Source organism: Lelliottia sp. GFLA7, from assembly GCF_056490165.1.
In genome coordinates this window covers 401860-517202 of the sequence record NZ_JBWLAQ010000003.1, presented here as the reverse complement: position 1 = coordinate 517202, position 115343 = coordinate 401860, and the positions used below count along the sequence as shown (strand labels likewise).

Here is a 115343-nt window from a genome sequence, read left to right as displayed (position 1 = left end):
GGGCATACGGTATTCATGACGGGTTGCTGCGCAATCTGGAAGTGACCGCGACTAACCGCGAAACGCTTGAACAGCGCTATCGTCAGGGCGTGTCTAACCTGACAAAAAAACACGTCAATCATAAGTAAGCGTGCAAAAACCGGGCTTGACCCGGCTTTTACCTTTCTTCGTCTACTCGTCCAGTAACACAACTTTGCCGACATACGGCAGATGGCGATAACGCTGCGCATAATCGATGCCGTAACCTACCACGAACTCATCCGGAATCGAAAAGCCGATAAATTCAACCAGAACGTCAACTTCACGACGCGAGGGTTTATCCAGCAGGGTGCAAATCGCCAGCGATTTTGGCCCACGCAGGCTCAGGATTTCGCGCACTTTAGACAGGGTGTTACCGGAGTCGATAATGTCCTCAACGATTAACACATCTTTGCCACGAATATCTTCATCCAGGTCTTTCAGGATTTTCACATCACGCGTGGTCGACATGCCGCTGCCGTAGCTGGAGGCGGTCATAAAATCGACTTCGTGGGATACCTGCACTTCGCGGCACAGGTCTGCCATGAACATGAAGGAGCCGCGCAGCAGACCCACCAGCACCATTTCGCTGCCGCTGTCCTGATAACGCTCGGTGATTTGACGACCCAATTCAGCGATACGCGCTTTGATCTCCGCTTCCGGGATCATCACTTCAACAGTATGTTTCATTTTACTAACCGTATGATTTTAAAACCAATCGATCAATGAGGATGCTCTGGCGTCCGGCATTGATTCACAAGCCCCGAAGTATACCAGCAAATGGATTGGCCTGGCGCATGAGTTGTTAAAAGCTCAATTTGTGATTCCGATCACACTTGTTAATACCTATAATTAATTGCTATCAAAATTTTAACAAAACTGAAGAGTACTTTTCTATGGCTGAAACAAAAACTCAACAGTCGCGTCTACTGGTAACTTTAACAGCAGCGTTCGCAGCGTTTTGCGCACTCTATCTGTTGATCGGTGGCGTCTGGCTGGTCGCATTAGGCGGCTCCTGGTATTACCCGATTGCGGGTCTGGTTATGGTTGGCGTAACCGTTCTGCTCTTAAAAGGTAAACGATCCGCACTGTGGCTCTACGCTGCACTGCTTCTTGTCACAATGTTTTGGGGTGTCTGGGAAGTTGGCTTCGACTTCTGGGCGCTGACACCGCGCAGCGACATCCTGGTCTTCTTTGGGATCTGGCTGATCCTGCCGTTCGTCTGGCGTCGCCTGAGGGTTCCTTCCAGCGGTGCAGTTGCGGCGCTGGTGGTTTCCCTGCTGATTACCGGCGGCATGCTAACCTGGGCTGGATTTAACGATCCGCAGGAAGTGAAAGGCACGCTGAGCGCAGATTCCACACCCGCTGCGGCGATCTCTGACGTTGCAGACGGTGACTGGCCGGCTTATGGTCGCAACCAGGAAGGCCAACGTTATTCTCCACTGAAGCAAATCAACGCCGATAACGTTAAAAACCTGAAGGAAGCCTGGGTGTTCCGCACCGGCGACCTGAAGCAGCCAAACGATCCGGGCGAGCTGACCAACGAAGTGACGCCAATCAAAGTGGGCAACATGCTTTATCTGTGTACCGCGCACCAGCGTCTGTTTGCGCTTGATGCGGCGACCGGTAAAGAGAAATGGCACTTCGACCCGCAGTTGAATTCTAATCCGTCGTTCCAGCACATTACCTGCCGTGGCGTGTCCTATCACGAAGCCCGTGCGGATAATGCCAGCCCGGAAGTGGTGGCTGATTGCCCGCGTCGCATCATGCTGCCGGTCAACGATGGTCGACTGTTCGCCATTAACGCCGAAACCGGCAAACTGTGCGAAACCTTTGGCAACAAAGGCATTCTGAATCTGCAGACCAATATGCCGGATACCACGCCGGGTCTGTACGAACCGACTTCCCCGCCGATTATCACCGATAAAACAATTGTGATTGCCGGTTCGGTCACGGATAACTTCTCGACTCGCGAAACGTCCGGCGTTATCCGTGGTTTCGACGTAAACACGGGTAAACTGCTGTGGGCCTTCGATCCGGGCGCGAAAGACCCTAACGCGATTCCATCGGATGAACACACCTTCACCTTCAACTCGCCAAACTCATGGGCGCCTGCGGCGTATGACGCGAAGCTAGACCTGGTGTATCTGCCGATGGGTGTGACCACGCCAGATATCTGGGGCGGTAACCGCACGCCAGAGCAAGAGCGTTACGCCAGCGCTATCGTGGCGCTGAATGCGACGACCGGGAAACTGGCCTGGAGCTATCAGACCGTACACCACGACCTGTGGGATATGGATATGCCATCCCAGCCGACGCTGGCGGATATCACCGTTAACGGCAAAACCGTTCCAGTGATTTATGCCCCGGCGAAAACCGGCAACATCTTTGTACTCGACCGTACCAACGGCAAACTGGTGGTTCCGGCACCGGAAAAACCGGTTCCGCAAGGTGCAGCCAAAGGCGACTACGTCTCTAAAACGCAGCCTTTCTCGGACCTGAGCTTCCGTCCGAAGAAAGACCTGACCGGTGCCGATATGTGGGGCGCCACCATGTTCGACCAACTGGTGTGCCGAGTGATGTTCCATCAGCTGCGCTATGAAGGCATCTTCACACCGCCGTCTGAGCAGGGCACGCTGGTCTTCCCGGGTAACCTGGGGATGTTTGAATGGGGCGGTATCTCGGTTGATCCTAACCGTCAGGTGGCGATTGCCAACCCGATGGCATTGCCGTTCGTCTCTAAGCTTATCCCTCGCGGTCCGGGTAACCCGATGGAGCAGCCGAAAGATGCGAAAGGTAGCGGTACAGAAGCGGGCATTCAACCGCAGTACGGCGTACCGTTTGGCGTGACGCTGAACCCGTTCCTGTCGCCGTTTGGCCTGCCGTGTAAACAGCCTGCATGGGGTTATATTTCTGCGCTGGATCTGAAAACCAATCAGGTTGTGTGGAAAAAACGTATTGGTACGCCACAGGACAGCATGCCGTTCCCGATGCCGATTCCCGTGCCGTTCAATATGGGTATGCCAATGCTGGGTGGTCCGATTTCCACCGCAGGTAACGTCCTGTTCATCGCGGCGACCGCAGATAACTACCTGCGCGCGTACAACATGAGCAATGGTGAAAAGCTGTGGCAAGGCCGTCTGCCGGCGGGTGGACAAGCGACGCCGATGACCTACGAAGTGGATGGCAAGCAGTATGTTGTTATCTCTGCGGGCGGTCACGGTTCGTTTGGTACGAAGATGGGCGACTATATTGTCGCGTATGCTCTGCCTGACGATGTGAAATAAAAGCAAAAAGGCAACTTCGGTTGCCTTTTTAATACCTGTTCCTTCCCCCGTGGGAGAGGGTCAGGGTTAGGGCATCAGTCCGCACAAGCTAAAAGCAAAAAGGCAACTTCGGTTGCCCTTTTTAATGTCTGTTCCCTCTCTCCGTGGGAGAGGGTCAGGCTGAGGACATCAGTCCGCACAAGGTAAAAGCAAAAGGCAACTTCGGTTGCCTTTTTAATACCTGTTCCCTCTCCCCGTGGGAGAGGGTCAGGCTGAGGGCATCAGTCCGCACAAGGTAAAAGCAAAAAGGCAACGTCGGTTGCCTTTTTAAATGCCTGTTCCCTCTCCCCGTGGGAGAGGGTCAGGGTTAGGGCATCAGGCGACGCTGGTCTACACCGTAAACCCGAGCATCATTCCCGTATCTTCGTGCTCCAGCAGATGACAGTGCGCCATATAGGCGAACTCTTTCGGCGCGTCGTGATCAAATTTCACAAGCACCTCACTCACCCCACCCTCCACGCGAACCGTGTCTTTCCAGCCCGTACGATGAGCCGTGGGCGCTTTACCGTTCTCGGATAAAATGCGGAACTGCGTGCCGTGAATATGGAACGGATGCAGCATCATGTCGCCTTCACCAGAAATCACCCAGCGCTCATACTGCCCTTTCGCGGCGGCAAACATCGGTGTGTCCATATCAAAGGCTTTGCCGTTGATATGGTTAGCGTTGTGGAAATCAAATTGATGATCGCCGTGATTCATTCCAGCCATCTTCCCATGGTCCATCTTGCCGTGGTCCATCTTGCCGTGGTCCATATTCATATGGCCCATCATTTGCCCGTGCTGCATCCCGGCCATCGCCTGGTCGCCATATTTGTTCATTAGCGCCTGCATGCCCATCATGTCGAGCATCGGATCCATAGAGAGCTGGAGTTTACGCTGCGTTAATCCCTCCAGGGACGGCAGCGCAGGCATGACGGCGAGCGTGTCTGGCATTTCGCCAGATGCCGTGACCAGCAGAGGCTGAATACGCAAAACGGGATGTGGCTTGTCGAACGGAGCCACGGCCATGCCCATCTGGCTCACGGGCAGCGTGATAAGGTCAAACGGCTTGCCGTCGCTGATATCCACCAGCACTTCAAAACGCTCGCCCATCAGCATCGGCAGCTCGCTAACCTTCACCGGCTCGGCCAACAGCCCACCATCGCTGGCTATGACATACAGCGGCCGCTTATCGCTGGTGGCAAAATTGAGCGAACGCGCGTTACACCCGTTGAGCAGGCGCAGGCGCAGCCAGCCTTTCGGCGCGGCGTGTTGCGGATAGATCGCGCCGTTAGTCAGCAGCGTGTCGCCAAACCACCCGACCGCCGCCGTCATCACATCCAGTTGATAATCGATTTGCCCGTCGGCAGTGAATTTTTTGTCCTGCACGATGACCGGTACATCGTCGATGCCCCACTGTTTTGGCAGGCGCAACATGCGGCTTTCGTTATCCTCAATCAGTACCAGCCCAGCAAGCCCCATCGCCACCTGATGGCCCGTTTTACCGTGCTGATGGGGATGGAACCAACAGGTCGCGGCGCGTTGTTCAGGCGTAAAAGTCACCGTTCGCTGACCGCCCGCTTTAATGACGCCCTGCGGCCCACCGTCCACGTCGCCCGCAACCTCCAGGCCATGCCAGTGCAGCGTCGTCTCTTCGGCAAGCGTGTTATGAATATTAACCGTGACCTCTTTGCCCCTGCGCAATTGAAGGGCAGGCCCAAGCAAATTGCAGTTATATCCCCATGTGGTGGCGTTATGCGGGCCAAAGGCAGATTTTCCCGACTGTACGACGAGCTGAATGCGGCTGCGTGCATCTGCGGCCAATAAATCAGGGATCGGTAATGCGGGTCTGTCGACGGCAAAAGCGGCGCGACTCCAGAGCGGTAATGCGCTGGCAACCCCCAACACAGCTGAATATTTCAAAAAATCACGACGTTGCATGTTCATTCCCTTTTTTCGTGCAGGCGATATTTTGAGCTTAAACCCTCCCCTAACCGGAAGGTCAAGTAAAGTGGCAATAATAAAGGTCGTCTCGCTGGTCGCAAGTATGCTAACGTTAAATTTCCGTGATGCAGTGGTAGAAGCAATGAAGACGTTTTTCAGGACAATTTTGTTCGGCAGCCTGATGGCTATGTGCGCGAACAGTTATGCGCTAAGTGAAAATGAAGCGGAAGATATGGCCGATTTAACGGCGGTTTTTGTTTTCCTGAAAAACGATTGCGGTTACCAGAATTTACCCAATGGGCAGATTCGTCGCGCACTGGTCTTTTTTGCCCAGCAGAATCAATGGGATCTCAGCAACTACGATAGCTTTGACATGAAGGCGCTCGGTGAAGACAGTTACCGCGATTTAAGCGGCATTGGCATTCCTGTCGCGAAAAAATGCAAAGCGCTGGCCCGCGATTCGCTCAGCCTGCTCGCCTACGTAAAGTAACCTTCCCGACGCCCCTTTGTTGAAATAATGGCCGTGCTTGCGCGGTTCTTGTTCGCTATGATGTTGCGCCCATTTTGCGTGGGTGTAATAGATTTTAACAAAGGAGGGTTCAGCTCATGACCGATAACACAGTGTGGCACGAAACGCTGCATGACCAGTTTGGTCAGTACTTTGCCGTGGATAACGTGCTCTATCACGAGAAAACCGATCATCAGGATTTGATCATTTTCGAGAACGCCGCATTTGGCCGCGTGATGGCGCTGGATGGCGTGGTGCAAACCACCGAGCGTGATGAGTTTATTTATCACGAAATGATGACCCATGTGCCGTTACTGGCGCACGGACACGCAAAACATGTGCTGATTATCGGCGGTGGCGACGGCGCAATGCTGCGCGAAGTGTCTCGCCATAAATCTATCGAAACGATCACCATGGTGGAAATCGACGCCGGTGTCGTCTCGTTCTGCCGCCAGTATCTGCCCAATCACAACGCAGGCAGCTACGACGATCCGCGCTTTACGCTGGTGATCGACGACGGCGTCAACTTTGTGAATCAGACCCATCAAACATTTGACGTGATCATCTCCGATTGCACCGATCCGATAGGGCCTGGCGCAACGCTTTTCACCTCGTCGTTCTACGAAGGCTGCAAACGCTGCCTGAATCCTGGCGGGATTTTCGTCGCTCAGAACGGCGTCTGCTTCCTGCAGCAAGATGAAGCGATCGACAGCCATCGCAAACTGAGCCATTACTTCGGTGATGTTAGTTTCTATCAGGCTGCGATTCCAACCTATTACGGCGGGATCATGACCTTCGCGTGGGCAACGGACAACGACGTATTGCGCCATCTCTCCACCGAGATCATTGCTGCACGCTTCCATCAGACCCACCTCAAATGCCGTTATTACAATCCGGCCGTCCACACGGCAGCGTTCGCCTTACCGCAATATTTGCAAGACGCACTGTCCCCTAAGGAGGTGAGCTAAATTGAAAAAGCTGAAACTGCATGGCTTTAACAACCTGACTAAAAGCCTGAGTTTTTGTATTTACGATATCTGCTACGTCAAAACCGCAGAAGAGCGCGATGGTTATATCGCCTATATCGACGAACTCTATAACGCCAACCGTCTGACCGAAATTCTGTCAGAAACCTGCTCCATCATCGGAGCCAATATTCTGAACATCGCGCGTCAGGATTATGAGCCGCAAGGCGCGAGCGTGACGATCCTGGTGAGCGAAGAGCCTGTGGATCCACAGCTTATCGATCCGACCGAACATCCTGGCCCTCTGCCAGAGGCTGTGGTGGCCCATCTCGATAAAAGCCACATCTGCGTACATACCTATCCGGAAAGCCACCCAGAAGCCGGGCTGTGCACTTTCCGCGCCGATATCGAAGTGTCGACCTGCGGCGTAATTTCACCGCTCAATGCACTGAACTATCTTATCCACCAGCTTGAATCCGATATCGTGACGATTGATTATCGCGTGCGCGGCTTTACCCGTGATATCAACGGCATGAAGTATTTTATCGATCATGAAATCAACTCGATCCAGAACTTTATGTCTGAGGACATGAAGGGGCTGTACGACATGATGGATGTGAACGTGTATCAAGAAAATATCTTCCACACCAAGATGTTGCTTAAGGAGTTCGACCTTAAGCACTACATGTTCCATACCCAGCCGGAAGATTTAAGCGAAGAAGAGCGAAAGGTCATCACCGACCTGCTCTGGAAAGAGATGCGCGAAATCTACTACGGCCGCAATATTCCGGCCGTGTAAAACACGCCAGGAGCAAGGATGCTCCGGTGCGTTACTTCTGTTGCATAAACTCACGGTAGGCTTTCACGACCTGTAAAAAGTCCTCAACGCCGCACAGTGAGAAACTCTCTTCATCGTAATAGCTCATTCCCTCTTCCATTTCGTCGCCCGAGATTTCCATCTGATTGGCGCGCACCATGACTTCTTCACCGTCCATCCATAGCGTGTATTCGTGACCAATACGCTGCCAGGACCGCTCGCTGCCTTTTATCGTACGCGCCGCTTGTTCCACCTCATCGAGCAACGCGAGGTTTTCTTTGACCTCTTCGTTAAACCAGTGCCCGACCACTTCATGGCCCATCGACATACGCACTTTCACCCCACCGGTGATGTCGCGTAAAAATTCGTAATCCATCGTATTTTCCTCTGCAAAGCCAATAGCGTAATTATCGCAGCAGAGAGGAAGAAAAAAAGCGGAACGCGTGGGAGGAATGAAAATAAAAAGGTGAGAGCACGACTTTGCGGTCTGATGCCCTCACCTTCGCCCTTTCACGTGGGAAAGGGGTGCAAACACGCAAAACCGTCTCTGTGGAGACGGTTTGCTGTTTATACTGCCGTCTGGAAAATCACGCCATCAGCTTTCTCGGTGTACTGAGAGAGCTTATCGAAGTTCAGATAACGGTAGGTATCCACCGCCGTCTTATCTACCTGCGCGACGAAGGTCTGGTACTCTTCCGGCGTAGGCAGTTTGCCAATCAGCGCCGCAACCGCCGCCAGTTCCGCAGAAGCCAGGAAGACGTTCGCGCCAGTTCCTAAACGGTTCGGGAAGTTACGGGTCGATGTGGAAACCACCGTCGAACCGTCCGCCACACGCGCCTGATTGCCCATGCACAGGGAACAGCCAGGGATTTCGATACGCGCACCGCTCTTACCAAACACACTGTAGTAGCCTTCTTCGGTCAGCTGCGCGGCATCCATACGGGTTGGTGGAGCCACCCACAGACGCGTTGGCAGTTGGCCTTTATGCGTATCCAGCAGCTTACCTGCAGCACGGAAGTGGCCGATGTTGGTCATGCAGGAACCGATAAACACTTCGTCGATCTTTTCGCCCTGCACAGCAGACAGCGGACGCGCATCGTCAGGATCGTTTGGTGCGCACAGGATTGGCTCTTTGATATCCGCCAGATCGATGTCGATCACTGCGGCATATTCTGCATCAGCATCGGCTTCGAGCAGTTGCGGATCCGCCAGCCATTTTTCCATGCCCTGCACACGACGCTCCAGCGTACGACGATCGCCGTAGCCTTCTGCGATCATCCACTTCAGCAGCACGATATTTGAGGTGAGATACTCAATAATCGGTTCCTGATTGAGCTTGATGGTACAGCCCGCAGCAGAACGCTCAGCGGAGGCATCGGTCAGTTCAAACGCCTGCTCCACTTTCAGATCTGGCAGACCTTCAATCTCAAGGATGCGGCCAGAGAAGATGTTGATTTTACCTTTCTTCTCAACAGTCAGCAGACCCTGTTTGATTGCGTACAGCGGGATCGCATGCACCAGGTCACGCAGCGTAATGCCCGGCTGCATTTTGCCTTTGAAGCGCACCAGAACGGATTCCGGCATGTCCAGCGGCATCACGCCCGTTGCAGCAGCAAACGCCACCAGACCAGAACCCGCCGGGAAGGAGATCCCAATCGGGAAACGGGTATGGGAGTCACCGCCCGTACCGACAGTATCCGGCAGCAGCATGCGGTTCAGCCACGAGTGGATAACTCCATCGCCAGGACGCAGCGAGACACCGCCACGGTTCATGATGAAGTCAGGCAGCGTATGGTGCGTGGTCACATCAACCGGTTTTGGATACGCAGCCGTATGACAGAACGATTGCATTACCAGATCGGCAGAGAAGCCCAGACACGCCAGATCTTTCAGTTCATCACGGGTCATCGGGCCGGTGGTGTCCTGAGAACCCACAGACGTCATCTTCGGCTCGCAGTAAGCACCTGGACGCACGCCGGTCACGCCACAGGCGCGGCCAACCATTTTTTGCGCCAAAGAATAGCCGCGATCGCTTTCCGCCACGTCTTTCGCCTGACGGAAAATGTCACTCTGCGGCAGACCCAAAGCTTCGCGCGCTTTGGTCGTCAGGCCACGGCCGATAATCAGCGGAATACGACCGCCTGCACGAACTTCATCGACCAGAACATCGGTTTTCAGTTCAAACGTTGCCAGCAGTTCATTGGTTTCGTGATTACGCACTTCACCTTTGAATGGGTAAACGTCAATCACGTCGCCCATGTTCAGGTTGTTAACATCTACTTCGATTGGCAGAGCGCCTGCATCTTCCATGGTGTTAAAGAAGATAGGGGCAATTTTGCCGCCGAGGCACAAGCCGCCGCCACGCTTGTTCGGGACATGAGGGATATCATCGCCCATGAACCACAGCACGGAGTTGGTCGCAGATTTACGTGAAGAACCGGTTCCGACGACGTCGCCGACGTAGGCCAGCGGGAAGCCTTTTTTAGCCAACTCTTCGATTTGCGTGATCGGTCCAACAGCGCCTGGCTGATCCGGCACAATCCCTTCGCGGGCGTTTTTCAGCATTGCCAGAGCGTGCAGAGGGATATCCGGGCGAGACCAGGCATCCGGTGCCGGAGACAGGTCATCAGTGTTCGTTTCGCCGGTCACTTTGAATACGGTGACGGTCATTTTTTCTGCCAGTGCGGGACGGTTCAGGAACCATTCAGCATCAGCCCATGACTGCATAACCTGTTTTGCGTAGCGGTTACCCGCTTTCGCTTTTTCTTCAACATCATAGAAGTTGTCGAACATCAGCAGCGTTTGGGAAAGCGCTTTGGCAGCAATCGGTGCCAGCGTTTCGCTTTCCAGCGCGTCAATCAGCGGATGAATGTTATAGCCGCCCTGCATGGTGCCGAGCAGTTCAATCGCTTTTTCAGGGGTGACCAGTGGGGAGGTTGCTTCGCGTTTCGCAATCGCAGCAAGAAAACCGGCTTTCACGTAGGCTGCTTCATCTACGCCAGGCGGTACACGGTTGATCAGCAAATCTAACAGGAATTCTTCTTCGCCCGCAGGCGGATTCTTCAGCAGCTCGACGAGCGCGGCCATTTGGGTTGCATCTAAAGGTTTCGGTACAATTCCCTCGGCGGCACGTTCTGCTACGTGCTTACGGTATTCTTCTAGCACGACGGTTCTCCTCGCTCTCATTATCATAATGCGGCATACACGTTGTGTTTCCAGGCTTATCTTCACGCTCCTGTGAGACAGCAGTTTGTAGGGTAAATGCCCGATACCGCGTCGGGCAGCATAGCAGGATTTCTGCACAGTGTTAATGTGTTTACAAAAAAGCAACATTAAATAGTTTGCTGAATCGTTAAGGATGGTATAGCGGGGAACCGGGACGGATGTCAGGGACAAAAAAACCGCCTTTCAGCGGTTAGTTTGTTGCCTTGCGGTGGTAGCACACCGGGCTGGCAGTTATGTGGCAAAACCCCAACGCCTTAAATTCTGCTCTTCAGATAGCTGGCTGGCAAGCGACTTTTCATTTTTTGCGCAGCGCTTTCCTATTTCGAATGAAACACACTGCAATCTTGTCTTCTCTCTTTTGAAAGCGCATTGGATGGGCTAATGTCCACCTCGGCCTGCTTCGCTGGTGTAGCAACCAGTCACCGGGCCCGGGAGCAGTTCCATAATCTACGTGGCAAAACCCCAATTTGCCTGGCTCTGCCTTTTCCGGTGAAGAATGAGCCTGCGTAGCCCGTCAGGAACGCACGCAATGGAGATGCGAATATCTACGCTGATCGTTGTGACCGGTTTACTGCTAACAATACTCCACGGTGGCTGGAACATATCCGACATCACGGTGCTGTTTGTGGTTAATCTCGGCAAGTAGCTGCCGGCCGCTCGTAAGAGCGGCCTTTTGAAATCCCAACGCTGTTTTATCTTTCGCATATAATTTGTGTAATAAATGCTCACACTCTTTATCCGGACACTTCGGGCGGTTTCCCAAGATTCGTCAAAACGCAAAAACACGGGTGAATATACTCGCGGCAACAAAAACGCCAATCGGCACTGCTTACGCTGGAGTCACACTATGAAGTTGCCCTTTAAGCCACACCTGATTGTGCTGTTATGCAGTGCCGGGCTGTTAGCCGCGTCCGGCGTTATGTTTGTGAAAAGCCGCGCGCCTGCGACAGTCTCTACGCCGTCAGCAACGGCTCCACCCGCAGCGCCACAACCCGCGGCCCAGCCCCCTGCACCTGTCGTTGCGCCAACCTATACCGCTGCGCAAATCGATCAGTGGACCGCCCCTATCGCGCTCTACCCTGACGCGCTGCTGTCGCAAATCCTCATGGCATCCACTTATCCAGCGAATGTCATCCAGGCCGCACAATGGTCGAAGGATAACCCCAAAATGCAGGGCGATGCGGCTATTCAGGCGGTGAGTGGCCAGCCGTGGGATCCGAGTGTTAAATCGCTGGTCGCCTTTCCACAGCTGATGTCACTGATGGGTGAAAACCCACCGTGGATCCAGAATCTCGGCGATGCGTTCCTCGCACAGCCCAATGACGTCATGGATTCCGTCCAGCGCTTGCGTCTGCTGGCGCAGCAGACAGGTGCGCTGCAATCGACACCGCAGCAAACGGTCACAACCGAAAAGAAAACGGTGCCCGCGCAGACTGCCAACACCCCATCAAACGCGACCGTTACGACAACCAATCCAACGGTAATCAAGATCGAATCCGCCGATCCGCAGGTGGTCTACGTCCCGACGTATAATCCCGCCACGGTCTACGGCACCTGGCCCAACGCCAGCTATCCGCCGGTCTATCTGCCGCCATCACCCGGTGAGCAATTTACGGATAGCCTGGTAAAAGGCCTCGGATTCAGCCTGGGCGTCGCAACGACCTACGCGATTTTCAGCAATATCGACTGGGATGACGACGATGACTGGGATCATCACCACCATGATAACGATTACGACCGCAACGGCAGTTATAACCGTAACGGCAATAACAACATCAATATCAACGTCGACAATTTCAATAAAATCAGCGGGGAGCGTTTAACAGACGCCAATCGCAACTGGCAGCATAACCCGGCTTATCGTGAAGGCGTCCCCTATCCAACTACCCAGCTCAATAGCCGTTTCCATCCCACCAACACGGCGACAGGGTTGAGCGCCACGCAGCAAAAACCGGTAAATCGCGATAGCCAACGGCAGGCGGCGCTGGCCCAGGTACAACAATCGACGGGTAAAACGCTGTCTCAAACGCAACGTCCGGCAACAAAAGATGCGCAGCGTCAGGCCTCGAACGCTCAGCTTAAACAGATCTCCCAGCGTAATAATTATCGCGGGTACGACAACAAACCGCAGACCGCGCAGAGAACGACCAATAAAGCGCAGCGTGACAACCGTCAGACAGCATCTCAGCGCCCTGAAAAACGCGTTTCGCCAACCGCCCAGCAGCGAAACACGCAGCCTCGCGCCAATGCTTTGAGCGGGAACGATAGCCGCTCAGGGAACTGGCAGTCGCAACAGCAGCGCGGATCGCAAAGCCGCCAAATGGCATCCCGTCCTCAGCAACCGGCGCGACAAATGCCTGCTGGGCGTACCGAACACCGTGAACCCCGTCATCGCTAAGGGAATCAACATGAAAAAGAAAATACTTGGTGGAATGATGCTGTTCTTGGTTTCCACTTTGGCGATCGCGCAGCAGCACTTCAGTACGCCCGATCAGGCGACCGACGCATTGGCAAAAGCCATCAGCGAGCAAAATGAAGGCGAAATGAAGAACTTGCTTGGGGATGACTGGCGCAATTTCTTGCCGCCTGAAGGGGTCGACCCTGAAGCCGTGGACCGTTTTTTGCGTGACTGGAAGGTAAGTCATTCTACGGTCATCGCGGGTGATATCGCGCATCTGGTCGTGGGCGACAGCAACTGGCAATTGCCTATCCCCGTCGTGAAGGGCGAATCCGGCTGGCAGTTTGATATGCGCAAGGCAGCTGATGAGATCCTGACGCGTGAAATTGGTCGCAATGAACTGGCCGCTATCGAAGCGCTTCATGCGTACGTTGATGCCCAGCAAAGCTATTACGCGCTCAACCAAACCTATGCACAGAAAATTATCAGTTCAGAAGGGAAAAAAGACGGTCTCTACTGGCCTGTCGCCCCTGGCGAAGCGCCAAGTCCGCTTGGCCCGGCGTTTAGTCCACAGATCCCAGGCACGGGTTATCACGGCTATCGTTTCCGCATTCTGCCTGATAAAAACAACGGTTTTGCGATGATTGCCTGGCCCGTCAGCTACGGTCAGACAGGCGTGATGAGTTTTGTGATTAACCAGGATGACAACGTTTATCAGGCCAATCTGGGCGATGAAACGCAGCAAAAAGCGGAGGCGATGACGACCTACCATCCGGATAAAAACTGGCAGCGCGTCACACCATAGATAACTCGAGGGGAATCGTGTTTGCCGGGTCAACGTAGGTGTCCCGGCAAACAGCAACGGTGATTACAGGATGTTAGCGACGGATTTCGCCAGCTGAGCTTCCAGAACCGGTTTCGCTTCTTCGAACTTCAAGTTCACTTTGTTCGCGTTTGAAACGACACGCGTTTGATATTTCGCACGATCGCCTTGTTCTGAGCTGGTCTGCAATTTCACACCAGACGTGCCTTGACGCAGGGCTGCGATATTGTCGGTTGTAACTTTCGCTTTACTGCGTTCAGAAATCTGCAGGTCAGTTACCATGGTATAGTTCACGTCTTCAACCATCGCATCTGCAGCCATGCCGATCAGACCAGCGGCCAGACCCACACCCAGTGCAGCACCGGAAGAACTGCTGTTGTAAGCCGTGATCCCTGCACCCAGCGCAGCACCGACAGCGGCACCTTCATAGCCCGTTTTCAGGTAACCCTGAGTTTCACGCAGATCCATTTTGTCGGCCTTAAGCACGTTTGCCTGAACCCAGTAATAAGCACCATCTGGGGAACTGGTCACTTTGTAGCCTTTTGCGATCAGATCGTTTGCCAGCAGAGTTTGCAGGTTGCTCATGTCTTTATCAGAGGTGTTTTTTACCTGAATATAAACAGTTTTCTCACTGGACGGCTCAAGCCAGATGGTCTCGCTCATCTGGGTTTTTACTTCCAGATTGCGTTTTTTCACAGCCGTAGTCATTGCGCCGCACCCTGTCAACGTCAGCGCTGCCGCGACTAAACCAATCACAGCCACTTTTTTCAGAGACATTTTTATTCCTTATTGTGTAATAGAGAGTCCAGAACTTAATAACCGCGCAGCCAATAGCTGCACAATGGTGAAAAAGTTATCGGCAGATTACGGTAAATTTTTAGTAAAAACATCAATGAAATAGCTACCAAATTGGGTAGTTTTCAGGCAAAAAAAAACGCCTCCGGAGAGGCGTTTAATCGCTGTAAGAAGATTATTTCTTCTTGGCTTTCGCGTTTGGCAGGTCGGTGATGCTACCTTCAAACACTTCTGCCGCCAGGCCCACTGACTCATGCAGAGTCGGGTGCGCGTGGATGGTCAGCGCGATGTCTTCAGCGTCACAACCCATCTCGATAGCCAGACCGATCTCACCCAGCAGCTCGCCGCCGTTGGTGCCGACAATCGCACCACCGATGACACGGTGAGTTTCTTTGTCGAAGATCAGTTTGGTCACGCCGTCTGCACAATCAGAAGCGATAGCACGGCCAGAAGCAGCCCACGGGAAGGTGGCGGTTTCGTAGCTGATGCCTTTTTCTTTCGCTTCTTTCTCGGTCAGACCCACCCAGGCAACTTCTGGCTCGGTGTACGCGATCGATGGGATCACTTTCGGGTCGAAGTAGTGCTTCATGCCCGCGATAACTTCAGCGGCAACGTGGCCTTCGTGAACACCTTTATGCGCCAGCATTGGCTGACCGACGATGTCGCCGATAGCAAAGATGTGCGGCACGTTGGTGCGCAGCTGTTTGTCCACACGGATAAAGCCACGGTCGTCAACTTCTACGCCCGCTGCGCCCGCATCGAGGTTCTTACCGTTCGGCACACGACCGATAGCAACCAGCACTGCGTCGTAACGCTGCGCTTCGCCAGGGGCTTTTTTGCCTTCCATGGAAACGTAAATACCGTCTTCTTTTGCTTCAACGGCCGTTACTTTGGTTTCCAGCATCAGGTTGAATTTCTTGCTGATGCGTTTGGTGAAGACTTTAACGATGTCTTTGTCAGCCGCGGGGATAACCTGGTCGAACATTTCAACCACGTCAATCTCTGAACCCAGCGCATGATAAACGGTCGCCATTTCCAGACCGATGATACCGCCACCCATAACCAGCAGACGCTTAGGTACGGATTTCAGCTCCAGCGCATCGGTGGAGTCCCACACGCGTGGATCTTCATGTGGAATGAACGGCAGTTCAATCGGACGGGAACCCGCCGCGATGATCGCGTTGTCGAAGTTGATCACGGTTTTACCGTTTTCGCCTTCAACTTCCAGAGTGTTTGCTCCGGTAAATTTACCCAGACCGTTAACCACTTTCACTTTACGGCCTTTCGCCATACCAGCCAGACCGCCGGTCAGTTGGGTGATAACTTTTTCTTTCCAGGTACGAATTTTGTCGATATCGGTTTTCGGCTCGCCGAAGACGATACCGTGATCGGCCAGCGCTTTGGCTTCTTCGATAACTTTTGCAACGTGCAGCAGCGCTTTTGAAGGGATACAGCCGACGTTCAGACAAACACCACCAAGGGTGCTGTAACGTTCTACGATGACGGTTTCCAGACCTAAATCCGCGGCGCGGAATGCTGCGGAGTAACCTGCTGGGCCTGCCCCAAGTACCACGACCTGAGTTTTGATTTCTGTGCTCATCATGACCTCTTAATTTATACCCGTCGTCCACCGGGTCGTTCTATCCGCCCGCAGTTTACAAAATTGTTAACAATTTTGAAACAACAAACGGCTCACGAAATATCGCTTTCGCCAGTAACCTCACAACCTTCATGAGATTAGAAGACAAAAAGCCGGCCGATTGGCCGGCTTTTCGATTACATCACCAGGCGGCGAATGTCGCTCAGGGTGTTGTTGATGATGGTGATAAAGCGCGCACCATCAGCCCCATCGATCACGCGGTGGTCGAAGGAAAGAGAGATTGGCATCATCAGACGCGGCACGAACTCTTTACCATTCCACACAGGTTCCATCGCGGATTTGGAAACCCCGAGGATTGCCACTTCCGGCGCGTTAACGATCGGTGCGAAGTGGGTTGTACCCAGGCCGCCGATGCTGGAGATAGTGAAGCAACCGCCCTGCATTTCGCCGGCAGTCAGCTTACCATCACGCGCTTTCTTGGAAATCACGGTCAGTTCACGGGACAGCTCAGTAATGCTCTTCTTGTTCACGTCTTTGAAGACTGGAACAACCAGACCATTTGGCGTATCAACCGCAACACCGATGTTGATGTATTTCTTCAGCGTCAGACGCTGCGCGTCTTCAGACAGAGAGCTGTTGAAACGTGGCATCTGCTCAAGCGCCGCAGCAACCGCTTTCATGATGAAGACCACTGGCGTGAATTTCACATCCAGACGGCGCTTCTCAGCTTCTGCGTTCTGCTGTTTACGGAACGCTTCCAGATCGGTGATATCAGTTTTGTCGAAGTGCGTAACGTGCGGGATCATCACCCAGTTACGGCTCAGGTTCGCACCAGAGATTTTCTGGATACGGCCCAGCTCAACTTCTTCCACTTCACCAAACTTGCTGAAGTCCACTTTCGGCCATGGCAGCATGCCCGGGATACCGCCGCCGGTAGCAGCTGGTGCCGCTTCAGCGCGTTTCACCGCGTCTTTCACGTAAGTCTGAACGTCTTCGCGCAGGATACGACCTTTACGGCCAGTCCCTTTCACTTTCGCCAGGTTTACGCCGAACTCGCGTGCCAGACGGCGAATCAGCGGAGTAGCGTGAACGTAAGCATCGTTTTCAGCGAACTCAGATTTGCCTTCGGCTTTAGCAGCAGGTGCAGCCGCTTTTGAAGCTTGCGCAGGTGCGGCAGCAGCAGGTGCTGGAGCAGCAGCCGGAGCCGCCGCAGGGGCAGCGCCTTCCACTTCGAAGACCATAATCAGAGAACCGGTAGACACTTTGTCGCCAGCGCTGATTTTAATTTCTTTCACGGTACCTGCGAACGGAGACGGGACTTCCATAGAGGCTTTGTCGCCTTCTACGGTGATCAGTGACTGCTCAGCGGCAACTTTGTCGCCCACTTTCACCATCACTTCAGTCACTTCAACTTCGTCACCGCCGATATCCGGAACGTTAACGTCTTTCGCGCCAGAGGCCGCTGGTGCAGCCGCAGCCGGTGCCGCCTCTGCTTTAGCCGGAGCCGCAGCAGGTGCAGCACCCGCCACTTCGAAGACCATGATCAGGGAACCGGTAGACACTTTGTCGCCGGTGTTGATTTTGATCTCTTTCACCACGCCTGCGAACGGAGCCGGGACTTCCATAGAGGCTTTATCGCCTTCTACAGTAATCAAGGACTGTTCAGCCGCAACGGTGTCGCCGACTTTAACCATGATCTCAGTGACTTCAACTTCGTCGCCGCCGATATCCGGTACGTTAACGTCTTTTGCAGCCGCTGCTGCTGGTGCCGCAGCCGGAGCTGCCGCTTCTTTCTTCTCTTCCTGCGCAGGTGCAGCAGCTGCTGCACCGTCGGCGGAATCGAAAATCATGATCAGTTTGCCAGTCTCGGTTTTATCGCCAACAGAGATTTTGATCTCTTTCACGATGCCAGCCTGAGGAGACGGGACTTCCATAGAGGCTTTGTCGCCTTCTACGGTGATCAGCGACTGTTCAGCTTCAACTTTGTCGCCTACTTTGACCAGGATCTCGGTGATTTCAACTTCATCAGCCCCGATGTCCGGTACATTGATTTCGATAGCCATTATTCTTTTACCTCTTACGCCAGACGCGGGTTAACTTTATCTGCATCGATGTTGAATTTGGTAATTGCTTCCGCAACCACTTTCTTATCGATTTCGCCACGTTTAGCCAGTTCGCCCAGCGCTGCTACCACCACATAAGAAGCATCAACTTCGAAGTGGTGACGCAGGTTTTCACGGCTGTCGGAGCGACCGAAGCCATCGGTACCCAGTACGCGGTAATCATCAGCCGGTACATAAGTACGAACCTGCTCGGCGAACAGTTTCATATAGTCAGTAGATGCCACTGCCGGCGCGTCGTTCATCACCTGAGCGATGTACGGAACGCGTGGTGTTTCCAGTGGGTGCAGCATGTTCCAGCGCTCACAATCCTGGCCATCACGCGCCAGTTCAGTGAAGGAGGTCACGCTGTACACGTCGGAACCGACACCGTAGTCGTTTGCCAGGATCTGCGCTGCTTCACGAACGTGACGCAGGATAGAACCGGAGCCCAACAGCTGAACTTTACCTTTGCTACCCGCAACGGTTTCGAGTTTGTAGATACCTTTACGGATACCTTCCTCGGCACCTTCCGGCATCGCCGGCATGTGGTAGTTTTCGTTCAGCGTGGTGATGTAGTAGTAAACGTTCTCTTGCGCTTCACCGTACATACGAACCAGACCGTCATGCATGATGACTGCCACTTCGTACGCGTAAGACGGGTCATAAGAGATACAGTTCGGGATAGTCAGAGACTGAATGTGGCTGTGGCCATCTTCGTGCTGCAGACCTTCGCCGTTCAGCGTTGTACGACCGGAAGTACCACCGACCAGGAAGCCGCGAGCCTGTTGGTCGCCAGCCTGCCAGCACAGGTCACCGATACGCTGGAAACCGAACATGGAGTAGTAAATGTAGAACGGAATCATCGGCAGGTTGTTGGTGCTGTAAGATGTTGCAGCAGCCAGCCAGGATGCGCCTGCGCCCAGCTCGTTGATACCTTCCTGCAGGATCTGACCTTTCTCGTCTTCTTTGTAGTATGCAACCTGCTCACGGTCCTGCGGGGTGTACTGCTGGCCGTTCGGGCTGTAAATACCAATCTGACGGAACAGACCTTCCATACCGAAAGTACGCGCTTCATCGGCGATGATTGGAACCAGACGATCTTTGATCGACTTGTTTTTCAGCATCACGTTCAGGGCACGAACGAAAGCGATAGTGGTAGAGATCTCTTTGTTCTGCTCTTCCAGCAGCTGGGAGAAATCTTCCAGAGCGGGCAGTTCCAGAGTCTCGGTGAAGTTCACCTGACGGGACGGCAGGTAGCCGTTCAGTTTCTGACGCTGTGCGTGCAGATAGGTGTGTTCTTCAGAGCCTTCCGGGAAGGTGATGTAAGACAGGTTTTCTACCTGCTCATCGGTCACTGGTACGTTGAAACGATCGCGGACGTAACGAACGCCGTCCATGTTCATTTTCTTCACCTGGTGCGCGATGTTTTTACCTTCGGCGGTGTCACCCATGCCATAACCTTTAACGGTATGCGCCAGGATAACAGTGGCTTTGCCTTTGGTGTCTTGTGCGTTTTTCAGTGCTGCGTAGACTTTCTTCGGATCGTGACCACCACGGTTCAGTGCCCAGATCTGATCGTCAGACCAGTCGGCAACCAGCGCTGCGGTTTCAGGGTATTTACCGAAGAAGTGCTCACGAACGTAGGCACCGTTTTTGGATTTGAAGGTCTGATAATCGCCATCAACAGTTTCCTGCATCAGCTGCATCAGTTTACCGCTGGTGTCTTTACGCAGCAGCTCATCCCAACGACCGCCCCACATCACTTTAACCACGTTCCAGCCAGCACCGCTGAAGATGCCTTCCAGTTCGTTGATGATCTTGCCGTTGCCGGTTACCGGACCATCCAGACGCTGCAGGTTACAGTTGATGATGAAGCACAGGTTGTCCAGTTTTTCACGGGTTGCGATAGTGATCGCACCTTTAGATTCTGGCTCATCCATCTCGCCGTCGCCCAGGAAGGCGTAAACGGTCTGCTGTGAGGTGTCTTTCAGGCCACGGTGTTCCAGATATTTCAGGAATTTAGCCTGGTAGATTGCACCGATTGGGCCCAGACCCATAGATACGGTCGGGAACTGCCAGAATTCTGGCATCAGTTTCGGGTGCGGATAAGAGGACAGACCTTTACCGTGAACTTCCTGACGGAAGTTGTTCATCTGCTCTTCAGTCAGACGACCTTCCAGGAACGCACGTGCGTAAACGCCCGGAGAGATGTGGCCCTGGAAGTACACCAGGTCGCCGCCGTCTTTCTCGGTGCGTGCGCGGAAGAAGTGGTTAAAGCACACTTCATAAACGGTCGCAGAAGACTGGAAGGAAGCCATGTGGCCACCCAGTTCCAGGTCTTTCTTGGATGCGCGCAGAACGGTCATGATCGCGTTCCAGCGAATTGCAGAACGGATACGGCGTTCCAGATCCAGATTGCCCGGATATTCCGGTTCGTCTTCAACGGCAATCGTGTTTACGTAGTTGCTAGCCCCTGCACCTGCTGCTACTTTCACGCCGCCTTTGCGGGCTTCTGAAAGCAACTCATTAATCAGATACTGAGCACGCTCAACACCTTCTTCACGGATGACCGATTCGATCGCTTGTAGCCAGTCGCGAGTTTCGATCGGATCCACGTCATTTTGGAGACGTTCTGACATGGGGGTATTCCTTATCTATCTAATACGTTGATTTGTCTGGAACCTGTCCCATTGTATTTTCGCCAGAAAATACAATAAGACAGGTTCTGCGTTTAGTTGCCGCGCTCTAAAAAAGGCGCTTAATCCTTTCTTTGCTGTATGCGACGCAGTGAACGTTCGCGACGCGATTGCTCACGGCTGCGGTCCAGCAAGATTTCCTCAATGAAAGCCAGGTGGCGGTGCGACGCTTCACGCGCATGCTCCGGTTCCCCGGCCATTATCGCCTCGAATACACGAGTACGATGGTTGCTGACCAGCGGAAGCATTTCCCGGCGGGCATACAACAATTCAAAATTTTGTCGAACATTCTGGGCCAGCATCGGTTCCATGCAGCGTAGCAGATGGAGGAGTACCACATTATGAGCCGCTTCGGTGACGGCAATTTGGTACTGGACGACGGCATCGGACTCGGCGTCGAGATCGCCTGATTCTTGTGCCCGTTCAATGGCCTGATGAAGCTCGCGAATACGTTCACGGTCTTCATCATTGCTGCGCAGTGCCGCATAATAAGCAGCGATACCTTCAAGCGCGTGACGGGTTTCAAGCAGGTCAAACTGGGATTCTGGGTGGTCAGATAGAAGCTCTACCAGCGGATCGCTGAAGCTCTGCCACAGGCTATTTTGAACAAAAGTTCCGCCGCCCTGGCGACGAAGCAGCAAGCCCTTGGCTTCGAGACGTTGAATCGCCTCACGCAGAGAGGGACGGGAAACATCGAACTGTTTAGCCAGTTCGCGTTCAGGCGGGAGTTTTTCACCGGGGCGCAGAGTCCCTTCGAGGATCAAAAATTCCAGCTGCTGCTCAATCACATCGGATAGTTTTGGTTGGCGAATTTTGCTGTAGGCCATATTCCCTGTCTTACGCCTTTTTGCCCGGAGTCAATTGGTCTTACCAATTTCATATTCGTATCGCTAAAGTAACAAAGTATTCACCTTCTGTCCATCGTGGTTTTGATTGAAATCAGTAAACCCTACACATTTTAACAACCTTACAGAAATAACGTTTCAGAAATGTAACTTTGCACAAATGAATTGGTTACCCATAAAGAGGCAGTTTTAACTTTAATGAAACGCGAAATACGCCATCTGAACCGATTCACCATGACAAATAATGAATTTTTAACCCCCTAATGAAGCATTTTTATTCTATACCCAGATAAAAGGGGTTAAAGGCAGCAACTTACAATTGCTTTCTTTTTATTCAACTCGTCATCGACCCTTTATAAAGCAGGTGCATTCGCGGTCGCTTACCACTATTCTGACGCTTACGGAAGACACCTTCCGTTTTTTAGGTCATTTGAACCGTAACGAAATAAATACATGAAATGGAATTTCATAATTACACACGCCATAGCGTGAACATAACAACCACACACGAGGTTTCACATAATGGAAGGTCAACAGCATGGCGATCAGCTGAAGCGCGGCCTTAAGAACCGCCATATTCAGCTTATTGCTCTGGGTGGCGCTATCGGCACCGGCCTGTTTCTGGGCAGCGCATCCGTTATTCAGTCAGCAGGCCCCGGCATTATTCTTGGCTACGCTATCGCCGGTTTTATCGCGTTCTTAATCATGCGTCAGTTAGGCGAAATGGTCGTCGAAGAGCCGGTAGCGGGTTCCTTCAGCCACTTTGCCTATAAATACTGGGGCGGTTTTGCCGGTTTCGCTTCCGGCTGGAACTACTGGGTGCTGTACGTTTTGGTCGCGATGGCTGAACTTACCGCCGTCGGGAAATACATCCAGTTCTGGTATCCGGAGATCCCAACCTGGGCTTCCGCTGCGGTCTTCTTTGTGCTGATCAACGCCATCAACCTGACCAACGTAAAAGTGTTCGGTGAGATGGAGTTCTGGTTCGCGATTATCAAAGTTATCGCCGTGGTAGCAATGATCATCTTCGGCGGCTGGTTACTGTTCAGCGGCAACGGCGGCCCTCAAGCCACCGTGCGCAACCTGTGGGAGCAAGGCGGGTTCCTGCCTCACGGCATGACTGGTCTGGTGATGATGATGGCGATCATTATGTTCTCGTTTGGCGGCCTTGAGCTGGTGGGTATTACCGCCGCAGAAGCCGATAACCCAGAGCAGAGCATTCCAAAAGCCACCAACCAGGTTATCTACCGTATTCTGATTTTCTATGTGGGTTCACTGGCCGTTCTGCTCTCTTTACTGCCATGGACACGCGTAACCGCTGACACCAGCCCGTTCGTGCTGATCTTCCATGAGCTGGGCGACACCTTCGTGGCAAACGCCCTGAACGTCGTCGTGCTCACCGCAGCGCTGTCCGTTTATAACAGCTGCGTGTACTGCAACAGCCGTATGCTGTTTGGTCTGGCTCAACAGGGTAACGCGCCAAAAGCGCTGCTGAATCTGGATAAGCGTGGCGTACCGGTGAACACCATTCTGGTTTCCGCGGTGGTGACAGCCCTTTGCGTACTGATTAACTATTTGGCACCGGAATCAGCGTTCGGTCTGCTGATGGCGCTGGTTGTCTCTGCGCTTGTTATCAACTGGGCGATGATCAGCCTGGCCCACATCAAGTTCCGTCGTGCCAAGCAGCAGCAGGGCGTGAAAACGCGTTTCCCTGCCCTGTTCTACCCCGTCGGAAACTGGGTTTGCCTGGTGTTTATGGCGGCAGTGCTGGTGATCATGCTGATGACGCCGGGTATGGCGATCTCCGTTTATCTGATCCCGGTTTGGGTCGTTATCCTGGGTATTGGCTATCTGTTCAAACAGAAGAACGCGAAAGCCGTTAAAGCGCATTAATCTCGTCTGACTCAGTGCCCGGCCTCGGGCACTGAGCGTGTTACCTGCCTCACAAATTCTCACCCACAGCGATTTCATCCATATCACCGCCTTTATCTTGCTACGCAAATATTCATTTGCCAGCAAATAATTCTCTCCATACTGCAATTCGGAGAGCTGTCGATGAATAACAATAAACTGTCAGTCAAAGAAAAGATCGGCTATGGGATGGGCGACGCGGGATGCAACATCATCTTCGGCGCCATAATGTTGTTTGTTAACTATTTTTATACGGATATTTTCGGGCTCGCGCCTGCGCTGGTCGGCGTTTTACTGCTCTCGGTACGCGTCATCGATGCCATCACTGACCCGATCATGGGTGCGATTGCGGACCGTACCCGCAGTAAATATGGTCGATTTCGTCCATGGCTGCTGTGGATTGCCTTCCCCTACGCCCTGTTCAGCGTGCTGATGTTCACGACGCCAGAATGGACGTACAACAGCAAAGTTATCTATGCCTTTGTCACTTATTTCCTGCTCTCGCTCACCTATACCGCCATCAATATTCCTTACTGCTCGTTAGGCAGCGTGATCACCAACGATCCCAAAGAGCGCGTGGCGTGCCAGTCCTATCGCTTCGTGATGGTCGGCATTGCCACTCTGCTACTGTCTTTAACGTTGTTACCGATGGTGGAGTATTTCGGTGGGGATAACAAAGCCAAGGGCTACCAGATGGCGATGACCGTGCTAGCGCTTATCGGCACCTGTATGTTCCTGTTCAGCTTCGCAACCGTGCGGGAACGTATTCGCCCGGCGGTTCAAACCAACGACGAACTGAAAAACGATCTGAAAGACGCGTGGAAAAACGATCAGTGGGTGCGCATTTTGCTGCTGACGTTATGCAACGTCTGTCCGGGCTTTATCCGCATGGCGGCGACGATGTATTACGTCACCTGGGTCATGGGGCAAAGCACCCATTTCGCGACGCTGTTTATCAGCCTTGGCGTCGTCGGGATGATGCTCGGAAGCATGCTGGCGAAGGTCCTGACCGACCGCTGGTGTAAACTGAAAGTGTTCTTCTGGACCAATATCGCGCTCGCGATTTTCTCCTGCGCGTTTTATTTCTTCGATCCCAAAGCCACGACGACGATTGTCGTGCTCTACTTCCTGCTGAACATTCTGCATCAGATCCCTTCCCCGCTGCACTGGTCGCTGATGGCGGATGTGGACGATTACGGCGAGTGGAAAACCGGCAAACGCATCACCGGGATCAGCTTCTCCGGCAACATTTTCTTCCTGAAACTGGGGCTGGCGATTGCTGGTGCGATGGTGGGCTTTTTGCTCTCCTGGTACGGCTATGATGCCGGTGCAAAAGCGCAAAGCGCGGATGCCATCAACGGCATCGTGTTGCTCTTTACCGTGATTCCGGGCGTGGGTTATCTGCTCACAGCGGGTGTGGTACGCCTGTTGAAAGTGGATCGTGAAACGATGAAGCAAATTCAGGAAGACCTTGAGAAGCGCCGCACCAACTATCGCGAGCTGAGCGACTATCAGGAACTGAAAACGGCTGAGACAAAATAAGGAAGCCCCATGCGTAACTGGCCAAATCCCTTTATTGAACAACGTGCTGACCCGTATATTTTGCATCATGAGGGGCAATACTATTTCATCGCCTCCGTGCCAGAGTACGACAGGCTGACCCTTCGCCGCGCCGACTCGCTAGAAGGATTGCGCAGCGCGGAGGAAGTCGTGGTGTGGCACAAACCGGACACCGGCCCGATGAGTGAGCTCATTTGGGCCCCGGAACTGCACCACATCGAAGGAAAGTGGTACATCTATTTTGCCGCGACCCACACTCAAGCGCTGGATAAGCTGGGTATGTTCCAGCACCGAATGTTTGCGCTTGAAGGCACAGGCGACGATCCGCTTAACGCACGGTGGATCGAGAAAGGACAAATCAAAACGCCGTTTGATACCTTTGCGCTCGACGCCACCACCTTTGTTCATCAGGGTAAGCGCTGGTATCTGTGGGCGCAGAAAGCCCCGGATATCTCGGGTAATTCCAATCTGTATCTGTGCGAAATGGAAAATCCATGGACGCTGAAATGCGATCCCGTGATGCTGAGTAAACCGGAGTATGACTGGGAATGCCGCGGATTTTGGGTTAACGAAGGTCCGGCGGTTTTAGTGCACGGCAACAAACTGTTTGTCAGCTATTCCGCCAGTGCGACGGATGAGAATTACTGCATGGGGCTGCTGTGGATAGACATGAATGCCGATCCTAAGAACCCGCAAAACTGGCACAAAGTGCCGCGTCCTGTGTTCACCACCAGCTACGAAAATCGTCAGTACGGGCCGGGGCATAACAGCTTCACGCAGACGCCGGGTGGAGAAGACGTGTTGGTGTATCACGCGCGAAATTACACCGAAATTGAAGGCGATCCGCTGTACGATCCCAACCGTCATACCCGTCTGAAATTGGTTCGCTGGGACAAAAACGGGATGCCCGATTTTGGCATCCCGCCCGCAGATACGCTTTAATTGACGCGGTGCGCTGGGTTAAACCAGCGTACCGTAGATGGTCAACAGCGCGACCAGCACCACAATCACAAACGAGGTTTTCTTCGCCATCGACACCGCCGCTTTTGGGGTCTCGACTTTATCCGTATGCGGTTCGCGCGCGAGTGAGAATTGCGCCAGACGGGTTAGTACCTGATATTGCGACGTATGGCGATCGGCAAGGGACGCAAACCACGCCGGAAGCGCTTTCTCGCCGTGACCAATCAACGCATACACTACGCCCACCAGACGCACCGGCAGCCAGTCCAGCACATGAAGAATACCGTCGATACCGGATTGCAAACGTTCATGGGGCGTCAGGTAGCGGGCAAGCCACGTCTGCCAGGCGCGTAAAAATGCATAGCCCATCAGCAACACTGGGCCCCACGCCCCGCCCGCCACGAACCAGAACAGCGGCGCAAGATAGTAGCGGAAGTTAATCCACAGCAGGGCGTTTTGCAGCTCGCGTAAATAATCGCGTTCGTTGCAATCGGGCGGTACGCCATGGATCAGCGTCAGCTCGCTCGCCATCGCGCCGCGCGCATGGCTGTCATCACGCGAAGCCGCTTTCAGGTAGGCGTGATAGTGCAAACGCACTTTCCCCGCACCGATACACAGCACGCCGAGCAGGATCCAGACCACCAAAAGCGGGACGTTGAAAAACAGACCATACAGCGCGCGCAGTAGCAGGTAAACAGCACCCATGACGACAGCCGTCATCAGGATCGTGCGCAACATTGAAAAGTGCTTAATCCGACGGAACAGCACTTCCATCCGGTGATCCAAATGCCAGTGTTCGCCCAGTTTGAACAACCGTTCAGCGATCATCACCAGCAGCATGGTGAACAACGTCATGTCATCTCCTTGTCTGACGAAGCGGTAAGCATGGCGCGAAACCTGGACCAGTCAAAAGCCGGTCCTGGATCGGTTTTTCTCACCGGCGCGATATCGCTATGCCCAGTGATATTGTCGGAAATTGTTGGATAGCGGGCGATCAATTTTCGCGTCACCGCACACAGTGCCTGATACTGCGCATCGGTGTAAGGCGTGGTATCCGTGCCTTCCAGCTCAATACCAATCGAAAAATCATTGCATTTCTCACGCCCACAGTACGACGACACACCGGCGTGCCAAGCGCGTTTATCAAAAGGAACATACTGGACGATTTCACCGTCGCGGCGAATCAGACAATGGGCCGAAACGCGCAGGTGCGCGATCTCAGCAAAAAAGGGATGAGCGTTGGGATCAATTGTTCCAGTGAATAATGCGTCTATCCACGGACCACCAAATTCGCCAGGTGGCAGGCTAATGTTATGGACCACCAGCAGTGAGGGCGATTCGTCCTCCGGGCGGCAATCATGGTGCGGCGAAGGTACATGCCGCGCGTCCACCAGCCATCCGTTTTGTAACTGCATGCTGGCTCTCCTTATATATGGTGCTGATACTCGGTTCAGAGTAGCATGTTTCAATCTTATGATTCGTTACCAATTTGGAGTTTTATCATGCCGCCTCGCCGTTACAACCCCGACCACCGACGTGACGCGCTTCTGGAACGTATTAACCTTGATATCCCGGAAAGCGTGGCTCAGGCACTACGCGAAGATTTGGGTGGTGAGGTGAATGCGGATAACGATATTACCGCACAATTGTTGCCAAAAGAGACACGCTCGCACGCGGTGATCATCACCCGTGAAGACGGCATCTTTTGCGGTAAACGCTGGGTTGAAGAGGTCTTCACTCAGTTGGCTGGCGATAACGTAAAAGTGACGTGGCATGTGGAAGATGGTGCCAGCATCACAGCGAATCAGCCTCTTTTTGAGCTCGAGGGCCCTTCCCGCGTGCTGCTGACAGGTGAGCGCACGGCGTTAAACTTTGTCCAGACGCTGTCCGGCGTGGCCAGTGAAGTTCGCCGCTACGTTGATCTGCTGGCAGGCACGAAAACTCAGCTGCTGGATACCCGCAAAACGCTGCCAGGCCTGCGTACGGCGCTGAAATACGCAGTGTTATGCGGCGGCGGCGCTAACCATCGCTTAGGTTTATCCGATGCGTTTCTGATTAAAGAAAATCACATTATTGCCTCAGGATCCGTGCGTCAGGCCGTTGAAAAAGCCTTCTGGCTGCATCCGGATGTGCCTGTCGAAGTGGAAGTGGAAAACATGGAAGAGCTTGATGCCGCCATTAAAGCGGGTGCCGATATCATCATGCTGGATAACTTCGAAACGGAACAAATGCGCGAAGCGGTTAAACGCACCAATGGCCAGGCGCAGCTTGAAGTCTCGGGTAATGTCACGCAGGAAACCCTCCGCGCGTTTGCTGAAACAGGCGTAGATTTCATCTCCGTCGGCGCGCTGACCAAGCACGTGCAGGCGCTTGACCTCTCCATGCGTTTCAAATAATCAGCATTGTGATCCTCTTTTTCGGGAGAGGATCACAAGACGTTCTCGATACCCCTCGCAAAATTTTTACATCTTATTGTAACCGCCGCTTAATCTTCTGAATCCGCCTTCACAATCCGTTTTTTGCCGCTCGTTTCTCTTCTTCGGAACTGCCACATTTGCTCCACTTATTTAAGGAGCAGACATGAACAGACAAAAAGGATTCACGCTCATTGAGCTAATGGTGGTCATCGGCATTATTGCCATTCTCAGCGCCATCGGCGTGCCCGCATACCAAAACTATCTTCGCAAAGCTGCACTCACGGACATGCTGCAAACCTTTGTCCCCTATCGCACAGCGGTCGAACTTTGTGCGCTCGATCATGGCGGTGTCGAGACGTGTGATGCCAGCGTAAACGGCATCCCCTCGCCTACCACCACGCGCTATGTCTCCGCCATGAGCGTCGCGAAAGGCACGGTTGGATTAACCGGTCAGGAGAGCCTCAACGGTTTGGAAGTGGTCATGACGCCAATCTGGGACAATGGCAACGGCATCACCGGCTGGACGCGCAACTGCAACATCAGCGATGACAGCGCGCTCAAACAGGCCTGCGAAGACGTCTTCCGCTTTGATAATAATTGAGGAAGCGAACGATGAATTCGGAACAACTGGTCATGCTGTGCCAGCGTCATCATGCGCTTATTCTCAGTAGCGACGCTGAAATGGTGAGTATTGCCGTGGCGGGAACCCCTGCTGCGGAAATGATGGAGGCCCTGCGATTCGCCACACAAAAACGGATCGATATTCAATGCTGGACGGCAGAGCGCATGGAAAAGCATCAGCAAATGTCTTCGACATCGAATTTGCCCGTCATTTCGCAGGATACAAGCCTGGCGGCGGATATTCTTAACCGAACGCTTTTACAAGCACTCAGCCAGCGAGCCTCCGATATCCACGTTGAGCCAGCCGGGAATGCCTGGCAAATCCGCTTGCGCATTGACGGCGTCTTATACCCGCAGCCCCCGCTAAATGCGGCGATAGGTACCACCCTGATTGCTCGATTAAAGGTGCTGGGTAATCTGGATATCGCCGAGCGACGTTTACCGCAGGATGGTCAGTTTACCGTCGAGCTGTCGGGAGTATCGGTCTCTTTTCGCATCGCCACGTTACCCTGCCGCGGTGGAGAAAAAATTGTGTTGCGGCTTTTACATCAGGTGCAGCAGGCGCTGGAACTTGAGACATTGGGTATGACGACAGCCCAGCTTGCCCACTTCGAGCAAGCGCTCCAGCAACCGCAGGGATTACTGTTGGTAACCGGCCCCACGGGCAGCGGCAAAACCGTAACGCTCTACAGCGCACTTCAAGCCCGTAATACACAAGACGTGAATCTGTGCAGCGTAGAAGATCCCATTGAAATCCCTCTCGCTGGGCTGAATCAAACACAAATCAACCCTCGAGCGGGCCTAACCTTTCAAAGCGTATTACGGGCACTTTTACGTCAGGATCCTGACATCATCATGGTGGGGGAAATCCGTGACGGCGAAACGGCGGAGATTGCTATCAATGCTGCCCAGACAGGCCATCTGGTGCTCTCGACGTTACACACCAACTCCACCCTTGAGACGCTGGTGCGGCTTCAGCAGATGGGCGTTGCACGCTGGATGGTTTCCTCTGCGCTTACGCTGGTGATCGCTCAACGTCTAGTCCGCCGCCTTTGTCCTCATTGTACGAAAGAGACCCATCAGGAAACGCTCATCCCGCATAACATCTGGCCGCGACAGCTACCTCACTGGCAACCGACGGGATGCGATCGTTGTTATCACGGTTTTTACGGCCGCGTTGCCCTGTTTGAAGTCCTGGCTATTAACAGCGACATCCGCCAGGCCATTGCCAGCGGCGCCTCCGTTGAAGAGGTCGAAATCAAGGCAAAAAAGACCGGCATGACAACGCTTTTCGAACATGGCTGCATGGCCGTTGAGAAAGGGCAAACCACCTTTGAAGAATTGATCCGCGTGTTGGGGTTACCGAATGGCTGCTAATCATCTTTGGCGCTGGCGCGCGATGACTGCCGAGGGCGAGCTTCAACAAGGGACGCTATTAGCCATTGATCGCCAGGCAGCAATCACCCGATTATCACTCAAAGCACTTTACCCACTTCGGCTCACGCGCAGCCCTCTGCACCAGCAGTGGCAGTCTCATCATTGCTACGAGATTTTTCGACAACTGGCTACCCTGCTCCAGGCTGGTCTCACGCTTGCCTACAGCCTGCAAATGTTGGCTGAGCAGCATCCCGTTAAACAGTGGCAGGCACTGCTTAACAACCTTGCTGACGATCTCAGCGAAGGCTGCGCCTTCTCCGATGCTTTAAAGAAATGGCCAGACGTATTTAGCCCGCTTTATGTCTCCATGATGAAAACCGGGGAGCTGACAGGCAAGCTGGAAGAATGTTGCCGGCAGTTAGCGCAGCAACAAAAATTGCAGCAACAGCTTAGCGCGAAGGTGAAAAAAGCACTGCGCTATCCGATGATCATTCTCGCGCTGGCTGTGGTCGTGGTACTGGCGATGGTGACGTTCGTCCTGCCGGAATTTGCGGCTATTTATAAAACATTTAATACACCGCTTCCTATGCTCACACAGTGGGTGATGGGTTTTGCGACTTTCGTACGCCAGCAAGCCATTGCTCTCATCCTTGCGTTATTTTTACCCGTCATCGTGATGCGTTGCCTACGGCATCATCTCGGCTGGCAGCGATTCTGTCAGCGTTTTTTACTGCGTATCCCAATTATGGGATCGCTGGCTCGTGGACAAAAACTCAGTCAGATTTTTACCGTGTTGTCGCTGACCCAGCAGGCGGGCATTGCGTTTTTACAGGGGCTGGAAAGTTCTCAAGAGTCCGTTGAGGGGGTGTACTGGCAGGAGATCCTGAAAGGGGTCAGGGATCGCGTTACGCAGGGGGACCCAATATGGTCGTCATTAACGAAAGCAGGGATCTTCACGCCCTTATGCATCCAGCTTGTGCGAACAGGAGAGGTGTCCGGTTCCCTTGATAGCATGCTGGTCAATCTTGCCCGTCATCATAATGAACAAACATTTCAGCAGGCCGACGACCTGGCCTCGCTGTTAGAACCCCTGCTGCTCATCGTGACCGGGTTAATAATCGGAACGCTGGTGGTGGCGATGTATCTCCCTATTTTCCATTTAGGCGATGCGATGAGTGCAGGATAAAGCTGGCACACGGGCGTGCGCCAGCGGAGCAAAGCAATTACAGGCTGTTGAAAATGCGGTTTTCCTGTTCCTGAACGCGAATAAACGTTGTGCGTTTAGTCAGCTCTTTCAGTCGTGATGCCCCCACGTAGGTACAGGCAGAACGCAGGCCACCCATAACGTCGCGGGCGGTATTTTCAACTGGGCCACGCAATGGTAGCTTCACGGTTTTACCTTCCGCGGCGCGATACTGCGCAACACCACCGACGTGGCGGTTCATTGCTGATTCAGAGCTCATGCCGTAGAAGAGCATAAATTTCTCGCCGTTTTCTTCAACGACTGTGCCGCCGCTCTCTTCATGACCGGCCAGCATCCCGCCCAGCATCACGAAATCTGCGCCGCCGCCAAAGGCTTTGGCAACATCACCAGGCATGGTGCAGCCGCCGTCACTAATGATCTGACCACCAAGGCCGTGAGCGGCATCAGCACATTCAATCACGGCGGACAGCTGAGGATAGCCAACACCGGTTTTGACGCGTGTAGTACACACAGAGCCAGGACCAATGCCGACTTTCACAATATCCGCGCCAGCCAGAATCAACTCTTCGCACATCTCACCGGTCACGACATTGCCAGCGATGATGGTTTTATCAGGCCATGCTTCACGTGCTTTGCTAACAAACTGCACGAAATGCTCGGAATACCCGTTAGCCACATCGATGCACAGGAAATTCAGTGCCGGATTCGCAATCAGAATTTGTTTGGTTTTCTCGAAATCAGTATCAGAGGTGCCGGTTGAGACCATCACATGTTTGAGCACATCTGCGGAAGCTGAAGCGGCAAAGGCATTCCATTCTTCAACGCTATAGTGTTTGTGCACTGCGGTCAGGATATCGAACGACGCCAATGCCGTTGCCATCGCGAAGGTACCCACGGTATCCATATTGGCGGCAATGATAGGAACACCAGACCAGGTCTGACCGGAATGTTTAAAGGTGAATTGGCGTTCGAGTTCAACGTCTGAGCGACTTTTCAGTGTAGAGCGTTTAGGGCGGATAAGAACGTCTTTAAAACCTAACTTCAGATCTTCTTCGATACGCATGCGGGGATTCCTGGGGTTAGAGGCAAAAAAGTGTAAAGCACAACTCCAGTGACGTTATCATACGCACTAATACGTGCTCCGCAAGACTGCGAATTTCTCTTTTTTTACGCTACAATCCTATAAATTTACCTGGTATAAAGCGGGTAATCAGAGGCAGACCCACGCCACTGCAATTTTAAACGATAACTAAATGATTTTAATGATGAATACTTCCCGGGATTTTATTTAATGGGGTACATTGTTGCGTTAACGGGCGGCATCGGGAGTGGTAAAAGCACTGTTGCTGACGCTTTCTCACGTTTGGGTATCGTGATTGTTGATGCTGACATCATTGCCCGACAGGTGGTTGAGCCTCACACCCCCGGCTTAAGAGCCATTGAAGCGCATTTCGGCCAGGACATCATTAACAGTGACGGCTCCCTGAACAGACGTCTGTTGCGCGAGCGCATTTTTTCTCGACCGGAAGAAAAAACCTGGCTCAATGCGCTTCTTCACCCCATGATTCACCAGGAAACTCAGCGACAGATCTCTGCGGCAACATCGCCGTATGTTTTATGGGTTATTCCGTTGCTCGTCGAAAATCAACTTCAGCATAAAGCCAACAGAATTCTGGTCATCGATGTGTTACCCGAAACACAACTTCAGCGAACGATGTTGCGCGATAACGTCACACGCCAACATGCTGAACAAATTCTTGCTGCGCAGGCAACGCGTGAAGCACGACTTGCCGTCGCAGATGACGTTATTGATAATAACGGCGCACCCGAAACAATTGCATCGGATGTTGCCCGCCTGCACGCACACTATCTGACGTATGCCGCGCAGGCCGCAGCACAGGACAAAACACAATGAGTTCTCATATCCTTTTTGAACACCCGCTGAATGAGAAAATGCGCACCTGGCTGCGCATCGAATTTCTCATTCAGCAGATGTCTTTTCATCTTCCGATCGCCGAGCACGCGACCGCGCTGCATTTTTTCCGCAACGTTGGCGACCTGCTGGATGTTATTGAGCGGGGCGACGTTCGCACAGAGTTGCTCAAAGAACTCGAACGTCAGCAGCGAAAATTGCAGGGCTGGGCTGAAGTCCCAGGCGTCGATCAGAACCGTATCGATTCAATCCGCCTGCAGCTGAAGCAAAGCAGCACTATTCTTATGGCCGCCCCTCGCGTTGGGCAATTTCTGCGAGAAGATCGGTTGATTGGGCTGGTGCGCCAGCGACTGAGTATTCCGGGAGGATGCTGTAGTTTTGACCTGCCAACATTGCACATCTGGCTGCATATGTCGCAAGAACAGCGTGATGCACAGGTAAAAAACTGGATGGGAAGCCTCGAGCCGATGAATCAAGCGCTGACCCTGATTCTTGACCTTGTTCGCAACTCAGCACCGTTTCGCAAGCAAACCAGCCTTAACGGTTTTTATCAGGATAATGGCGATGATGCCGACCTGCTGCGACTGCAACTTTCACTCGGCGATCAGCTTTATCCGCAAATTTCAGGCCATAAAAGCCGCTTTGCGATTCGATTTATGCCGCTGGATAGCGAGAATGGAAGCGTGCCGGAACGTCTCGATTTTGAACTGGCTTGCTGTTAAGGAGTGCCAATGTCTGAAGTGATTACCGTGAATTGCCCGACCTGTGGCAAAGCTGTTGTCTGGGGTGAAATCAGTCCGTTTCGCCCGTTTTGCTGTAAGCGCTGTCAGCTCATCGATCTGGGTGAATGGGCGGCAGAAGAGAAACGCATCCCGAGCGAGGGTGGCCTGTCAGATAGCGATGACTGGAGCGAAGAACTGAAGTAGTTAGGTTCTTCGCTGGACCTGCTGGCACTCGGGTTAGCAGGTCTACACGCCCTGAATCAGTCTGGTAATAACGGGTTCATTGGCAGGCGGGAATTTGTCAGCCTCCAGTGCGCCTTGCTCAATCCACATCCCGAGTTGCTCTTCTTTCCTCCAAGGTTCACCTTCCCAGCTCTCAACCATAAAGAACCACAGCGTGATGTGACGGTCCGGGAACTGATACTCGAGTTTATCGAATAATGTCGCGTTGTACGGTGTAATCCCAACCTCTTCCTGAAGCTCGCGAACTAACGCCTCTTCAGGCGTTTCACCCGCTTCTATTTTACCGCCAGGAAACTCCAGTTTATTCGCCATGTGGGCATCGGCCGCCCGCTGGGTAATAAAGATTTGATTTAATGGATTGCGGATAATCCCGACGGCAATTTGCAGTACTTTCATAGTGTTATACCCATAAAAAAGGCGCAGAGATCTGCGCCTTTTCGATTTACTCTGTGCTTAGCTTAAACGGCCATGGCACGACTTATATTTTTTACCGGAACCGCAAGGGCATGGATCGTTACGACCCACTTTGCGATCGCCCGTTTGGGCAGCAATCGCCTCAGCTGCTTCATTTTCGTCAGTTTGATGACTCAGCTGTTGCATCTGCGCCAGACGCTCAGCTTCCTCACGACGCTGCTGCTCCATTGCTTCTACTTCTTCCGGCATGCGAACCTGGACTTTACCCAGGGTGCTGATCACTTCGTATTTCAGTGATTCAAGCATCGTCGCAAACATCGCGAAGGATTCACGTTTGTATTCTTGCTTCGGATCTTTTTGCGCGTAACCACGCAGGTGAATACCCTGACGTAGGTAGTCCATCGCCGCCAGATGCTCTTTCCACAGGGAATCCAGCGTTTGCAGCATCACGCCTTTCTCGAAGTGACGCATCATCTCGGTGCCGACGACTTCTTCTTTACGCTTATAAACCTCAATCGCGTTTTCAAGAATACGTTCGCGCAAGGTTTCTTCATGCAGCTCCGGCTCTTTGTCCAGCCACTCTTTGACCGGCAGTTCGAGATCGAAGTCATTTTTCAGACGTTCTTGCAGACCTTCAACATCCCACATTTCTTCCAGCGATTGTGGCGGAATGTAGGCATCGATCGTCGCTTTAAACACATCCTCGCGAATGCTGTTGATGGTTTCGCTCACATCAGTTACATCCAGCAGTTCGTTACGCTGAGTGTAAATTGCACGACGCTGATCGTTAGCAACGTCATCATATTCAAGCAGTTGCTTACGGATGTCGAAGTTGCGGCTTTCTACTTTGCGCTGTGCATTGGCAATCGCTTTGGTCACCCATGGGTGTTCGATGGCTTCGCCTGGTTTCATACCCAGTTTACGCATCATGCCTGACACACGGTCAGAAGCAAAAATACGCATCAACGCATCTTCCATAGACAGGTAGAAGCGTGAAGAACCGGCATCACCCTGACGACCCGCACGACCACGCAGCTGGTTATCAATACGGCGAGATTCGTGACGCTCTGTACCAATGATATGCAGACCACCGGAGGCCAGCACGGCATCGTGACGCACCTGCCAGTCGGCTTTAACTTGTGCAATCTGCTCAGGAGTTGGGTTTTCCAGCTCAGCCAACTCTGACTGCCAGCTACCGCCCAGCACGATATCGGTACCACGACCCGCCATGTTGGTTGCGATGGTCACTGCTGCCGGGTAACCCGCCTGTGCAACGATATCCGCTTCTTTGGCGTGGAATTTAGCGTTAAGAACGTTGTGCTTAATCCCTGCTTTTTCCAGTTCATGAGAAACCACTTCGGATTTCTCAATGGAAATCGTACCCACCAGAACCGGCTGGCCTGCTGCAGTACGCTCACGGATATCTTCGATAATCGCCTGAATTTTTTCCGCTTCGGTCATGTACACCAGATCCGGCATATCTTTACGGATCATTGGACGGTTGGTCGGGACAACCACGGTATCCAGTTTGTAGATGGAGCTGAATTCAAACGCTTCGGTGTCAGCCGTACCGGTCATACCAGCCAGTTTTTCATACAGGCGGAAATAGTTCTGGAAAGTGATAGAAGCCAGCGTCTGGTTTTCGTTCTGAATATCCACGCCTTCTTTGGCTTCAACCGCCTGGTGCAGACCATCAGACCAGCGACGACCCTGCATGGTACGGCCGGTGTGTTCATCAACGATGATAACTTCACCGTCTTTGACGATGTAATCCACATCACGGGTAAACAGAGCATGCGCGCGCAGTGCAGCGGTCACGTGATGCATCAGCATGATGTTGGTTGGGGAGTAGAGTGACTCACCCTCTTCCATGATGCCCTGCTCAACCAAAAGCTCTTCGATCTGAATCAGACCGCGCTCAGTCAGGTTCACCTGACGCGCTTTTTCATCCACGGAGAAGTGACCTTCGCCCTGGAATGTGTCGGAATCTTCTTTTTCCTGACGAATCAGATGCGGAATGATTTTGTCGACTTTGCGGTACATGTCCGAGCTATCTTCAGCCGGGCCAGAAATGATAAGTGGGGTACGCGCTTCATCGATCAGAATGGAGTCCACCTCATCGACCAATGCATAGTGCAGCTTACGCTGTACACGTTCTTCTGGGCTAAATGCCATGTTGTCGCGCAGGTAGTCAAAGCCGTATTCGTTATTGGTGCCGTAGGTGATATCCGCGCCGTAGGCTTCACGCTTAGCTGGTGCAGGTAAACCAGACATGTTGATGCCGACGGACATGCCCAGGAATTCGAATAACGGACGGTTGTTTTCCGCATCACGTTGCGCCAGATAGTCGTTGACGGTCACGACGTGTACGCCCTTGCCGGACAGTGCGTTCAGATAGGCAGGCAGGGTTGCGGTCAGGGTTTTACCTTCACCGGTACGCATTTCAGCGATGCAACGTTCGTTCAACACCATACCGCCGAGCAGTTGCACGTCAAAGTGACGCATTCCAAACACACGCTTACTCGCTTCGCGAACCACGGCGAATGCTTCTGGAATCAGGCTTTCTACTGTTTCACCTTTGTCCAGACGTGCGCGGAACTCAACGGTTTTTGCTTTCAGTTCGTCGTCGGAGAGTTTTTCCATCTCCGGTTCCATGGCATTGATGACGGTGACGGCTTTGCGCATGCGGCGCAGGGTACGATCGTTACGACTGCCAAAAACTTTGGTTAATAATTTGATTAACATAATAAATTCTCACGCGCCCCATGATGGGCAGATAAATTAAAGTATTGAAAAACGGTTAATTTAGCTGAGGCGTTGGGGTCCGGCGCGGATGCCCTGTACCTGGCTAATCCAGGCAGAGACGGAGAAAGCGGCGTGGGGAATGAAAGTGATGTTTGTCTGCTGACGGACAATGACAGGCGGCTTACTTTCCTGAGTCAGCAAAGCATTGAGCGTATCCAGTAATGCCAGGTGCTGCGCCTGAACAGGCAGCGACTCTTGTGCAACAGGCATTGCCTGCGGTGCCATCGCAAAAGAGAGATGACGAATGACAGTGCGGATTGCATGTTGATGCCAATAGTCGACAGTGAAATTCGGGCGACGCGTGGCTTCCAACAGCGCGAGGTTGGTAAAATTGACTCGCGTGGATAAATCATGTCGGGCGGTGTTGGTCTTAGCGGGTGTAACCGTTTCAGCATTTGCGCTGAGTACAGGCAAGCCGAAGCTCGCCGCAACCATCCCTAATAAGAGATGCGGCCAAAAGTAACGTCTGCCAAATTGTCGCCAGCGCGTTAGAATTCCGCTCAATGAGTCCACCATCGCAAGATAAGCCTTGAGTGGCTTACCTAAAATTATTTTAGCGCCCAAATATTACCATTAAAGCTCGAACACAGCAGCAGGAATGACGTACGACAGCAGGTAAAAACGGTCAAGAATGCAGCGAACGCACGAACATATTGTGCTCAGGCAGGGCAAACATCAGGCAGGATATTACGACACAACTGTAGAAACAAAAACGACTGGTCTTCCTGGCCGGAGAGAGTACCAGGTTAACCAGTCGATTTTACGAAACGGCTGTTACCGTTACGCCAGGACCGTGCTCGGTGCTTTGAATGCCAGAGGCAATTCAGCTTCGTCTTCGAAGGTCACATATTCCCAAGCTTCCTGTTTAGCCAGGACAGCTTGCAGTAACTTATTATTCAATGCATGACCGGATTTAAACGCGGTAAATGCACCAATAATATTGTGACCGCACATGAACAGGTCGCCAATCGCATCCAGCATTTTGTGACGAACGAATTCATCTTCAAAACGCAGGCCGTCTTCGTTCAGCACGCGATAATCGTCAACAACGATGGCACAATCGAAGCTGCCGCCCAGGCACAGGCCACGGGACTGCAGATATTCGATATCACGCATGAAACCGAAAGTACGGGCACGACTGATTTGACGCATAAACGCATCAGCAGAGAAGTTCATCGCATAGCGCTGGGTACTGGCATCAATCGCTGGATGGTTAAAGTCGATGGTAAAGTCCAACGAGAAACCATTAAACGGTTTGAATTCAGCCCACTTGTCGCCATCTTCAACGCGAACCGTCTCTTTAATGCGAACAAATTTCTTCGCACAGTTCAGTTCTTCGATGCCAGCGTCCAGCAACAAATAAACGAACGGAGCAGCACTACCATCCATGATCGGAATCTCAGGCGCATCGACTTCGATAACAATGTTGTCGATACCCAGACCCGCGAGGGCGGCATTCAAGTGCTCTACGGTAGAAATCCGCACGTCATGCTCATTGACCAGACAGGTACAGAGCATAGTATCACGCACAGATTTGGCATCGGCCGGGAAATCTACCGGTGGATTCAAGTCGGTGCGACGATAGATGACCCCGGTATTGGCCGACGCAGGGCGCAACGTCAGTGTGACTTTTTTGCCGGTATGTAAACCGACGCCAGTCGCCTGAACGATACGTTTAAGTGTCCTTTGTTTGATCATCGTATAATCTCGCCAAATTACTTATCCAGCCGAAAGTGTATATCACTAACGGATGGCCAGTTTAGCACAAAGAGCGAAAATCCCCAAATTCCAGCCAATTCTTAGTCAGCTTGCTTGCGCAGGAATGCTGGGATATCCAGATAATCCGGTTCTTTCGCGGTTTGCGGCGTATTATCGTTAACCACTTTAGCGGCTGGTTTCTGCTCTTGAGTCAGCGGAGCCATACCGTGCTGCTGGTAACGATCCATGACAGGCTGCTGAGTCTGTTTATTCGTCACAAGGGTAATTTCTGGACGTTTGTCCATGCCAATACCGGTTGCAACAACAGTCACACGCAGTTCGTCGTTCATTTCCGGATCAAGGGAAGTACCGATAACCACAGTCGCGTTATCTGAAGCGAACGCACGGATGGTGTTACCCACCGTTTCGAACTCATCAAGACGCAGGTCAAAGCCAGCGGTAATGTTGACCAGAACGCCACGCGCACCCGACAAATCGATATCTTCCAGCAGTGGGGAAGAGATGGCCATTTCAGCCGCTTCTTCTGCACGGTCTTCACCGCTCGCCACACCAGAACCCATCATCGCGTAGCCCATTTCGGACATCACGGTGCGCACGTCTGCAAAGTCAACGTTCATCAGGCCAGGACGAGTAATCAGTTCAGCGATACCCTGGACTGCGCCTTTAAGCACGTCATTTGCTGCGCCAAAGGCGTCAAGCAGAGAGATGCCGCGACCCAAGACTTTGAGCAGTTTGTCGTTCGGAATCGTGATCAGAGAGTCCACGTGTTTAGACAACTCGGTGATACCCTGCTCCGCGAATGCCATGCGCTTCTTGCCTTCAAAATTGAAAGGCTTAGTCACAACTGCAACGGTCAGAATACCTAAATCTTTAGCGACCTCAGCGACAACGGGTGCTGCTCCAGTACCGGTACCACCACCCATGCCCGCTGCAATAAACACCATGTCCGCGCCATCGAGCGCAGCACGCAGTGCTTCACGGTCTTCTTCAGCTGCATTACGACCCACTTCTGGGTTAGCACCAGCGCCCAGACCTTTGGTGATACCACCACCGATCTGAATAGTCTGGCCTACAGCCGTTTTGCGTAATGCCTGTGCGTCGGTGTTGACTGCAAAGAATTCAACGCCTTCAATGCGCTCACGCACCATATGCTCAACAGCGTTACCGCCGCCGCCACCGACGCCGATGACTTTAATCACCGCGTCGTTGGTTAATTCCATTGGTTCAAACATGGTTTCTCTCCGTTTTTACACTTCATCCTTCACGCTGTAAAAACGTTTTGAAGGACTTCGCGTATGTGCCTGTCGCCTGAGACCGCTAATTTTCTCCGGTCTCTTTAAAAAATCAAAATTCTTTTCGCAGCCAGGAATTGAGTCGTTTGACCCACGACCCGACTGACGTACGCTTTTCCACTTCCGCTTCACCACTCAAATGGGACTCTTTCCCGTAGTGAAGCAGACCCACAGCCGTTGAATAATACGGCTCCTGGGCATAATCCGTTAAACCGGTAATATTCAGCGGTGCACCAATACGAACTTGCGTATGGAACACTCGCTGCGCGCAGGCCGCTAGACCTTCAATTTGCGCCGCGCCGCCGGTTAATACAATCCCCGCCGCAAGATGATGTTTCACGCCCTGCTGACGAAGCTGTTCTTGTAACTGTAAAATCTCTTCGTTGACGAGGTTAAGCAGCTCGGTATAACGCGGCTCAATCACCTCTGCCAGAGTCTGCCGTTGCAGACTACGCGGCGGACGCCCGCCTACGCTTGGCACTTCAACGCTCTCATCTTTGCCCACGATAGAACCCAATGCGCAACCGTGACGGACTTTGATCGCCTCTGCATCGCTCGGTGGTGTACCAAAGGCGTAGGCAATATCACTTGTCACGACGTTCCCAGCGTACGGGATTACTTTGGTATGACGCAAGGCACCACCAGTGTACACGGCGATATCCATTGTTCCACCGCCAATGTCGACCACACAAACGCCCAGTTCGCGTTCATCTTCCGTCAGGACCGAATAACTGGCCGCCAGTCCTGCAAAAATAAGTTGGTCTACCTTCAGGCCACAACGTTCAACGGCTTTGACGATGTTTTTCGCCATATCGTTATGACAGGTGATCAAATGCACTTTTGCCTGCATACGTACGCCGGAAAGACCGACGGGGTTTTTAATACCCTCTTGATAATCGATCGCATATTCCTGTGGGATCACATGCAGGACACGATGCTCATCGCGCACGCGCACTGACTTTGCCGTGTGCACAACATTCTCAACGTCTTCTTGCGTCACTTCTTCTTCGGAAATCGGCACCATCCCAATTTCGTTCTGGCAGCTGATATGCTTACCAGAAAGCGCAAGATATACGGAGGAGATCTGGCAATCTGCCATTAACTCTGCCTGATCGATGGCGCGCTGTACGCATTTCACCACCGATTCAAGGTCGTTTACCCCACCTTTATCCATACCACGGGAAGGGCAACTGCCCACGCCAATGATATTGACCATACCGTCGGGCAGAACTTCCCCTACTAAAGCGGCAACCTTCGCGGTGCCAATCTCTAGTCCAACTACCAGTTTTCTGTCCGTCGCCTTGATCATTGTTATTCTGCCTGTACCTGTGCCTGATTCTGTTGTTGATTAGGTTCCTCAACCGGAGCCGGCACCCAACCGACTGCTGCGCCTGAGTCGTAGCGCAAATCAACGTAGCTTATCCGTTTGCCGTCTGTCTGCGCCTGCTGCTGTAAAACGGGGTAAAGTTCTACAAAACGCGCCAAACGCTTCATCGTGTCACCGCGACCAAGATTAAGCTTAATCCCATTCGTTAACGTCAGTTGCCACGAGCGACGAGCGGTCATTGCTGCATCTTTTAACGTAAATCTGTCTTTAGCCAGCACCTGACCCATTTCACGAAAACCTTGTAGGACTTCGTTTTCGCTTCCTTCCGGACCATACAGCATCGGTAAACTTTGCTTGCTAACACGATCGGCCGGGACGCTGAACGAATTTCCGTCTACGTCAACCATATGCTGATCATTCCAACGCGCTATCGGCACAAATTCAACCAGATGAATCTTCAATTCATCAGGCCATTGCTTTCTTACGCTCGCCTGCTTTATCCATGGCAGACGTTCAATCTGACTCTGAATGATGTTGACGTCCTGAGTCATGAATGTCCCAGGCGGCCCCAGAGCCAGAATTGACTGGCGAATATCGTCGTTGCGTGTGTAATGCCGCTCCCCGGTCAACACCAGTTTTGAGAGAGGTAACCGCTGCGCATCTTCCATCCAGCCCAACACCATCCAGCCGCTGATAAACACGGTACACAGCACACCCAGCAGGAAAATAATCCCTGCAAGACGCGTTCCATTACTCCGCCCTGAAGAAGAATATTCCTCTTCTTCTTCACGGTTCCGCGTGTTCAATGCAGCCTGAGACATATCAGCCCGCCTGGTCCAGAATACGAACAACTAATTGCGAGAAGGTCATCCCGGCCTGACGTGCGGCCATCGGCACCAGACTGTGGCTGGTCATACCCGGCGAGGTATTGGCTTCCAGCAGATAAAATTGTCCGTCGCTGTCCTGCATCACATCGATCCGCCCCCAGCCACGGCAACCCAAAACAGTCCAGGCTTTAAGCACCAGGGCCTTTAATTCTTCTTCACGTTCTGCTTCCAGACCACTTGGGCAGAAATATTGCGTCTCATCAGAGAGATACTTCGCTTCATAATCATAGAGGGTTCCAGCCGGTTGGATGCGAATTGACGGTAAAATTTCTTCACCAAGCATCGCCACGGTAAATTCTGGACCGCCAAGCCATTTCTCAATCAGAACTTCTTCATCATGTTGAAAAGCCAGCGCTAAAGCAGAGGTTAAATCATCAGCTTTATCAACTTTCGACATTCCTACGCTTGAGCCTTCACAGCTGGGCTTTACAATAACCGGTAACGCCAGCTGTTCAATACGCTGATTAACGCCAACTTCCAGGCCTGATTCAAACTCGCGACGCGTCACTGCAACCCACGGCGCCACAGGCAAACCCGCACCCTGCCACAGCAATTTACTGCGCAGTTTATCCATGGAAATGGCGGAAGCCATCACACCGCTACCGGTATAAGGCATGCCGATTAAATCCAGCAAGCCCTGCAAAGTGCCGTCTTCACCGCCGCGACCGTGTAACGCGATAAAGACTTTATCAAAGCCCATCACTTTCAAACGCGTTACATCAATGTCTTTTGGATCAACCGGATGGGCATTAACGCCACCTTCACGAAGACCAGCCAAAACAGCTGCGCCGGAATTGAGCGAAACGTCGCGTTCCGCAGAGGTGCCACCCATCAGGACCGCAATCTTATCAGCCATGGCGTTCATCCCCTGAGGTTTGCGGCTTCAGTTTGATTTCAGATAAGTTACGTGCGATTTTGCCGATGTTTCCCGCACCCTGTATCAAAATCAAATCGTTACCCGTTAATACCTGCGCCAGCATCTCAGCAGCCTGAGCAGGATCGGAGACCAAAATCGGATCAACTTTACCGCGACCGCGAATCGTGCGGCACAATGAACGGCTATCCGCGCCCGGAATCGGCGTTTCGCCAGCGGCATAGACATCCAGCATCAGTAGCGCATCCACCTGGCAAAGCACATTGGCGAAATCGTCATACAGATCGCGCGTACGGGTATAGCGGTGCGGCTGGAAAAGCATGACCAAATTTTTATCCGGCCAGCCTGCACGGGCCGCTTTGATCGTCGCATCCACTTCGGTCGGATGGTGACCGTAATCATCGACCAGCATCGCTGTGCCGGATTTACCGTTCACGGGCTCCAGCGGATATTCACCCAGGAAGTCGAAACGACGCCCGGTCCCCTGGAAACTCTCTAACGCACGTAAAATATCGTCGTCTTCAATGCCTTCTTCTGTTGCCACCGCAACAGCAGCAGCGGCATTCAACGCATTGTGGCGGCCCGGCGCGTTAAGCGTCACGTGCAGCAGCTCTTTGTCCTGACGCGCCAGGGTGAAATGCCCTTGCGCACCGGTTTGCGTGTAGCTTTCCACACGCACGTCAGCGTCTTCACTGAAACCATAAGTCGTTGTCTGACGCCCGACGCGTGGCAGTAGCTCGCGAATGACCGGATCGTCAACACACATTACCGCACGACCATAAAACGGCAGGTTGTGCAGAAAGTTTATGAATGTCTGCTTTAAATTTTCAAAGTCGCCCTGGTAAGTGTCCATATGGTCGGCTTCGATATTGGTGACAATCGCCACCATCGGCTGCAGATGCAGGAACGACGCATCGCTTTCATCTGCTTCCGCAATCAGATAACGGCTGTGGCCCAAACGTGCGTGCACACCAGCCGCTTTAACCAGACCGCCATTGACGAACGTCGGATCAAGACCTGCTTCCGCATAAATACTGGACACCATCGCCGTGGTCGTCGTTTTGCCGTGCGTACCTGCAACGGCAATTCCGTGACGAAAACGCATCAGTTCTGCCAGCATCTCTGCACGGCGGATCACCGGGATGCGCGCTTCGTGCGCAGCTACGATTTCAGGGTTATCAGATGAGATCGCGCTAGACACCACGACCACACTCGCATCACGTACGTTTTCCGGACGGTGGTTGAAATAAATCGTCGCCCCGAGCGACGCCAACTGTTGCGTAACAGGGTTCGGTGCCAGATCGGAACCACTGATCTGATAGCCTTCGTTAGCCAGAACTTCGGCAATACCGCCCATGCCTGCGCCGCCAATGCCAACGAAGTGGATGTGCCGGACGCGACGCATCTCGGGCACGATTGAACGCAGTTTCGCCAGTTGTTGTGTATTCATTCTCTAACCGCCATCGATACTTCTTAAAATTCGCGTAACGCAAAACGCGCTACAAGGGTTAAGCCTTTGCTGCCAGGCTCACTTCGTTTGCCACCCGTTCGGTCGCATCAGGAATCGCCGCCGCGCGCGCGCGTTCAGCCATTTCCAGCAATGTTTCTCGATTCCAGCCCGCCAGAGTGGTGGCGACCGCGTCTGCGGTAAACTGCGGCTGTTCAAAAATTTTGGCGGCACCGGCTTTTTCAAGCGGCAACGCATTCCAGTACTGCTGACGATCCTTGTGCTGGAAAGGCACAAACACAGCAGGCAAACCTGCCGCAGCAATTTCACTCACCGTCAGCGCGCCAGAGCGACACACCACGACATCCGCCCAGGCATACGCCGCGGCCATGTCATCAATAAATTCAGTGACTTTATGCTGAGATTGACCTGCCTCGGCGTAAGCCTGTTCCACGGTTTGCTGCGCACCTTTGCCGCTTTGATGCCAGATGGTCACGGCATCACCCAGCTTTGCAGCCACCTGCGGAAGCGTCTGGTTCAATACCCGCGCACCTTGCGATCCGCCGATAACCAACACGCGAACCGGACCATCACGTCCAAGAAGACGCTCCTGAGGCAGCGGTAAAGCCAACACGTCAACACGCACCGGATTCCCCACGACATCCGCATTCGGAAACGCGCCAGGAAAAGCCTGCATCACTTTGGTGGCGATTTTCGCCAGCCATTTGTTGGTCAGTCCGGCGATTCCGTTTTGCTCATGCAGAATAACCGGAATACCCAGCGACCATGCCGCAAGACCGCCAGGGCCAGAGACGTAACCGCCCATACCCAATACCGCGTCAGGTTTAAAACGTTTCATGATGGCGCGCGCCTGTCGCCAGGCATTAAAAATGCGCACCGGCGCCAGCAGCATCGCTTTGATACCTTTGCCGCGCAGGCCTGAAATACGAATAAAGTCGATCTCAATACCGTGTTTCGGCACCAAATCCGCTTCCATACGATCGGCGGTTCCCAGCCAGCGCACTTGCCAGCCCTGATCCATTAAATGGTGCGCGACCGCCAGTCCCGGGAAAACATGTCCACCGGTACCGCCCGCCATCACCATTAACCGCTTCGGTTGATTCATCGTGAACCTCGTGTAAACGCCTGGGCTTTTTCCAGACGCGTCTCATAATCTATGCGCAACAAAAACATAATGGCGGTCGACATAATCAGCAGACTCGAACCACCGTAGCTGATCAACGGCAACGTCAGGCCCTTAGTCGGCAGCATACCGGCTGCTGCGCCAACGTTGACCAATGCCTGGAAGCTAAACCAGATACCAATTGAGCAGGCCAGGAAACCGGAGAAGCGATGATCGATTTCCAGCGCTTTTCGGCCAATGGACATGGCGCGGAAAGCGACGAAGAATACCATTAAAAGTGCTAATACCACACCGATATAACCCAGTTCCTCCCCGATGATGGAGAAGATAAAGTCGGTATGAGCCTCGGGCAGATATTCCAGTTTTTGTACGGAATTGCCTAAACCTTGACCCCATATTTCGCCACGGCCAAAGGCCATTAACGATTGGGTCAGCTGGTAGCCACTGCCAAACGGATCTTCCCACGGGTTCCAGAAAGAGGTCACGCGGCGGATACGATACGGTTCGGCGAGGATCAGCAGCACGACCGCCGAGATTCCCATGCCGATGATGGCGATAAACTGCCACAGCTTTGCACCCGCCAGGAACAGCATCGCCAGCGTCGTAACGAATAACACCACGACGGTACCGAGATCCGGCTGCGCCAGCAGTAAAACAGCCAGCACTAGAATGACGCCCATCGGCTTTAAGAAGCCGCGCAGGTTGTTACGTACCTCATCAACCTTGCGCACAAGGTAGTTCGCGAGATAGCAGAACAGCGACAGCTTGGTAAATTCAGCGGGCTGAATACGCAGCGGGCCAAAGGCAATCCAGCGCGATGCACCGTTGACCGAGCTCCCCACCACCAACACGATCAGCAGCATGATAATCGAGGCGATCAGCATGGCAGTGCTGTGACGCTGCCAGAATTCCATTGGCAAACGCAGCGTGATCATGGCCAGGCAAAACGCCAGAATAATGTACAAACCATCACGTTTCGCGAACAGGAAGGGATCGTTTGCCAGGCGCTGTCCAACGGGCATGGAGGCAGATGTCACCATGATAAAACCGATCGCAGCCAGCCCCAGCGTCAGCCAGAGCAGCATGCGGTCATACATAATCAGGCTGTCGGAATCTTTATCACGGGAAGCCATCACCCAGCCCTTCAATGCCGCAAAGAGCCACGCCAGGATCCCAAATCCAGGCAGGCGCGGCATTTTCAGGCGAGGGAGAGATAAACGCATCAGCCTAACTCCTTCGCCAGGCGGGCAAAGAGATCGCCACGCTGTTCGAAATTCTTAAACTGATCGAGGCTCGCACAGGCTGGAGACAGCAGCACCATATCACCCGGATGAACTGCCGGTGCAATAAGGCGAATCGCCTGTTCCATGGTCTCAGTCTGTGTCGCGATTTCCGGGCGCAACGCGGCCAGTTCAGCACCGTCACGGCCAAAGCAGTACAAGCGGATTTTATCGCCTGTCAGATAAGGCTTGAGAGATGAGAAATCAGCTGATTTACCGTCGCCTCCGAGCAGCAGGTACAACGTACCATCGACACGTAACCCATTTAGCGCGGCTTCTGTGCTGCCAACGTTGGTGGCTTTTGAGTCGTTGATCCAGCGAACGCCGTTATGCTCAAGCGCCAGTTGGAAGCGATGCGCCAGGCCCGTAAACGTGGTCAATGCTTTCAGACTTGATGCACGCGGTAGACCCGCAGCATCTGCCAGCGCCAGTGCTGCCAGCGCATTGGTGTAGTTATGTTGTCCGGAAAGTTTCATCTCTTTCACGTTCAACACTTTCTCACCTTTCACACGCAGCCAGGTGTCGCCCTGCTGATGATTCAGGTGATAGTCACCCATATTGATGCCAAAACTGACGCAGCGTTCATCCGCACCGCGCACCGGCATGGTCAGCGCATCGTCGGCATTCACTACGCACACTTTGGCATTTTCATAGACGCGCAGTTTGGCCGCACGATATTGCTGCAACCCAAACGGATAACGGTCCATATGATCTTCGGTAACGTTCAGGATCGTCGCAGCAACGGCGTGCAAACTCGACGTGGTCTCGAGCTGGAAGCTTGAGAGTTCCAGAACGTACAATTCACGATCCTGATCCAGCAGCATCAGAGCAGGTAAACCGATATTGCCGCCGACGCCCACGTTAATGCCCGCGGCTTTCGCCATTTCACCCACCAGCGTGGTGACGGTGCTTTTGCCGTTGGAGCCAGTGATCGCGATAACCGGTGCCTGCGCTTCGCGGCAGAACAGTTCGATATCGCCAACAATCTCAACGCCCGCATCAGCCGCAGCGCTTAACGAAGGGTGCGCCAGAGCAAACCCTGGGCTTGCCACAATTAAATCGGCGGCCAGCAGCCAATCATCGTTCAGACCACCAAGGTGGCGTTCCACCTCTTCCGGAAGTTTATCCAGACCCGGCGGTGAAACACGCGTATCCATCACACGCGGCGTCACGCCCCGTCCGAGGAAAAAGTCCACGCAGGAAAGCCCCGTCAGGCCTAACCCGATGATAACGACTTTTTTGCCCTGGTAATCTGCCATGATTAACGCACCTTCAGTGTTGCGAGGCCAATCAGCACCAGCATCAGCGAAATAATCCAGAAGCGCACAATCACGCGCGGCTCCGGCCAGCCTTTCAGTTCATAGTGGTGATGAATCGGCGCCATACGGAAGATGCGCTGACCGCGCAGCTTGAAGGAACCGACCTGTAAAATCACCGAAAGCGTTTCGACCACAAATACGCCGCCCATGATCACCAGCAAGAATTCCTGACGCAGCAGCACGGCGATACTGCCCAGCGCGCCGCCCAGCGCCAGCGAACCGACGTCACCCATAAAGACCTGAGCCGGATAGGTGTTAAACCACAGGAAGCCAAGCCCCGCGCCCACAATCGCCGTACAGACGATCACCAGTTCACCGGCATGGCGCAGATACGGAATGTGTAAGTAATTGGCAAAGTTCATGTTACCGGTCGCCCACGCTACCAGCGCAAAGCCACCTGCGACAAAGACAGTTGGCATGATTGCCAGGCCGTCGAGACCATCGGTCAGATTCACCGCATTGCCGGTGCCGACAATCACGAAATACGCCAGCAGGATGTAGAACAATCCAAGCTGTGGCATCACGTCTTTGAAGAACGGCACGACCAGCTCAGTTGCCGGGGTGTCTTTACCCGCCAGATACAGCGCGAACGCCACGCCCAGCGCAATCACCGACATCCAGAAGTATTTCCAGCGGGCGATAAGGCCTTTGGTGTCTTTACGCACCACTTTGCGGTAATCATCAACGAAACCAATAATGCCGTAACCAATCAGCACGGTGAGAACGCACCAGACGTACGGGTTGGACGGGTAGGCCCACAGCAATACGGAGACAACAATCGCGGTGAGGATCATGATCCCGCCCATTGTTGGCGTGCCGCGCTTGCTGAAGTGCGATTCTGGGCCGTCATTGCGGACAACCTGACCGAAAGAGAGTTTTTGCAGACGGGCAATCATGCGCGGGCCCATCCACAAAGAGATGAACAGCGCAGTCAGCAGGCTGACGATGGCGCGAAACGTCAGATACGAAAAGACGTTAAAGCCTGAGTAATATTTGACCAAATGTTCGGCCAGCCAAACTAACATGTTCCGTTCTCCTGTAATGCGTGCACAACCTCTTCCATGGCGGCACTACGTGAACCCTTCACTAAAACAGTCACAATTTGATGCTCTGCAACTAACTTTTTCAAACGCGTAATCAGCGCAGTTTTATCGGCAAAATGTTCACCAACACCGCTTGCCTGGCTGATGGCCTGGCTTAATTTTCCTGCACTTAATACGCAATCAATACCGGATGCTTTTGCCGCGTCACCCACCTGGATATGACACGCTTCGCTCTCATCGCCCAGCTCAGCCATATCGCCTACAACCATCACGCGATAGCCAGGCATTTCTGATAGCACCTGTACCGCAGCGGTCATGGAGCCGACGTTAGCGTTGTAAGAGTCATCAAGAAGCAGCTTGTTTTCAGCCAGTTGGATAGGGAACAAACGTCCCGGCACGGCCTTGAGGTTTAACACCCCCGTTTTGATCGCATCGTGCGTTGCGCCAACGGCCATCGACAGTGCCGCAGCAGCGAGTGCATTCGCAATATTGTGACGACCCGGCAGAGGCAATAGCACATCGACATCCCCCGTCGGGGTCTTTAAGGTAAATTCCGTGCCATGTGAGGTCACATGGATATTCGTCGCGGAAAAATCGCTGTTCGCGGCATTTGGCGAGAAGCGCCAGGTTTTACGCGAGCCAATGATGTTTTGCCAGTTCAGCCAGTCATTGTTATCGGCATTCATAATGGCAATGCCGTTCTCCGGCAAGCCGCCATAAATTTCACCTTTCGCTTTTGCCACACCTTCCAGCGAACCAAATCCTTCAAGATGCGCTGCCGCAAGGTTATTGACTAATGCCGCTTCCGGACGCGTTAAATCAACAGTCCAGGCGATTTCACCCTGATGATTGGCACCGAGTTCAATAACGGCGTACTCATGTTCTTCAGTCAAACGCAGCAGCGTCATCGGCACGCCGATGTCGTTATTCAGATTGCCGGCAGTGTAAAGCGTATTGCCACATTGGCTGAGAATCGCGGCCGTCATCTCTTTGACAGAGGTTTTGCCGGAAGAGCCCGTCAGCGCCACAACGCGCGCGGGGACCTGCTGGCGAACCCAGGCAGCCAGCTCACCAAACGCCTGGCGCGTGTCTTTTACCACCAACTGCGGCAGATCGATGTCCAGTTTACGGCTAACCAGTAGCGCACCAGCGCCGTTCTCTTTTGCTTGATCGGCAAAATCATGCGCATCAAAGCGCTCGCCTTTCAGCGCGACGAACAAACAGCCCGGCGTAATTTTACGGGTATCCGTCGTCACCGCATCAACAGTCAGATCCTGACCTTGCAGCTCGCCATTTAGCACCGTGGCAGCCTGACGTAGCGTAATGCTGATCATGCCAACGCTCCCAGCAGACGCGCAGCCGTCACACGGTCGGAATAATCCAGACGATGTGCTCCGACAATTTGATAGTCTTCATGCCCCTTGCCAGCCAGCAGCACGACGTCATTTTCTTTGGCCTGCATAATCGCATTGGTCACCGCTTCGGCGCGGCCTTCAACCACACGAGCGTGGCCCGCATCCATCATACCGGCGAGGATATCGTTGATAATGGCACGCGGCTCTTCAGTACGCGGGTTGTCATCGGTCACGACCGGAATATCCGCGAACTGTTCAGCAATCGCCCCCATAAGTGGGCGCTTACCTTTGTCGCGATCGCCGCCGCAGCCAAAGACGCACCACAGCTTACCCGTGCAGTGCAGACGGGCAGCCTGGAGCGCTTTTTCCAGCGCATCCGGGGTGTGAGCGTAATCGACCACCACCGTCGGTTTGCCCGGCGCGGTAAATACTTCCATCCGTCCGCAAACAGGCTGCAAGCATGCGCCGGTATTCACCAGCTCGGATAGCGGATAATCCAGCGCCAACAGCGTGGCCAGCGCCAGCAACAGATTGCTGACGTTAAATGCGCCCATCAAACGGCTTTCGATTTCGCCTTCGCCCCATGAAGAAGCAAAGCGGATCGTTGCGCCGCTGTCGTGATAATCCACGTCCGTCGCCTTCAGCCAACGGCCATGGCAATTCGGATTAATATGGTCTTCCATTGAAACCGCAACCGCATCTGGCAATTTTGCCAGCCAACGGCGGCCCACTTCGTCGTCGGCGTTGATGATCGCCTGACCGCAGTGATGCGTGGAATAGAGCAGCCATTTCGCTGCTTCGTAATTTTCCATGTCACCGTGATAATCGAGGTGGTCGCGACTCAGGTTGGTAAACACAGACGCCGCAAACTTCAGCGCTGAGACGCGGTGCTGCACCAGGCCGTGAGAAGAGACTTCCATGGCGGCAAACGTCGCGCCCTGCCCTGCTAGGCCGGAAAGTACATGTTGCACATCAACCGCTGAACCGGTGGTGTTTTCCGTTGGATTGACTTTACCCAACAGACCATTGCCGACCGTGCCCATCACCGCGCCCGTTTCACCCAGCAACTGGGCCCACTGCGCCATCAACTGCGTGGTGGTGGTTTTACCGTTGGTTCCGGTGACGCCAACCAATCGTAACTGGTCAGACGGTTCATGATAAAAACGTCCCGCCAGGGCGGAAAGACGCTCATTCAACTGGCTGAGATAGATGACCGGCACGCCGTGCATTTCGCGGATTTCACCGTCGGTTGCGTCATCTTTTGCCTCAGCAATAATGGCAGCTACACCTTGCGCAATCGCCTGCGGGATATATCGACGCCCGTCCGCCTGATGACCGACTACCGCAACGAAAAGATCGCCCGACGCAGCCACACGGCTGTCGAGTACCATCTCTCGCAGTGCCCGCGCAGGTACGTTTTGTACCCACGGAGCAAGAAGGTCGCGCAAATTACGATCTGCCACCTGTTCCCTCGCCTTGATTAGTTACAAATTCACTTTTTTCGCCCGTCGACAGCGCATCTGGTTCGATATTCATGGTACGCAGAACGCCGCCCATGATGGCACCGAACACCGGCGCGGAGACGGCGCCACCGTAGTATTTACCCGCCTGTGGATCGTTAATGACAACCACCAGCGCAAATCGCGGATTGCTTGCAGGCGCAACGCCTGCGGTGTAAGCAATGTATTTATTGATGTAGCGACCGTCAGGCCCCACTTTTTTCGCGGTACCGGTTTTGATGGCGATGCGATAGCCTTTGATCGCTGCCTTCACGCCGCCGCCGCCAGGCAGCGCCACGCTCTCCATCATATGTACCACGGTACGAACAGTGGATTCCGGGAAGATACGCTCACCCGGAACCGGTGGATCAACTTTGGTTATCGACAGTGGACGATAAACGCCATAGCTGCCGATCGTTGCATAGACTCGCGCCAACTGTAACGGAGTTACCATTAGCCCGTAGCCGAAAGAGAAGGTGGCCCTCTCTATGTCAGACCACCGTTGTTTTTGAGGATATAAGCCACTGCGTTCTCCGACCAACCCCAAATTGGTCGCCTTTCCAAGCCCAAAACGTGAGTAAGTTTCTACTAACGCTGAGGACGGCATCGCTAACGCCAGCTTAGAAACACCGACGTTACTCGACTTCTGCAAAACCCCGGTCAGGGTTAATTCGCTGTAACGCGCCACGTCCTTGATTTCGTGGCCGTTGATTCGGTAAGGAATAGTATTCAGAACGGTATTTTCGTTGACGATGCCACGCTGCAGCGCGGTCATTACCACCATCGGTTTCACAGTCGAACCCGGTTCGAACACGTCGGTGATGGTACGGTTACGCATGATATCTTTCTGCGTACCGGTAAGATTATTTGGGTTATAGGACGGGCTGTTCGCCATCGCCAGTACTTCGCCGGTGCTCACGTCCACCAGCACGGCGCTGCCGGATTCGGCTTTGTTGAACGCCACGGCATTATTGAGTTCGCGGTAAACCAGCGCCTGCAAGCGTTCATCAATACTCAATGCGAGATTGTGCGCCGCCTGGCTATCCGTTGAAGAGATATCCTCAATGACGCGGCCGTAGCGGTCTTTACGCACCACTCGCTCGCCCGGTTGTCCGGTCAGCCATTTATCAAAGCTTTTTTCGACCCCTTCAATGCCCTGGCTATCGACGTTGGTAAAGCCAATGAGGTGAGCGGTCACTTCTCCTGACGGATAATAGCGGCGTGATTCTTCACGCAGATGTATTCCCGGCAGTTTGAGTTTCTTAATGTAATCGGCCATATCAGGGTTCACCTGACGCGCCAGATAGATAAAGCGCCCTTTCGGGTTGGCATTGACGCGCGCAGCCATTTGGTCGAGCGGCATTTTCAATGCATCGGCAAGCGCTTTCCAGCGATTATCCAGCGTGACGCCACCAGCATCATGCAGCTCTTTCGGATCGGCCCAGATCGCTTTAACGGGTACGCTCACCGCCAACGGACGACCAGAACGGTCAGTGATCAAACCGCGTGAGGTCGACACTTCCTGCACGCGAAGGGAACGCATGTCCCCCTGTCGCACCAGCATGTCCGGCGCGATAATCTGTAACCACGCAGCGCGACCAAGCAACAGACACAGCGCCAGTAAAATACAGCCACAAAGCAACGCAAAACGCCAACTCACAAAGTTGGCCTGTTCTTCCTGACGTTTCGGTTTTTGCGTTTTCGCCGCTGCTCTCATGCGTCGCGTGTTCCCTTATTTTTGTACTACAATATTTTCCTGCGAAGGATCAACATGCTGCAATTGCAGCTTTTCCGTTGCGATCCGTTCAACCCGGCTATGATCGCCGAGCGCATTTTCTTCAAGAATCAGGTTTCGCCATTCGATATCCAGCGCATCACGCTCGAGCACCATTTGCTCGCGCTGCGCGGTCAGTAAACGGGTATGGTGTGCGGTTGTCACGACTGTCACGGCCGTCACGATTATGCAAATGAACAAGCAGAGTGGCAGCTTCCCAAACCGCAAAAGATCGTCGCCGATCACGCCAGGCAAGGCATGGCGCTCGTTGCTTCCTAACGATCCTTTAACTTTGCTTAGGGTCTCTGTCACTCTGCTGATCATGCGTTCGTCCTTTCTGCGATGCGCAGCACTGAACTACGGGCGCGTGGATTCTCTGCCACCTCTTCTTCGCCCGGCATCATCTTGCCTAGTACTCGCAAATAGCGACCGCCCAGTTTCCTGAGTTGATCTTCCGTCATCGGCAGCCCTGCTGGAACCTGAGGACCGCGGCTTTGTTCGCGCATAAAACGCTTCACAATACGGTCTTCCAGCGAATGGAAGCTGATAATGGATAACCGCCCACCAGGGGCCAGCACGCCGAGCGAGCTTTTTAGCGCCAGCTCTATTTCCTCCAGTTCACTGTTGACCCAAATGCGCACCGCCTGGAAGGTACGGGTCGCGGGATGTTTGAATTTATCTTTCACCGGCGTAGCCGCCGTCACCACTTCTGCCAGCTCTTTCGTGCGGGTCATCGGCTCAATACGGTTACGCTCAACGATGCCGCGCGCGATACGTTTACCAAAACGCTCTTCGCCAAAGGTTTTGATCACCCAGGCTATGTCGGCTTCTTCAGCCGTGAGCAGCCATTCGGCAGCGGATTGACCACGCGTCGGGTCCATACGCATATCGAGCGGACCATCACGCATGAAAGAAAATCCGCGTTCAGCATCATCAAGCTGTGGTGATGAGACGCCAAGATCGAGAAGAATCCCGTCGATCTTGCCCGTCAGATCACGCTCGCTAACGTAGTCAGCCAGCGCAGAGAAAGGCCCATGAACAAATGAAAAGCGTGGATCATCGATAGTCTTCGCAACAGCAATTGCCTGCGGATCGCGATCGATTGCCAATAAGCGACCTTCCGCTCCCAGTTGGGAGAGGATCAGACGCGAGTGACCACCGCGACCAAATGTGCCATCAATATAGATGCCATCAGGACGAATATTCAGGCCGTTCACGGCCTCGTCCAACAGCACCGATGTATGTTTATAATTTTCCGTCATATTTATAGAGACAAGTCCTGCAATCGATCCGATAAGACACCGGAATCAGATTGTTCAGCGTCGATATCTTCCTTGACCTGTTGATACCAGGTCGTTTCATCCCACAGTTCAAACTTGTTGAACTGCCCGACCAGCATCACTTCTTTTGTCAGACCGGCATGTTGTCGCAACACAGGCGCAATCAGTAAGCGCCCTGAGTTATCCATCTGACACTCACTGGCATGCCCCAACAACAACCGCTGCACGCGGCGTTCCTGCGGGTTCATGCTCGACAGTCGCGACAGCTTTTGCTCGATAATTTCCCATTCGGGTAAGGTGTAAAGCAGCAGGCAGGGGTGGTTGATGTCAATGGTACACACCATTTGACCTGACGCGTTTTCGATCAGTTGGTCGCGGTATCGGGTTGGTACCGATAAACGCCCTTTACTGTCGAGATTGACTAACGTCGCCCCACGGAACATGCCAGCTCCACCCCTTATCGCCACTTTAACCCACAAATTCCCACATAAAGGAGTTTACGGAGCGAAGGAAAAGCTTGTCAAGCCGGGACTGCCGCGATAAGGACTCCAAAGCGCCCTATTTACCGACATAACCCAACTTGATTAATAACTGCACAACTCGCGAGACAAAATTAACGTCATGAATATTTGTAAGAAAAAAATCAATATTCAGAGGAGCGATAAAATTCACTCTCTATCCATACAGGCAAATATAAAGTGTCAGTTTGCGACGCGGGCGGCATTTTAAGACATATCGTCAGGGGATGACAGCGCCAGATTCAACGTACAAGCCAGAAAGAACAAGAGGTGGCACTATAAGTCAGATAGGAAAGATAAAAACGGCTGATAATTCAGCGAGGGAATAGTCTTTGTAACAAAACAATACAAAAAAATAGTATTAAGTGAACTCTTAATAACCTTAAAAATGCCGCTAAAGGGTGAAAAACAAATAAAAGAATAGCAGGCTATGGTTCTTAAGGAATTATCCTAAATTTAGTCCGGTTATTATTCTCCGTAATATTCGGAAAAAAACAGGGCTGCTATTGCTGCCCTGATTAATGTTTTAGTGACGGCTTAACACACCGCGGCGGTAAAGATTACGTTTGATACGGGTCAGGCCCGGTTTTGGCTTACGTGGTTCATCGAGGCTCGCCAGGACAATTTCCAGCACGCGCTCCGCAACGTCACGATGACGCTGCGCCACGGCAAGAACCGGGCATTGCAGGAAGTCGAGCAGCTCGTTGTCACCAAACGTCGCAATAGCCAGCTCAGTCGGCAATTTGCCTTCGCGGCGCAGCGTAACGTCCATCACACCCTGTAAAAGTGCAAACGACGTAGTAAACAGTGCCTGCGGCATCGGGTGCGTCTCAAGCCATTTTTCAAACAGCTGAGCGGCGGCTTCACGCTCGTAACTATTGGCATAGAGATAATGGACTTCACGCGGATCGTCTTTCCAGGCGGTGCGGAACCCCTGCTCACGCAGGAAGCTGACGGACAGCTCCGGTAACGCGCCAAGATAGAGCACCGTTTCCGCTGGGAAGGTGCGCAGTTCTGCGGCCAGCATTTCCGCGTCGTCCTGATCGGCACCGACAACGCTGGTAAAGTGTTCACGATCCAGCGCACGATCAAGGGCGACAATCGGGAACGAGTCATTAGCCCAACGCTGGTAAAATGGGTGCTCTGGTGGCAAGGAAGTGGATACGATAATCGCATCCACCTGGCGTTGCAGCAGATGCTCAATGCAGCGCATTTCATTATCGGGCTGATCTTCAGAACAGGCGATCAGTAACTGATAGCCGCGCTGGCGAGCCTGGCGTTCGAGATAATTGGCGATACGGGTGTAGCTGGTATTTTCCAGATCCGGAATGACCAGACCAATAGAGCGGGTACGTCCAGCACGTAAACCGGCGGCGACAGCGTTCGGATGGTAGTTATGCTCACGCACCACCGCCATGACTTTTTCAACGGTTTTATCGCTAACACGGTACTGCTTCGCTTTACCGTTGATCACATAGCTTGCTGTAGTTCGTGACACGCCCGCAAGCCGGGCGATTTCATCCAGTTTCACAATTGCCCCTTAAAAGAAAAAAAGAGTCCATGGCCTTGTCAGGTTTATGGTTATACCTTTTTACATCTAAGCGCAGAATAGTCCTGGCGGCAATAGCTTTTATCTCGCTTACGCTGCGTTTCGGTAAAAAAAAGCCTGACTTTGCAGGTCAGGCTTAAAGAGGCGAACTTTTTTCACTGCTACCGCATTATTTTATCGCCGCGAGACAACCCCACGATGCCGGAGCGCGCGACCTCAACGATTTTGGCGACATCACGTATCGAAGCAAGGAAGGCATCGAGCTTGTCGCTGGTTCCGGCCAATTGCACCGTATATATAGAAGGGGTGACGTCGATAATCTGCCCACGGAAGATATCCGTATTGCGTTTGACCTCGTCACGGCCGTACCCGCTGGCCTGAATTTTTACCAGCATGACTTCGCGCTCAACATACGCGCCCTGCCCTAATTCACTGACTCGCAGCACGTCCACCAGCTTGTGCAGTTGCTTTTCAATCTGCTCCAGCACTTTCGCATCGCCAACGGTCTGGATGGTCATACGGGATAACGTAGGATCGTCAGTCGGGGCCACGGTCAGGCTTTCGATGTTATAGCCGCGCTGGGCAAAAAGTCCGATCACGCGAGAGAGCGCACCAGACTCGTTTTCCAGTAATACAGATAATATCCGGCGCATATCAGGTTCTCTCCGTTTTACTGAGCCACATTTCATCCATACCGCCGCCGCGAATATGCATCGGATAGACGTGTTCTGTTCCGTCTACGATGACATCGACAAACACCAGACGGTTATTCCTGACATGCTCGAGCGCGTCAGCAAGCTTCGATTCCAGCTCCGCCGGATCGCTGACACGAATGCCCACATGGCCGTAAGCCTCTGCCACGCGGACAAAATCTGGCAGCGATTTCATGTACGACTGGGAGTGACGACCGGAGTAAATCATGTCTTGCCACTGTTTCACCATCCCCAGATAACCGTTATTCAGGTTCAGCACCAGCACAGGCAAATCGTATTGCAGTGCTGTGGAGAGTTCCTGAATGTTCATCTGAATACTGCCGTCGCCCGTCACACAAACCACGATTTCGTCCGGGAGCGCCAGTTTCACGCCCAACGCGGCCGGCAAGCCAAAGCCCATCGTGCCAAGACCACCGGAATTGATCCAATGACGAGGCTTATCAAACGGATAGTAAAGCGCCGCAAACATCTGGTGCTGACCCACATCCGAGGTCACATAGGCTTCACCCTTGGTCAGACGCCAGATGGTTTCGATAACCGCCTGCGGCTTAATATGCTCACTTTGCGTGTCGTATTTCAGACAGTGGCGCGCACGCCACTGCTCAATCTGCTGCCACCAGTCTCGAATATCATCCAGTGGTTGCGTTGGGGTTTCATGCGCCAGCAGTTCGAGCATTTGTTCCAGAACCTGTAGCGCATCGCCGACAATAGGCACATCAGCGGGCACGGTTTTGGAAATAGACGTCGGGTCGATATCAATATGGAGCACCGTCGCATTCGGACAGTACTTGGCCAAATTGTTCGTCGTGCGATCGTCAAAACGCACACCAACGGCGAAAATCACATCAGAATTATGCATCGTCATGTTGGCTTCGAATGTGCCGTGCATCCCCAGCATGCCCAGTGCCTGACGATGAGTGGCCGGAAACGCGCCTAACCCCATCAATGAGGAGGCAACGGGCAAGTTCAATTTTTCGATAAGCTCACGCAGTTGCTCGTGACAATGCGCGTTTACCGCGCCGCCACCAACGTAGACGACCGGTTTTTTTGCCGCAATGAGCGTCTGCAATGCCCGTTTAATCTGGCCTTTATGGCCCTGCGTGGTCGGATTATACGAGCGCATGCTCACCGAATCAGGCCAGACGTAAGGTAATTTATTGGCAGGATTCAGAATATCTTTTGGTAAATCGACCACGACCGGGCCCGGACGACCGCTGGCCGCCAGCCAGAATGCTTTTTTCAGTACCCCCGGAATATCTTCCGTTTGCTTCACCAGAAAACTGTGTTTCACCACCGGGCGGGAGATCCCCACCATGTCGCACTCCTGGAAGGCGTCGTAGCCAATCAGCGAGGTTGCAACCTGACCGGACAAAATCACCAGCGGGATGGAATCCATATAGGCGGTAGCAATACCCGTTATCGCGTTGGTTGCGCCAGGACCTGACGTCACAAGCACGACGCCCACTTCCCCAGTGGCGCGCGCCAACCCATCGGCCATATGTACAGCGGCCTGCTCGTGACGCACCAGGACATGATCGATGCCACCTACGGTGTGCAACGCATCATAAATATCGAGGACTGCGCCTCCGGGATAACCGAATACTTGCTTGACGCCCTGATCGATGAGCGACCGGACGACCATTTCGGCGCCAGACAACATCTCCATGGTTTGCCTCCAGGCTTATTGTTGTTATAGACGAACACAGGAATTCATTTCCTCGTCGTCTTGCTGAGCAGGGCTTCCCCTGTCATAGATTCTTGCAGAGTGGCTTTCACCATAACCGCTAGCCCTAAGGCAGGCAATCGGCAAACCGTGGCGTAAAGAAACGCTCGAAAGCAGAATACACAGGGTATAGGTAAGAATTCAGTGTATTCATCTGAGATAAGCTTTTCCGATGATAATTCATCGTCAAAAAAAGCGCTGCGTCAGTAATTTATCTATTTTTGAGCGGTAAATGGCGTTAAGAAAAAATGCTGGCGAGATAAAATTTTGCAATATAAATAAATAGCGGGATAAACCCGATGTTTCACATCGATTTATCCCGGTCCGTGTTAACGACGGCAAACACTGGCTAATAGCTCTTCCATCCACTGATGGCCTTTATCGCGCCCGGCGGCTTCATGCCAGGAAAGGTAACAGGTACGACTATTTAATTTTAGCGGTAGCGGCATCACTTGCAGATTTAACCTATCTGAAAACTCTTCTGCTAACCAACGAGGAGCAATAGCCACCAGGTGGGTTTGCGAAACAATATTTAATACGCTGACCATCGCCATTCCCTGATAAGCCACCCTTGACTGTTTATCGGGTGTGTCATACCACGGCTGGCTGAAAGAGGCATATCTGTCGAGCGCAACCACTGCATGCTGCTCTTGATACACATCACTCTCCAGTAAAGGTGCATTTATGCGCGGGTGCGTCTTGCTGGCGACTAATACCATTTCATCATTAAACAACGGCACGCAAGAAAACTCCGGGCGACGGAACTCTTCATAGCCAATCACAAATTCCGTTTCCTGATAACGCAACTGGTGTTCTGTGTTTTGATTAAGTGAAGATTTAAATATCAGATTTATATTCGGCGCAATGGCTTCGACTTTATTATAGATAACAGAGGTTAAATAGTTATCCAGCGGACTGCACACGCAGAGATGAAAAACGCGCTCACTGCTAACAGGCTCAAAACCCGATCCCGGAAGCTCATTTTGCACCAACTGCAATGCCTGCCGTACTGAACCAAAAAGCTGGCAAGCCCTTGCTGTAGGCTGAATCCCACGGCCGTATCTCACAAATAATTCGTCATTGAACATCAGCTTAAGCCGAGCAACAGCATTACTCACTGCAGGCTGCGACATGCCTAATGACTGCGCCGCGCGGGTAATATTCTGTTCCTGCATAACAGCATCAAAAACGGTTAATAAGTTAAGATCCACCGTCCTTAATTGCGGCCGGGTCCCGTCACTAACGTGAGTCCGTTCAATTTTGCTTTCTAACATATCTAACTCCACCGTCACGCTAAACTCCCTTTATCTTTGTGCAGTAATAACTTCTAAATATATTATTTATCATGCAGATAAAACCAGAGAAAGAGAAAGGTTTAAATTTCGGAATATATAAATACTTACGGCAAATAACGTGAAGATGTAAAGACATACTAACGCGATAAGTGCCAAAAGTGATAACTAAAACATTAGGATTGGAATGAAACCATAAATCCAATGAATAAACAATAAGCCTTATGATGAACTAATATTTAAGCTTTATTAAACTATTCAACACCATCAATACGTGATAGTTAACAATCCATGATCATTGTGCGATTTTCATTCACCTCCAACTTGCGAATAAAAATGTTAACCCAATGAATTTAATGAAATAAACCTTTCCATGTTAAACATATCAAGCCGTATTCAATTGAAACGAATTATATTAAATTAATTCTTAAAGTTTATTTTGAGTCCAATATTAGACTAATTAATTAGCCTCCACGATAAAAACCAGCACAATACGCTAAAATAGAAATCCACATATCTTCATTTCTTTAGCCTGTTTTTGACCACAGGGGTTGACTTGGATCAGCATATCCAGTACCACTAAAGGCATAACGCATTCATCTGGAGCATGATTCATGATTCGTACCGTTCGTTCTCTCAGCCTACTACTACTAAACGCATCTCTTTTGCGCGGTAGGCTGGCGAACGAAATTCAACGTTGAATCGTCTCCAGTAAACAAGAAACCCGCGCCATTGCGCGGGTTTTTTTATGCTCGTAGCAAGGCGCCCCAGGACAGACAAGGACCAAACCCATGAGCCAGCAAGTCGTTATTTTCGATACAACCTTACGTGATGGTGAACAGGCGTTGCAGGCGAGCCTGAGTGTGAAAGAAAAGCTGCAAATTGCGCTGGCCCTCGAACGTATGGGTGTTGACGTGATGGAGGTGGGTTTCCCTGTCTCTTCACCGGGTGATTTTGAGTCCGTACAAACTATCGCGCGCACCATAAAAAATAGCCGCGTCTGTGCTCTGGCCCGCTGTGTTGAGAAAGATATCGACGTTGCAGCAGAGTCGCTGAAGGTGGCCGAAGCCTTCCGCATTCATACGTTTATTGCCACCTCACCGATGCATATCGCTACCAAGCTGCGCAGCACGCTGGACGAAGTCATCGAACGCGCGGTGTATATGATCAAGCGCGCCCGCCATTATACCGATGATGTGGAATTCTCTTGTGAAGATGCTGGCCGGACGCCCATTGCCGATCTGGCGCGCGTGGTCGAAGCCGCGATAAACGCGGGTGCGAAGACCATCAACATCCCGGACACCGTCGGCTACACCATGCCGTTTGAGTTCTCCAACATCATTACCGGTCTGTACGAACGCGTACCCAACATCGATCAAGCCATCATTTCCGTTCACACTCACGACGATTTAGGCCTGGCCGTCGGCAACGCCATTGCCGCCGTTCATGCAGGTGCCCGTCAGGTAGAAGGCGCAATGAACGGGATTGGCGAGCGTGCGGGGAACTGTTCGCTCGAAGAAGTGATCATGGCGATTAAAGTGCGTAAAGACATTATGAATGTGCAGACCCGCATTAATCACAACGAAATCTGGCGTACCAGCCAGACCGTCAGCCAAATTTGCAACATGCCGATTCCGGCGAACAAAGCCATTGTTGGCACGGGCGCGTTCGCTCACTCCTCCGGTATCCACCAGGACGGCGTGCTGAAGAACCGCGAAAACTACGAAATCATGACGCCGGAGTCCATCGGCCTGAATCAGGTGCAATTGAACCTGACCTCCCGTTCTGGTCGTGCGGCGGTAAAACATCGCATGGAAGAGATGGGCTACAAAGAGACCGACTACAACATGGATCACCTGTATGACGCGTTCCTGAAACTGGCTGATAAAAAAGGTCAGGTGTTCGATTACGACCTGGAAGCGATCGCGTTCATTAACAAGCAGCAGGAAGAACCTGAACATTTCCGCATGGATTACTTCAGCGTGCAGTCAGGCTCCAGCGATATCGCCACCGCCTCCGTCAAACTGGCCTGCGGCGATGAAGTCAAAGCAGAAGCCGCGAATGGTAACGGCCCAGTAGACGCCATTTATCAGGCAATCAACCGCGTCACCGGTTACGACGTCGAACTGGTCAAATATGATCTGAGCGCGAAAGGACACGGCAAAGATGCGCTGGGTCAGGTGGACATCGTTGTTACCTATAACGGTCGCCGTTTCCACGGCGTTGGCCTGGCAACGGACATTGTGGAATCGTCTGCCAAAGCGATGGTGCATGTGCTGAATAACATCTGGCGCGCCGCCGAAGTCGAGAAAGAATTGCAACGCAAAGCTCAGAATAAAGAGAACAATAAGGAAACCGTGTAATGTCGAAGAATTACCATATTGCTGTGTTGCCGGGCGACGGAATTGGCCCGGAAGTAATGACACAAGCCCTGAAAGTCCTGGAAGCTGTACGCACACGTTTCGCGATGAAAATCTCGACCAGCCATTATGATGTGGGCGGTATCGCGATTGATAACCACGGCACGCCGCTGCCGAAAGCCACGGTTGAAGGCTGCGAAAATGCGGATGCGGTCCTCTTTGGATCTGTCGGCGGCCCGAAATGGGAACATCTGCCACCTGCCGGACAACCTGAGCGCGGCGCGTTATTGCCGCTGCGTAAGCACTTCAAATTATTTAGCAATCTGCGCCCTGCAAAACTGTATCAGGGCCTGGAAGAGTTTTGCCCGTTGCGTGCCGATATCGCCGCTAACGGCTTCGACATTCTGTGCGTGCGCGAATTAACCGGCGGTATCTACTTCGGTCAGCCAAAAGGGCGCGAAGGCAGCGGTCAGCACGAAAAAGCGTTTGATACCGAGGTGTATCATCGTTTTGAAATCGAACGCATTGCGCGTATTGCGTTCGAATCCGCACGCAAACGCCGTCACAAAGTGACCTCCATTGATAAAGCCAACGTCCTGCAGTCCTCCATTTTATGGCGTGAAATCGTCAATGAAATCGCCAACGAGTACCCGGACGTTGAGCTGGCGCACATGTACATCGACAACGCCACCATGCAGCTGATTAAAGACCCGTCGCAGTTTGACGTCCTGCTGTGTTCTAACCTGTTTGGCGATATTCTCTCTGACGAGTGCGCAATGATCACCGGCTCGATGGGCATGCTCCCATCCGCTAGCCTGAACGAAGAAGGTTTTGGTTTGTACGAACCCGCGGGCGGTTCGGCTCCGGATATCGCGGGCAAAAATATTGCTAACCCAATCGCGCAGATCCTGTCACTGGCGCTGCTGCTGCGCTACAGCCTGGATGCAAACGATGCAGCAGATGCGATTGAAAACGCCATTAACCGCGCGTTAGAAGAAGGCATCCGTACCGGCGATTTAGCGCGCGGCACGGCGGCAGTCAGTACCGATGAAATGGGCGATATCATTGCCCGCTATGTCGCAGAAGGGGTGTAATCATGGCCAGGACGTTATACGAAAAACTGTTTGATGCGCACGTTGTCTACGAAGCGTCAAACGAAACTCCGCTGCTGTACATTGACCGCCATCTGGTGCACGAAGTCACCTCTCCGCAGGCATTTGACGGCCTGCGGGCGCACAACCGCCAGGTTCGCCAGCCAGGCAAAACCTTCGCGACCATGGATCACAACGTTTCCACCCAGACCAAAGATATCAATGCGTCTGGCGAAATGGCGCGCATCCAGATGCAGGAGCTGATCAAAAACTGCAATGCGTTCGGCGTTGAACTGTACGACCTGAACCACCCGTTTCAGGGCATCGTCCACGTTATGGGCCCAGAACAAGGCATCACGTTGCCGGGTATGACTATCGTCTGCGGCGACTCCCATACCGCCACTCACGGCGCGTTTGGTGCGCTGGCGTTTGGTATTGGTACCTCTGAAGTTGAGCATGTTCTGGCGACGCAAACCCTGAAACAGGGCCGCGCGAAGACCATGAAAATCGAAGTCAAAGGCCATGCCGCACCGGGCATTACCGCCAAAGATATCGTTCTGGCGATCATCGGTAAAACCGGTAGCGCAGGCGGAACGGGCCATGTTGTCGAGTTCTGCGGCGATGCGATCCGCGCGCTGAGCATGGAAGGCCGCATGACCCTGTGCAACATGGCGATCGAAATGGGCGCGAAAGCGGGCCTGGTTGCACCAGATGACATCACATTTAACTATGTGAAAGGGCGTCTACACGCGCCGAAAGGCAACGATTTTGATGATGCAGTAGAGTACTGGAAAACCCTGCAAACTGACGAAGGCGCAACCTTTGATACCGTCGTCACGCTGCAGGCCGAAGAGATCGCCCCGCAGGTCACCTGGGGAACCAACCCAGGTCAGGTGATTTCCGTGAACGATAATGTGCCCGATCCGGCCTCGTTTGCCGATCCGGTTGAGCGCGCCAGCGCCGAAAAAGCGCTGGCCTATATGGGCCTGAAACCAGGTATTCCACTGACTGAAGTGGCGATCGATAAAGTCTTTATCGGCTCGTGCACCAACTCCCGTATCGAAGATTTACGCGCTGCTGCCGAGATTGCCAAAGGCCGCAAAGTGGCACCTGGCGTGCAGGCGTTAGTCGTCCCAGGATCTGGCCCGGTGAAAGCGCAGGCGGAAGCAGAAGGTTTGGATAAGATCTTTATTGAAGCCGGTTTTGAGTGGCGCCTGCCGGGCTGTTCCATGTGTCTGGCAATGAACAACGACCGCCTGAATCCGGGTGAACGTTGCGCCTCGACCAGCAACCGTAACTTCGAAGGCCGTCAGGGCCGTGGCGGACGCACGCATCTGGTCAGCCCGGCAATGGCAGCGGCAGCGGCTGTCACCGGTCATTTCGCCGATATTCGTGTTTTAAAATAAGGAGACAATCATGGCAGAGAAATTTACCCAGCATACAGGCCTGGTTGTCCCTCTGGACGCGGCAAACGTGGATACTGACGCCATTATTCCAAAACAGTTTCTGCAGAAAGTCACCCGCACCGGCTTTGGCGCGCACCTGTTTAACGACTGGCGTTTCCTTGACGATCAAGGCCAACAGCCGAATCCAGAATTCGTGCTGAACTTCCCGGAATTTAAAGGTGCTTCAATTCTGTTAACGCGTGAAAACTTCGGCTGCGGTTCATCTCGTGAGCACGCTCCGTGGGCGCTGACGGATTACGGCTTTAAGGTTGTCATCGCACCGAGTTTCGCCGATATCTTTTACGGCAACAGCTTCAACAACCAGCTGTTACCCGTGACGCTGAGCGACGCGCAGGTCGACGAAATGTTCGCGTTGGTAAAAGCCAACCCAGGCATCACGTTTGAAGTGGATCTGGAAGCCGAAGTCGTCAAAGCGGGCGATAAAACTTACGCCTTTAGCATTGATGGATTCCGTCGCCATTGCATGATCAACGGTCTGGACAGCATCGGACTGACGTTACAGCATGAAGATTCTATTGCAGCCTACGAGAACAAGCAGCCTGCATTTATGAACTAAAGCGAATGGCCCGCGACGAGCGGGCCATTTATTTATTAGCGTGCAAAACCAGGCTTTAAACTCCCCCTTCTTATTTCACACATCCTTCACGCGACAGGTTAGCGCCAGCGTTAGCAGAGAAATCGCCGCAATCACCCAGTACACTGCAAAATGCCCGTAGCTTTGCACCAGCGCGCCCTGAATCACGCCCGCCAGAATCACACCGGTGGAAATACTGTTGGTGAAAAGCGTCGTCGCTGACCCGGCTCTTCCGGGCATCAGGTCCTGGAACCACAGCATGCCGATCCCGGCAACAATCCCGATGAAAATAGCGTTAAACAGCTGGAGCGCCAGCAGCGCCTCGCGGCTGTGAAACAGAATTAAACCGAGATAAAACAGTACCCCTGCCGCAACCGCTACCACCATCATCCGGCGTTTACCAAAGCGTTTGACGTAATAACCCGCCAGGATCATCGCCGGAATTTCCAGCCCGGCCGCCGTACCCATTAAGATCCCCGCCAGTTTGTCCGGCAAACCCAGATCGCTACTGATCCACAGCGGCATGTCGATGATGTACATGGTGTTGCAGGTCCACATCAGCGTCGAGGCGATAAACAGCATGCGCACGTTTTTATTCTGCCAGCCGCTAATCTGCGTCACGGGCTTATCCGTGGCCTGCTCGATGCGGGCCACCGATGGCAACACACAGGCAATTAAAACCAGGCTGATGGCAAAAATCCCCGCGGCGATGGAGAACATCATGGTAAAGCCATAATTCAGCGCGAGCATAAACGCCAGCGGCGGGCCAATAACCCACGCCAGGGAAAGCTGCGCACGCATTACCGAGCTGAACATCACCACTTCACGCGCCGAGTTATCGGCATATTCCCGCGCGAGGGCAAAGAGCTGCGGCATGGCGGTATTGGCCAGCGATGCCAGCAGCACGCCGCAGGTAATCAGCGTCAGATAATGACGGTTGAACGCGAACAACAGCGCGTTGCCAATAGCCATCGCACAGCAAAACAGAATCAGCTTGCGACGATCGCCTTGGCTGTCCGAGCGTTTCGCCAGCCACAGGCTCACCAGAATCCCGGCGATGGCGTTGACAGTATAAAACAGCCCGACCCAGAACGGCTGTGCGCCGACTTCGCGGCTCAGGAACAGGCTCAGCGTCGGCGCCTGAAGCGCTCCCGCCACGCCCATCATAAACGCCACCAGCATAAAAGCGGCGTACACCCCATTCAGGCGGCGGCCCATCGTCATCAACCAGAGCATGCGCAGATCCTTGTTAAAGCGAAGAAAAAACAGGTGGAATAGTAAACGAAAAAAGCCAGCAAAAACATTTTGCTGGCGGGTGATAAGCACCAATACTCAGTCACACATGATCGAGGCAAGTCAGCGTTCAGAAGTCGTTTGCGTAACCTCCCACTGCATCAATTCTTCCAGCATTTTCAGCCGCTGCTCGGCGCACTGGCGGGCCAGCCAGGACACTCCTTTTGTCGCTAAAAAGTACTGCTGATAAAACTGACGTGCGGTTGACCTCTTCATCGTTCACTCCCTTGCTTCATCGGAAATGATTATTGGCTTAATATAGGGATTAATAAATTGATGATTTTTTGGCAGGAGTTCCCCTTTTATGGCGTCAGGTCGTCTGCAACAACAATTCATCCGCCTCTGGCAGTGCTGCGAGGGTCAGGAGCGGGAGACCACGCTCAACGAGCTGGCTGAACTCCTAAACTGCTCACGCCGTCATATGCGCACGCTGCTCAACACTATGCAGCAGCAGGGCTGGCTCAACTGGGAGGCCGAAGCCGGGCGCGGTAAACGCTCGCGCCTGACGTTCCTTTATACCGGTCTCGCCCTGCAACAACAGCGCGCCGAGGATCTGCTGGAGCAGGATCGTATCGATCAACTGGTGCAACTGGTCGGCGATAAGGCTGCGGTGCGTCAAATGCTGGTCTCGCATTTAGGCCGTAGCTTCCGCCAGGGACGCCATATTCTGCGCGTTCTCTACTATCGCCCGATGAAAAACCTGTTACCCGGCAGCGCATTACGTCGATCCGAAACGCACATGGCACGACAGATCTTTAGTGGTCTGACGCGAATAAATGAGGAAAACGGGGAGCTGGAAGCCGATATCGCCCACCACTGGCAGCAGCTTTCGCCCCTGCACTGGCGCTTCTTTTTACGTCCAGGCATTCATTTTCATCATGGCCGTGAGCTGGAAATGGGCGATGTTATCGCGTCGCTGCAGCGTGCCCGCGAGCTGCCGCTCTATTCGCATATCTCACGCATCCACTCACCGACGGCCTGGACGCTGGATATCGAACTTTCGCAACCCGATCAATGGCTGCCGTGGTTGATGGGCTATGTGCCGTCGATGATTTTGCCGCACGAGTGGCAATCGATGCCCCAGTTTGCCAGCCAGCCTGTCGGCACCGGTCCTTACGCGGTGACGCGCAACAACAATAATCAGCTCAAGATCCGCGCTTTTGATGATTACTTTGGTTATCGCGCACTGATTGACGAAGTGAATGTCTGGGTGCTGCCCGACATCAGCGAAGAGTTCAGCCCTGGCCTGACGCTGGAAGGCCCCACCGAGGGCGAGAAAGCCGTTGAGAGCCGTCTTGAAGAGGGCTGTTACTACCTGCTGTTTGATGCCCGAACGCATCGCGGAGCCAGCCGTGAGGTGCGCCAGTGGGTGAGCCAAATTCTCGCCCCTGCCAATCTGATTTATCAGGCGGAAGATCAGCACCTGACTTACTGGTTCCCGGCGTATGGGCTCCTTCCTCGCTGGCACCATGCCCGTCCAGGACGCGGCGAGAAACCCGCCGGGCTGGAATCCATCACCCTGACCTATTATCGCGAGCACGTTGAACACCGCTTTATTGCCCGAATCATGAGCAAACTGCTGGCGGCAGAGGGCGTGAAGCTCGAGATTCAGGAAGTGGAATACGATGAGTGGCACCGCGGCGAAGCGGTGAGCGATATCTGGCTCAACAGCGCCAATTTCACCCTGCCGCTCGACTTCTCCCTGTTCTCGCATCTGTTTGAAATTCCGCTTATTCAGCACTGTATTGCTCGCGACTGGCAGCAGGACGCCGCACAATGGCGCGCCGGAGAGATGAATCTCGCCGTCTGGTGCCAGCAATTGCTGTCGCAGCAGGCGATGGTTCCGCTTATCCACCACTGGCTGATGATCCAGGGGCAGCGCAGTATGCGCGGTTTGAGAATGAACACCTTAGGCTGGTTTGACTTTAAATCGGCCTGGTTTGCACCGCCGGAACCATAACACTTTCGTAATATTCACCAAATCATTACACTACTGCTGTTCTCAACGGGGTGCTGCATCAACGATGTGCGCTGAGATAATACCCGTCGAACCTGATCCGGATAACGCCGGCGAAGGGATTTGAGGCTGTCGCTCAAAATCCTTTGCCACTCAACTTTGAGGTGCAAAGTGTTAAAAAAAGTTCTCCCCCTGCTGGCGCTGTTTGCGCTGCCTGTTTTTGCCAAGCCCGTCTTAACGGTCTACACCTACGACTCCTTTGCCGCTGACTGGGGCCCTGGGCCGGTCGTCAAAAAAGCCTTTGAGGCCGACTGCAACTGCGAGCTGAAATTCGTGGCGCTGGAAGATGGCGTCTCGCTGTTAAACCGTCTGCGCATGGAAGGTAAAAACAGCAAAGCCGACGTGGTGCTGGGTCTCGATAACAATCTGCTGGACGCGGCCTCACAAACCAAACTGTTCGCCAAAAGCGGCGTGGCCTCCGAGGCGGTTAACGTCCCCGGCGGCTGGAAAAATGACACGTTCGTGCCGTTCGATTACGGCTACTTCGCGTTTGTGTATGACAAAAATAAGCTGAAAAACCCACCGAAAAGCCTGAAGGAACTGGTAGAGAGCGACCAGAAATGGCGCGTGATTTATCAGGATCCGCGCACCAGCACGCCGGGTCTGGGCCTACTGCTGTGGATGCAAAAAGTCTACGGTGACAAAGCGCCAGAAGCATGGCAGAAGCTGGCGGCGAAAACCGTTACCGTCACCAAAGGCTGGAGTGAAGCCTACGGCCTGTTCCTTAAGGGCGAAAGCGATCTGGTTCTGAGCTACACCACCTCTCCGGCGTATCACATCATCGAAGAGAAAAAAGACCACTACGCGGCGGCGAATTTCTCTGAGGGGCACTATTTGCAGGTGGAAGTGGCCGCACGTACGGCAGCCAGTAAACAGCCTGAACTGGCTGAAAAGTTCCTGAAATTTATGGTCTCACCGGCATTCCAGAATGCGATCCCGACCGGCAACTGGATGTATCCGGTAACCAACGTGACGCTGCCTGCAGGTTTTGATCAGCTGACCAAACCACAAACCACGCTGGAATTTACCCCGCAACAGGTTTCCAGCCAGCGCGCCGCATGGATCAGTGAATGGCAACGCGCCGTCAGCCGCTGATCCCCGGCTGGCTGATTCCTGGGCTGATTGCCGCCATTTTGATGGTGGTCGTCAGCCTGGGCGCATTTCTGGCGCTGTGGTTTAACGCACCAGAGAGCGATCTCATCGCGCTTTGGCATGACAGCTATCTCTGGCATGTCGTGCGTTTCTCTTTCTGGCAGGCGTTTCTCTCTGCCCTGCTCTCCGTTGTACCGGCGATTTTTCTGGCTCGCGCCCTGTATCGACGCCGCTTTCCCGGCAGGCTAATCCTGTTGCGCCTGTGCGCCATGACGCTGATTTTACCGGTGCTGGTCGCCGTATTCGGCATTCTGAGCGTTTACGGACGACAGGGTTGGATCGCCGCGCTGCTCAACGTTTTCGGTATCGAGTGGACCTTCTCGCCTTATGGTCTGCAGGGCATTTTGCTGGCCCACGTCTTTTTCAATATGCCGATGGCGACGCGACTGTTTTTACAGGCGCTGGAAAATATCCCTGGAGAACAGCGCCAGCTCGCCGCACAGCTCGGTATGCGCGGCTGGCCGTTCTTCCGTTTTGTTGAATGGCCGTGGCTGCGCCGCCAGATCCCCCCGGTTGCCGCATTGATTTTCATGCTCTGTTTCGCCAGCTTTGCGACGGTGTTGTCGCTGGGTGGTGGGCCGCAGGCGACAACCATTGAACTCGCGATTTATCAGGCGCTGAGCTTTGACTACGATCCGGGCCGAGCGGCGATACTGGCGATGGTCCAGATGTTTTGCTGTCTGGGGCTGGTGCTGCTCAGCCAGCGTCTAAGCAAAGCCATTGCGGTAGGCAGCCATCAGGTCAGCGGCTGGCGCGACCCGCAGGATCGCTGGCGCAGCCGCATTACGGACATCACGCTCATCACGCTGGCGTTGCTGCTGTTGCTCCCGCCGCTGCTCGCGGTGGTGGTGGATGGTCTCAATCAGAATGTGGTTTCAGTACTGCAACAGCCGGTGCTGTGGCAAGCAACGGGCACCTCGCTGCGCATTGCACTGGGTGCCGGTTTGCTGTGCGTCTTGCTGACCATGATGCTGTTGTGGAGCAGTCGTGAGCTGTACGCGCGCCAGGCCAGAGTCGCCGGACAGGCGCTGGAGCTCAGCGGCATGCTGATTCTGGCGATGCCAGGCATTGTGCTGGCGACCGGTTTCTTCTTGCTGTTTAACAGCACTGTCGGCCTACCAGAGCACGCGGACGGCATCGTGATTTTCACCAACGCGCTGATGGCAATACCCTACGCGCTCAAAGTGCTGGAAAACCCGATGCGCGACGTCAGCGCCCGTTACACGCTGCTTTGTCAGTCACTGGGAATGCGCGGCTGGCAGCGGTTGAAAGTGGTCGAACTCCGCGCACTGAAACGCCCCATTGCCCAGGCGCTGGCCTTTGCCAGCGTGCTGTCGATTGGCGATTTCGGCGTCGTGGCGCTGTTTGGCAATGACGATTTCCGCACGCTGCCGTTCTGGCTCTACCAGCAAATCGGCTCCTATCGCAGTCAGGATGGCGCGGTCACGGCGCTGCTACTCCTGCTGCTGTGCTTTACCTTGTTCACTGTTATCGAAAAACTTCCGGGGCGTGATGCTAAAACTGACTGATGTAACCTGGCTTTACCAGCACCTGCCGATGCGTTTTACCCTGACCGCGCAGCAAGGGGAGATGATCGCGATCCTCGGTCCCAGTGGGGCGGGGAAAAGCACGCTGCTCAATTTGATTGCCGGTTTCCTGCCGCCCGCGCGCGGGGAGATGACGATTAACGGTGAGGATCATACCCACACGCCGCCCTCGCAGCGTCCGGTGTCGATGCTGTTTCAGGAAAATAATCTGTTTACCCATCTGACGGTCCGCCAGAACATCGGGCTAGGAATGGATCCGGGACTGAAACTGACGGCTGCGCAGCGCGAGAAGCTTGAAGATATCGCCCGACAGATGGGGCTGATGGATTTTATCGATCGCTTGCCGGGAGAACTGTCCGGCGGACAGCGTCAGCGTGTGGCGCTGGCGCGCTGTCTGGTTCGGGAGCAGCCGATTTTACTGCTTGATGAGCCGTTCTCGGCGCTCGACCCGGCACTGCGCCAAGAGATGCTGCATCTGGTCAAAGACGTGTGTCACCAGAAGCAACTCACGATGCTGATGGTGTCGCACAGTGTGGAAGACGCCGCCAGAATTGCGCCGCGTTCGGTGGTGATCGCCGACGGGCGCATCGCCTGGGACGGCGAGACTCAGGCGCTGCTGAGCGGAAACGCCAGCGCCTCAGCGCTGTTGGGGATACATTCGCAGCCGGTTTAGATACTGAGTTGTCTGATGCCCTCACCCTACCCTCTCCCACAGGGAGAGGGAGAAAACTGCCGTCATGCGCACAGGGAGAGAGAGAGAACCCCCGTCATGCGCACGGGGAGAGAGAAAACCGCCGACGTGCGCACAGGGAGAGGGAGAAAGCCACCGACGTGCGCGCAGGGAGAGGGAGAAAACCGCCGTCATGCGCAAAGGGAGAGGGAGAAAGCCACCGACGTGCGCGTAGGGAGAGAGAAAACCGCTAACGGAAAGACGACAATTACCGGCTGACCACCTTCAGTAAAATCTCACCGTATACCGGCATCAGCGGATGACGAATCAGCGATACCAGCGCCACCACGGCAACGCCCAGCAGTAACGGTGCCAGCCAGATCAAACGGCTGCGCGGCAGGTAGTGCGTCAGACGATCCGTTCCGGCTTTCGCGCTGCGCCATAAACGCCAGCATAGCCAAACCCCGACCCACAGCATCAGCGCGGTGGCTAACAGCAGCCATTTGAAGTGACCGCTTTGGGCATCAACAGGAATATCGGTCGCCGCACCGGCCAGGATCCCAGGGAGGAAATAGATCGGCGGCCAAAGGATGCAGCCGATGACGTTTGGCAGAATAAATTTGGCGACCGGCAGATCCAGCATCCCGGCAACCATCGGCACCAGCGGACGCGTCGGGCCGACAAATCGCCCCACTAAAATGGTAAACATGCTGTGCTGATGCAGAGCGTGTTCCGTTTTATCGAGCAACGCTTTGTTCTTTTTCATGAAGGACCAGCGGTGCAGCGGCTTTTTGAAGCGCCAGCCCAGCCAGAACGACAGCCAGTCGCCCAGCAGACAGCCTATAATCCCGGCCACCCATGCTTGCCAGAAGTTAACCTCCCCGCTGCCAATCAGCGCGCCAAGCCCCGCCATCATGACTGTCCCGGGTAAAATCAATCCCACCAGCGCCAGCGATTCCAGAAAGGCCACCAGCGCGACAGCAATCAGCGAATACGCGACGGATTGAGTAATAAAATGTTCCAGCAATGCCTGCATAACGATTCCGGTCAGATGACGAAGCAGGGATTCTGCGAAGAGCTTCCTGCCGCGTCAAGACAACAATTGTCTGAATAGTTTACTGGTTGCTGCCGGACTTCACCTGCTTGTTTAATTTTTTTTACCGTTTATTCACATCCGGCGCGGAATTCGCTGGGGCTGGCACCGGTACATTTTTTGAATACGCGCGAAAAATAGAGCTGATCTTCAAAGCCCACGTTGCGCCCGACGGTGGCGATCGGCATTCGCGTAGTGCTGAGCAACAGTTTGGCCTGACTGATGCGCTGATCCTCTCGCCAGCTCAACACGCTGACGCCAAGCTGCTGGCGAAACAGGTGCGACAGACGCGATGGCGACAGACACACGTGCTGGGCGACACCGGCAATATCAAACTGGCTGTCCGCCAGATGGTCGCTGATGTACTGACATGCGTCGCGCACGCGGTGATCCAGCGGCGGGTTAAGCGATTCGTTAATCGCCTCCATGCGCCGTAGCAGCAGCTGTTCCAGCAGATTTATCGCTAAAAGTTCGGCGTAGCGCCCGCCCACCTGTGCATCAATAATCTGGGCAAACAGTTCGCGAAACTGCGCCTGGTGTGCCTCATCAGGCCGGTAATAACCGGTGTGCGCAAAAATCGCCGGCCACGCCAGCCACTCCTGCCAGTAAGCACGCGGGCGGAAATAGACCCACTGGTGATACCACTCTTTGGCGTCCGGATGACGTCCATAGTGATGAACTTCTCCCGGTGGAAACAGCAAAATATCCCCCGGACGGCAGACAAATTGCTTGTCGTTATTCTGGATAACCCCTTCGCCACGCACGGTGATATTCAGAATGTAACCCTTCATTCCCAGCGGCCGATCGACAAAAAAGTCGAGGTAGCCGTCGGCTTCAATGGGGGTCAAACCCGCGACCAGATGGGCGTTGAAGGAGTAACCCGGCAGCAAGGGATCGTTTTGTATTTCGGCCATAATTGGTGACTCCCAACGGTCAAGAAGGAAACAAATTGTCCATATCGAGAAAAGCAGTCTAAAAATGGGGCGTTAAAAGACGTTTATCGCATCCCCGTGCTTTCCGATCCGCCTTAATTCAGCATTTATCCCAGATTTATCCGCCACTTCACACGAAACAGCAGTAACAAAAGTGTCTATAACTACGGCAGAAATGTCCACATTGATTATTTGCACAGCGTCACACTTTCAACCTTAACAGCAATTTAATCCATAAGATTAGCGGATCCTGCCTGACGATTTTCTCCCTCAATCTCTAATGTTGATTCATACCCGTTTTTTGATGGAGCAACAGAAATGGCAATTGCGATTGGCCTCGATTTTGGAAGTGACTCGGTACGCGCTCTGGCGGTGGAGTGTCGTACGGGTCAGGAAATAGCGACCAGCGTCGAATGGTATCCGCGCTGGCAAGAGGGGCGTTACTGCGATGCGCCAAATAATCAGTTCCGCCATCACCCGCGTGATTACATCGAATCGATGGAAGCGGCGATCAAAACCGTGCTGGCAGAGTTAAGCGAAGAACAGCGTGCGCAGATTGTCGGGATTGGCGTGGACAGCACTGGCTCAACGCCTGCGCCTGTCGATGCTGAAGGCCGCGTGCTGGCGCTGCGCCCTGAATTTGCCGACAACCCGAATGCCATGTTCGTGCTGTGGAAAGACCATACCGCGGTCGAAGAAGCCGAAGCCATCACCCGTTTATGCCATCAACCAGGCAAAGCCGATTACTCGCGCTACATCGGCGGGATTTATTCCAGCGAGTGGTTCTGGGCAAAAATCCTGCACGTCACCCGCGCGGACCCTGCCGTAGCGCAAGCTGCTGTCTCGTGGATTGAGCTGTGCGACTGGGTTCCGGCGCTGCTGTCCGGCACCACGCGTCCGCAGGATATCCGCCGCGGGCGCTGTAGCGCTGGGCATAAATCGCTCTGGCACGAAAGCTGGGGCGGTCTGCCACCTGCTGCGTTCTTTGATGAGCTCGACCCGATCATCAACCAGAGCCTGAAATACCCGCTCTTTACCGACACCTTCACCGCCGATATCCCGGTAGGCACGCTCAATGAAGAGTGGGCGCGACGCTTGGGTCTGCCACAAAACGTGGCGATTTCCGGCGGCGCGTTCGACTGCCATATGGGTGCCGTTGGCGCGGGTGCGCAGCCAAATACGCTGGTCAAAGTGATCGGCACATCCACCTGCGACATTCTGACCGCCGATAAAGCCACCGTGGGCGACCGCGCGGTGAAAGGCATTTGCGGCCAGGTTGACGGCAGTGTCGTCCCTGATTTTATCGGTCTCGAAGCCGGCCAATCCGCCTTTGGCGATATCTACGCCTGGTTTGGCCGCGTGCTGGGCTGGCCGCTGGATCAGCTGGCCGCGACGCATCCGGAGCTGAAACCGCAGATTGACGCGAGCAAAAAACAGCTGCTTCCACAGCTCACCGAAGCGTGGGCAAAAAATCCGTCTCTTGACCATCTCCCGGTGGTGCTCGACTGGTTTAACGGCCGCCGTACCCCGTTTGCCAACCAGCGCCTCAAAGGGGTGATTACCGATCTCAACCTGGCAACCGATGCGCCTGCGCTGTTTGGCGGCCTGATTGCGGCAACCGCGTTTGGTGCGCGCGCAATTATGGAGTGCTTCACCGGACAAGGGATCGCCGTAAACGAGGTGATGGCGCTGGGCGGCATCGCCCGTAAAAACCAGGTGATCATGCAGGCCTGCTGTGACGTGCTGAACCGTCCGCTGCAAATTGTCGCCTCCGACCAGTGCTGCGCGCTGGGTGCTGCGATTTTTGCCGCCGTCGCGGCAGGCGTTCACGCCGATATCCCGACTGCCCAACAGCACATGGCGAGCGCCGTAGAAAACACGCTTCAGCCGCGCGCTCAGCAAGCACAACGCTTCGAACAACTTTATCAGCGCTACCTGCAATGGTCGAAAAGCGCCGAGCAACACTATCTCCCTGTCGCCACTCCCGCCAAAACCAGCGCGGAAAAACCGGCAACCCTGACACATTAAGGACACGATAATGACCATTTTTAATAATTATGAAGTGTGGTTTGTGATTGGCAGCCAGCATTTATATGGACCGGAAGCGCTGCGTCAGGTGACTCAACATGCGGAACACGTGGTTAATGCGCTGAACGCAGAAGCCAAACTACCGTGCAAACTGGTGCTGAAACCGCTTGGCACCACACCAGACGAAATCACCCACATCTGCCGTGACGCCAATTACGACGACAAATGCGCCGGTATGGTGGTGTGGCTGCATACCTTCTCTCCAGCCAAAATGTGGATTAACGGCCTGACTATCCTCAATAAACCGCTGCTGCAATTCCATACCCAGTTCAACGCATCCCTGCCGTGGGACAGCATCGATATGGACTTTATGAACCTGAATCAGACCGCACACGGTGGCCGCGAGTTTGGTTTTATCGGTGCACGTATGCGCCAGCAGCACGCGGTAGTCACCGGTCACTGGCAGGACAGCCAGGCGCAGAAACGTATCGGTTCCTGGATGCGTCAGGCCGTGTCAAAACAAGATACCCGCCATCTGAAAGTGGTGCGTTTCGGCGATAACATGCGCGAAGTGGCCGTCACCGACGGCGATAAAGTCGCCGCGCAGATCAAGTTTGGCTTCTCGGTGAATACCTGGGCGGTCGGCGATCTGGTGCAGGTCGTGAATGAAATCAGCGACGGCGACGTGAGTGCGCTGGTTGATGAATACGAGAGCAGCTATCGCCTGACCGCGGCCGCTCAGATTAAAGGCGATAAGCGCCAGAACGTGCTGGATGCTGCGCGTATTGAGCTGGGCATGAAGCGCTTCCTTGAACAGGGCGGCTTCCATGCGTTCACCACCACGTTTGAAGATCTCCACGGCCTGAAACAGCTTCCTGGCCTGGCGGTACAACGTCTGATGCAGCAAGGCTACGGCTTTGCGGGCGAAGGCGACTGGAAAACCGCCGCCCTGCTTCGCATCATGAAGGTGATGTCGACCGGTCTACAGGGCGGCACCTCATTTATGGAGGATTACACCTACCACTTCGAGAACGGCAACGATCTGGTGCTGGGCTCGCACATGCTGGAGGTGTGCCCTTCGATCGCCGTTGAAGAGAAACCGATCCTCGACGTGCAGTACCTGGGCATCGGCGGCAAAGCCGATCCGGCACGCCTGATCTTCAACACCCGTACTGGCCCGGCGATTAACGCCAGCCTCATCGACCTGGGCGATCGTTTCCGCCTGCTGGTGAACTGCGTCGACACCGTCGAAACCCCGCACTCTCTGCCGAAACTGCCGGTGGCAAACGCGCTGTGGAAAGCCCAGCCGGATCTGCCGACTGCATCCGAAGCGTGGATCGTGGCCGGTGGTGCGCACCACACCGTCTTTAGCCATTCGCTGGACCTGAACGACATGCGCCAGTTCGCTGAGCTGCACGACATCGAACTGACCGTTATCGACAACGACACCCGCCTGCCCGCGTTTAAAGACGCGCTGCGCTGGAACGAAGTGTATTACGGTTCAAAACGTTAACAGGGAACCTTTAGCCTGCCGCAGGGCGGGCTTTTTTTCCTGGAGGATTGCATGTTAGAAGATCTCAAACGACAGGTGCTCGACGCGAATTTGGCCCTGCCAAAACATCATCTGGTGACGCTGACCTGGGGCAACGTCAGCGCCGTCGATCGTGAAAAGGGCGTGTTTGTCATCAAGCCGTCCGGCGTTGATTATACGGTGATGACCGCCGACGATATGGTGGTTGTCAGTATTGCGACCGGTGAAGTGGTGGAAGGCAACAAAAAGCCCTCCTCTGATACGCCGACCCATCGCCTGCTGTATCAGTCATTTCCGTCGATTGGCGGCATCGTGCACACGCACTCTCGCCACGCCACTATTTGGGCGCAGGCCGGGCTTTCCATCCCGGCGACGGGCACGACGCACGCGGACTATTTCTACGGTGCGGTGCCCTGCACGCGTAAAATGACCGACGGCGAAATCAACGGCGAGTACGAGTGGGAAACCGGCAACGTGATTGTCGAAACCTTTGAAAAACAGGGACTCGATGCCGCGCAGATGCCGGGCGTGCTGGTGCACTCTCACGGCCCGTTCGCGTGGGGCAAAAACGCCGAAGATGCGGTGCATAACGCCATCGTGCTGGAAGAGATCGCCTATATGGGCATCTTTACGCGGCAACTCTCTCCGCAACTGCCGGATATGCAACAAACGCTGCTGGATAAACACTATCTACGCAAACACGGCGCGAAAGCCTATTACGGCCAGTGATCGCGCCCTCTCCCCGTGAGACAGCAGCAAATCACACGCCATAATACCTGTATAAAATCCCAGCATAAAAACCTTAACCAGGCTATAATCAGGCCTGGTTTTGTTTTATGGGATAACGGCGTGGCGCAGGCGCAAGAAGGCTTTTTACTGACCCGACACTGGCGGGATACCCCGCAGGGGACCGAGGTCGAATTCTGGCTGGCGACCGACAACGGCCCGCTAAACGTAACGCTGCCGCCGCAGGAATCCGTGGCGTTTATCCCGGAACAACACGTCGAAAAAACGAAGGATGTGCTGCGCGGTGAGAACGGCTGGCGCATCACGCCGCTGGACCTGAAAGATTTCCACCGCCAGCCCGTATTCGGCCTTTATTGTCGCGCCCACCGCCAGCTGATGCGTTACGAAAAGCTGCTGCGTGAAGCGGGCGTTACTCTGTATGAAGCGGATATTCGCCCGCCTGAACGTTTCCTGATGGAGCGTTTTATCACCGCCCCCGTTTGGGTCGACGGCACGCCACAAGGCAATAAGCTGACTAACGCCCGCCTTAAGCCCAATCCACACTATCGTCCTCCCCTGAAATGGGTGTCGCTGGATATCGAAACCACGCGCCACGGCGAGCTTTACTGCATCGGGCTGGAAGGCTGTGGGCAACGTATTGTGTATATGCTTGGGCCGCCAAACGGCGATGCATCTGGGTTGGACTTTGAGCTTGAGTACGTCAACAGCCGCCCGCAATTACTCGAAAAACTGAATCAGTGGTTTGCGAAACACGATCCCGATGTGCTCATCGGCTGGAACGTGGTGCAATTTGATTTGCGCGTCCTGCAAAAACACGCCGAACGCTATCGCATTCCGCTGGTCCTCGGGCGCGGCAATAGCGAGCTTGAGTGGCGAGAGCACGGTTTCAAGAACGGCGTATTTTTCGCCCAGGCGAATGGCCGTTTAATCATCGATGGCATCGAAGCGCTGAAATCCGCTTTCTGGAGTTTTTCGTCTTTCTCGCTGGAGGCGGTGTCGCGAGAGCTGCTCGGTGAAGGGAAATCGATCGATAATCCGTGGGATCGCATGGATGAGATCGACCGACGCTTTCACGAAGATAAACCGGCGCTGGCCACCTACAACCTGAAAGACTGCGAGCTGGTGACACGCATTTTCCACAAGACGGAGATTATGCCGTTCCTGTTAGAACGCGCGACCGTGAACGGTCTGGCGGTCGATCGTCACGGCGGATCGGTCGCCGCGTTTGGCCACCTCTATATTCCCCGCATGCACCGTGCCGGGTACGTCGCGCCAAATCTTGGCGAAGTGCCTCCCCAGGCCAGCCCTGGCGGCTATGTCATGGACTCAAGGCCTGGGCTGTATGACTCGGTTCTGGTGCTGGATTATAAAAGTCTGTATCCGTCGATCATTCGCACGTTTCTGATCGATCCTGTCGGTCTGGTGGAAGGTATGGCGCAGCCCGACGAGGCGCACAGTACCGAAGGATTTTTAGGCGCACGATTTTCGCGCGAGAAAAACTGCCTGCCAGAGATCGTTAGCCAGATCTGGCATGGCCGCGAAGAAGCCAAACGTCAGAGCAATAAGCCGCTCTCCCAGGCGCTGAAGATCATCATGAATGCTTTTTACGGGGTGCTGGGTACCAGCGCCTGCCGCTTCTTCGATCCGCGTCTGGCCTCGTCGATCACCATGCGTGGGCACGAAATTATGCGCCAGACGAAAGCGCTGGTGGAGTCGCAGGGTTATGACGTGATTTACGGTGATACCGACTCGACGTTCGTCTGGCTAAAAGGCGCGCACAGCGAAGAGGACGCCGCCAAAATCGGTAAACATCTGGTCTCTTTCGTGAACGACTGGTGGCACAATCATTTGCAAAAAGAGCGCTTAACCAGCGCGCTGGAACTGGAATTCGAAACCCATTTTTGCCGGTTTTTGATGCCCACGATCCGCGGTACGGAACAGGGTAGCAAGAAACGGTACGCGGGGTTAATCCAGGAAGGCACAGAACAGCGCATGGTGTTTAAAGGCCTGGAAACCGTGCGCACCGACTGGACGCCGCTGGCGCAGCAGTTCCAGCAAACGCTGTATCTGCGCGTGTTTCGCAACGAGCCGTATCAGGATTACGTCCGCGAGACGATTGCCAGCCTGATGGACGGTGAGCTGGATAGCCAACTGGTGTACCGCAAGCGCCTGCGCCGCCCACTGGAAGAGTACCAGCGAAATGTGCCCCCGCACGTACGCGCGGCACGTCTGGCGGATGAGGAAAATGTGCGCCGTGGCCGCGCGCCGCAGTATCAAAATAGGGGGACTATTAAGTATGTGTGGACCACCAGCGGCCCGGAGCCAGTGGATTATCAACAGTCGCCGCTCGACTATGATCACTACCTCACGCGACAGCTTATGCCCGTCGCCGATGGAATTTTACCTTTCGTCGACGATGATTTTGCTACACTCATGACAGGACAACTTGGGCTATTTTGACGCGTGACGAAAACGCCGTCATCCAGTACCATAGCGCCCTTTCCATTCCCGGACCCTTTTTCGATGGCCGTCATTCTACGACGGCGGTTGAACTATTGCCTGCAATTAAAGATTAGAGCCGAACAACTATGCCTTTTACACTTGGTCAACGCTGGATCAGCGATACAGAAAGCGAACTCGGATTAGGAACAGTAGTGGCGCTGGATGCGCGAATGGTCACTATTATGTTCCCTGCAACCGGTGAAAACCGTCTGTATGCACGCAATGACTCCCCTGTTACCCGTGTCATGTTTAATCCGGGCGACACCGTTACCAGCCACGAAGGCTGGCAGCTGAAGATTGAAGACGTAAAAGAAGATAATGGGCTGCTCGCCTATACCGGAACGCGTTTAGATACCGATGAAGCAGACGTCGTTCTGCGCGAGGTGATGCTGGACAGCCGTCTGGTGTTCAGCAAGCCACAGGATCGCCTGTTCGCCGGTCAGATTGACCGTATGGACCGCTTCTCCCTGCGCTATCGCGCGCGTAAGTTCCAGAGCGAGCAGTACCGTATGCCGTGGAGCGGCCTGCGCGGACAGCGCACCAGCCTGATTCCCCATCAGCTCAACATCGCTCACGATGTAGGTCGTCGTCACGCACCGCGCGTTCTGCTGGCAGATGAAGTGGGCTTGGGTAAAACCATCGAAGCGGGCATGATTTTGCACCAACAGTTGCTGTCGGGTGCCGCGGAACGTGTGTTGATTGTGGTGCCTGAAACGCTGCAACATCAGTGGCTGGTCGAAATGCTGCGCCGCTTTAACCTGCGTTTCTCCCTGTTTGATGACGAGCGTTATGCCGAAGCTCAGCACGACGCCGACAACCCGTTCGAAACTGAACAACTGGTGATTTGCTCCCTGGACTTCGTGCGTCGCAGCAAGCAGCGCCTTGAGCATCTTTGCGATGCCGAGTGGGATCTGCTGGTTGTCGATGAAGCGCACCATCTGGTCTGGAGCGAAAACGCCCCAAGCCGCGAGTACATGGCGATTGAACAGCTGGCGGAGCGCGTCCCGGGTATTCTGCTTCTGACGGCAACGCCAGAACAGCTGGGTCTCGAAAGCCATTTCGCGCGCCTGCGCCTGCTCGATCCCAACCGTTTCCACGACTTTGACGTGTTTGTTGAAGAACAGCAGAACTACCGTCCGGTGGCCGATGCGGTCGCCATGCTGCTGGCGGGCAAACATCTTTCCAACGATGAGCTCAATACGTTGAGCGATTTGATTGGGGAACAGGATATTGAGCCGCTTCTTCAGACGGCCAACAGCGACCGCGACGGCGCTGATGCCGCGCGTCAGGAACTGGTTTCCATGCTGATGGACAGGCACGGCACCAGCCGCGTGCTGTTCCGTAACACCCGTAACGGTGTGAAAGGTTTCCCAAAACGCGAACTGCACACCATCAAACTGCCGCTGCCGACGCAGTACCAGACGGCGATTAAAGTTTCTGGAATTATGGGTGCGCGTAAAAGTGCTGAAGAACGCGCTCGCGATATGCTCTATCCGGAGCAGATTTATCAGGAATTTGAAGGCGATACCGGAACCTGGTGGAACTTCGACCCACGCGTTGAATGGTTGATGGGCTATTTGACCGCCCATCGCTCGCAGAAAGTGCTCGTGATCTGCGCCAAAGCAGCCACCGCGCTGCAGCTGGAACAGGTCCTGCGCGAGCGAGAAGGTATTCGCGCAGCGGTGTTCCACGAAGGGATGTCTATCATCGAACGTGACCGCGCGGCGGCATGGTTTGGCGAAGAAGACAGCGGCGCACAGGTTCTGCTGTGTTCCGAAATCGGTTCAGAAGGGCGTAACTTCCAGTTCGCCAGCAAACTGGTGATGTTCGATCTGCCGTTTAACCCGGATCTGCTGGAGCAGCGTATTGGCCGTCTGGACCGTATTGGTCAGGCGCATGATATTCAAATCCACGTTCCATACCTGGAAAATACCGCGCAGTCCGTGTTGGTGCGTTGGTTCCACGAAGGGCTGGATGCGTTTGAACATACCTGCCCGACCGGACGCACCATTTACGATCAGGTGCATAGCGATTTGATTGGCTACCTGGCATCGCCGGAAAATACCGACGGCTTTGACGATCTGATCAAAACCTGTCGCGAAAAACACGATGCGCTGAAGATTCAGCTGGAACAGGGCCGTGACCGTCTGCTGGAGATCCACTCCAACGGCGGCGAGAAAGCGCAAGCCCTCGCAGAAAGCATTGAAGAACAAGATGACGACACCAGCCTGATCAGCTTCGCGATGAATCTGTTTGATATCGTGGGGATTAACCAGGACGACCGTGGCGAAAACATGATTGTTCTGACGCCGTCCGATCACATGCTGGTGCCTGACTTCCCAGGCCTGCCGGAAGATGGCTGCACCATCACCTTTGAGCGTGATGTGGCACTTTCTCGTGAAGACGCGCAGTTCATTACCTGGGAACACCCGCTGATTCGTAACGGCCTGGATCTGATTTTGTCCGGTGATACCGGGAGCAGCACCATTTCGCTGCTGAAAAACAAAGCCCTGCCGGTGGGGACCTTGCTGCTTGAGCTGATCTATGTCGTCGAAGCGCAGGCACCGAAACAGCTGCAACTTAACCGCTTCCTGCCTGCAACGCCGGTGCGCCTGATGCTGGACAAAAACGGCACCAACCTGGCGGCTCAGGTGGAGTTTGAAAGCTTTAACCGTCAGTTGAGCGCGGTGAATCGTCATACGGGCAGCAAGCTGGTGAATGCCGTTCAACAGGACGTGCACGCCATTCTGCAACAGGGCGAAGCGCAGATTGAGAAAGCCGCACGAGCGCTGATCGATTCCGCGCGTCGCGAAGCTGACGAGAAACTTTCGGCGGAACTTTCTCGCCTGGAAGCGTTAAGAGCCGTGAACCCGAACATTCGTGACGACGAACTGGCTGCCATCGAGAGCAACCGTCAGCAGGTGCTCGAAAGCCTGGATCAGGCGAGCTGGCGACTGGATGCGCTGCGTCTGATCGTTGTGACGCATCAGTAAACGGAGCGCGACATGATCATGGAGACCTACAATCCGCCGATGGAACCCTGGCTGGTCATTCTGTATCAGGATGAGCATATTATGGTGGTTAACAAGCCGAGCGGCTTGTTATCCGTGCCGGGCCGTCTTGAGGAGCACAAAGACAGCGTGATGACCCGCGTGCAGCGCGATCATCCGCAGGCAGAATCTGTGCATCGTCTGGATATGGCGACCAGCGGTGTGATTGTCGTGGCTCTGACCAAAGCCGCCGAGCGCGAACTGAAGCGTCAGTTCCGCGATCGCGAGCCGAAGAAACAGTACATCGCGCGGATCTGGGGACATCCGGAAAAAGCGGAAGGGCTGGTGGATTTACCGCTGATCTGTGACTGGCCGAACCGACCAAAGCAAAAAGTGTGCTTTGAGACCGGCAAAGCCGCGCAGACAGAGTATGAAGTGTTGGAATATGCGCCGGATAATACCGCGCGCATTTTGCTTAAGCCGATTACGGGACGTTCGCATCAGCTGCGTGTGCACATGCTGGCGTTGGGTCATCCGATTCTGGGGGATCGTTTTTACGCGACACCGGACGCGCTGGCAATGGCGCCGCGTTTACAGCTGCATGCTGAAATGCTGACGATTACCCATCCGGCGTTTGGCACGTCGATGACGTTTAAAACGCCTGCCGACTTTTAATGTCCGCCCGGTTTTTACCGGGCAGACACCGCATTATTTAAAGCCTTTCTGCTCTTTAATCAGCTCGTACGCTTTCTGAATTTCCTGCGCTTTCTGCTTCGCCATTTCCATCATTTCCGGTGGTAACCCTTTAGCAACCAGTTTATCCGGGTGATGTTCGCTCATCTGCTTGCGATAGGCGCGCTTAATGGTGGTCGCATCGTCAGTCGGCTTAACGCCTAATACGTTGCAGGCATCCTCCAGCGTTGGGCCACGCTGCGCCTGTTGCCAGCCGCCGCCCGCGGATTGCTGCTGTTGCTGATAGCCTCCGCCAAACTGCGCTCCGCCCTGCATCATGCGCAAGAACTGCTCGAACTGCATACGGGAAATACCCAGCTCTTCAGCAATCACATACAGTACGTCTCGTTCGTTCGGATGCAGTGAGCCGTCGGCAAACGCTGCCTGAATCTGGATTTCCAGAAACATCCTAATTAAATCAAAGCGCCCGAAGCAGACGCTACGGAACTGACGCATTTTCTCGCGCAGCGGGTAATTATCCGCTTTACCGATGCGAAAGGCGTTTTGCGCCGCCACACGAGATTCACCGTGCAGACTCATGCGATCCATGAATACGCTGGCGATCTGAATGTCGGCTTCTGTGACCCGTCCTTTCGATTTGGTTAAATGCCCCATCACCTCGAACGTGGTGGCGAAAAACAGCGCCTGACGCTCGCGTTGGTTGGCAAACATCGCAATTTTGCGACTGCGCGCTTTATCAAACATATGGCCGATAATGAGGCCCAATAAGACGCCCCAAAATCCTGCGCCCATCAATAATGCGAATGCGACGCCAATTATTTTACCCCAATACTGCATATACTCCCCGTACGGTCATGTTCCTGGTCCGACTCAACTCCATTATCTCAGTGGTCGAGCCACGGTCAATTGAGGGACATCGCCTATAATTTGCATTATCATACTCGTCATTCGATAGCGAGCCTAACACTCTGACTCGCAAACGGGCAGGATTAACGCTGGCACTGCGCTGATGAGTAAGATAGTCTCTGACCGTTTGCCAGCGTAACGCCACTGATGATGGAACAATAAATACAACGTATGAAAAAACGTATCCCCACCCTCCTGGCCACAATGATTGGTGCGGCCCTGTATAGCCAACAGGGGCTAGCCGCCGATCTCGCCTCGCAGTGTATGCTGGGCATCCCAAGCTATGATCGCCCGCTGGTGCAGGGTGATACTAACAGCTTGCCTGTCACTATTACTGCCGACAATGCAAAGGGTAATTACCCTGATAACGCCACGTTTACGGGCAATGTCGACATTAATCAAGGCAACAGCCGTTTGCAGGCAGATGAAGTTCAACTTCATCAGAAGCAGCCCGAAGGCGCGGCTGCTCCGGTACGCACGGTCGATGCACTGGGCAATGTGCACTATGACGACAATCAGGTCATCCTGAAAGGTCCGAAAGCCTGGTCAAATCTGAATACAAAAGACACTAACGTCTGGGAAGGTGATTACCAGATGGTGGGTCGTCAGGGCCGTGGTAAAGCGGATCTGATGAAACAGCGCGGTGAAAATCGCTATACCATTCTCGATAACGGATCTTTCACCTCCTGTCTCCCGGGTTCAAACACCTGGAGCGTGGTGGGTAGCGAAGTGATTCACGACCGTGAAGAGCAGGTCGCTGAAATCTGGAATGCGCGCTTTAAACTGGGCCCCGTGCCTGTTTTCTATAGCCCATATTTGCAGTTGCCGATCGGCGATAAGCGTCGCTCGGGCTTTTTAATCCCGAATGCCAAATACAGCACCACGAACTATTTTGAGTTCTATCTGCCGTATTACTGGAACATCGCGCCCAATATGGACGCCACGATTACGCCGCACTATATCCACAAGCGCGGCAATATCATGTGGGAGAATGAGTTCCGCTACCTGACCCATGCTGGGGCAGGTCTGATGGAGCTGGATTATCTGCCTTCAGATAAAGTCTATGAAGATGAGCACCCTACTGAGGGCGATCGCCACCGTTGGCTATTCTACTGGCAACACGCTGGCGTCATGGATCAGGTGTGGCGTTTTAACGTCGATTACACCAAAGTCAGCGATTCAAACTACTTTAACGACTTTACCTCTAAGTACGGTTCCAGTACCGACGGTTATGCGACGCAGAAATTCAGCGCTGGCTATGCAATAGAGAACTTTAACGCCACGGTATCGTCCAAGCAGTTCCAGGTCTTTAGCAACCAAACGCGTAGCGTTTACGGTGCAGAACCGCAGTTGGACGTTAACTGGTACCAAAATGACGTTGGTCCGTTCGACACGCGCATCTACGGTCAGGCTGTGCATTTTGTAAACACTAATTCCGATATGCCGGAAGCCACGCGTCTGCACATTGAGCCGGTAGTGAATCTGCCGTGGTCCAACGATTGGGCAAGTCTGGATACTGAAGCCAAGCTGATGGCGACGCATTACCAGCAAAAGAATCTCGATAATTACAACACCACCAATAACGCAAATTTGGAAGAGTCCGTAAACCGTACGTTGCCGCAGTTCAAGATGGACGGGAAACTGATTTTCGAACGTGATATGAATCTGGCGAGCGGTTATACCCAAACGCTGGAGCCGCGTATGCAGTATTTGTACGTGCCTTATCGCGATCAAAGCAAAATCAATAACTACGACTCTGCATTCCTGCAATCGGATTACAGCGGCCTGTTCCGCGACCGTACTTATGGCGGTCTGGACCGTATCGCGTCAGCAAACCAGTTGACCTCTGGTGTCACCACCCGCGTATATGATGATGCTGCCGTTGAACGTTTTAACGTTTCTGTGGGTCAAATCTACTACTTCACCGAGTCGCGCACCGGTGATGACGATATTAACTGGGAAAAAGACAACAAAACCGGTTCGCTGGTTTGGGCGGGTGACACATACTGGCGTATGACCGATCGTTGGGGTCTGCGCGGTGGGGTGCAATATGATACGCGCCTGAATAATGTCTCGACGAGCAGTACCGCCCTTGAATATCGTCGTGATGAAGATCGAATGGTGCAGTTAACCTACCGTTATGCCAGCCCGGAATACATCCAGGCGACATTGCCGAACTTTACGGCTGAGCAGTACAAAGAAGGTATTTCTCAGGTGGGGGGTTCTGCAAGCTGGCCGATCGCCGATCGCTGGTCTGTCGTTGGGGCGTACTACTTCGACACCAATACCAGCAAGGCAGCTGATCAGATGTTAGGTCTGCAATATAACTCCTGCTGTTATGCCATTCGCGTCGGTTACGAGCGTAAGCTTAATGGCTGGGATACCAGCAACAATCAGAGCAAATACGATAACGTGATTGGCTTTAATATCGAATTACGCGGCTTGAGTTCCAACTACGGTCTGGGCACTCAGCAGATGCTGCGTTCGAACATTCTGCCATACCGTAGTTCCCTGTAATGTGCTTGATTTACAACGCAATCCGCTTTGCGGTTAATTGAAATGGAAAAAGTATGAAGAACTGGAAAACGCTGCTGCTCGGTATCGCTATGGTTGCGAACACCAGCTTCGCCGCGCCACAGGTTGTTGATAAAGTCGCCGCCGTTGTGAATAACGGTGTAGTCCTTGAAAGCGACGTGGATGGCATGATGCAATCTGTAAAGCTCAACTCGGGCCAGGCAGGCCAGCAACTTCCAGATGACGCCACGCTGCGTCATCAGATCCTGGAACGTTTGATCATGGATCAGATCGTGTTGCAGATGGGCCAGAAAATGGGCGTAAAAGTCACTGACGAGCAGCTCGATCAGGCGATCGCTAACATTTCTAAACAGAACAATATGACGTTAGATCAGATGCGTAGCCGTCTGGCCTATGACGGTATTAGCTATGCGACCTATCGTAATCAGATCCGTAAAGAGATGCTGATTTCTGAAGTGCGCAATAACGAAGTCCGTCGTCGCGTCACCATTCTGCCGCAGGAAGTGGATCAGTTGGCGAAGCAGGTGGGTAATCAGAATGATGCCAGCACCGAGCTGAACCTGAGCCACATCCTGGTACCCCTGCCAGAAAACCCAACGTCCGATCAGGCCGCTGAAGCTGAAAGCCAGGCGCGTTCTATCGTTGAACAAGCGCGTAACGGCGGTGACTTCGGTAAACTCGCCATTACCTATTCTGCTGACCAGCAGGCGCTGAAAGGCGGCCAGATGGGTTGGGGTCGAATTCAGGAACTGCCTTCTATCTTTGGTCAGGCGCTGAGCACGGCGAAGAAAGGCGACATCGTGGGTCCGATTCGTTCAGGCGTGGGCTTCCACATTCTGAAAGTGAACGACATGCGTGGTCAGAGCCAGAATATCTCCGTCACGGAAGTACATGCTCGCCATATTTTGCTGAAACCATCGCCAATCATGACGGACGATCAGGCCCGCGTGAAGATGGAGCAGATTGCGGCTGATATCAAGAGCGGCAAAACGTCATTCGCTAACGCGGCGAAAGAGTTTTCTCAGGATCCCGGTTCCGCTAACCAGGGCGGTGACCTTGGCTGGGCAGCGGCTGATATCTACGATCCGGCATTCCGTGATGCGCTGATGAAGCTGAACAAAGGCCAGATGAGCACACCGGTGCACTCTACTTTCGGCTGGCATTTGATTGAACTGCTGGATACGCGCAACGTGGATAAAACCGACGCAGCGCAGAAAGACAGAGCTTACCGTATGCTGTTCAACCGCAAATTCTCTGAAGAAGCGGCAACCTGGATGCAGGAACAACGCGCCAGTGCATACGTGAAAGTACTGAGCAACTAATGCAACCACAGCGTGTTGTCATCACTCCCGGCGAGCCTGCCGGGATTGGTCCTGAACTCGTCGTCCAGCTCGCGCAACGTAGCTGGCCGGTTGAGCTGGTGGTCTGCGCAGACGCAACACTGTTACAAGACCGAGCGAATATGCTCGGTCTGCCTTTAAGGCTCTTGCCCTATAAGGCCGACCAGCCACCTGTGCCGCAGCAGCAAGGCACATTAACGCTTCTCCCCGTTGCACTTCGCAAACCTGCTACGCCTGGCGTTCTCAGCACCGATAATGGTCACTACGTCGTGGATACGCTCGCTCGCGCCTGTGATGGGTGTTTGAATGGCGAATTTGCGGCACTGATCACGGGTCCGGTTCATAAAGGCGTCATCAACGAAGCCGGCGTCCCCTTCACGGGGCATACCGAATTCTTTGAAGAGCGCTCGCACAGCGATAATGTGGTCATGATGCTGGCAACAGAAGAGCTGCGCGTTGCACTGGCGACAACGCATTTGCCGCTCAAAGCCATCTCTGACGCCATTACACCGGCACTGCTGCGTGAAATCATCACGATTTTACATCACGATCTGCGTACCAAATTTGGTATCGCCGATCCGCACGTGCTGGTCTGTGGCCTCAATCCGCATGCGGGCGAAGGTGGGCATATGGGTACGGAAGAGATCGATACGATCATTCCGGTGCTGAATGAGATGCGTGCAAAAGGGATGAATCTGAGCGGGCCGCTGCCAGCAGATACCCTTTTTCAGCCAAAATATCTTGATAGTGCGGATGCTGTGCTCGCGATGTACCACGATCAGGGCCTGCCCGTGCTAAAATACCAGGGATTTGGTCGCGCAGTGAATATCACGCTCGGCTTACCTTTTATTCGAACGTCCGTTGACCACGGTACTGCGCTGGATCTGGCAGGAAAAGGCAAAGCGGATGTCGGCAGTTTTATTACGGCGCTTAATCTCGCCATCAAAATGATTGTTAATACTCAATGAATACTAGAGTCCATCAGGGCCACTTAGCCCGCAAACGCTTCGGGCAAAACTTCCTTAACGATCAGTTCGTTATCGAAAGCATCGTGTCAGCCATCAATCCGCAAAAAGGCCAGGCTATGGTCGAGATCGGTCCAGGCCTTGCAGCCCTGACCGAGCCAGTAGGCGAGCGTCTCGACGAAATGACCGTTATCGAACTGGATCGCGATCTGGCTGCGCGTCTGAAAACGCATCCGTTCCTGGGGCCAAAGCTGACCATTTATCAGCAAGACGCCATGACCATGAATTTTGCCGAGCTGTCAGAAAAACTGGGCCAGCCGCTGCGTGTTTTCGGTAACCTGCCATATAACATCTCCACGCCGCTGATGTTCCATCTGTTTAGCTATACTGATGCCATTGCCGACATGCACTTTATGTTGCAAAAAGAGGTCGTCAACCGACTGGTTGCAGGGCCAAATAGTAAAGCGTATGGTCGATTAAGCGTGATGGCGCAGTATTACTGCCAGATAATCCCCGTGCTGGAAGTGCCGCCAACGGCCTTTACGCCCGCGCCAAAAGTGGAATCTGCGGTTGTTCGTCTGGTTCCTCATGCTGTCATGCCGCATCCGGTCAAAGAGCTACGCGTGCTGAGTCGCATCACCACAGAAGCCTTCAACCAGCGCCGTAAAACGATTCGCAACAGCCTCGGTAACACCTTTACCGTAGACGTGTTGACTGAATTAGGTATCGATCCGGCCATGCGTGCGGAAAACATTTCCGTTGAGCAGTACTGTAAGTTAGCGAATTACATTAGCGATAACGCGCCGCCAAAGGAGAGCTAAGCCATGATTGATTCGCCCCGCGTCTGTGTTCAGGTACAAAGCGTCTACATCGAATCGCAGTCCACGCCGGACGATGAACGTTTTGTTTTTGCTTACACCGTAACCATTCGCAATCTGGGGCGGATGCCTGTGCAACTGCTCGGGCGTTACTGGCTTATCACCAACGGCAATGGCCGCGAAATCGAAGTCCAGGGTGAAGGTGTGGTCGGCGAACAGCCCCACATCGCCCCTGGCGAAGAGTTTCAATACACCAGCGGTGCCGTTATTGAAACACCGATGGGTACCATGCAGGGCCATTATGAAATGGTTGATGTCGACGGCAATGCCTTCCGTGTTGCGGTCCCTGTTTTCCGCCTCGCTGTTCCTACATTTATCCATTAAAACATGTCTACATATCTCATTGGCGATGTTCACGGTTGCTACGATGAACTGATCGCGCTGTTAAAGCAGGTGGATTTTACACCAGGACAAGACACCCTCTGGCTGACGGGCGATCTCGTCGCGCGTGGTCCAGGCTCGCTTGACGTACTCCGATTTGTTAAATCGCTGGGCGACAGCGTGCGCCTGGTGCTGGGCAATCACGATCTGCATTTGCTGGCTGTTTTTGCCGGGATCAGTCGCAATAAACCCAAAGATCGCATTACGCCGCTGCTTGAAGCCCACGATGCTGACGAGCTGATCAACTGGCTGCGTCGCCAGCCTTTGTTGCAGATTGACGAAGAGAAAAAGCTGGTCATGGCCCACGCCGGGATCACACCGCAATGGGATCTGCAAACGGCAAAAGAGTGCGCACGCGATGTAGAAGCGGTGCTGGCGAGCGATTCGTACCCGTTTTTCCTGGACGCGATGTATGGCGATATGCCAAATAACTGGAGTCCTGAGTTAAGCGGTGTGGCGCGCCTGCGTTTCGTGACCAACGCCTTTACGCGGATGCGCTACTGCTTCCCGAACGGGCAACTGGATATGTACTGCAAAGACACGCCGGAAAACGCCCCTTCACCGCTCAAACCGTGGTTTGCGATTCCGGGGCCCGTCACCAATGAATACAGCGTGGTGTTTGGACATTGGGCATCGCTCGAAGGTAAAGGCACGCCAGAGAATATCTACGCGCTGGATACGGGCTGCTGCTGGGGTGGCGATATGACCTGTCTGCGTTGGGAAGACAAAGCTTACTTTATTCAGCCCTCGAATCGGCAACTGGATTTAGGGGAAGGTGAGGCAGCCGCCTCCTGACAGACACGTTCCCTCTCCCGAGCAGGAGAGGGATAACCATCTTAGCGACGTTCCAGAACTTCGAAGCAGTAGCTGTGTGAGTTCTGCGCATCAGCATCGTGGAATTCACTGAATACGGATTCCCACTCATCCGGATCGTAGTCCGGGAAATGGGTATCCCCTTCCACTTCCGCATCAATGTGCGTCAAATACAGCTTCTGCGCTTTTGGCAGGAACTGCTCGTACACACGCCCCCCGCCAATCACCATAATTTCTTCGGCGTCGCCGCAGGCCGCAATCGCGTCATCGACAGATTTAACCCACTCAACACGCGAGTCAGTACCAGGCTGGCTACTGATCACGATGTTTTTACGCCCCGGTAATGGACGACCAATTGACTCCCAGGTCAGGCGGCCCATCACTACCGGCTTGTTTAACGTCGTACGTTTAAACCACGCGAGATCGGCTGGCAGATTCCATGGCATGGCGTTTTCCATACCAATAACGCGATCTACCGCCAGCGCTGCAATCAGACTGATCATTGAAAATTTCCCGGATGCAAAAAATTGCCGCCACTATACGTAAAGCTTAATCTTTCGTCGACTACAGCCAGAGTAAAGAAGCGGAAATATTTCAATATTGCTGGCAACGCCACTTCACACCGTCGGTTTACTCTCCGGCTCATCGCGTGGATCGCCAGTGTGCTTGCCCTCTTCCGTACCCTGCCAGCCGTGACGCTGGGTCAATGACAGATGATTACGGTCCTCATTAATGATTTCCGTCAGCATCGCGCTGGTGCGTTTTACCGCCGCGGCGCGGGATGAAGCATCACCGTCTGCCATCTCCACCATCTCTTCGACCATATCCAGATTGAAACGGCGGAACAGGTCGGCGCGTTCCCGCGCTTCGTACGCCCCAAGGCCCAAGCCTTCCAGCGCCATGCGCCCGGTTTTGAGCGCGCCCTCAAACGTCTCACGCTCTGGCGTTTCAACACCCGCCTGACGCAGCTTGATGTAATGATCGACATCGCGGGCTCGCGAGATAATTTTCAGATTCGGGAAATGCTCCTTCGCCAGTTCTGCCAGCTGCAGGTTGGTCAGCGGATCGTCAATCGCATTGATCAACACTTCCGCTTTTGCCGCGCCTGCAGATTCCAGCAGGTCGACGCGCGTGGCATCGCCGTAAAAGACCTTCATGCCGAATTTACGCAGCGTTTCGATATGATCAGGATCGTGATCCAAAATCACCATTTTCACCCCGCTGGAGAGCAACAAACGACCGGAGATCTGACCAAAACGACCAAACCCGGCAATGATCACCCGCGGCTGCTCTTCGTCGATTTCGTCCGCTTCACGTTCCTGCTTGCTGCCCGATTGTTCGAGGCGAGTCAGCAGCACCAGCAGAATCGGCGTGACGGCCATCGACAGCGCGACGGCCAGCGTCAACGCTTTCGCCCATTCCGGATCCAGCACGTTTGCCATTTGCGCCGCGCCAAAGACCACAAATGCAAACTCACTTCCCTGCCCCAGTAGCACGGCAAACCAGCGGCGCTGTCTGTTCGGTACGTTCAATGGGCGAGCGATCAGCCACAGCATTCCCATTTTAATGACCAGGAAACCGGCCAGCAGGATGAGGATCCGCAGCGGATGCGTCACCAGCGTGCCAAAGTCCACAGACATGCCGACACCGATGAAAAACAACCCCAGCAGCAAACCTTTGAAAGGCTCAATATCGCTTTCCAGTGCATGACGATATTCGGAACTCGCCAGCAGAACGCCCGCCAGGAACGCCCCCATCGCCATGGATAATCCAGCCTCTTCAAGCAACAGCCCAAAACCAAACACCAGGAACAGGGCCACGGCGCTGAACACTTCCCGCAGGCCTGAGCGCGCAACAAAGCGCAGCAGCGGGCGCGTCACATACCGCCCGAGCAAAATCACCAGCGCCAGCGCGCCCGCGACTTTCAGCGCCGACAGCGCAAAGGCACCCAACGTAGTCGATGAACCGCTTACGGCCAGGAGCGGGATCATCGCCACCAGCGGGATCGCCGCAATATCCTGGAACAGCAGCACAGAGAACGTGCTGCGCCCCATCTGGGAAACCGTCAGGTTACGCTCGTTCATCGCCTGCATCGCGATGGCCGTCGACGAAAGCGCAAGCGTCATGCCGATCAGCTCAGCGACTTTCCAGTCCATTCCCAATAAGATGCAAAAACCGCCCAGTAATGCGCCGCAAGCGATCATCTGCAACGCCCCACCGCCAAATACCGAAGCGCGAAGTTTCCACAAACGCCGCGGATCTAACTCCAGGCCGATGACAAACAGCATCAGCACCACGCCGATTTCGGCAAAATGCAAAATCGACTCGGCATCGGTGACCAGGCGGAATCCCCACGGGCCAATTATGCAGCCTGCAATCAAATAGCCGAGCACAGAGCCCAAGCCGAGACGCACGGCAACGGGCACAATCAGCGCCGCCGCACCCAAATAGATCAGCGCTTGAATCAGCGTATGGCTATCCATTGTGCGTCTCCTGCCAGTCGAGTAAGCGTTGTTTGTAGTGACGCGCCTGAGCCTGCAGCGTTTCGTCGTCGCAGACAAACGTGCAGTGCATCGCGAAAGGAGGGAGCCATTTCAGCCCGCAGTAAAGCGCGGTCGCCTGGAGTGGTTGCGCCAGTACTTCGAAACCAGGATTAGAGCCGATGTCGAAATGCGCTTCGCCGCCGCCCGTGGTGACCGCCCACAGCACACTTTTGCCTTTCAACGCGTGGCCGTTATGCCCATACGCCCAGCCGTGGGAAAAGACTTTATCGATCCACAGCTTCAGCAGCGCTGGCGTGCTGTACCACTGCATCGGGTGTTGCCAGACGATCAGATCGGCGCGCGAAATCGCCTCCTGCTCGGCGGCAATATCGATATTAAAGTCGGGATAGAGTTCGTAAAGAGAGCGTATTTCTACGCCATCGAGCGCTTTTACCTGGTCAAGCATCCGCTTATTCGCGTGCGAATGACGCGGATAAGGGTGCGCATAAATAATTAAAATCATCAATTAGCCTGTTGTTTTACTGCCTCTTTTACAAAAGAGTGTAGTCAGTAATTCAACAGGCTAATAGTGAATATTATTGACGGGGCAAATGGATAAAACTGACTTAGTTTTTCAGTTCGCCCATAGATTTAACCTGGTCGCGGTTAATCTGCTCGGTCTTGCCGGTTTCCGCATTTTCGTAGGAGACCAGGCCGGTATCATCATCAACCTGCGGTTTGCCATCGGTGACAATCGTTTTGCCATCAGTCGTTTTCACCGCTTGATTCGATGAACAACCGGCTACGGTAAAGAGCGCTGCGGCTGCAAAAATGGATGTCAGCAAAAGTTTATTTTTCATGGTGTGCTCCCTGTTGATAGTCATTTGTTACCTTCTGACCCTACACTTTAGCGGCAATGTCCGCGCACCAGGAAAAATGCAGAACACTCTGATGCTGCACGTTAACGTTTCTGCGGGAAACCGTCTTTGTACATAACTGTTTGTAAAACCTTGCCGTTCGCATCATAGGTTTTCGCTTCGCCGTTCGCGACGCTATCCTTGAAGGTAATGGTGGTGCGCAGTTTTCCGTCCTGGGTATAGCCCTGAGAAACCCCTTCCGCCTTGCAGTTCACCAGCGGCGTGTGGGTTCTTAACGTACCGTTCGGATAGTAAATATCAATGTATTCATCGAAGCAGCGGTTCTTCACAATGGTCTCAAACTTCTTGCCACCGTTGTCATATTTCTCAATCAGTTTTCCTTCCGGCACGGTTTCCGCCACATTGATGACCGGCGTGGTGAGCTTTTTCTGCGCCTGAAGATCGTCCTGAAGCCCTTTAGCATAATCAGGCGTCATGCCCATACCATCAATCGTGTTGGTGACGGAAGAAGCAAAATCCGCGCAGCCGGACAGCAGCAAAGCCAGAGATAACAGCGTCATTGAACGAGTCACAGAAAACTCCTTTTTATGAGAAGCCTTCAAAGTGCGATGAATTAGCGCGGGGCACAACCGCCAATATTGGTCGGAAAGGCAATAAAAAACCCGCCGAAGCGGGTTTTGGGATGATTCTGAGACGCGTTACTTCCCGATTTGCGCGTGCATTTCTTGCACTGAAATCACTTTCTCGGTGGCATCCGCATTCAGCGCCATCGCCGTGGCAAAACCGCCGTTCAGGGTGGTGTCGTAATGCACTTTGTACTGCAGCGCACTGCGGCGAATCAGCTTGGAGTCTTCAATCGCCTGACGCCCTTCGGTGGTGTTGATGATGTAGGTGTACTCGCCATTCTTGATACGGTCCTGAATGTGCGGACGACCTTCATGCACTTTGTTCACCAGACGCGGGTTAATGCCTGCTTCGCCGAGCACGATAGCCGTACCGTGGGTGGCATCAAGTTCAAAGCCCTGCTTCAACAGCTTCGCGGCCAGGTCCACTACGCGCTCTTTATCGCCTTCGCGAACGGAGAGCAGCGCGCGACCCTGTTTTCTCATGGTTGAGCTGCTGCCCAACTGTGCCTTCGCGAAGGCTTCTGCGAAGGTACGGCCCACGCCCATGACTTCACCGGTCGAGCGCATTTCTGGCCCTAACAGCGGGTCAACGCCCGGGAATTTGTTAAACGGCAGCACCACTTCTTTCACCGAGTAGTACGGCGGGATGATTTCTTTGGTTACGCCCTGCTGCACCAGCGTCTGACCCGCCATCACGCGTGCCGCCACTTTCGCCAGCGGTACGCCGGTCGCCTTGGAGACAAACGGTACGGTACGTGCCGCGCGCGGGTTAACTTCAATCAGATACACTTCGTTGTCTTTCACCGCAAACTGCACGTTCATCAAACCGCGAACCTGCAGCTCGAAGGCCAGTTTCTGCACCTGTTGGCGCATCACGTCCTGGATCTCCTGGCTCAGGGTATAAGCCGGCAGAGAACACGCGGAGTCACCGGAGTGAACGCCAGCCTGTTCGATGTGCTCCATGATGCCACCAATCAGCACGGTTTCGCCGTCGCAGATAGCATCCACATCCACTTCCACCGCATCGTCAAGGAAACGGTCCAGCAGGACTGGCGCGTCGTTCGAGACGCTGACAGCGGTCTGGAAGTAACGGCGCAGGTCAGCTTCGTCGTAGACGATTTCCATTGCACGGCCGCCCAGCACGTAAGACGGACGCACCACCAGCGGGTAGCCAATCTCTTTTGCCTTCTCAACGGCCATTTCAATCGCCGTAACGGTGGCGTTGGCAGGCTGTTTCAGCTTCAGGCGGTCAACCGCTTTCTGGAAGCGCTCGCGGTCTTCTGCACGGTCAATCGCATCCGGGCTGGTGCCGATAACCGGAACGCCAGCGGCTTCCAGTGCGCGCGCCAGTTTCAGCGGCGTCTGGCCGCCGTACTGTACGATGACGCCTTTTGGCTTCTCGATGCGCACGATTTCCAGCACGTCTTCCAGCGTGACCGGCTCAAAGTACAGGCGGTCAGAGGTGTCGTAATCGGTAGAAACTGTTTCAGGGTTACAGTTGACCATAATGGTTTCGTAACCGTCTTCACGCAGCGCCAGCGAGGCGTGTACGCAGCAGTAGTCAAACTCAATGCCCTGGCCGATACGGTTTGGACCGCCGCCGAGCACCATAATTTTATCGCGGTCAACTGACGGGTTCGCTTCGCACTCATCTTCGTACGTGGAGTACATGTACGCCGTGTCGGTCGCGAATTCCGCCGCACAGGTGTCCACGCGTTTGTAGACCGGGTGCAGGTTGTACTGGTCGCGCAGCTTACGAATTTCTGATTCGCGCACGCCAGCCAGGGTTGCCAGACGCGCATCGGCAAAGCCTTTACGCTTCAGCATACGCAGGAAGTCCGCGTCGAGACCGGTGATACCCATCTCGGCCACTTGCTCTTCCAGACGCACCAGCTCTTCAATCTGCACCAGGAACCAGCGGTCAATGTTGGTCAGGTTGAACACGCCGTCGACGGACAGACCCGCACGGAACGCATCGGCGATGTACCAGATACGCTCGGCGCCCGCGTCTTTCAGCTCGCGGCGGATTTTGGTCAGCGCTTCCGGGTCATCCAGGCTCACTTTCGGGTCAAAGCCCATCGCGCCCACTTCCAGGCCACGCAGCGCTTTCTGCAGGGATTCCTGCTGAGTTCGACCAATCGCCATCACTTCGCCGACGGATTTCATCTGCGTGGTCAGACGGTCATTTGCGCCCGCAAATTTCTCGAAGTTAAAGCGAGGAATTTTCGTCACAACGTAGTCGATAGAGGGTTCGAACGATGCCGGAGTACGTCCACCGGTGATGTCATTCATCAGCTCGTCGAGGGTATAACCCACTGCCAGTTTCGCCGCCACTTTCGCAATCGGGAAGCCGGTCGCTTTAGAGGCCAGCGCGGAAGAGCGTGATACGCGCGGGTTCATTTCGATAACAATCAGGCGACCGTTTTTCGGGTTCACGGAGAACTGCACGTTAGAACCGCCGGTTTCGACGCCGATTTCACGCAGCACCGCCATCGAGGCGTTACGCATGATTTGGTATTCTTTGTCGGTCAGAGTCTGCGCAGGGGCCACGGTGATGGAGTCACCGGTGTGGATGCCCATCGCATCGAAGTTTTCAATCGAGCAGACGATGATGCAGTTGTCGTTTTTATCACGCACCACTTCCATCTCGTACTCTTTCCAGCCAATCAGCGACTCATCAATCAGCAGCTCTTTGGTGGGGGAAAGATCCAGACCGCGCTCGCAAATCTCTTCGAACTCTTCGCGGTTGTAGGCGATACCGCCGCCGGTGCCGCCCATGGTGAAGGAAGGACGGATAATGCACGGATAGCCCACGTCAGCGGCAACCGCCAGCGCTTCTTCCATGTTATGCGCGATACCGGAACGTGCAGTGTCAAGACCGATTTTTTTCATCGCCACGTCGAAACGGCGGCGGTCTTCGGCTTTATCAATCGCATCGGCAGTCGCACCAATCATGGTGACGCCAAATTCAGCCAGCACGCCCTGACGCTCAAGCTCCAGCGCACAGTTCAGTGCAGTCTGGCCGCCCATGGTGGGCAGGACCGCATCTGGACGTTCTTTTTCAATGATTTTGCGTACGACTTCCCAGTGAATCGGCTCGATGTAGGTTGCATCGGCCATTTCCGGGTCGGTCATGATCGTCGCCGGGTTGGAGTTCACCAGAATGACGCGGTAACCCTCTTCGCGCAGGGCTTTACACGCCTGTGCACCGGAGTAGTCGAATTCGCAGGCCTGGCCGATAACGATCGGGCCAGCGCCAAGGATCAGGATGCTTTTTATGTCTGTACGTTTTGGCATGATTCTCTGGGCTCCTGATTATTTAGCGGTCTGACGGTACTGCTCAATAAGGTCGATAAAGTGATCAAACAGCGGCGCGGCATCGTGCGGGCCTGGGCTCGCTTCAGGGTGTCCCTGGAAGCTGAACGCGGGCTTATCGGTGCGATGAATACCCTGCAAAGTCTGGTCGAAAAGCGATTTGTGCGTCACGCGCAGGTTGGCAGGCATTGACGCCTCATCAACCGCAAAACCGTGGTTCTGCGCGGTAATCATCACCGTATCATTATCGATATCTTTCACCGGGTGGTTACCACCGTGGTGGCCGAACTTCATCTTGATGGTTTTCGCACCGCTTGCCAGCGCCAACAACTGATGGCCGAGGCAGATGCCAAATACCGGAATATCGGTTTCAAGGAAGGTTTTGATTGCGTCGATAGCGTAATCGCACGGCGCTGGGTCACCGGGGCCGTTGGAGAGGAAAATCCCGTCCGGATTCATCTTCAGTACGTCGTCTGCAGGCGTTTGTGCCGGGACAACCGTCAGGCGGCAGCCGCGATCCACCAGCATGCGCAGAATGTTGCGCTTAGCGCCGTAATCGTACGCGACAACGTGGAACGGCAGCTCATCTTCTTTCTTCGCTTCTGGCAGTTCACCCGCCAGCGTCCAGCTACCTTGCGTCCAGCTATACGCTTCAGTGGTGGTGACTTCTTTTGCCAAATCCATGCCGTTCAGGCCCGGGAATGCTTTCGCTTTTTCCTGTGCCAGCGCAGCATCGAGGTTATCCCCGGCGATGATGCAGCCGTTCTGTGCGCCTTTTTCACGCAGCAAACGGGTCAACTTACGGGTATCGATATCGGCAATCGCCACGATGTTGTGACGCTTCAGGTAAGAAGAGAGGTCTTCCGTATTGCGGTAGTTACTGGCAATCAGAGGCAGGTCGCGAATAATCAGACCTTGCGCATGGACCTGGGAAGATTCTGCATCGGCTTCATTGGTGCCGACATTACCGATATGGGGATAAGTAAGAGTGACGATTTGGCGGGAATAGGAAGGATCAGTGAGGATTTCTTGATAACCGGTCATTGAAGTATTGAAAACGACTTCCCCAACCGCCGAACCTGTTGCCCCTATGGCCCGACCGATAAACTGGGTTCCGTCTTCCAGAACCAATAGCGCTGACTTAATCAAAACACCCTCCAAAGAATATTCACTCACTTTATCTGCATATTAATTCACAACGAGGTCATGAAGCAACGCAAATTTGCTGCCAGTGGATTTTCGGCAAACGGCGGCATTCTCGGGATTTGTAGGGGCAATGTCAACTGAAAACGGATATTTTACGTATTCTTTTAACCACCTGGTGAAGCTAAAGGGACTTAGCTGCCAAAAAGATCAACCAAATCACCGAGGAAAACGTTTGTACGCTGAGTTTAATGGTTTCCTATAGCGTCACATAGAAAAAACCAGACCAAATGGTCAAAATTCACATTAGCGCAACACGAAAAACAAAGAAGTGATGATAAAACAGGGCTTACAGATAGGATTTGATTTATAAGCAGCAAAATAAAAGGGCAATAAATTATTGCCCTGTGTAATCAAGTAACTATGACTACAATAACCACATCACGAAGGGTATAAAAAATTTATAATTCGTTGAGATTAAGCACATCTCGCATATCAAAAAGACCATTTTCTTTCGATTTTAACCACAAAGCAGACCGCACTGCGCCGTTCGCGAAGGTCATTCTGCTAGAAGCTTTATGCGTGATTTCCACTCGCTCACCTATATCGGCGAAGATAGCGGTGTGTTCGCCGACGATATCGCCTGCACGCACGGTCGCAAAACCGATTGTTCCCGGTACGCGTTCGCCGGTGTGACCTTCACGGGTATACACCGCACAGTCTTTTAAATCTTTGTCGAGTGCATAAGCAATCGCTTCGCCCATCGCCAGCGCGGTTCCGGATGGCGCATCGACTTTATGGCGGTGATGCGCTTCGATAATCTCGATATCCGTGTAGTCGCCCATCACTTTGGCTGCTTTTTCCAGCAGTTTGAGCATGACGTTGACGCCCACGCTAAAGTTCGCAGCAAAGACAATAGCGATATCCTGCGCAGCGTCTTTGATGGCTTGCTTGCCTGCATCATCAAAACCCGTGGTACCGATGATCATCCCTTTACCGTGCTGGCGGCAAAAAGCCAGATGCTCCAGCGTGCCTTCCGGACGGGTAAAATCGATGAACACATCAAAATCAGCTTTTACTGCGTCAAGACTGCTTTGCACCGTGACGCCTGAATGTCCAGCCCCCGCCAGCTCACCCGCGTCCGTACCTAAAAGCGTAGAGCCTTCGCGTTCTAGCGCCGCACCCAGCACGACACCCTCCATCTGCAGCGCAGCCTGAATCAGCTGACGGCCCATACGTCCACCCGCGCCCGCAATCGCGACACGGACCTGTGCATCATGCATAGTTATTCTCTTACGTTAAAAGTATGTAAATCGTTTTCAGATTAACCAGCCTTTGAGAAGGCTGCCATCTAAAACGCCGATAATTAGAATTTTATGATAAACAGGGAGAGATATCAGTAAAAGGCATGATTCAGGCCGGGAGGCGCTGCCCCATCACAGAACGCGATAGCTCACGATGAGCTGTCCCTTTTTCTGCTTCACGTTACTTATCTCCACCTCTCCCAGTTTACTGAGATCGGAAACATGAGTACCGCCACACAAATAGGCGGGCAAATCGCCAAACCACACTTTTCTGCGGCCCTCGTCCATTTCAACGTGGCGTATGAGTTGCTCGGCTCGCCAGCCGTCGATAAGCTCTTTGAACATGTCGGTACTGGGTGCAGCACCTTCTTCACCCGGTATGAATGTAATCCGCCCTTCGCCTGGCCAGTGGTGGGCTTTTACCGGACGCCAGCCAAAGCGCTCCCCGGCATAGCCAATCAGATGACCAGCCGTATGCCAGCGGGAATGAAGCTCTCTCACGGCGGCATCGATCTGGATATCCACTTCGCCCAGGGCAAGCGAGCGCGCCAGAACGTGCATGATGTTCTCGTCACGCTGAATAACCTCTTCTACCGCAACCCCGGCTATCCAGCCTGTATCCGCCGGTTGCCCGCCACCCTGCGGATGGAAAAGGGTCTGGTCCAGTTCAATCGCGTAGCGACCATCTTGTTCCTCAGTACAACGCACGATCTGCGCCCGACCCACTGTCATTTCATTGGTGTAATAAAGACGCTCTGTCATGGCTATTCTCCTCTTATTCATGACAGTATATTCATTACGTAAACGGTGATAATGCGCCACTAACACAATGGACTTTTGCCTGGAATACACAAATGAAAGTGACACTGCTTCCCGATCTTGCGACTTTTGTTGCCATTGTTGAACACGGGAGCTTTTCTGCTGCTGCCCGAATTGTCGGAGCCACGCCGTCTGCACTGAGCCGCTGCGTCTCGCGGCTGGAACACGAAATGGGCGGCAAACTGCTGCATCGCACCACGCGTAAGCTGGCGCTTACCGAAACCGGAAAATCGGTATATGAACACGCGTTAGATATGCTGGAGGCGGCAAAACAGGCGCTAGATTCTGGCAGCAGTCTGCAAACCGTTGCCCAAGGAAGGCTGACGCTGAGTGTTCCCAAGGCCGTTGGGCGATTTGTCCTTCATCCGCTAATACCAGATTTTCTCAACCGTCATCCGCAAATTGATGTTTGCCTGCGCCTTGAAGACCGCTATATGGACCTGATCGATGACGGTGTGGATCTTGCCCTGCGAATCACTAACACGCCGTCTCCGGGTCTGTATGGCAAAGCCCTGATGCCCGTGAACCATATCATTGGCGCAACGCCTGAATATCTCCGTCGAGCAGGCATACCGCAGCATCCGCAGGATCTTCGTGCGCATAGCTGTATTTCGCTGGGCGAAACCCCTTCTGATTCCCGCTGGAAGTTCGCCCTGCACGGGAAAACAGAAACCGTGCAAACGCGTGGACGCTATGCCGCTAACCATACGGGCGTGCGGTTGGATGCAGTAAAACGTCATTTGGGTATTGGCAGCCTACCGCTATTTACTGCTCGCGAAGCGCTGGCGTGTGGGGAGATCGTGCAGGTGCTGCCGGAATGGGAATTTATTAGTAGCTATTCGGGTGATCTCTGGCTTCTTTGGACGCGTAACAAACATATGCCAGCCAGAATGCGGGCGATGATTAACTATCTAAATGAAAAAATGCCAGTCATTCAGTGACTGGCATTTTGCGTATTTTATTCGACTTCTCGCGCGTCGATGCGCAGTTCTTTCGGCACTTCGAAAACGATATTCTCTTCGCGTCCTTCGAGTGGAATGGCATCTCCGCCGCCCAGTTCCTGCAGGCGGGCGATAACGTTCTGCACCAGAATATCCGGTGCGGAAGCGCCTGCGGTAACACCCACGCAGTTCACGTCTTTTACCCACGCTTCCTGAATATCGGTCGCATCGTCAATCAAAAACGCCGTTTTCCCCATACGCTGCGCCAGTTCGGCCAGACGGTTGGAGTTAGACGAGTTTTTGGAACCGACAACCAGCACCACATCAGCCTGTTCAGCCAGCGCACGTACCGCTTCCTGACGGTTGGTGGTGGCATAGCAAATATCATCTTTGCGCGGCCCGACGATTTTCGGGAAGCGCTTGCGCAGAGCGTCAATGACATCCGACGTGTCGTCGACAGAGAGCGTGGTCTGAGTCATAAACGACAGCTTAGCGTCGTTTTTCACGTTGAGCGTCAATACGTCTTCCGGCGACTCGACCAGATACATGCCCCCTTCCGGGTTGCTGTATTGGCCCATTGTGCCTTCGACTTCCGGATGCCCAGCATGACCAATCAGGATCGATTCTTCACCACGACGGCTGGCGCGAGCGACTTCCATATGGACTTTGGTCACCAGCGGACAGGTCGCGTCAAACACGGTCAGATCACGACTTTTCGCTTCGTTACGAACGGCCTGAGACACACCGTGCGCGGAGAAAATCAGGATTGTGCCGTCCGGCACTTCGCTGATCTGCTCGATAAAGATCGCGCCGCGCTCACGCAGGCTTTCAACCACGTAGCGGTTGTGCACCACTTCATGACGCACATAAATAGGCGCGCCGTAAATTTCCAGCGCGTTTTCAACAATGCTGATAGCGCGGTCAACGCCGGCGCAAAAACCGCGCGGGTTAGCCAACAGGATCTGCATTCGTTTCCTCCAGTGCCGGATCGATCTCCAGCACTTCGACATCAAAATGGACGGTACGCCCGGCAAGCGGATGGTTAAAGTCAACGGTAATAGAATCGCCATTGATCTCGCGGATCACGCCAGGCATTTCGCTGCCATCCATAGCGGTAAAGAGCATAATTGCGCCAATTTCCGGCTCGCCCGCGTCCATAAATTCACGACGCGAGAAATACTGGATCAGGTCTGGCGACGGTACACCAAACGCGGCATCCGGCTCGAGCGAAAACGCTTTTTTCTCGCCTTCTTTCAGGCCTAAAAGCTGTTGTTCAAGGCCTTCAGAAAGTGAGGTATCACCGAGGCGAAACAGCGCAGGTTTGCCGTTGTTGCGGGTAGATTCAGCGGTGGAACCATCTTCCATCTTCAGCGTGAAGTGAACCAGGACCGCGCTATTGCTCTGTATGGATTTAGACATGCAAATCGTCCAGTTGTTTTAGCCCGGCGGCATAACGCTCACCGGGCAATAAAGATTACGCCTGTTTCTTCGCGGCAGCGTTTGGCAAAAAGCCTTCCAGCACAATCATCGCAGCACCGATGCAAATGGCGCTATCGGCCAGGTTGAACGTCGCGAAGTGCCAGTTGCCGACGTAGAAGTCGATCATATCGACGACAAAGCCGTGCCACAGACGGTCGAACAGGTTGCCCAGCGCGCCACCAATAATCAGTGCGTAAGCAATATTGTTCAGTTTCTGGCTAGCCTTCGCGCGATACATCATCACGGTCAGTACCAGGCAGATACCCAGCGCGATACCAGCAAAGAACCAACGCTGCCAGCCGCCGCTGTCGGCGAGGAAGCTAAATGCCGCGCCGTAGTTGCGCGCATAATGCAGATTCAATGACGGGAACAGCGGCACCGTATCCCCCAGAGCAAAGTTCTGGAGGATCAGGAATTTGCTGCCCAAATCAATAATCAGCACGACGACGACCAGCCATAGCCAGCGAAGTCCTGTTGAACAAAACGATTTAGTCATCAGGCAAACTTACGTTTTTCGCCATCACCGGCGATGTTAGTAACACAGCGTCCACAGATTTCTGCGTGTTCCGCCACCTGGCCGACATCGGTGGTGTAATGCCAGCAACGCGGACATTTATCACCTTCAGCTTTTGCCAATGCCACTTTCAGCCCTTTGAGCAGTTCGCTCTGCTGAGCATCAGCGGTAGCTTGTGCATAATCGGCAACCTGTGCACCCGAGGTCAACAGGACAAATCGCAATTCATCACCCAGCGCCGTCAGCTTCGCGGCCAGTTCTGGTTCTGCATACAACGTCACTGCCGCTTCAAGAGAGCCACCGACTTTCTTGTCCGCACGCGCCTGTTCGATAACTTTGTTCACTTCGCCACGCACTTTCAGCAGCTCGTCCCAGAAGGTATCGTTCATCGCTTCGGTTTCAGCCAGACCAAATAGACCTTCGTACCATTCGCCGGTGAAAACGTATTTCTCGCGATCGCCTGGCAAGTAGGCCCAGATTTCATCTGCGGTGAAGGACATGATTGGCGCCATCCAACGAACCAGCGCTTCTGCGATGTGGAACAGCGCAGTCTGGCAGCTGCGACGCGCCACGCTGTCGGGTTTCGCGGTGTACTGACGGTCTTTGATGATGTCGAGGTAGAACGAGCCCATCTCGATGGAGCAGAAGCGCATCAGGCGCTGCACCACTTCGTGGAAGTCGTAAGACTCGTAGGCCTTCAGGATATCTTCCTGTGCCGCTTGCGCGCAGCCTACCGCCCAACGATCCAGAACGACCATCTCTTCCGGTTTCACCATGTCGGTAACTGGGTTGAATCCGTTCAGGTTGGCGAGCAGGAAGCGCGCGGTGTTACGGATACGACGATAGCTGTCAGCAGCACGTTTCAGGATCTCATCCGATACCGCCATTTCACCAGTGTAGTCCGTTGATGCCACCCACAGACGCAGAATATCTGCGCCGAGTTTGTTCATCACGTCCTGCGGAGAAACGGTGTTACCGATGGATTTAGACATCTTGCGTCCCTGACCATCCACGGTGAAACCGTGAGTCAGAACCTGACGGTAAGGCGCTTTGCCTTTCATCGCGGTAGAGATCATCAGAGATGACATGAACCAGCCGCGGTGTTGGTCAGACCCTTCCAGATACATATCGGCGGCGTGACCCGAGAACTCAGGGCGCACGTCAACCACGGAAGAGTGGGTTGAGCCAGAGTCGAACCACACGTCGAGGGTGTCAGGCACTTTCTCGTAGTTGTCGGCGTCAGCGCCCAGGATCTCTTTTGAATCCAGATCCCACCACGCCTGAATGCCGTCGGCTTCAACGCGTTTCGCCACTTCTTCCATCAGTTCCAGCGTATTCGGATGCAGCTCCTGCGTCTCTTTATGCACAAACAGAGACATTGGCACACCCCAGGTACGCTGACGGGAGATACACCAGTCAGGACGGTTGGCGACCATGGATTCGATACGCGCCTGGCCCCAGTCCGGGATCCACTGCACGCCTTTGATCTCTTTCAGAGACTGCGCACGCAGGCCTTTCTGATCCATGCTGATAAACCACTGCGGGGTCGCACGGAAGATGATCGGCGACTTGTGACGCCAGCAGCATGGATAGCTGTGCTGCATCTTCTCAACGTGCAACAGCGCACCGCTGGTACGCAGCATGTCGACGATGATGTCGTTAGCTTTGAAGACGTTGATACCGTCCAGCGCCGGGTAGGTGCCAGGCAGATAAGCGCCATCCGGGCCAACCGGATTCGCGATTTCCAGACCGTATTTCAGGCTGATATTGTAATCGTCAGGGCCGTGACCACCGGCGGTGTGTACTGCACCGGTACCCGCTTCCAACGTAACGTGGTCGCCCAAAATGGCCGGCACGTCGAAATCGAGGAACGGATGTTTGAAGCGCAGCAGTTCCAGCTCAGCACCGTTCACGGTACCCAGCACGGTGTAATCCGTGATGTGCGTGCGTTTCAGAACGCTTTCAACCAAATCTTTCGCCAGGATCACCGCCTGCCCGTCAATCTGCACCAGCGCATAATCGAAATCAGCAGAGAGGGAAATGGCGCGGTTAGCAGGTAACGTCCACGGCGTGGTGGTCCAGATAACCAGAGAAATTGGGCCGTTGACGGAAGAGACACCGAATTTAGCTTTCACCGCATCCGGATCAACGGCGTGGAAAGCCACGTCGATAGAAGGAGATGTTTTGTCGTAATACTCCACTTCCGCTTCTGCCAGTGCAGAACGGCAGTCAACACACCAGTGCACAGGCTTCGCGCCTTTGTGCAGGTGGCCGTTACCGATGATTTTACCCAGCGCACGAATAATGTTGGCTTCAGTTTTGAAGTCCATGGTCAGGTATGGACGCGACCAGTCACCCAGCACACCCAGACGGATGAAATCTTTACGCTGACCATCAACCTGCGCCGCCGCGTATTCACGGCATTTTGCGCGGAACTCCGCTGCGGTAAATTTCTCACCCGGCTTGCCGTATTCTTGCTCCACTTTCAGCTCGATCGGCAGACCGTGGCAGTCCCAACCCGGAACATAAGGCGAGTCAAAACCCGTGAGCCCTTTGGACTTCACGATAATGTCTTTCAGAATCTTGTTTACAGAGTGACCAATATGAATGCTGCCATTCGCATAAGGAGGGCCATCATGCAGAATGAAGGATTTTTTGCCTTTCTTAGCGGCACGAATGATGCCGTACAGGTCATCATCGGTCCAACGCGCCAGCATTCCCGGTTCACGCTTGGCGAGATCGCCGCGCATCGGGAACCCTGTTTCCGGCAAATTCAGGGTCGATTTATAGTCACTCATTAGATTCTCGGTTCCGTATTTAAAACTCATTCAGGCGTTAAGCCGGGTTCGATAGCCCAAAATATTCGCGGGCCGTTAACTCATCGCGCGCAATTTGTGCTTTCAGCTCATCAAGCGAAGCAAATCGCTGCTCATTGCGTATTTTTTTACGCAGGATTACATCTATATGGCGACCATAGAGGTCCATTACAACGTCCAGCAGGTGCACTTCCAGCTGCTGACGCACACCGGCAACCGTTGGACGGGTACCAATGTTGGCAACACCGGGCAAAAGCGTATCGCCAAGCCCGCTCACTTCTACCGCATACACCCCTTTAACCGGGGATACCTGACGACGCAGCGGAACGTTCGCCGTCGGGAAACCTATTGTGCGCCCCAGCGCGTCGCCATGCACAACGCGACCAGAAATCGAGAACGGATGCCCTAATAGGGTCTCCGCCACATCCAGTTGATCGTCGGCCAGTGCCAGGCGAACCGCCGTACTGCTCACACGCACACCGCCTTCACAGAAAGTCATGGTGCTGGTGACGTCAAAGCCGTACTCCAGGCCAGCCTTCTGTAATAACAAGAAATCACCCTGACGACCAGCGCCAAAGCGGAAATCATCGCCTACGGCAAGAAACTGCACGCCCAGACGTTTGACCAGCAGATCGCCAACGAAAGCCTGCGCCGTGAGCGCGGCAAAACGTTGGTCAAAACGTACGCACAGTACGTAATCCACGCCACACTCTGCCAGATAGCGCAATTTGTCGCGCAGGCGTGTTAAGCGAGCGGGAGCTTTATCACCGGCAAACAGTTCCAGCGGTTGCGGCTCAAAAATCATCACCACAACGGGCAGTCCACGGGCCTGGCCCTCTTTACGCAATCCCTGCAACAGCGCCTGATGACCACGATGTACGCCGTCGAAATTACCAATTGTCAGCACGCACCCATGAGGGGCCTGGCTGAGATTATGTATGCCGCGTATCAGCTTCATGACAGGCTCAAGACAGTGAAAATCGCCAAAGTATACCTTGTACAGCGGTTAACGTTAACTGGCGATTGTTCCCTCACTTCAGAAAGCCGCCCTGATTTCATAGACCTTATCTTCAGGTGCAAAAAAATCTGCCCGCCAACTGCGTTTTTTATGCCGAAAGACTGTATTCAGGGGAGACAAGCTGGTAGAATCCTGCGCCATCACTACGTAACGTAGCGTCGCCATATAAACGGCGCTTATTTGCACAAATCCATTGACAAAAGAAGGTATAGAGGGCATATTCCTCGGCCTTTGAATTGTCCACATAGATCATATTTGGGAGTTGGACTTGGCTAATATCAAATCAGCTAAGAAACGTGCCGTTCAGTCTGAAAAGGCTCGTAAGCACAACGCAAGCCGTCGTTCTATGATGCGTACTTTCATCAAGAAAGTATACGCAGCAATCGAAGCTGGCGACAAAGCTGCAGCGCAGAACGCATTTAACGAAATGCAACCAATCGTGGACCGTCAGGCTGCTAAAGGTCTGATCCACAAAAACAAAGCAGCGCGTCATAAAGCAAACTTGACCGCGCAGATCAGCAAACTGGCTTAATCGCCACTTGTTGTTGCTTGTTTAAAGAACCCGCTTAATGCGGGTTTTTTTATTGGCTTAACGTGACGCTGGCGGCGTAAACAACGCCGAGTAGTCGCGGTTACAGATGCGCTGCACCGCCGGGTGCTGAATCATTCGCTCAGCGAATATCGCATGGTACTCTTCCATCACGTTATCCACTCGTCCAATCTCCGTTACCTTCTCATCGATATAAAGATCGTGCGCGTACAGCGTCGGTGCCACAAAAATAGCGTTATGCGCTTCGCCAAAGGCTTTCATCAGCGCGGCATCATCAAACTCCCCAAGAATCTCCACTTTCAGTCCCTGTGAGTTAAACCAGTTGAGCAGCTTGCGGCCCAGCATCGATCGCCGTCCCGGCACTAACAGGCGTCGTTCCTCAAGACAGGCGGGAAACGGTTTTTCCGGCGGCGGGTTAATGCACCAGAAGCTCACCCCGCATTCACCTATCTTCACCGAGAAAAGCCCCTCCTGCTGCGTGGAATCAATCGGACAATCCGAAATGATGATATCCAGCTTATGCTGGCTCAACTGCTCCAGCAGCATCTCGTGTGTGGATTCAAAGCAGCGCAGATGGATCTGTTCATCTTCTACTACCGCCGCGTCCAGGACACCGCTTACCAGGCGTTTTGAGAGCGCATCCGCGACGCCGACATCAAAGAGCAAATTCGACTCTTTGCGGTAATTGACGATATCGAGCATTTCCTGGCTCAGCGTGAACATCTTATCGGCGTAGCGAAACACCAGCTCACCAAGCTCGGTCGGTTCAATTCCGCGCCCTTTACGCTTAAACAGTTTCCCTTGCAGGCGTTCTTCGAGTGCCTTTATCTGACCGGTAATGGTCTGCGGCGTCAGATACAACGCCTCAGCTGCCCCCACAACGGAACCCGCTTTGTAGACATTCCAGAAGTAGTAGAGATGGTTGTAATTGATATGAGACATCGTATCTTCGCTCCCTGATCGTGTCTTAGGGAGAGAGCCGCTGCCCTCCCCCTGCCTGTTATACCGGCTGGACTTGCCCCGACAATTTCACTTTCAATAACGAGTAGCCGACAAACGCCGCCAGCAACGATCCGGTCAGGATACCGAGCTTAGCCCAGACGATGAGCTGCGGATCCATGGATGCAAACGCCAGCGTCGAGATGAAAATGGACATCGTAAAGCCAATTCCGCACAGAACGCCCACGGCCATGATCTGCCGGAAAGTTGTCCCCTGTGGCAATGACGCGAGTTTCAGCTTCAGTGCCAGCCAGCAGAACAGGCTGATGCCCAGCGGCTTACCAATAAACAGACCGGCAATAATGCCCATCGGCAGCATTGAGGTCAGCCCTGAAAGCGTCACGCCCTGTAATGACACGCCCGCATTGGCGAAAGCGAAAAGCGGCAGAATCATAAACGCGACCCATGGATGCAGGACATGCTCAAGCTGTTGGGCTGGCGAGTGACCGTCCTGCTCTTTAAGCGGTATAAAGAAGCCGATAATCACACCTGCCAGCGTGGCATGGACGCCCGATTTCAAGACCGCGGTCCACAGCACGACACCAACCAAAATGTAGATCCCCGTTCTGCGCACGTTAAAAATGTTCAGCAGCGCCAGCGCAGCGATAGCCCCTGCGGCAACGCTCAGCGACAGAATCGACAGATCGCTGGTGTAGAACAACGCAATGATCACGATAGCGCCAAGGTCATCGATAATCGCCAGAGCCATCAGGAAAATCTTCAACGCCACCGGAACGCGGCTGCCTAATAACGCCAGTACGCCAAGCGCAAACGCAATATCCGTCGCTGCCGGGATAGCCCAGCCCTGACGCGCAATCGGATCCTGATAGTTAAATGCCAGATAGAGCAACGCTGGCACGACCATACCGCCAATCGCAGCGATGACAGGAAACGCCGCCCGTTGGCGGCTAGCGAGCGAGCCCTGAACCAGCTCACGCTTCACTTCCAGGCCCACAAGCAGGAAAAAGACCGCCATCAGGGCATCGTTTATCCAGAGCAGCATGTTTTTGTTAATTTCCAGAACACCCACGCGGAGTTCAACGGGCGTTTCCAGAAACGCGTGATACAGACCCTGAGTCGCCCCAAGGTTGGCAAATACCATCGCGGCCGCAGCGGCGATAATCAAAATAATGCCGCCGGACGCTTCATTGCTGAAGAAACGGTGTAGTAATTTCACTTTGGTTCTCTCTTTAAGACGATGCTTCGTTAAAACCATCATACCAAGGCTAACAACTCGGGAAAAACAGATTAATATTGAGTATAAACTCAGTTTTACCGAGTAATATGCACAAAAACAAAAAGCCCGGAATCGCTTCCGGGCTTTGTGATGTACACCAGCTAACAGTTTAGCGGGTCAAATCATCGAAGAACTTTTTCACGCCGTCGAAGAAGCTTTTGGAACGCGGGCTGTTATTTTCACCCGTTGGGCCGCCGAAGCTTTCCTGCAACTCTTTTAACAGCTGTTTCTGTTTGTCGTTCAGACCGACTGGCGTTTCAACGACCACCCGACACAGCAGGTCACCCTGCGCACCGCCACGTACCGATTTAACACCTCTTCCACGCATGCGGAACAGCTTGCCGGTTTGTGTTTCACCAGGGACTTTCAGATTCACACGACCATCTAAAGTCGGGACTTCAATTTCGCCACCCAGTGCAGCCATCGCAAAGTTGATCGGCACTTCGCAGTACAGGTTATTCCCTTCACGCTCGA

Annotated in this window: 97 protein-coding genes and 1 riboswitch (2 of these 98 only partly in view); of the genes, 40 read left to right on the top strand and 57 right to left on the bottom strand. The window is 53.7% G+C overall.

Annotated features, from left to right (window positions below; genetic code table 11):
* Positions 1-128, top strand: partial view of a carbonate dehydratase gene (gene can, locus AC07RN_RS12710; RefSeq protein WP_012016082.1) — the final stretch only. It extends 535 nt beyond the left edge of the window; only the last 128 of its 663 coding nucleotides appear in the window; its start codon lies beyond the left edge, outside the window; it ends in the stop codon at positions 126-128.
* 43 nt (positions 129-171) lie between these two features.
* Here can and hpt read toward each other — a convergent pair whose 3' ends face one another.
* Positions 172-708 (bottom strand): hypoxanthine phosphoribosyltransferase, encoded by a 537-nt coding sequence (hpt, locus tag AC07RN_RS12705; protein WP_478336518.1) that lies wholly within the window; start codon positions 706-708, stop codon positions 172-174.
* A gap of 206 nt (positions 709-914) precedes the next feature.
* On the opposite strand from hpt, the gene AC07RN_RS12700 reads away from it, so the two are divergent.
* Positions 915-3305, top strand: a complete 2391-nt coding sequence (locus AC07RN_RS12700; protein WP_449554684.1) for a glucose/quinate/shikimate family membrane-bound PQQ-dependent dehydrogenase — start codon at positions 915-917, stop codon at positions 3303-3305.
* A gap of 369 nt (positions 3306-3674) precedes the next feature.
* Here the strand turns inward: AC07RN_RS12700 and cueO are convergent, their stop codons facing one another.
* Positions 3675-5264 carry a multicopper oxidase CueO gene (gene cueO, locus AC07RN_RS12695; protein WP_478336517.1) on the bottom strand — a complete coding sequence of 530 codons (1590 nt, stop codon included), beginning with the start codon at positions 5262-5264 and terminating at the stop codon, positions 3675-3677.
* A 145-nt stretch (positions 5265-5409) separates the two neighbouring features.
* Here cueO and AC07RN_RS12690 point away from each other — a divergent pair, with 145 nt between their 5' ends.
* The 3 genes from AC07RN_RS12690 (at position 5410) to speD (ending at position 7539) form a co-directional block, all read left to right on the top strand.
* Positions 5410-5757, top strand: a complete 348-nt coding sequence (locus AC07RN_RS12690; RefSeq protein WP_041689592.1) for a YacC family pilotin-like protein — start codon at positions 5410-5412, stop codon at positions 5755-5757.
* Positions 5758-5873: 116 nt separating this feature from the next.
* Positions 5874-6743 (top strand): polyamine aminopropyltransferase, encoded by an 870-nt coding sequence (speE, locus tag AC07RN_RS12685; protein ID WP_478336516.1) that lies wholly within the window; start codon positions 5874-5876, stop codon positions 6741-6743.
* 1 nt (position 6744) lies between these two features.
* Positions 6745-7539: an adenosylmethionine decarboxylase gene (gene speD, locus AC07RN_RS12680; protein WP_012016076.1), complete on the top strand. Its 795-nt coding sequence runs from the start codon at positions 6745-6747 to the stop codon at positions 7537-7539.
* Positions 7540-7570: 31 nt separating this feature from the next.
* On the opposite strand, the gene yacL is transcribed toward speD, so the two are convergent.
* Together yacL and acnB are read right to left on the bottom strand one after the other, a co-directional pair.
* The gene (gene yacL / locus AC07RN_RS12675; RefSeq protein ID WP_012016075.1) at positions 7571-7933 is read right to left on the bottom strand and encodes a protein YacL; all 363 of its coding nucleotides are present in this window, start codon (positions 7931-7933) and stop codon (positions 7571-7573) included.
* Between the two features lie 191 nt (positions 7934-8124).
* Positions 8125-10722, bottom strand: coding sequence for a bifunctional aconitate hydratase 2/2-methylisocitrate dehydratase (gene acnB / locus AC07RN_RS12670; protein ID WP_150099554.1), 2598 nt, complete (start codon positions 10720-10722; stop codon positions 8125-8127).
* A gap of 907 nt (positions 10723-11629) precedes the next feature.
* Between acnB and AC07RN_RS12665 the strand changes: the two genes are divergently transcribed.
* Both AC07RN_RS12665 and AC07RN_RS12660 read left to right on the top strand, forming a co-directional pair.
* Positions 11630-13180, top strand: a complete 1551-nt coding sequence (locus tag AC07RN_RS12665) for a DUF3300 domain-containing protein (RefSeq protein ID WP_478336515.1) — start codon at positions 11630-11632, stop codon at positions 13178-13180.
* A 10-nt stretch (positions 13181-13190) separates the two neighbouring features.
* Positions 13191-13985, top strand: a complete 795-nt coding sequence (locus tag AC07RN_RS12660) for a DUF2950 family protein (RefSeq protein ID WP_449554690.1) — start codon at positions 13191-13193, stop codon at positions 13983-13985.
* Between the two features lie 63 nt (positions 13986-14048).
* Here AC07RN_RS12660 and traT read toward each other — a convergent pair whose 3' ends face one another.
* The 5 genes from traT to pdhR all read right to left on the bottom strand — a co-directional run bounded on the left by traT (position 14049) and on the right by pdhR (position 22023).
* Positions 14049-14780 (bottom strand): conjugal transfer complement resistance protein TraT, encoded by a 732-nt coding sequence (traT, locus tag AC07RN_RS12655; protein WP_478336514.1) that lies wholly within the window; start codon positions 14778-14780, stop codon positions 14049-14051.
* Positions 14781-14973: 193 nt separating this feature from the next.
* The gene (gene lpdA, locus AC07RN_RS12650) at positions 14974-16398 is read right to left on the bottom strand and encodes a dihydrolipoyl dehydrogenase (protein WP_012016070.1); all 1425 of its coding nucleotides are present in this window, start codon (positions 16396-16398) and stop codon (positions 14974-14976) included.
* A 176-nt stretch (positions 16399-16574) separates the two neighbouring features.
* A complete protein-coding gene (aceF, locus tag AC07RN_RS12645) occupies positions 16575-18461 on the bottom strand; it encodes a pyruvate dehydrogenase complex dihydrolipoyllysine-residue acetyltransferase (RefSeq protein WP_478336513.1) in 1887 nt (628 codons plus the stop codon).
* Positions 18462-18475: 14 nt separating this feature from the next.
* Positions 18476-21139 carry a pyruvate dehydrogenase (acetyl-transferring), homodimeric type gene (gene aceE / locus AC07RN_RS12640; RefSeq protein ID WP_012016068.1) on the bottom strand — a complete coding sequence of 888 codons (2664 nt, stop codon included), beginning with the start codon at positions 21137-21139 and terminating at the stop codon, positions 18476-18478.
* 119 nt (positions 21140-21258) lie between these two features.
* Positions 21259-22023 carry a pyruvate dehydrogenase complex transcriptional repressor PdhR gene (gene pdhR / locus AC07RN_RS12635; RefSeq protein ID WP_012016067.1) on the bottom strand — a complete coding sequence of 255 codons (765 nt, stop codon included), beginning with the start codon at positions 22021-22023 and terminating at the stop codon, positions 21259-21261.
* A 537-nt stretch (positions 22024-22560) separates the two neighbouring features.
* Here pdhR and aroP point away from each other — a divergent pair.
* From aroP to AC07RN_RS12620, 3 genes are all read left to right on the top strand, one after another.
* Positions 22561-23934 (top strand): aromatic amino acid transporter AroP, encoded by a 1374-nt coding sequence (aroP, locus tag AC07RN_RS12630; RefSeq protein WP_190275379.1) that lies wholly within the window; start codon positions 22561-22563, stop codon positions 23932-23934.
* Between the two features lie 162 nt (positions 23935-24096).
* Positions 24097-25494 (top strand): glycoside-pentoside-hexuronide (GPH):cation symporter, encoded by a 1398-nt coding sequence (locus AC07RN_RS12625; protein ID WP_012016065.1) that lies wholly within the window; start codon positions 24097-24099, stop codon positions 25492-25494.
* Positions 25495-25503: 9 nt separating this feature from the next.
* Entirely contained in the window at positions 25504-26454 is a 951-nt protein-coding gene (locus AC07RN_RS12620) for a glycoside hydrolase family 43 protein (RefSeq protein ID WP_478336512.1), read from the top strand.
* Positions 26455-26472: 18 nt separating this feature from the next.
* Here AC07RN_RS12620 and ampE read toward each other — a convergent pair whose 3' ends face one another.
* Together ampE and ampD are read right to left on the bottom strand one after the other, a co-directional pair.
* Complete coding sequence (gene ampE, locus AC07RN_RS12615; protein WP_263093997.1) at positions 26473-27327, bottom strand: beta-lactamase regulator AmpE; 855 nt, start codon at positions 27325-27327, stop codon at positions 26473-26475.
* Positions 27324-27887: a 1,6-anhydro-N-acetylmuramyl-L-alanine amidase AmpD gene (gene ampD, locus AC07RN_RS12610; protein WP_478336511.1), complete on the bottom strand. Its 564-nt coding sequence runs from the start codon at positions 27885-27887 to the stop codon at positions 27324-27326. Before ampD ends, ampE begins: the two co-directional genes overlap by 4 nt.
* An 87-nt stretch (positions 27888-27974) precedes the next feature.
* On the opposite strand from ampD, the gene nadC reads away from it, so the two are divergent.
* The 4 genes from nadC (at position 27975) to hofC (ending at position 32073) form a co-directional block, all read left to right on the top strand.
* Positions 27975-28868, top strand: coding sequence for a carboxylating nicotinate-nucleotide diphosphorylase (nadC, locus tag AC07RN_RS12605; protein ID WP_478336510.1), 894 nt, complete (start codon positions 27975-27977; stop codon positions 28866-28868).
* A 184-nt stretch (positions 28869-29052) separates the two neighbouring features.
* Complete coding sequence (gene ppdD / locus AC07RN_RS12600; protein ID WP_012016060.1) at positions 29053-29490, top strand: prepilin peptidase-dependent pilin; 438 nt, start codon at positions 29053-29055, stop codon at positions 29488-29490.
* A gap of 11 nt (positions 29491-29501) precedes the next feature.
* On the top strand, positions 29502-30887 hold the full coding sequence (gene gspE / locus AC07RN_RS12595) for a type II secretion system protein GspE (protein WP_478336509.1): 1386 nt from the start codon (positions 29502-29504) through the stop codon (positions 30885-30887).
* Positions 30877-32073 carry a protein transport protein HofC gene (hofC, locus tag AC07RN_RS12590; RefSeq protein ID WP_478336508.1) on the top strand — a complete coding sequence of 399 codons (1197 nt, stop codon included), beginning with the start codon at positions 30877-30879 and terminating at the stop codon, positions 32071-32073. Before gspE ends, hofC begins: the two co-directional genes overlap by 11 nt.
* 37 nt (positions 32074-32110) lie before the next feature.
* On the opposite strand, the gene AC07RN_RS12585 is transcribed toward hofC, so the two are convergent.
* The gene (locus AC07RN_RS12585; protein WP_012016057.1) at positions 32111-33154 is read right to left on the bottom strand and encodes a GMP reductase; all 1044 of its coding nucleotides are present in this window, start codon (positions 33152-33154) and stop codon (positions 32111-32113) included.
* A gap of 228 nt (positions 33155-33382) precedes the next feature.
* Here AC07RN_RS12585 and coaE point away from each other — a divergent pair, with 228 nt between their 5' ends.
* Genes coaE through yacG form a run of 3 tightly spaced genes read left to right on the top strand, consistent with a single transcriptional unit; the run spans position 33383 to position 34950 of the window.
* A complete protein-coding gene (gene coaE / locus AC07RN_RS12580) occupies positions 33383-34006 on the top strand; it encodes a dephospho-CoA kinase (protein ID WP_012016056.1) in 624 nt (207 codons plus the stop codon).
* Positions 34003-34746 carry a cell division protein ZapD gene (zapD, locus tag AC07RN_RS12575; protein WP_478336507.1) on the top strand — a complete coding sequence of 248 codons (744 nt, stop codon included), beginning with the start codon at positions 34003-34005 and terminating at the stop codon, positions 34744-34746. The genes coaE and zapD overlap by 4 nt, the downstream gene beginning before the upstream one ends.
* Before the next feature lie 9 nt (positions 34747-34755).
* Positions 34756-34950, top strand: coding sequence for a DNA gyrase inhibitor YacG (gene yacG / locus AC07RN_RS12570; RefSeq protein WP_235134747.1), 195 nt, complete (start codon positions 34756-34758; stop codon positions 34948-34950).
* Positions 34951-34992: 42 nt separating this feature from the next.
* Here yacG and mutT read toward each other — a convergent pair whose 3' ends face one another.
* The 23 genes from mutT to leuO all read right to left on the bottom strand — a co-directional run bounded on the left by mutT (position 34993) and on the right by leuO (position 62225).
* Complete coding sequence (gene mutT, locus AC07RN_RS12565) at positions 34993-35385, bottom strand: 8-oxo-dGTP diphosphatase MutT (protein ID WP_478336506.1); 393 nt, start codon at positions 35383-35385, stop codon at positions 34993-34995.
* A 57-nt stretch (positions 35386-35442) separates the two neighbouring features.
* Positions 35443-38148, bottom strand: a complete 2706-nt coding sequence (gene secA / locus AC07RN_RS12560; RefSeq protein WP_012016052.1) for a preprotein translocase subunit SecA — start codon at positions 38146-38148, stop codon at positions 35443-35445.
* Between the two features lie 60 nt (positions 38149-38208).
* Positions 38209-38712, bottom strand: coding sequence for a secA translation cis-regulator SecM (gene secM, locus AC07RN_RS12555; protein WP_449554701.1), 504 nt, complete (start codon positions 38710-38712; stop codon positions 38209-38211).
* A gap of 276 nt (positions 38713-38988) precedes the next feature.
* A complete protein-coding gene (gene lpxC, locus AC07RN_RS12550) occupies positions 38989-39906 on the bottom strand; it encodes a UDP-3-O-acyl-N-acetylglucosamine deacetylase (RefSeq protein WP_012016050.1) in 918 nt (305 codons plus the stop codon).
* A gap of 101 nt (positions 39907-40007) precedes the next feature.
* Positions 40008-41159 carry a cell division protein FtsZ gene (gene ftsZ / locus AC07RN_RS12545; RefSeq protein ID WP_006173842.1) on the bottom strand — a complete coding sequence of 384 codons (1152 nt, stop codon included), beginning with the start codon at positions 41157-41159 and terminating at the stop codon, positions 40008-40010.
* A gap of 112 nt (positions 41160-41271) precedes the next feature.
* Entirely contained in the window at positions 41272-42528 is a 1257-nt protein-coding gene (gene ftsA, locus AC07RN_RS12540; RefSeq protein ID WP_012016049.1) for a cell division protein FtsA, read from the bottom strand.
* A 2-nt stretch (positions 42529-42530) separates the two neighbouring features.
* On the bottom strand, positions 42531-43367 hold the full coding sequence (gene ftsQ / locus AC07RN_RS12535) for a cell division protein FtsQ (RefSeq protein WP_478336505.1): 837 nt from the start codon (positions 43365-43367) through the stop codon (positions 42531-42533).
* Position 43368: 1 nt separating this feature from the next.
* Complete coding sequence (locus tag AC07RN_RS12530) at positions 43369-44289, bottom strand: D-alanine--D-alanine ligase (protein ID WP_478336504.1); 921 nt, start codon at positions 44287-44289, stop codon at positions 43369-43371.
* Positions 44282-45757, bottom strand: coding sequence for a UDP-N-acetylmuramate--L-alanine ligase (gene murC, locus AC07RN_RS12525; protein WP_478336503.1), 1476 nt, complete (start codon positions 45755-45757; stop codon positions 44282-44284). The genes AC07RN_RS12530 and murC overlap by 8 nt, the downstream gene beginning before the upstream one ends.
* Before the next feature lie 58 nt (positions 45758-45815).
* Positions 45816-46880 (bottom strand): undecaprenyldiphospho-muramoylpentapeptide beta-N-acetylglucosaminyltransferase, encoded by a 1065-nt coding sequence (murG, locus tag AC07RN_RS12520; RefSeq protein WP_478336502.1) that lies wholly within the window; start codon positions 46878-46880, stop codon positions 45816-45818.
* Positions 46877-48121 carry a cell division protein FtsW gene (ftsW, locus tag AC07RN_RS12515; RefSeq protein ID WP_012016044.1) on the bottom strand — a complete coding sequence of 415 codons (1245 nt, stop codon included), beginning with the start codon at positions 48119-48121 and terminating at the stop codon, positions 46877-46879. The genes murG and ftsW overlap by 4 nt, the downstream gene beginning before the upstream one ends.
* Positions 48121-49437: a UDP-N-acetylmuramoyl-L-alanine--D-glutamate ligase gene (gene murD / locus AC07RN_RS12510; RefSeq protein WP_478336501.1), complete on the bottom strand. Its 1317-nt coding sequence runs from the start codon at positions 49435-49437 to the stop codon at positions 48121-48123. The genes ftsW and murD overlap by 1 nt, the downstream gene beginning before the upstream one ends.
* A 2-nt stretch (positions 49438-49439) precedes the next feature.
* Complete coding sequence (mraY, locus tag AC07RN_RS12505; RefSeq protein WP_478336500.1) at positions 49440-50522, bottom strand: phospho-N-acetylmuramoyl-pentapeptide-transferase; 1083 nt, start codon at positions 50520-50522, stop codon at positions 49440-49442.
* Positions 50516-51874 (bottom strand): UDP-N-acetylmuramoyl-tripeptide--D-alanyl-D-alanine ligase, encoded by a 1359-nt coding sequence (gene murF, locus AC07RN_RS12500; protein ID WP_478336499.1) that lies wholly within the window; start codon positions 51872-51874, stop codon positions 50516-50518. The genes mraY and murF overlap by 7 nt, the downstream gene beginning before the upstream one ends.
* A complete protein-coding gene (murE, locus tag AC07RN_RS12495) occupies positions 51871-53358 on the bottom strand; it encodes a UDP-N-acetylmuramoyl-L-alanyl-D-glutamate--2,6-diaminopimelate ligase (protein ID WP_478336498.1) in 1488 nt (495 codons plus the stop codon). The genes murF and murE overlap by 4 nt, the downstream gene beginning before the upstream one ends.
* Positions 53345-55111 (bottom strand): peptidoglycan glycosyltransferase FtsI, encoded by a 1767-nt coding sequence (locus AC07RN_RS12490; protein WP_012016039.1) that lies wholly within the window; start codon positions 55109-55111, stop codon positions 53345-53347. Before AC07RN_RS12490 ends, murE begins: the two co-directional genes overlap by 14 nt.
* A 15-nt stretch (positions 55112-55126) precedes the next feature.
* On the bottom strand, positions 55127-55492 hold the full coding sequence (ftsL, locus tag AC07RN_RS12485; protein ID WP_014068894.1) for a cell division protein FtsL: 366 nt from the start codon (positions 55490-55492) through the stop codon (positions 55127-55129).
* Positions 55489-56430, bottom strand: a complete 942-nt coding sequence (gene rsmH / locus AC07RN_RS12480; RefSeq protein ID WP_012016037.1) for a 16S rRNA (cytosine(1402)-N(4))-methyltransferase RsmH — start codon at positions 56428-56430, stop codon at positions 55489-55491. The genes ftsL and rsmH overlap by 4 nt, the downstream gene beginning before the upstream one ends.
* Positions 56431-56432: 2 nt before the next feature.
* The gene (mraZ, locus tag AC07RN_RS12475; RefSeq protein ID WP_012016036.1) at positions 56433-56891 is read right to left on the bottom strand and encodes a division/cell wall cluster transcriptional repressor MraZ; all 459 of its coding nucleotides are present in this window, start codon (positions 56889-56891) and stop codon (positions 56433-56435) included.
* A 601-nt stretch (positions 56892-57492) separates the two neighbouring features.
* Entirely contained in the window at positions 57493-58497 is a 1005-nt protein-coding gene (cra, locus tag AC07RN_RS12470; protein WP_012016035.1) for a catabolite repressor/activator, read from the bottom strand.
* 179 nt (positions 58498-58676) lie between these two features.
* Entirely contained in the window at positions 58677-59168 is a 492-nt protein-coding gene (gene ilvN / locus AC07RN_RS12465; protein WP_012016034.1) for an acetolactate synthase small subunit, read from the bottom strand.
* Between the two features lies 1 nt (position 59169).
* Complete coding sequence (gene ilvI / locus AC07RN_RS12460) at positions 59170-60894, bottom strand: acetolactate synthase 3 large subunit (protein WP_478336497.1); 1725 nt, start codon at positions 60892-60894, stop codon at positions 59170-59172.
* Between the two features lie 386 nt (positions 60895-61280).
* Entirely contained in the window at positions 61281-62225 is a 945-nt protein-coding gene (gene leuO / locus AC07RN_RS12455; RefSeq protein WP_478336496.1) for a transcriptional regulator LeuO, read from the bottom strand.
* A 632-nt stretch (positions 62226-62857) separates the two neighbouring features.
* Between leuO and leuL the strand changes: the two genes are divergently transcribed.
* The 5 genes from leuL to leuD all read left to right on the top strand — a co-directional run bounded on the left by leuL (position 62858) and on the right by leuD (position 67716).
* The gene (gene leuL, locus AC07RN_RS12450) at positions 62858-62944 is read left to right on the top strand and encodes a leu operon leader peptide (RefSeq protein ID WP_133632013.1); all 87 of its coding nucleotides are present in this window, start codon (positions 62858-62860) and stop codon (positions 62942-62944) included.
* Between the two features lie 90 nt (positions 62945-63034).
* Complete coding sequence (gene leuA, locus AC07RN_RS12445; protein ID WP_449554710.1) at positions 63035-64606, top strand: 2-isopropylmalate synthase; 1572 nt, start codon at positions 63035-63037, stop codon at positions 64604-64606.
* Positions 64606-65697, top strand: a complete 1092-nt coding sequence (leuB, locus tag AC07RN_RS12440; RefSeq protein WP_059180132.1) for a 3-isopropylmalate dehydrogenase — start codon at positions 64606-64608, stop codon at positions 65695-65697. The genes leuA and leuB overlap by 1 nt, the downstream gene beginning before the upstream one ends.
* 2 nt (positions 65698-65699) lie before the next feature.
* Positions 65700-67100: a 3-isopropylmalate dehydratase large subunit gene (gene leuC, locus AC07RN_RS12435; protein WP_012016029.1), complete on the top strand. Its 1401-nt coding sequence runs from the start codon at positions 65700-65702 to the stop codon at positions 67098-67100.
* 10 nt (positions 67101-67110) lie between these two features.
* Entirely contained in the window at positions 67111-67716 is a 606-nt protein-coding gene (leuD, locus tag AC07RN_RS12430) for a 3-isopropylmalate dehydratase small subunit (protein WP_478336495.1), read from the top strand.
* 75 nt (positions 67717-67791) lie between these two features.
* Here leuD and AC07RN_RS12425 read toward each other — a convergent pair whose 3' ends face one another.
* Together AC07RN_RS12425 and sgrT are read right to left on the bottom strand one after the other, a co-directional pair.
* On the bottom strand, positions 67792-68970 hold the full coding sequence (locus AC07RN_RS12425; RefSeq protein ID WP_235134733.1) for a sugar efflux transporter: 1179 nt from the start codon (positions 68968-68970) through the stop codon (positions 67792-67794).
* A 120-nt stretch (positions 68971-69090) separates the two neighbouring features.
* A complete protein-coding gene (gene sgrT, locus AC07RN_RS12420; RefSeq protein ID WP_012016026.1) occupies positions 69091-69243 on the bottom strand; it encodes a glucose uptake inhibitor SgrT in 153 nt (50 codons plus the stop codon).
* Positions 69244-69331: 88 nt separating this feature from the next.
* Between sgrT and sgrR the strand changes: the two genes are divergently transcribed.
* The 4 genes from sgrR (at position 69332) to thiQ (ending at position 74416) form a co-directional block, all read left to right on the top strand.
* Positions 69332-70987, top strand: coding sequence for an HTH-type transcriptional regulator SgrR (gene sgrR / locus AC07RN_RS12415; RefSeq protein WP_478336494.1), 1656 nt, complete (start codon positions 69332-69334; stop codon positions 70985-70987).
* A 36-nt stretch (positions 70988-71023) separates the two neighbouring features.
* Positions 71024-71124, top strand: a riboswitch (TPP riboswitch).
* A gap of 31 nt (positions 71125-71155) precedes the next feature.
* Positions 71156-72139, top strand: a complete 984-nt coding sequence (gene thiB, locus AC07RN_RS12410) for a thiamine ABC transporter substrate binding subunit (RefSeq protein ID WP_478336493.1) — start codon at positions 71156-71158, stop codon at positions 72137-72139.
* Positions 72115-73725, top strand: a complete 1611-nt coding sequence (gene thiP / locus AC07RN_RS12405; RefSeq protein WP_478336492.1) for a thiamine/thiamine pyrophosphate ABC transporter permease ThiP — start codon at positions 72115-72117, stop codon at positions 73723-73725. Before thiB ends, thiP begins: the two co-directional genes overlap by 25 nt.
* Positions 73709-74416, top strand: coding sequence for a thiamine ABC transporter ATP-binding protein ThiQ (gene thiQ, locus AC07RN_RS12400; protein WP_478336491.1), 708 nt, complete (start codon positions 73709-73711; stop codon positions 74414-74416). Before thiP ends, thiQ begins: the two co-directional genes overlap by 17 nt.
* A 265-nt stretch (positions 74417-74681) precedes the next feature.
* Here thiQ and AC07RN_RS12395 read toward each other — a convergent pair whose 3' ends face one another.
* A complete protein-coding gene (locus tag AC07RN_RS12395) occupies positions 74682-75449 on the bottom strand; it encodes a DedA family protein (protein WP_478336490.1) in 768 nt (255 codons plus the stop codon).
* A gap of 128 nt (positions 75450-75577) precedes the next feature.
* Positions 75578-76420: an arabinose operon transcriptional regulator AraC gene (gene araC / locus AC07RN_RS12390; protein WP_235134727.1), complete on the bottom strand. Its 843-nt coding sequence runs from the start codon at positions 76418-76420 to the stop codon at positions 75578-75580.
* Positions 76421-76756: 336 nt separating this feature from the next.
* Between araC and araB the strand changes: the two genes are divergently transcribed.
* From araB to rluA, 6 genes are all read left to right on the top strand, one after another.
* Positions 76757-78466, top strand: coding sequence for a ribulokinase (gene araB, locus AC07RN_RS12385; RefSeq protein WP_478336489.1), 1710 nt, complete (start codon positions 76757-76759; stop codon positions 78464-78466).
* Between the two features lie 10 nt (positions 78467-78476).
* Entirely contained in the window at positions 78477-79979 is a 1503-nt protein-coding gene (araA, locus tag AC07RN_RS12380; RefSeq protein WP_012016018.1) for an L-arabinose isomerase, read from the top strand.
* Between the two features lie 51 nt (positions 79980-80030).
* The gene (gene araD, locus AC07RN_RS12375) at positions 80031-80726 is read left to right on the top strand and encodes an L-ribulose-5-phosphate 4-epimerase (RefSeq protein ID WP_478336488.1); all 696 of its coding nucleotides are present in this window, start codon (positions 80031-80033) and stop codon (positions 80724-80726) included.
* 120 nt (positions 80727-80846) lie between these two features.
* The gene (gene polB, locus AC07RN_RS12370) at positions 80847-83204 is read left to right on the top strand and encodes a DNA polymerase II (protein WP_478336487.1); all 2358 of its coding nucleotides are present in this window, start codon (positions 80847-80849) and stop codon (positions 83202-83204) included.
* Between the two features lie 128 nt (positions 83205-83332).
* Positions 83333-86239 carry an RNA polymerase-associated protein RapA gene (gene rapA, locus AC07RN_RS12365; RefSeq protein ID WP_478336486.1) on the top strand — a complete coding sequence of 969 codons (2907 nt, stop codon included), beginning with the start codon at positions 83333-83335 and terminating at the stop codon, positions 86237-86239.
* Between the two features lie 12 nt (positions 86240-86251).
* Positions 86252-86911: a bifunctional tRNA pseudouridine(32) synthase/23S rRNA pseudouridine(746) synthase RluA gene (gene rluA, locus AC07RN_RS12360; RefSeq protein WP_449554718.1), complete on the top strand. Its 660-nt coding sequence runs from the start codon at positions 86252-86254 to the stop codon at positions 86909-86911.
* A gap of 33 nt (positions 86912-86944) precedes the next feature.
* On the opposite strand, the gene djlA is transcribed toward rluA, so the two are convergent.
* A complete protein-coding gene (gene djlA / locus AC07RN_RS12355; RefSeq protein WP_478336485.1) occupies positions 86945-87766 on the bottom strand; it encodes a co-chaperone DjlA in 822 nt (273 codons plus the stop codon).
* 240 nt (positions 87767-88006) lie between these two features.
* Here djlA and lptD point away from each other — a divergent pair, with 240 nt between their 5' ends.
* Genes lptD through apaH form a run of 6 tightly spaced genes read left to right on the top strand, consistent with a single transcriptional unit; the run spans position 88007 to position 94729 of the window.
* Positions 88007-90352, top strand: a complete 2346-nt coding sequence (gene lptD, locus AC07RN_RS12350; RefSeq protein ID WP_478336484.1) for an LPS assembly protein LptD — start codon at positions 88007-88009, stop codon at positions 90350-90352.
* Between the two features lie 53 nt (positions 90353-90405).
* A complete protein-coding gene (gene surA, locus AC07RN_RS12345; RefSeq protein ID WP_407436997.1) occupies positions 90406-91692 on the top strand; it encodes a peptidylprolyl isomerase SurA in 1287 nt (428 codons plus the stop codon).
* Positions 91692-92678: a 4-hydroxythreonine-4-phosphate dehydrogenase PdxA gene (gene pdxA / locus AC07RN_RS12340; protein WP_478336483.1), complete on the top strand. Its 987-nt coding sequence runs from the start codon at positions 91692-91694 to the stop codon at positions 92676-92678. The genes surA and pdxA overlap by 1 nt, the downstream gene beginning before the upstream one ends.
* The gene (gene rsmA / locus AC07RN_RS12335; RefSeq protein ID WP_012016009.1) at positions 92675-93496 is read left to right on the top strand and encodes a 16S rRNA (adenine(1518)-N(6)/adenine(1519)-N(6))-dimethyltransferase RsmA; all 822 of its coding nucleotides are present in this window, start codon (positions 92675-92677) and stop codon (positions 93494-93496) included. The genes pdxA and rsmA overlap by 4 nt, the downstream gene beginning before the upstream one ends.
* A gap of 3 nt (positions 93497-93499) precedes the next feature.
* Complete coding sequence (gene apaG / locus AC07RN_RS12330) at positions 93500-93877, top strand: Co2+/Mg2+ efflux protein ApaG (RefSeq protein ID WP_012016008.1); 378 nt, start codon at positions 93500-93502, stop codon at positions 93875-93877.
* Between the two features lie 3 nt (positions 93878-93880).
* Positions 93881-94729: a bis(5'-nucleosyl)-tetraphosphatase (symmetrical) ApaH gene (apaH, locus tag AC07RN_RS12325; protein WP_478336482.1), complete on the top strand. Its 849-nt coding sequence runs from the start codon at positions 93881-93883 to the stop codon at positions 94727-94729.
* Between the two features lie 41 nt (positions 94730-94770).
* On the opposite strand, the gene folA is transcribed toward apaH, so the two are convergent.
* The 9 genes from folA to AC07RN_RS12280 all read right to left on the bottom strand — a co-directional run bounded on the left by folA (position 94771) and on the right by AC07RN_RS12280 (position 105258).
* The gene (gene folA / locus AC07RN_RS12320; RefSeq protein WP_012016006.1) at positions 94771-95250 is read right to left on the bottom strand and encodes a type 3 dihydrofolate reductase; all 480 of its coding nucleotides are present in this window, start codon (positions 95248-95250) and stop codon (positions 94771-94773) included.
* Between the two features lie 114 nt (positions 95251-95364).
* Positions 95365-97230: a glutathione-regulated potassium-efflux system protein KefC gene (gene kefC, locus AC07RN_RS12315; RefSeq protein ID WP_478336481.1), complete on the bottom strand. Its 1866-nt coding sequence runs from the start codon at positions 97228-97230 to the stop codon at positions 95365-95367.
* Complete coding sequence (gene kefF, locus AC07RN_RS12310) at positions 97223-97753, bottom strand: glutathione-regulated potassium-efflux system oxidoreductase KefF (protein ID WP_478336480.1); 531 nt, start codon at positions 97751-97753, stop codon at positions 97223-97225. Before kefF ends, kefC begins: the two co-directional genes overlap by 8 nt.
* A gap of 103 nt (positions 97754-97856) precedes the next feature.
* On the bottom strand, positions 97857-98090 hold the full coding sequence (locus AC07RN_RS12305; protein ID WP_012016003.1) for a YgdI/YgdR family lipoprotein: 234 nt from the start codon (positions 98088-98090) through the stop codon (positions 97857-97859).
* A 101-nt stretch (positions 98091-98191) separates the two neighbouring features.
* Positions 98192-98680, bottom strand: a complete 489-nt coding sequence (locus tag AC07RN_RS12300) for a toxin-antitoxin system YwqK family antitoxin (protein ID WP_478336479.1) — start codon at positions 98678-98680, stop codon at positions 98192-98194.
* Between the two features lie 126 nt (positions 98681-98806).
* Positions 98807-102031, bottom strand: coding sequence for a carbamoyl-phosphate synthase large subunit (gene carB / locus AC07RN_RS12295; RefSeq protein WP_041689273.1), 3225 nt, complete (start codon positions 102029-102031; stop codon positions 98807-98809).
* A gap of 18 nt (positions 102032-102049) precedes the next feature.
* Positions 102050-103198 (bottom strand): glutamine-hydrolyzing carbamoyl-phosphate synthase small subunit, encoded by a 1149-nt coding sequence (gene carA, locus AC07RN_RS12290; protein WP_012016000.1) that lies wholly within the window; start codon positions 103196-103198, stop codon positions 102050-102052.
* 455 nt (positions 103199-103653) lie between these two features.
* Positions 103654-104475, bottom strand: a complete 822-nt coding sequence (dapB, locus tag AC07RN_RS12285) for a 4-hydroxy-tetrahydrodipicolinate reductase (RefSeq protein WP_133631732.1) — start codon at positions 104473-104475, stop codon at positions 103654-103656.
* A gap of 153 nt (positions 104476-104628) precedes the next feature.
* Complete coding sequence (locus tag AC07RN_RS12280; protein ID WP_478336478.1) at positions 104629-105258, bottom strand: alanyl-tRNA editing protein; 630 nt, start codon at positions 105256-105258, stop codon at positions 104629-104631.
* A 92-nt stretch (positions 105259-105350) separates the two neighbouring features.
* Here AC07RN_RS12280 and AC07RN_RS12275 point away from each other — a divergent pair, with 92 nt between their 5' ends.
* On the top strand, positions 105351-106256 hold the full coding sequence (locus tag AC07RN_RS12275; RefSeq protein ID WP_478336477.1) for a LysR family transcriptional regulator: 906 nt from the start codon (positions 105351-105353) through the stop codon (positions 106254-106256).
* 17 nt (positions 106257-106273) lie between these two features.
* Here the strand turns inward: AC07RN_RS12275 and ispH are convergent, their stop codons facing one another.
* The 5 genes from ispH to ribF are packed head-to-tail and all read right to left on the bottom strand — an operon-like array spanning position 106274 to position 112023.
* Positions 106274-107224: a 4-hydroxy-3-methylbut-2-enyl diphosphate reductase gene (gene ispH / locus AC07RN_RS12270; protein WP_012015996.1), complete on the bottom strand. Its 951-nt coding sequence runs from the start codon at positions 107222-107224 to the stop codon at positions 106274-106276.
* Positions 107205-107675 (bottom strand): FKBP-type peptidyl-prolyl cis-trans isomerase, encoded by a 471-nt coding sequence (gene fkpB, locus AC07RN_RS12265; RefSeq protein WP_059180161.1) that lies wholly within the window; start codon positions 107673-107675, stop codon positions 107205-107207. Before fkpB ends, ispH begins: the two co-directional genes overlap by 20 nt.
* Positions 107676-107730: 55 nt before the next feature.
* Positions 107731-108231, bottom strand: coding sequence for a signal peptidase II (lspA, locus tag AC07RN_RS12260; RefSeq protein WP_133631735.1), 501 nt, complete (start codon positions 108229-108231; stop codon positions 107731-107733).
* Entirely contained in the window at positions 108231-111047 is a 2817-nt protein-coding gene (gene ileS / locus AC07RN_RS12255; protein ID WP_449554727.1) for an isoleucine--tRNA ligase, read from the bottom strand. Before ileS ends, lspA begins: the two co-directional genes overlap by 1 nt.
* A gap of 37 nt (positions 111048-111084) precedes the next feature.
* Entirely contained in the window at positions 111085-112023 is a 939-nt protein-coding gene (gene ribF, locus AC07RN_RS12250) for a bifunctional riboflavin kinase/FAD synthetase (protein WP_133631737.1), read from the bottom strand.
* Between the two features lie 328 nt (positions 112024-112351).
* Between ribF and rpsT the strand changes: the two genes are divergently transcribed.
* Positions 112352-112615 carry a 30S ribosomal protein S20 gene (gene rpsT, locus AC07RN_RS12245; RefSeq protein WP_012015991.1) on the top strand — a complete coding sequence of 88 codons (264 nt, stop codon included), beginning with the start codon at positions 112352-112354 and terminating at the stop codon, positions 112613-112615.
* Between the two features lie 57 nt (positions 112616-112672).
* Here rpsT and nhaR read toward each other — a convergent pair whose 3' ends face one another.
* The 3 genes from nhaR to dnaJ all read right to left on the bottom strand — a co-directional run.
* Positions 112673-113575 carry a transcriptional activator NhaR gene (nhaR, locus tag AC07RN_RS12240; RefSeq protein ID WP_012015990.1) on the bottom strand — a complete coding sequence of 301 codons (903 nt, stop codon included), beginning with the start codon at positions 113573-113575 and terminating at the stop codon, positions 112673-112675.
* A 58-nt stretch (positions 113576-113633) separates the two neighbouring features.
* Positions 113634-114809: a Na+/H+ antiporter NhaA gene (gene nhaA, locus AC07RN_RS12235; RefSeq protein WP_012015989.1), complete on the bottom strand. Its 1176-nt coding sequence runs from the start codon at positions 114807-114809 to the stop codon at positions 113634-113636.
* Positions 114810-114978: 169 nt separating this feature from the next.
* Positions 114979-115343: the 3' portion of a molecular chaperone DnaJ gene (gene dnaJ / locus AC07RN_RS12230; protein ID WP_012015988.1), read on the bottom strand. 784 nt of this gene lie beyond the right edge of the window; 365 of the gene's 1149 nt are visible here — the last part of the coding sequence; the start codon falls outside the window, past its right edge — the gene reads right to left on this strand; its stop codon occupies positions 114979-114981.

Bases quoted from the DNA above. Each gene is read 5' to 3' on its own strand.
- hpt (WP_478336518.1), bottom strand. From the start codon at position 708: ATGAAACATACTGTTGAAGTGATGATCCCGGAAGCGGAGATCAAAGCG.
- AC07RN_RS12700 (WP_449554684.1), top strand. From the start codon at position 915: ATGGCTGAAACAAAAACTCAACAGTCGCGTCTACTGGTAACTTTAACA.
- cueO (WP_478336517.1), bottom strand. From the start codon at position 5,264: ATGCAACGTCGTGATTTTTTGAAATATTCAGCTGTGTTGGGGGTTGCC.
- AC07RN_RS12690 (WP_041689592.1), top strand. From the start codon at position 5,410: ATGAAGACGTTTTTCAGGACAATTTTGTTCGGCAGCCTGATGGCTATG.
- speE (WP_478336516.1), top strand. From the start codon at position 5,874: ATGACCGATAACACAGTGTGGCACGAAACGCTGCATGACCAGTTTGGT.
- yacL (WP_012016075.1), bottom strand. From the start codon at position 7,933: ATGGATTACGAATTTTTACGCGACATCACCGGTGGGGTGAAAGTGCGT.
- AC07RN_RS12665 (WP_478336515.1), top strand. From the start codon at position 11,630: ATGAAGTTGCCCTTTAAGCCACACCTGATTGTGCTGTTATGCAGTGCC.
- AC07RN_RS12660 (WP_449554690.1), top strand. From the start codon at position 13,191: ATGAAAAAGAAAATACTTGGTGGAATGATGCTGTTCTTGGTTTCCACT.
- traT (WP_478336514.1), bottom strand. From the start codon at position 14,780: ATGTCTCTGAAAAAAGTGGCTGTGATTGGTTTAGTCGCGGCAGCGCTG.
- lpdA (WP_012016070.1), bottom strand. From the start codon at position 16,398: ATGAGCACAGAAATCAAAACTCAGGTCGTGGTACTTGGGGCAGGCCCA.
- aceF (WP_478336513.1), bottom strand. From the start codon at position 18,461: ATGGCTATCGAAATCAATGTACCGGACATCGGGGCTGATGAAGTTGAA.
- aceE (WP_012016068.1), bottom strand. From the start codon at position 21,139: ATGTCAGAACGTCTCCAAAATGACGTGGATCCGATCGAAACTCGCGAC.
- pdhR (WP_012016067.1), bottom strand. From the start codon at position 22,023: ATGGCCTACAGCAAAATTCGCCAACCAAAACTATCCGATGTGATTGAG.
- AC07RN_RS12625 (WP_012016065.1), top strand. From the start codon at position 24,097: ATGAATAACAATAAACTGTCAGTCAAAGAAAAGATCGGCTATGGGATG.
- AC07RN_RS12620 (WP_478336512.1), top strand. From the start codon at position 25,504: ATGCGTAACTGGCCAAATCCCTTTATTGAACAACGTGCTGACCCGTAT.
- ampE (WP_263093997.1), bottom strand. From the start codon at position 27,327: ATGACGTTGTTCACCATGCTGCTGGTGATGATCGCTGAACGGTTGTTC.
- ampD (WP_478336511.1), bottom strand. From the start codon at position 27,887: ATGCAGTTACAAAACGGATGGCTGGTGGACGCGCGGCATGTACCTTCG.
- nadC (WP_478336510.1), top strand. From the start codon at position 27,975: ATGCCGCCTCGCCGTTACAACCCCGACCACCGACGTGACGCGCTTCTG.
- ppdD (WP_012016060.1), top strand. From the start codon at position 29,053: ATGAACAGACAAAAAGGATTCACGCTCATTGAGCTAATGGTGGTCATC.
- gspE (WP_478336509.1), top strand. From the start codon at position 29,502: ATGAATTCGGAACAACTGGTCATGCTGTGCCAGCGTCATCATGCGCTT.
- hofC (WP_478336508.1), top strand. From the start codon at position 30,877: ATGGCTGCTAATCATCTTTGGCGCTGGCGCGCGATGACTGCCGAGGGC.
- AC07RN_RS12585 (WP_012016057.1), bottom strand. From the start codon at position 33,154: ATGCGTATCGAAGAAGATCTGAAGTTAGGTTTTAAAGACGTTCTTATC.
- coaE (WP_012016056.1), top strand. From the start codon at position 33,383: ATGGGGTACATTGTTGCGTTAACGGGCGGCATCGGGAGTGGTAAAAGC.
- zapD (WP_478336507.1), top strand. From the start codon at position 34,003: ATGAGTTCTCATATCCTTTTTGAACACCCGCTGAATGAGAAAATGCGC.
- yacG (WP_235134747.1), top strand. From the start codon at position 34,756: ATGTCTGAAGTGATTACCGTGAATTGCCCGACCTGTGGCAAAGCTGTT.
- mutT (WP_478336506.1), bottom strand. From the start codon at position 35,385: ATGAAAGTACTGCAAATTGCCGTCGGGATTATCCGCAATCCATTAAAT.
- secA (WP_012016052.1), bottom strand. From the start codon at position 38,148: ATGTTAATCAAATTATTAACCAAAGTTTTTGGCAGTCGTAACGATCGT.
- lpxC (WP_012016050.1), bottom strand. From the start codon at position 39,906: ATGATCAAACAAAGGACACTTAAACGTATCGTTCAGGCGACTGGCGTC.
- ftsZ (WP_006173842.1), bottom strand. From the start codon at position 41,159: ATGTTTGAACCAATGGAATTAACCAACGACGCGGTGATTAAAGTCATC.
- ftsA (WP_012016049.1), bottom strand. From the start codon at position 42,528: ATGATCAAGGCGACGGACAGAAAACTGGTAGTTGGACTAGAGATTGGC.
- ftsQ (WP_478336505.1), bottom strand. From the start codon at position 43,367: ATGTCTCAGGCTGCATTGAACACGCGGAACCGTGAAGAAGAAGAGGAA.
- AC07RN_RS12530 (WP_478336504.1), bottom strand. From the start codon at position 44,289: ATGGCTGATAAGATTGCGGTCCTGATGGGTGGCACCTCTGCGGAACGC.
- murC (WP_478336503.1), bottom strand. From the start codon at position 45,757: ATGAATACACAACAACTGGCGAAACTGCGTTCAATCGTGCCCGAGATG.
- murG (WP_478336502.1), bottom strand. From the start codon at position 46,880: ATGAATCAACCGAAGCGGTTAATGGTGATGGCGGGCGGTACCGGTGGA.
- ftsW (WP_012016044.1), bottom strand. From the start codon at position 48,121: ATGCGTTTATCTCTCCCTCGCCTGAAAATGCCGCGCCTGCCTGGATTT.
- murD (WP_478336501.1), bottom strand. From the start codon at position 49,437: ATGGCAGATTACCAGGGCAAAAAAGTCGTTATCATCGGGTTAGGCCTG.
- mraY (WP_478336500.1), bottom strand. From the start codon at position 50,522: ATGTTAGTTTGGCTGGCCGAACATTTGGTCAAATATTACTCAGGCTTT.
- murF (WP_478336499.1), bottom strand. From the start codon at position 51,874: ATGATCAGCATTACGCTACGTCAGGCTGCCACGGTGCTAAATGGCGAG.
- AC07RN_RS12490 (WP_012016039.1), bottom strand. From the start codon at position 55,111: ATGAGAGCAGCGGCGAAAACGCAAAAACCGAAACGTCAGGAAGAACAG.
- ftsL (WP_014068894.1), bottom strand. From the start codon at position 55,492: ATGATCAGCAGAGTGACAGAGACCCTAAGCAAAGTTAAAGGATCGTTA.
- rsmH (WP_012016037.1), bottom strand. From the start codon at position 56,430: ATGACGGAAAATTATAAACATACATCGGTGCTGTTGGACGAGGCCGTG.
- mraZ (WP_012016036.1), bottom strand. From the start codon at position 56,891: ATGTTCCGTGGGGCGACGTTAGTCAATCTCGACAGTAAAGGGCGTTTA.
- ilvN (WP_012016034.1), bottom strand. From the start codon at position 59,168: ATGCGCCGGATATTATCTGTATTACTGGAAAACGAGTCTGGTGCGCTC.
- ilvI (WP_478336497.1), bottom strand. From the start codon at position 60,894: ATGGAGATGTTGTCTGGCGCCGAAATGGTCGTCCGGTCGCTCATCGAT.
- leuO (WP_478336496.1), bottom strand. From the start codon at position 62,225: ATGTTAGAAAGCAAAATTGAACGGACTCACGTTAGTGACGGGACCCGG.
- leuL (WP_133632013.1), top strand. From the start codon at position 62,858: ATGATTCGTACCGTTCGTTCTCTCAGCCTACTACTACTAAACGCATCT.
- leuA (WP_449554710.1), top strand. From the start codon at position 63,035: ATGAGCCAGCAAGTCGTTATTTTCGATACAACCTTACGTGATGGTGAA.
- leuB (WP_059180132.1), top strand. From the start codon at position 64,606: ATGTCGAAGAATTACCATATTGCTGTGTTGCCGGGCGACGGAATTGGC.
- leuC (WP_012016029.1), top strand. From the start codon at position 65,700: ATGGCCAGGACGTTATACGAAAAACTGTTTGATGCGCACGTTGTCTAC.
- leuD (WP_478336495.1), top strand. From the start codon at position 67,111: ATGGCAGAGAAATTTACCCAGCATACAGGCCTGGTTGTCCCTCTGGAC.
- AC07RN_RS12425 (WP_235134733.1), bottom strand. From the start codon at position 68,970: ATGCTCTGGTTGATGACGATGGGCCGCCGCCTGAATGGGGTGTACGCC.
- sgrT (WP_012016026.1), bottom strand. From the start codon at position 69,243: ATGAAGAGGTCAACCGCACGTCAGTTTTATCAGCAGTACTTTTTAGCG.
- sgrR (WP_478336494.1), top strand. From the start codon at position 69,332: ATGGCGTCAGGTCGTCTGCAACAACAATTCATCCGCCTCTGGCAGTGC.
- thiP (WP_478336492.1), top strand. From the start codon at position 72,115: ATGGCAACGCGCCGTCAGCCGCTGATCCCCGGCTGGCTGATTCCTGGG.
- thiQ (WP_478336491.1), top strand. From the start codon at position 73,709: ATGCTAAAACTGACTGATGTAACCTGGCTTTACCAGCACCTGCCGATG.
- AC07RN_RS12395 (WP_478336490.1), bottom strand. From the start codon at position 75,449: ATGCAGGCATTGCTGGAACATTTTATTACTCAATCCGTCGCGTATTCG.
- araC (WP_235134727.1), bottom strand. From the start codon at position 76,420: ATGGCCGAAATACAAAACGATCCCTTGCTGCCGGGTTACTCCTTCAAC.
- araB (WP_478336489.1), top strand. From the start codon at position 76,757: ATGGCAATTGCGATTGGCCTCGATTTTGGAAGTGACTCGGTACGCGCT.
- araA (WP_012016018.1), top strand. From the start codon at position 78,477: ATGACCATTTTTAATAATTATGAAGTGTGGTTTGTGATTGGCAGCCAG.
- araD (WP_478336488.1), top strand. From the start codon at position 80,031: ATGTTAGAAGATCTCAAACGACAGGTGCTCGACGCGAATTTGGCCCTG.
- rapA (WP_478336486.1), top strand. From the start codon at position 83,333: ATGCCTTTTACACTTGGTCAACGCTGGATCAGCGATACAGAAAGCGAA.
- rluA (WP_449554718.1), top strand. From the start codon at position 86,252: ATGATCATGGAGACCTACAATCCGCCGATGGAACCCTGGCTGGTCATT.
- djlA (WP_478336485.1), bottom strand. From the start codon at position 87,766: ATGCAGTATTGGGGTAAAATAATTGGCGTCGCATTCGCATTATTGATG.
- lptD (WP_478336484.1), top strand. From the start codon at position 88,007: ATGAAAAAACGTATCCCCACCCTCCTGGCCACAATGATTGGTGCGGCC.
- surA (WP_407436997.1), top strand. From the start codon at position 90,406: ATGAAGAACTGGAAAACGCTGCTGCTCGGTATCGCTATGGTTGCGAAC.
- pdxA (WP_478336483.1), top strand. From the start codon at position 91,692: ATGCAACCACAGCGTGTTGTCATCACTCCCGGCGAGCCTGCCGGGATT.
- rsmA (WP_012016009.1), top strand. From the start codon at position 92,675: ATGAATACTAGAGTCCATCAGGGCCACTTAGCCCGCAAACGCTTCGGG.
- apaG (WP_012016008.1), top strand. From the start codon at position 93,500: ATGATTGATTCGCCCCGCGTCTGTGTTCAGGTACAAAGCGTCTACATC.
- apaH (WP_478336482.1), top strand. From the start codon at position 93,881: ATGTCTACATATCTCATTGGCGATGTTCACGGTTGCTACGATGAACTG.
- folA (WP_012016006.1), bottom strand. From the start codon at position 95,250: ATGATCAGTCTGATTGCAGCGCTGGCGGTAGATCGCGTTATTGGTATG.
- kefC (WP_478336481.1), bottom strand. From the start codon at position 97,230: ATGGATAGCCATACGCTGATTCAAGCGCTGATCTATTTGGGTGCGGCG.
- kefF (WP_478336480.1), bottom strand. From the start codon at position 97,753: ATGATTTTAATTATTTATGCGCACCCTTATCCGCGTCATTCGCACGCG.
- AC07RN_RS12305 (WP_012016003.1), bottom strand. From the start codon at position 98,090: ATGAAAAATAAACTTTTGCTGACATCCATTTTTGCAGCCGCAGCGCTC.
- carB (WP_041689273.1), bottom strand. From the start codon at position 102,031: ATGCCAAAACGTACAGACATAAAAAGCATCCTGATCCTTGGCGCTGGC.
- dapB (WP_133631732.1), bottom strand. From the start codon at position 104,475: ATGCATGATGCACAGGTCCGTGTCGCGATTGCGGGCGCGGGTGGACGT.
- AC07RN_RS12280 (WP_478336478.1), bottom strand. From the start codon at position 105,258: ATGACAGAGCGTCTTTATTACACCAATGAAATGACAGTGGGTCGGGCG.
- AC07RN_RS12275 (WP_478336477.1), top strand. From the start codon at position 105,351: ATGAAAGTGACACTGCTTCCCGATCTTGCGACTTTTGTTGCCATTGTT.
- ispH (WP_012015996.1), bottom strand. From the start codon at position 107,224: ATGCAGATCCTGTTGGCTAACCCGCGCGGTTTTTGCGCCGGCGTTGAC.
- fkpB (WP_059180161.1), bottom strand. From the start codon at position 107,675: ATGTCTAAATCCATACAGAGCAATAGCGCGGTCCTGGTTCACTTCACG.
- lspA (WP_133631735.1), bottom strand. From the start codon at position 108,231: ATGACTAAATCGTTTTGTTCAACAGGACTTCGCTGGCTATGGCTGGTC.
- ileS (WP_449554727.1), bottom strand. From the start codon at position 111,047: ATGAGTGACTATAAATCGACCCTGAATTTGCCGGAAACAGGGTTCCCG.
- ribF (WP_133631737.1), bottom strand. From the start codon at position 112,023: ATGAAGCTGATACGCGGCATACATAATCTCAGCCAGGCCCCTCATGGG.
- nhaR (WP_012015990.1), bottom strand. From the start codon at position 113,575: ATGTCTCATATCAATTACAACCATCTCTACTACTTCTGGAATGTCTAC.